114 protein-coding genes and 1 tRNA gene (2 of these 115 cut by a window edge) are annotated in these 110,651 nt (G+C 65.8%); 56 read left to right on the plus strand and 59 right to left on the minus strand.

Annotated features, from left to right (window positions below; translation table 11 throughout):
- The 3 genes from shn_RS04045 to shn_RS04055 all read left to right on the plus strand — a co-directional run.
- Nucleotides 1-664 carry the 3' portion of a crotonase/enoyl-CoA hydratase family protein gene (locus tag shn_RS04045; RefSeq protein WP_064329265.1) on the plus strand. The gene continues 92 nt to the left of window position 1, outside the view, so only the last 664 of its 756 coding nucleotides appear in the window; its start codon lies off the left edge, out of view; the stop codon is at nt 662-664.
- A gap of 304 nt (nt 665-968) precedes the next feature.
- On the plus strand, nt 969-3,062 hold the full coding sequence (locus tag shn_RS04050; protein WP_064332422.1) for a methyl-accepting chemotaxis protein: 2,094 nt from the start codon (nt 969-971) through the stop codon (nt 3,060-3,062).
- 146 nt (nt 3,063-3,208) lie between these two features.
- The gene (locus shn_RS04055) at nt 3,209-3,967 is read left to right on the plus strand and encodes an SDR family oxidoreductase (protein ID WP_064329266.1); all 759 of its coding nucleotides are present in this window, start codon (nt 3,209-3,211) and stop codon (nt 3,965-3,967) included.
- A 12-nt stretch (nt 3,968-3,979) separates the two neighbouring features.
- On the opposite strand, the gene shn_RS04060 is transcribed toward shn_RS04055, so the two are convergent.
- The 14 genes from shn_RS04060 to shn_RS04125 form a co-directional block, all read right to left on the minus strand.
- Nucleotides 3,980-5,230, minus strand: a complete 1,251-nt coding sequence (locus shn_RS04060; RefSeq protein WP_064329267.1) for a class I SAM-dependent RNA methyltransferase — start codon at nt 5,228-5,230, stop codon at nt 3,980-3,982.
- Nucleotides 5,227-5,979 carry a TlyA family RNA methyltransferase gene (locus shn_RS04065; protein WP_064329268.1) on the minus strand — a complete coding sequence of 251 codons (753 nt, stop codon included), beginning with the start codon at nt 5,977-5,979 and terminating at the stop codon, nt 5,227-5,229. The genes shn_RS04060 and shn_RS04065 overlap by 4 nt, the downstream gene beginning before the upstream one ends.
- A 136-nt stretch (nt 5,980-6,115) precedes the next feature.
- Nucleotides 6,116-8,035, minus strand: coding sequence for a 1-deoxy-D-xylulose-5-phosphate synthase (gene dxs / locus shn_RS04070; protein WP_168168943.1), 1,920 nt, complete (start codon nt 8,033-8,035; stop codon nt 6,116-6,118).
- A gap of 261 nt (nt 8,036-8,296) precedes the next feature.
- A complete protein-coding gene (locus tag shn_RS04075; protein ID WP_371328587.1) occupies nt 8,297-8,731 on the minus strand; it encodes a DUF1801 domain-containing protein in 435 nt (144 codons plus the stop codon).
- Nucleotides 8,728-9,147 (minus strand): DUF1801 domain-containing protein, encoded by a 420-nt coding sequence (locus shn_RS04080; protein WP_064329271.1) that lies wholly within the window; start codon nt 9,145-9,147, stop codon nt 8,728-8,730. The genes shn_RS04075 and shn_RS04080 overlap by 4 nt, the downstream gene beginning before the upstream one ends.
- On the minus strand, nt 9,144-9,362 hold the full coding sequence (locus tag shn_RS04085; protein ID WP_064329272.1) for a hypothetical protein: 219 nt from the start codon (nt 9,360-9,362) through the stop codon (nt 9,144-9,146). The genes shn_RS04080 and shn_RS04085 overlap by 4 nt, the downstream gene beginning before the upstream one ends.
- A gap of 34 nt (nt 9,363-9,396) precedes the next feature.
- Nucleotides 9,397-9,795 carry an SRPBCC domain-containing protein gene (locus shn_RS04090; protein WP_064329273.1) on the minus strand — a complete coding sequence of 133 codons (399 nt, stop codon included), beginning with the start codon at nt 9,793-9,795 and terminating at the stop codon, nt 9,397-9,399.
- Nucleotides 9,792-10,097, minus strand: a complete 306-nt coding sequence (locus shn_RS04095; protein ID WP_371328598.1) for an ArsR/SmtB family transcription factor — start codon at nt 10,095-10,097, stop codon at nt 9,792-9,794. The genes shn_RS04090 and shn_RS04095 overlap by 4 nt, the downstream gene beginning before the upstream one ends.
- A gap of 146 nt (nt 10,098-10,243) precedes the next feature.
- Nucleotides 10,244-11,167, minus strand: coding sequence for a pirin family protein (locus shn_RS04100; RefSeq protein WP_064329275.1), 924 nt, complete (start codon nt 11,165-11,167; stop codon nt 10,244-10,246).
- A gap of 97 nt (nt 11,168-11,264) precedes the next feature.
- Entirely contained in the window at nt 11,265-11,627 is a 363-nt protein-coding gene (locus shn_RS04105) for a DUF86 domain-containing protein (protein ID WP_064329276.1), read from the minus strand.
- On the minus strand, nt 11,617-11,928 hold the full coding sequence (locus shn_RS04110; RefSeq protein WP_064329277.1) for a nucleotidyltransferase family protein: 312 nt from the start codon (nt 11,926-11,928) through the stop codon (nt 11,617-11,619). Before shn_RS04110 ends, shn_RS04105 begins: the two co-directional genes overlap by 11 nt.
- 44 nt (nt 11,929-11,972) lie before the next feature.
- Nucleotides 11,973-12,224: an exodeoxyribonuclease VII small subunit gene (locus shn_RS04115; RefSeq protein WP_064329278.1), complete on the minus strand. Its 252-nt coding sequence runs from the start codon at nt 12,222-12,224 to the stop codon at nt 11,973-11,975.
- A 2-nt stretch (nt 12,225-12,226) separates the two neighbouring features.
- Nucleotides 12,227-13,153, minus strand: a complete 927-nt coding sequence (locus shn_RS04120) for a histone deacetylase family protein (RefSeq protein ID WP_064329279.1) — start codon at nt 13,151-13,153, stop codon at nt 12,227-12,229.
- Nucleotides 13,154-13,222: 69 nt separating this feature from the next.
- A complete protein-coding gene (locus tag shn_RS04125; RefSeq protein ID WP_064329280.1) occupies nt 13,223-14,173 on the minus strand; it encodes a zinc-dependent alcohol dehydrogenase family protein in 951 nt (316 codons plus the stop codon).
- 81 nt (nt 14,174-14,254) lie between these two features.
- Between shn_RS04125 and shn_RS04130 the strand changes: the two genes are divergently transcribed.
- Nucleotides 14,255-14,596: a thioesterase family protein gene (locus shn_RS04130; RefSeq protein ID WP_064332423.1), complete on the plus strand. Its 342-nt coding sequence runs from the start codon at nt 14,255-14,257 to the stop codon at nt 14,594-14,596.
- Here shn_RS04130 and shn_RS04135 read toward each other — a convergent pair.
- The 6 genes from shn_RS04135 to shn_RS04160 are packed head-to-tail and all read right to left on the minus strand — an operon-like array spanning nt 14,582 to nt 19,510.
- Nucleotides 14,582-14,977: a GFA family protein gene (locus tag shn_RS04135; RefSeq protein WP_064329281.1), complete on the minus strand. Its 396-nt coding sequence runs from the start codon at nt 14,975-14,977 to the stop codon at nt 14,582-14,584. The genes shn_RS04130 and shn_RS04135 overlap by 15 nt on opposite strands.
- An 8-nt stretch (nt 14,978-14,985) precedes the next feature.
- Complete coding sequence (locus tag shn_RS04140; protein ID WP_064329282.1) at nt 14,986-16,161, minus strand: thiolase family protein; 1,176 nt, start codon at nt 16,159-16,161, stop codon at nt 14,986-14,988.
- A complete protein-coding gene (locus tag shn_RS04145) occupies nt 16,139-17,626 on the minus strand; it encodes a class I adenylate-forming enzyme family protein (RefSeq protein ID WP_064329283.1) in 1,488 nt (495 codons plus the stop codon). Before shn_RS04145 ends, shn_RS04140 begins: the two co-directional genes overlap by 23 nt.
- A gap of 4 nt (nt 17,627-17,630) precedes the next feature.
- Nucleotides 17,631-18,194, minus strand: a complete 564-nt coding sequence (locus shn_RS04150) for a biotin transporter BioY (RefSeq protein ID WP_064329284.1) — start codon at nt 18,192-18,194, stop codon at nt 17,631-17,633.
- 36 nt (nt 18,195-18,230) lie between these two features.
- The gene (locus tag shn_RS04155; protein ID WP_064329285.1) at nt 18,231-18,836 is read right to left on the minus strand and encodes an energy-coupling factor transporter transmembrane protein EcfT; all 606 of its coding nucleotides are present in this window, start codon (nt 18,834-18,836) and stop codon (nt 18,231-18,233) included.
- On the minus strand, nt 18,830-19,510 hold the full coding sequence (locus tag shn_RS04160) for an energy-coupling factor ABC transporter ATP-binding protein (protein ID WP_064329286.1): 681 nt from the start codon (nt 19,508-19,510) through the stop codon (nt 18,830-18,832). The genes shn_RS04155 and shn_RS04160 overlap by 7 nt, the downstream gene beginning before the upstream one ends.
- A gap of 180 nt (nt 19,511-19,690) precedes the next feature.
- On the opposite strand from shn_RS04160, the gene shn_RS04165 reads away from it, so the two are divergent.
- The gene (locus tag shn_RS04165) at nt 19,691-20,890 is read left to right on the plus strand and encodes a winged helix-turn-helix domain-containing protein (RefSeq protein ID WP_064329287.1); all 1,200 of its coding nucleotides are present in this window, start codon (nt 19,691-19,693) and stop codon (nt 20,888-20,890) included.
- Here shn_RS04165 and shn_RS04170 read toward each other — a convergent pair.
- The 4 genes from shn_RS04170 to shn_RS04185 all read right to left on the minus strand — a co-directional run bounded on the left by shn_RS04170 (nt 20,887) and on the right by shn_RS04185 (nt 27,800).
- Nucleotides 20,887-21,846 carry a hypothetical protein gene (locus tag shn_RS04170; protein ID WP_064329288.1) on the minus strand — a complete coding sequence of 320 codons (960 nt, stop codon included), beginning with the start codon at nt 21,844-21,846 and terminating at the stop codon, nt 20,887-20,889. The two genes, shn_RS04165 and shn_RS04170, sit on opposite strands and share 4 nt — an antisense overlap.
- Before the next feature lie 84 nt (nt 21,847-21,930).
- Nucleotides 21,931-23,031, minus strand: coding sequence for a 3,4-dihydroxy-2-butanone-4-phosphate synthase (gene ribB, locus shn_RS04175; protein WP_064329289.1), 1,101 nt, complete (start codon nt 23,029-23,031; stop codon nt 21,931-21,933).
- 10 nt (nt 23,032-23,041) lie between these two features.
- Entirely contained in the window at nt 23,042-24,139 is a 1,098-nt protein-coding gene (gene aroC / locus shn_RS04180) for a chorismate synthase (protein WP_064329290.1), read from the minus strand.
- A gap of 106 nt (nt 24,140-24,245) precedes the next feature.
- The gene (locus shn_RS04185; RefSeq protein WP_064329291.1) at nt 24,246-27,800 is read right to left on the minus strand and encodes an EAL domain-containing protein; all 3,555 of its coding nucleotides are present in this window, start codon (nt 27,798-27,800) and stop codon (nt 24,246-24,248) included.
- A 300-nt stretch (nt 27,801-28,100) separates the two neighbouring features.
- Between shn_RS04185 and shn_RS04190 the strand changes: the two genes are divergently transcribed.
- Nucleotides 28,101-28,361: a DUF1344 domain-containing protein gene (locus tag shn_RS04190; RefSeq protein WP_064329292.1), complete on the plus strand. Its 261-nt coding sequence runs from the start codon at nt 28,101-28,103 to the stop codon at nt 28,359-28,361.
- An 18-nt stretch (nt 28,362-28,379) separates the two neighbouring features.
- Here shn_RS04190 and shn_RS04195 read toward each other — a convergent pair whose 3' ends face one another.
- The 4 genes from shn_RS04195 to shn_RS04210 all read right to left on the minus strand — a co-directional run bounded on the left by shn_RS04195 (nt 28,380) and on the right by shn_RS04210 (nt 31,547).
- Nucleotides 28,380-28,961, minus strand: a complete 582-nt coding sequence (locus shn_RS04195) for a histidine phosphatase family protein (protein ID WP_064329293.1) — start codon at nt 28,959-28,961, stop codon at nt 28,380-28,382.
- Nucleotides 28,962-28,990: 29 nt separating this feature from the next.
- Nucleotides 28,991-29,809: an enoyl-ACP reductase FabI gene (fabI, locus tag shn_RS04200; RefSeq protein ID WP_064329294.1), complete on the minus strand. Its 819-nt coding sequence runs from the start codon at nt 29,807-29,809 to the stop codon at nt 28,991-28,993.
- A gap of 132 nt (nt 29,810-29,941) precedes the next feature.
- Nucleotides 29,942-31,003: a DnaJ domain-containing protein gene (locus shn_RS04205; protein ID WP_064329295.1), complete on the minus strand. Its 1,062-nt coding sequence runs from the start codon at nt 31,001-31,003 to the stop codon at nt 29,942-29,944.
- Between the two features lie 97 nt (nt 31,004-31,100).
- Nucleotides 31,101-31,547, minus strand: coding sequence for an RT0821/Lpp0805 family surface protein (locus shn_RS04210; RefSeq protein ID WP_064329296.1), 447 nt, complete (start codon nt 31,545-31,547; stop codon nt 31,101-31,103).
- Nucleotides 31,548-31,591: 44 nt separating this feature from the next.
- Here shn_RS04210 and pdxH point away from each other — a divergent pair, with 44 nt between their 5' ends.
- Nucleotides 31,592-32,212: a pyridoxamine 5'-phosphate oxidase gene (pdxH, locus tag shn_RS04215; RefSeq protein WP_064329297.1), complete on the plus strand. Its 621-nt coding sequence runs from the start codon at nt 31,592-31,594 to the stop codon at nt 32,210-32,212.
- Nucleotides 32,213-32,277: 65 nt separating this feature from the next.
- Here pdxH and shn_RS04220 read toward each other — a convergent pair whose 3' ends face one another.
- Both shn_RS04220 and shn_RS37395 read right to left on the minus strand, forming a co-directional pair.
- The gene (locus shn_RS04220; protein WP_064329298.1) at nt 32,278-33,333 is read right to left on the minus strand and encodes a polysaccharide deacetylase family protein; all 1,056 of its coding nucleotides are present in this window, start codon (nt 33,331-33,333) and stop codon (nt 32,278-32,280) included.
- A gap of 36 nt (nt 33,334-33,369) precedes the next feature.
- A complete protein-coding gene (locus tag shn_RS37395) occupies nt 33,370-33,498 on the minus strand; it encodes a hypothetical protein (protein WP_023512265.1) in 129 nt (42 codons plus the stop codon).
- 99 nt (nt 33,499-33,597) lie between these two features.
- Here shn_RS37395 and shn_RS04225 point away from each other — a divergent pair, with 99 nt between their 5' ends.
- Nucleotides 33,598-34,497: a LysR substrate-binding domain-containing protein gene (locus shn_RS04225; RefSeq protein WP_064329299.1), complete on the plus strand. Its 900-nt coding sequence runs from the start codon at nt 33,598-33,600 to the stop codon at nt 34,495-34,497.
- Nucleotides 34,498-34,657: 160 nt separating this feature from the next.
- Here the strand turns inward: shn_RS04225 and tldD are convergent, their stop codons facing one another.
- Both tldD and shn_RS04235 read right to left on the minus strand, forming a co-directional pair.
- Nucleotides 34,658-36,073 (minus strand): metalloprotease TldD, encoded by a 1,416-nt coding sequence (gene tldD / locus shn_RS04230; protein ID WP_064329300.1) that lies wholly within the window; start codon nt 36,071-36,073, stop codon nt 34,658-34,660.
- A 78-nt stretch (nt 36,074-36,151) separates the two neighbouring features.
- Nucleotides 36,152-36,682 carry an invasion associated locus B family protein gene (locus shn_RS04235; protein ID WP_064329301.1) on the minus strand — a complete coding sequence of 177 codons (531 nt, stop codon included), beginning with the start codon at nt 36,680-36,682 and terminating at the stop codon, nt 36,152-36,154.
- Nucleotides 36,683-37,088: 406 nt separating this feature from the next.
- Between shn_RS04235 and coxB the strand changes: the two genes are divergently transcribed.
- The 11 genes from coxB to rnhA all read left to right on the plus strand — a co-directional run bounded on the left by coxB (nt 37,089) and on the right by rnhA (nt 46,684).
- On the plus strand, nt 37,089-37,973 hold the full coding sequence (gene coxB, locus shn_RS04240; protein WP_064329302.1) for a cytochrome c oxidase subunit II: 885 nt from the start codon (nt 37,089-37,091) through the stop codon (nt 37,971-37,973).
- Between the two features lie 19 nt (nt 37,974-37,992).
- On the plus strand, nt 37,993-39,660 hold the full coding sequence (ctaD, locus tag shn_RS04245) for a cytochrome c oxidase subunit I (protein WP_064329303.1): 1,668 nt from the start codon (nt 37,993-37,995) through the stop codon (nt 39,658-39,660).
- Between the two features lie 276 nt (nt 39,661-39,936).
- Nucleotides 39,937-40,881: a heme o synthase gene (locus tag shn_RS04250; protein ID WP_064332424.1), complete on the plus strand. Its 945-nt coding sequence runs from the start codon at nt 39,937-39,939 to the stop codon at nt 40,879-40,881.
- Nucleotides 40,881-41,021, plus strand: coding sequence for a hypothetical protein (locus shn_RS35715; protein WP_023512272.1), 141 nt, complete (start codon nt 40,881-40,883; stop codon nt 41,019-41,021). Before shn_RS04250 ends, shn_RS35715 begins: the two co-directional genes overlap by 1 nt.
- A gap of 2 nt (nt 41,022-41,023) precedes the next feature.
- Complete coding sequence (locus shn_RS04255) at nt 41,024-41,629, plus strand: cytochrome c oxidase assembly protein (protein WP_064329304.1); 606 nt, start codon at nt 41,024-41,026, stop codon at nt 41,627-41,629.
- A 59-nt stretch (nt 41,630-41,688) separates the two neighbouring features.
- On the plus strand, nt 41,689-42,567 hold the full coding sequence (locus tag shn_RS04260; protein WP_064329305.1) for a cytochrome c oxidase subunit 3: 879 nt from the start codon (nt 41,689-41,691) through the stop codon (nt 42,565-42,567).
- A 289-nt stretch (nt 42,568-42,856) separates the two neighbouring features.
- Complete coding sequence (locus shn_RS04265) at nt 42,857-43,240, plus strand: DUF983 domain-containing protein (RefSeq protein ID WP_064329306.1); 384 nt, start codon at nt 42,857-42,859, stop codon at nt 43,238-43,240.
- 16 nt (nt 43,241-43,256) lie between these two features.
- The gene (locus shn_RS04270; RefSeq protein ID WP_064332425.1) at nt 43,257-43,985 is read left to right on the plus strand and encodes an SURF1 family protein; all 729 of its coding nucleotides are present in this window, start codon (nt 43,257-43,259) and stop codon (nt 43,983-43,985) included.
- A 93-nt stretch (nt 43,986-44,078) separates the two neighbouring features.
- Nucleotides 44,079-45,080, plus strand: a complete 1,002-nt coding sequence (ispH, locus tag shn_RS04275) for a 4-hydroxy-3-methylbut-2-enyl diphosphate reductase (RefSeq protein ID WP_064329307.1) — start codon at nt 44,079-44,081, stop codon at nt 45,078-45,080.
- A 195-nt stretch (nt 45,081-45,275) separates the two neighbouring features.
- A complete protein-coding gene (locus shn_RS04280; protein ID WP_064329308.1) occupies nt 45,276-46,241 on the plus strand; it encodes a homoserine kinase in 966 nt (321 codons plus the stop codon).
- Nucleotides 46,238-46,684: a ribonuclease HI gene (rnhA, locus tag shn_RS04285; protein WP_064329309.1), complete on the plus strand. Its 447-nt coding sequence runs from the start codon at nt 46,238-46,240 to the stop codon at nt 46,682-46,684. Before shn_RS04280 ends, rnhA begins: the two co-directional genes overlap by 4 nt.
- Before the next feature lie 64 nt (nt 46,685-46,748).
- Here the strand turns inward: rnhA and shn_RS04290 are convergent, their stop codons facing one another.
- Nucleotides 46,749-47,234, minus strand: a complete 486-nt coding sequence (locus shn_RS04290) for a peroxiredoxin (protein WP_064329310.1) — start codon at nt 47,232-47,234, stop codon at nt 46,749-46,751.
- A 114-nt stretch (nt 47,235-47,348) separates the two neighbouring features.
- The gene (locus tag shn_RS04295; RefSeq protein WP_064329311.1) at nt 47,349-48,134 is read right to left on the minus strand and encodes a protein-disulfide reductase DsbD domain-containing protein; all 786 of its coding nucleotides are present in this window, start codon (nt 48,132-48,134) and stop codon (nt 47,349-47,351) included.
- Between the two features lie 172 nt (nt 48,135-48,306).
- Between shn_RS04295 and shn_RS04300 the strand changes: the two genes are divergently transcribed.
- The 5 genes from shn_RS04300 (at nt 48,307) to shn_RS04320 (ending at nt 51,062) form a co-directional block, all read left to right on the plus strand.
- Complete coding sequence (locus shn_RS04300; protein ID WP_064329312.1) at nt 48,307-48,912, plus strand: YqgE/AlgH family protein; 606 nt, start codon at nt 48,307-48,309, stop codon at nt 48,910-48,912.
- A 99-nt stretch (nt 48,913-49,011) separates the two neighbouring features.
- A complete protein-coding gene (locus shn_RS04305; RefSeq protein WP_064332426.1) occupies nt 49,012-49,203 on the plus strand; it encodes a CsbD family protein in 192 nt (63 codons plus the stop codon).
- 116 nt (nt 49,204-49,319) lie between these two features.
- A complete protein-coding gene (locus shn_RS04310; protein ID WP_064329313.1) occupies nt 49,320-50,381 on the plus strand; it encodes a putative zinc-binding metallopeptidase in 1,062 nt (353 codons plus the stop codon).
- Nucleotides 50,382-50,416: 35 nt separating this feature from the next.
- Nucleotides 50,417-50,752 carry a type II toxin-antitoxin system RelE/ParE family toxin gene (locus shn_RS04315; RefSeq protein ID WP_064329314.1) on the plus strand — a complete coding sequence of 112 codons (336 nt, stop codon included), beginning with the start codon at nt 50,417-50,419 and terminating at the stop codon, nt 50,750-50,752.
- A 1-nt stretch (nt 50,753) separates the two neighbouring features.
- Nucleotides 50,754-51,062 (plus strand): DNA-binding transcriptional regulator, encoded by a 309-nt coding sequence (locus tag shn_RS04320; RefSeq protein ID WP_064329315.1) that lies wholly within the window; start codon nt 50,754-50,756, stop codon nt 51,060-51,062.
- A 3-nt stretch (nt 51,063-51,065) separates the two neighbouring features.
- Here shn_RS04320 and shn_RS04325 read toward each other — a convergent pair whose 3' ends face one another.
- The 5 genes from shn_RS04325 to thrC all read right to left on the minus strand — a co-directional run bounded on the left by shn_RS04325 (nt 51,066) and on the right by thrC (nt 58,027).
- Nucleotides 51,066-53,909, minus strand: coding sequence for an EAL domain-containing protein (locus tag shn_RS04325; protein ID WP_245337395.1), 2,844 nt, complete (start codon nt 53,907-53,909; stop codon nt 51,066-51,068).
- Nucleotides 53,910-54,029: 120 nt separating this feature from the next.
- Entirely contained in the window at nt 54,030-54,623 is a 594-nt protein-coding gene (locus shn_RS04330) for a GNAT family N-acetyltransferase (protein WP_064329317.1), read from the minus strand.
- 265 nt (nt 54,624-54,888) lie between these two features.
- A complete protein-coding gene (locus shn_RS34790; protein WP_064496052.1) occupies nt 54,889-55,038 on the minus strand; it encodes a DUF1127 domain-containing protein in 150 nt (49 codons plus the stop codon).
- Nucleotides 55,039-55,227: 189 nt separating this feature from the next.
- Nucleotides 55,228-56,526 (minus strand): pitrilysin family protein, encoded by a 1,299-nt coding sequence (locus shn_RS04335; protein ID WP_145925865.1) that lies wholly within the window; start codon nt 56,524-56,526, stop codon nt 55,228-55,230.
- Between the two features lie 97 nt (nt 56,527-56,623).
- A complete protein-coding gene (thrC, locus tag shn_RS04340; RefSeq protein ID WP_206362198.1) occupies nt 56,624-58,027 on the minus strand; it encodes a threonine synthase in 1,404 nt (467 codons plus the stop codon).
- 317 nt (nt 58,028-58,344) lie between these two features.
- Between thrC and shn_RS04345 the strand changes: the two genes are divergently transcribed.
- Nucleotides 58,345-58,902: a hypothetical protein gene (locus shn_RS04345; protein ID WP_371328588.1), complete on the plus strand. Its 558-nt coding sequence runs from the start codon at nt 58,345-58,347 to the stop codon at nt 58,900-58,902.
- Nucleotides 58,903-58,995: 93 nt separating this feature from the next.
- Here the strand turns inward: shn_RS04345 and shn_RS04350 are convergent, their stop codons facing one another.
- Nucleotides 58,996-59,685 (minus strand): HAD family hydrolase, encoded by a 690-nt coding sequence (locus shn_RS04350; RefSeq protein ID WP_064329319.1) that lies wholly within the window; start codon nt 59,683-59,685, stop codon nt 58,996-58,998.
- Nucleotides 59,686-60,040: 355 nt separating this feature from the next.
- Nucleotides 60,041-60,721: a helix-turn-helix transcriptional regulator gene (locus shn_RS04355; RefSeq protein ID WP_064332429.1), complete on the minus strand. Its 681-nt coding sequence runs from the start codon at nt 60,719-60,721 to the stop codon at nt 60,041-60,043.
- Between the two features lie 106 nt (nt 60,722-60,827).
- On the opposite strand from shn_RS04355, the gene shn_RS04360 reads away from it, so the two are divergent.
- Together shn_RS04360 and shn_RS04365 are read left to right on the plus strand one after the other, a co-directional pair.
- Nucleotides 60,828-61,157, plus strand: coding sequence for an NIPSNAP family protein (locus shn_RS04360; protein WP_064329320.1), 330 nt, complete (start codon nt 60,828-60,830; stop codon nt 61,155-61,157).
- Nucleotides 61,154-61,501 (plus strand): antibiotic biosynthesis monooxygenase, encoded by a 348-nt coding sequence (locus shn_RS04365; protein ID WP_064329321.1) that lies wholly within the window; start codon nt 61,154-61,156, stop codon nt 61,499-61,501. Before shn_RS04360 ends, shn_RS04365 begins: the two co-directional genes overlap by 4 nt.
- A gap of 304 nt (nt 61,502-61,805) precedes the next feature.
- On the opposite strand, the gene shn_RS04370 is transcribed toward shn_RS04365, so the two are convergent.
- Both shn_RS04370 and shn_RS04375 read right to left on the minus strand, forming a co-directional pair.
- A complete protein-coding gene (locus tag shn_RS04370) occupies nt 61,806-63,476 on the minus strand; it encodes a VWA domain-containing protein (RefSeq protein WP_245337364.1) in 1,671 nt (556 codons plus the stop codon).
- A 207-nt stretch (nt 63,477-63,683) separates the two neighbouring features.
- Nucleotides 63,684-63,980: a nucleotidyltransferase family protein gene (locus shn_RS04375; protein ID WP_064332431.1), complete on the minus strand. Its 297-nt coding sequence runs from the start codon at nt 63,978-63,980 to the stop codon at nt 63,684-63,686.
- Nucleotides 63,981-64,123: 143 nt separating this feature from the next.
- On the opposite strand from shn_RS04375, the gene shn_RS04380 reads away from it, so the two are divergent.
- Nucleotides 64,124-65,254, plus strand: coding sequence for a site-specific DNA-methyltransferase (locus tag shn_RS04380; protein WP_064329322.1), 1,131 nt, complete (start codon nt 64,124-64,126; stop codon nt 65,252-65,254).
- A 319-nt stretch (nt 65,255-65,573) separates the two neighbouring features.
- Here the strand turns inward: shn_RS04380 and shn_RS04385 are convergent, their stop codons facing one another.
- Complete coding sequence (locus shn_RS04385; RefSeq protein WP_064329323.1) at nt 65,574-66,191, minus strand: HAD family phosphatase; 618 nt, start codon at nt 66,189-66,191, stop codon at nt 65,574-65,576.
- Nucleotides 66,192-66,322: 131 nt separating this feature from the next.
- Nucleotides 66,323-67,408 (minus strand): A/G-specific adenine glycosylase, encoded by a 1,086-nt coding sequence (mutY, locus tag shn_RS04390; RefSeq protein WP_064329324.1) that lies wholly within the window; start codon nt 67,406-67,408, stop codon nt 66,323-66,325.
- Nucleotides 67,409-67,575: 167 nt separating this feature from the next.
- Here mutY and shn_RS04395 point away from each other — a divergent pair, with 167 nt between their 5' ends.
- From shn_RS04395 to ppdK, 5 genes are all read left to right on the plus strand, one after another.
- Nucleotides 67,576-68,097: a DUF721 domain-containing protein gene (locus shn_RS04395; protein WP_133034415.1), complete on the plus strand. Its 522-nt coding sequence runs from the start codon at nt 67,576-67,578 to the stop codon at nt 68,095-68,097.
- A 195-nt stretch (nt 68,098-68,292) separates the two neighbouring features.
- Nucleotides 68,293-69,123: a DsbA family protein gene (locus tag shn_RS04400; protein ID WP_064329325.1), complete on the plus strand. Its 831-nt coding sequence runs from the start codon at nt 68,293-68,295 to the stop codon at nt 69,121-69,123.
- Nucleotides 69,124-69,366: 243 nt separating this feature from the next.
- On the plus strand, nt 69,367-72,831 hold the full coding sequence (gene smc, locus shn_RS04405) for a chromosome segregation protein SMC (RefSeq protein ID WP_064329326.1): 3,465 nt from the start codon (nt 69,367-69,369) through the stop codon (nt 72,829-72,831).
- Between the two features lie 101 nt (nt 72,832-72,932).
- Nucleotides 72,933-73,079 (plus strand): hypothetical protein, encoded by a 147-nt coding sequence (locus shn_RS36300; protein ID WP_162853048.1) that lies wholly within the window; start codon nt 72,933-72,935, stop codon nt 73,077-73,079.
- Between the two features lie 220 nt (nt 73,080-73,299).
- Nucleotides 73,300-75,966, plus strand: a complete 2,667-nt coding sequence (gene ppdK, locus shn_RS04410; protein ID WP_064329327.1) for a pyruvate, phosphate dikinase — start codon at nt 73,300-73,302, stop codon at nt 75,964-75,966.
- 44 nt (nt 75,967-76,010) lie between these two features.
- On the opposite strand, the gene shn_RS04415 is transcribed toward ppdK, so the two are convergent.
- Both shn_RS04415 and shn_RS04420 read right to left on the minus strand, forming a co-directional pair.
- Nucleotides 76,011-76,268 carry a hypothetical protein gene (locus shn_RS04415; protein ID WP_064329328.1) on the minus strand — a complete coding sequence of 86 codons (258 nt, stop codon included), beginning with the start codon at nt 76,266-76,268 and terminating at the stop codon, nt 76,011-76,013.
- Nucleotides 76,269-76,332: 64 nt separating this feature from the next.
- Nucleotides 76,333-76,716, minus strand: coding sequence for a hypothetical protein (locus shn_RS04420; protein WP_145925866.1), 384 nt, complete (start codon nt 76,714-76,716; stop codon nt 76,333-76,335).
- A 264-nt stretch (nt 76,717-76,980) separates the two neighbouring features.
- Here shn_RS04420 and shn_RS04425 point away from each other — a divergent pair, with 264 nt between their 5' ends.
- The gene (locus shn_RS04425; protein ID WP_064332433.1) at nt 76,981-77,886 is read left to right on the plus strand and encodes a DUF1499 domain-containing protein; all 906 of its coding nucleotides are present in this window, start codon (nt 76,981-76,983) and stop codon (nt 77,884-77,886) included.
- Between the two features lie 29 nt (nt 77,887-77,915).
- On the opposite strand, the gene shn_RS04430 is transcribed toward shn_RS04425, so the two are convergent.
- The gene (locus shn_RS04430; protein ID WP_064332434.1) at nt 77,916-78,851 is read right to left on the minus strand and encodes an MBL fold metallo-hydrolase; all 936 of its coding nucleotides are present in this window, start codon (nt 78,849-78,851) and stop codon (nt 77,916-77,918) included.
- Between the two features lie 5 nt (nt 78,852-78,856).
- Nucleotides 78,857-79,153, minus strand: coding sequence for a cupin domain-containing protein (locus shn_RS04435; RefSeq protein ID WP_064329330.1), 297 nt, complete (start codon nt 79,151-79,153; stop codon nt 78,857-78,859).
- Between the two features lie 223 nt (nt 79,154-79,376).
- Here shn_RS04435 and shn_RS04440 point away from each other — a divergent pair.
- Nucleotides 79,377-79,451 (plus strand) — tRNA-Gln (locus tag shn_RS04440).
- Nucleotides 79,452-79,619: 168 nt separating this feature from the next.
- Entirely contained in the window at nt 79,620-80,060 is a 441-nt protein-coding gene (locus shn_RS04445; protein ID WP_064329331.1) for a DUF3597 domain-containing protein, read from the plus strand.
- Nucleotides 80,061-80,145: 85 nt separating this feature from the next.
- Here shn_RS04445 and shn_RS04450 read toward each other — a convergent pair whose 3' ends face one another.
- The 5 genes from shn_RS04450 to shn_RS04470 all read right to left on the minus strand — a co-directional run bounded on the left by shn_RS04450 (nt 80,146) and on the right by shn_RS04470 (nt 84,496).
- The gene (locus tag shn_RS04450) at nt 80,146-80,892 is read right to left on the minus strand and encodes a trans-aconitate 2-methyltransferase (RefSeq protein WP_064332435.1); all 747 of its coding nucleotides are present in this window, start codon (nt 80,890-80,892) and stop codon (nt 80,146-80,148) included.
- A gap of 64 nt (nt 80,893-80,956) precedes the next feature.
- Nucleotides 80,957-81,292, minus strand: coding sequence for a hypothetical protein (locus tag shn_RS04455; RefSeq protein WP_064329332.1), 336 nt, complete (start codon nt 81,290-81,292; stop codon nt 80,957-80,959).
- A gap of 217 nt (nt 81,293-81,509) precedes the next feature.
- On the minus strand, nt 81,510-82,886 hold the full coding sequence (locus shn_RS04460; RefSeq protein ID WP_064329333.1) for a M10 family metallopeptidase: 1,377 nt from the start codon (nt 82,884-82,886) through the stop codon (nt 81,510-81,512).
- A gap of 341 nt (nt 82,887-83,227) precedes the next feature.
- The gene (locus tag shn_RS04465) at nt 83,228-83,491 is read right to left on the minus strand and encodes a hypothetical protein (RefSeq protein ID WP_064329334.1); all 264 of its coding nucleotides are present in this window, start codon (nt 83,489-83,491) and stop codon (nt 83,228-83,230) included.
- Nucleotides 83,492-83,611: 120 nt separating this feature from the next.
- Complete coding sequence (locus shn_RS04470; protein ID WP_064329335.1) at nt 83,612-84,496, minus strand: helix-turn-helix domain-containing protein; 885 nt, start codon at nt 84,494-84,496, stop codon at nt 83,612-83,614.
- A 327-nt stretch (nt 84,497-84,823) separates the two neighbouring features.
- On the opposite strand from shn_RS04470, the gene shn_RS04475 reads away from it, so the two are divergent.
- The 4 genes from shn_RS04475 (at nt 84,824) to shn_RS04490 (ending at nt 87,832) form a co-directional block, all read left to right on the plus strand.
- The gene (locus tag shn_RS04475; protein WP_064329336.1) at nt 84,824-85,072 is read left to right on the plus strand and encodes a hypothetical protein; all 249 of its coding nucleotides are present in this window, start codon (nt 84,824-84,826) and stop codon (nt 85,070-85,072) included.
- 51 nt (nt 85,073-85,123) lie between these two features.
- Nucleotides 85,124-86,656, plus strand: coding sequence for a globin-coupled sensor protein (locus tag shn_RS04480; RefSeq protein WP_064329337.1), 1,533 nt, complete (start codon nt 85,124-85,126; stop codon nt 86,654-86,656).
- Nucleotides 86,657-86,695: 39 nt separating this feature from the next.
- Nucleotides 86,696-86,920, plus strand: coding sequence for a hypothetical protein (locus tag shn_RS04485; protein ID WP_064329338.1), 225 nt, complete (start codon nt 86,696-86,698; stop codon nt 86,918-86,920).
- Between the two features lie 177 nt (nt 86,921-87,097).
- Nucleotides 87,098-87,832 (plus strand): autoinducer binding domain-containing protein, encoded by a 735-nt coding sequence (locus shn_RS04490; protein ID WP_064329339.1) that lies wholly within the window; start codon nt 87,098-87,100, stop codon nt 87,830-87,832.
- Here shn_RS04490 and shn_RS04495 read toward each other — a convergent pair whose 3' ends face one another.
- Entirely contained in the window at nt 87,833-88,087 is a 255-nt protein-coding gene (locus shn_RS04495) for a hypothetical protein (protein ID WP_064329340.1), read from the minus strand.
- Nucleotides 88,088-88,281: 194 nt separating this feature from the next.
- Entirely contained in the window at nt 88,282-89,010 is a 729-nt protein-coding gene (locus shn_RS04500; protein ID WP_064329341.1) for a response regulator transcription factor, read from the minus strand.
- A gap of 475 nt (nt 89,011-89,485) precedes the next feature.
- On the opposite strand from shn_RS04500, the gene shn_RS04505 reads away from it, so the two are divergent.
- From shn_RS04505 to shn_RS04575, 15 genes are all read left to right on the plus strand, one after another.
- Nucleotides 89,486-90,004: a molybdopterin-dependent oxidoreductase gene (locus shn_RS04505; protein ID WP_064329342.1), complete on the plus strand. Its 519-nt coding sequence runs from the start codon at nt 89,486-89,488 to the stop codon at nt 90,002-90,004.
- The gene (locus shn_RS04510; RefSeq protein WP_145925867.1) at nt 90,001-92,211 is read left to right on the plus strand and encodes an ATP-binding protein; all 2,211 of its coding nucleotides are present in this window, start codon (nt 90,001-90,003) and stop codon (nt 92,209-92,211) included. The genes shn_RS04505 and shn_RS04510 overlap by 4 nt, the downstream gene beginning before the upstream one ends.
- Nucleotides 92,212-92,221: 10 nt before the next feature.
- Nucleotides 92,222-93,334, plus strand: coding sequence for an HD-GYP domain-containing protein (locus shn_RS04515; protein WP_064329344.1), 1,113 nt, complete (start codon nt 92,222-92,224; stop codon nt 93,332-93,334).
- 133 nt (nt 93,335-93,467) lie between these two features.
- Nucleotides 93,468-93,611 carry a hypothetical protein gene (locus shn_RS36305; RefSeq protein WP_168168890.1) on the plus strand — a complete coding sequence of 48 codons (144 nt, stop codon included), beginning with the start codon at nt 93,468-93,470 and terminating at the stop codon, nt 93,609-93,611.
- A 240-nt stretch (nt 93,612-93,851) separates the two neighbouring features.
- Entirely contained in the window at nt 93,852-94,172 is a 321-nt protein-coding gene (locus shn_RS04525) for a hypothetical protein (protein WP_064329346.1), read from the plus strand.
- A gap of 213 nt (nt 94,173-94,385) precedes the next feature.
- The gene (locus shn_RS04530; RefSeq protein WP_084437755.1) at nt 94,386-96,263 is read left to right on the plus strand and encodes a methyl-accepting chemotaxis protein; all 1,878 of its coding nucleotides are present in this window, start codon (nt 94,386-94,388) and stop codon (nt 96,261-96,263) included.
- 200 nt (nt 96,264-96,463) lie between these two features.
- Nucleotides 96,464-98,008: an FGGY-family carbohydrate kinase gene (locus tag shn_RS04535; RefSeq protein ID WP_064329348.1), complete on the plus strand. Its 1,545-nt coding sequence runs from the start codon at nt 96,464-96,466 to the stop codon at nt 98,006-98,008.
- A gap of 43 nt (nt 98,009-98,051) precedes the next feature.
- On the plus strand, nt 98,052-99,014 hold the full coding sequence (locus shn_RS04540; protein ID WP_064329349.1) for a sugar-binding transcriptional regulator: 963 nt from the start codon (nt 98,052-98,054) through the stop codon (nt 99,012-99,014).
- Between the two features lie 305 nt (nt 99,015-99,319).
- On the plus strand, nt 99,320-100,630 hold the full coding sequence (locus shn_RS04545; RefSeq protein ID WP_064329350.1) for a sugar ABC transporter substrate-binding protein: 1,311 nt from the start codon (nt 99,320-99,322) through the stop codon (nt 100,628-100,630).
- A gap of 108 nt (nt 100,631-100,738) precedes the next feature.
- On the plus strand, nt 100,739-101,611 hold the full coding sequence (locus shn_RS04550) for a carbohydrate ABC transporter permease (RefSeq protein ID WP_064329351.1): 873 nt from the start codon (nt 100,739-100,741) through the stop codon (nt 101,609-101,611).
- Nucleotides 101,612-101,680: 69 nt separating this feature from the next.
- Nucleotides 101,681-102,505 (plus strand): carbohydrate ABC transporter permease, encoded by an 825-nt coding sequence (locus shn_RS04555; RefSeq protein WP_064329352.1) that lies wholly within the window; start codon nt 101,681-101,683, stop codon nt 102,503-102,505.
- A gap of 23 nt (nt 102,506-102,528) precedes the next feature.
- On the plus strand, nt 102,529-103,530 hold the full coding sequence (locus shn_RS04560) for an ABC transporter ATP-binding protein (RefSeq protein ID WP_064329353.1): 1,002 nt from the start codon (nt 102,529-102,531) through the stop codon (nt 103,528-103,530).
- Nucleotides 103,527-104,300, plus strand: coding sequence for an L-iditol 2-dehydrogenase (locus tag shn_RS04565; protein WP_064329354.1), 774 nt, complete (start codon nt 103,527-103,529; stop codon nt 104,298-104,300). The genes shn_RS04560 and shn_RS04565 overlap by 4 nt, the downstream gene beginning before the upstream one ends.
- A gap of 57 nt (nt 104,301-104,357) precedes the next feature.
- Nucleotides 104,358-105,842 (plus strand): mannitol dehydrogenase family protein, encoded by a 1,485-nt coding sequence (locus shn_RS04570; protein WP_064329355.1) that lies wholly within the window; start codon nt 104,358-104,360, stop codon nt 105,840-105,842.
- A 200-nt stretch (nt 105,843-106,042) separates the two neighbouring features.
- Complete coding sequence (locus shn_RS04575; RefSeq protein ID WP_064329356.1) at nt 106,043-106,816, plus strand: SDR family NAD(P)-dependent oxidoreductase; 774 nt, start codon at nt 106,043-106,045, stop codon at nt 106,814-106,816.
- 166 nt (nt 106,817-106,982) lie between these two features.
- Here the strand turns inward: shn_RS04575 and shn_RS04580 are convergent, their stop codons facing one another.
- On the minus strand, nt 106,983-108,146 hold the full coding sequence (locus shn_RS04580; RefSeq protein WP_064329357.1) for a cupin domain-containing protein: 1,164 nt from the start codon (nt 108,144-108,146) through the stop codon (nt 106,983-106,985).
- Nucleotides 108,147-108,471: 325 nt separating this feature from the next.
- Between shn_RS04580 and shn_RS04585 the strand changes: the two genes are divergently transcribed.
- Complete coding sequence (locus tag shn_RS04585; protein ID WP_168168891.1) at nt 108,472-109,521, plus strand: LacI family DNA-binding transcriptional regulator; 1,050 nt, start codon at nt 108,472-108,474, stop codon at nt 109,519-109,521.
- Nucleotides 109,522-109,533: 12 nt separating this feature from the next.
- Here the strand turns inward: shn_RS04585 and shn_RS04590 are convergent, their stop codons facing one another.
- Together shn_RS04590 and otnK are read right to left on the minus strand one after the other, a co-directional pair.
- Nucleotides 109,534-110,178 carry an aldolase gene (locus shn_RS04590; protein ID WP_064329358.1) on the minus strand — a complete coding sequence of 215 codons (645 nt, stop codon included), beginning with the start codon at nt 110,176-110,178 and terminating at the stop codon, nt 109,534-109,536.
- A protein-coding gene (otnK, locus tag shn_RS04595) for a 3-oxo-tetronate kinase (protein ID WP_064329359.1) crosses the window boundary here: on the minus strand, nt 110,175-110,651 show its 3' end. Its footprint extends 738 nt past the window's final position; the window shows 477 of its 1,215 coding nt (coding positions 739-1,215); its start codon lies beyond the right edge, outside the window; its stop codon occupies nt 110,175-110,177. The genes shn_RS04590 and otnK overlap by 4 nt, the downstream gene beginning before the upstream one ends.

Here is a 110,651-nt window from a genome sequence, read left to right on the forward strand (position 1 = left end):
CCGCGCCATGTACCAGGCGATGACGGACGCGCTGACGGCGGGTGATGCGGACGAGACGATGCGCGCCACCGTCTTCCTCGGCAGCGAGGGCTGCTTTTCCGCCGGCAACGACCTGAACGATTTCCTCGCCTTCGCCATGGGCGGCACGATGGGCCGCGAGGTGATCGACTTCCTCCATGCGCTCGCCGCGCACGGCAAGCCGCTGGTTTCCGGCGTCGATGGCCTGGCGATCGGCATCGGCACGACGATCCATCTGCACTGCGATCTCACCTATGCCTCGATCCGCACCGAGTTCCGCACGCCCTTCGTCGATCTGGCGCTGGTGCCGGAGGCGGCCTCCAGCCTTCTCGCGCCCCGCCTGATGGGCCACCAGCGCGCCTTCGCGCTGCTCGCCGCCGGCGAGGGCTTTTCCGCCACCGCCGCGCGGGATGCGGGCCTCGTCTACGCCGTGGTCGAGCCCGCCGCGGTGGAGCGCGAGACGCTCGCCGCCGCCGCGCGCCTCGCCGCCAAGCCGCCGAAGGCGCTCGCCATCGCCCGCACCCTCATCCGGGGAGACGGCGCGGAAGTGGCAAGGCGCATCGACGAGGAGGCCGGACATTTCGCGGCGCAGTTGAAGAGCCCGGAAGCGCGCGCCGCCTTCGAGGCCTTCATGGCCCGCCGCTAGAGCAATTCCCGCAAAAGGGCGAGCCGGTCTTTCCGGCAACAGACAGGCAGGCGGACGGATCGGCACGCTTTCCGGCGCCTTCCGTCCGGATGCCCTGCCGGCGCCTGCTTCGCAGGCACCGGGTGCACCCGATTTATGGTCTATCAATTTTAACAGTGCCTTAAACACGTTTTCCTATCGTGCGGCATTCTCCGGCTTTCCGGCCGGCGGCCGCATGATGCGCCCGATTTCCGCCTTCCGGCATGTCGTTCAGCATCGCGTCCCCGCCGGTTTCGGCGCCGGCGCCCGAAGGAACACCCTCTCCATGGCCAAGCGCTCCAATCTGATGACGCGCATCCTCGTCGTCGCGTCCCTCGTCGTCGTCGCCGCCTTCACCGGCTTCTCCCTCTATATCGACAGCCTGCAGCGCAGCGTCTTGACGAAATCCGTCGAGGAAAGCATCGATAGTTCCGGCAAGCAGGCCGCCCAGAGCATCGCCAACTGGCTGAACGCCCGCGTCTCGCTGACCGAAATGGCCGGCAATGCCGCCGGCAAGGTCGTCGACGCCGCCGGCATCGAGGCCGTGCTACAGAACGACGTGCTCGTCAGCCAGTTCATGACCACCTATGTCGGCGACGAGACGGGCCTCTTCACCATGTGGCCGAAGTCGCAGATGCCCGAGGGCTACGACCCGCGCCAGCGCCCGTGGTATCAGGATGCCGTCAAGGCCAATGCCAGCGTCCTGACCGAGCCCTATATCGACGCCTCCACCAACGACCTGATCATCAGCGCCGCGACGCCCGTCAAGCATGACGGCAAGCTGCTCGGCGTCGCCGGCAGCGATTTCTCGCTGAAGTCGCTCGTCGACATGGTCAATTCGGTCGATCTCGGCGGCACGGGCTTCGCCTTCCTCGTCAGCAAGAACGGCCAGATCCTCGTGCATCAGGACAAGGCGCTCGTCACCAAGACGCTCGCCGATGCCTTCCCGGCGGCAACGCCGGCCATCGGCGGCGGCATCGCCCATACGACCTATGCCGGCAAGCCGGTGCTGGTCTCCTTCGTGCCGGTCACCGGCCTGCCGTCGGTCGAATGGTATCTCGGCTTCACCATCGACAGCGGCATGGCCTATGCGGCGATCGACCAGTTCCGCATCGCCGCGACGATCGCCACCATCCTCGCCGTCGTCGTCATGATGGGCTTCCTCGCCACCGTGCTCTCCCGCCTCGTCGTGCGCCCGGTCAAGGACATGACCTTCGCCATGGACAAGCTCGCCTCGGGCGATGTCACCGCGGCCATTCCCGGCGAGGACCGCACCGACGAGATCGGCCAGATGGCCGCCGCCGTCGCCGTCTTCCGCGACAATGCCATCGAGCGCACCCGCCTGGAAAACGCCGCCGAAGAAGGCCGCGTGCTCTCCGAAAGCGAGCGCCGCGAGCGCGAGGCCGTCAAGGCGCGCGAAGCCGGCGAGATCCAGCACGCCGTCGAGGCGCTGGCGGACGGCCTCGGCCGCCTTGCCGACGGCGATCTCGCCCATCGCATCGAGGAACCCTTCGCCGGCCATCTCGATCGCCTGCGCACCGACTTCAACCACTCCCTCACCAGGCTGCACACGGCGATGACGACGGTCGGCCAGAACGCCCGCGCCATCGATGCCGGCGCCACCGAGATCCGCTCGGCCGCCGACGATCTCGCCCGCCGCACGGAGCAGCAGGCGGCTTCCGTCGAGGAAACCGCCGCCGCGCTGGAGGAGATCACCACCACCGTGAAGGACTCCACCCGCCGCGCCGAGGAGGTCGGTTCGCTCGTCTCGCGCACCCGGGAGGGCGCTGAAAAATCCGGCGAGGTGGTGCGCCGCGCCGTCTCGGCCATGCAGGGCATCGAGAAGTCCTCGCACGAGATCTCCAACATCATCGGCGTCATCGACGACATCGCCTTCCAGACCAACCTTCTCGCGCTCAATGCCGGCGTGGAAGCGGCCCGCGCGGGCGAGGCCGGCAAGGGTTTTGCCGTCGTCGCCCAGGAAGTGCGCGAGCTCGCCCAGCGCTCGGCCAATGCCGCGAAAGAGATCAAGGCGCTGATCACCGCATCCGGAGAGCAAGTCCGCTCCGGCGTCTCGCTCGTCGACGAGACGGGCGCCGCGCTGGAGGCCATCGTGCGCGAGGTGCAGGAGATCAACGGCCATGTGAACGCCATCGTCCTGGCCGCGCGCGAACAGTCGACCGGCCTGCAGGAGATCAACACCGCCGTCAACACGATGGACCAGGGCACGCAGCAGAATGCCGCCATGGTGGAGGAACAGACCGCCGCCAGCCACGGCCTTGCCAGCGAGGCCGGCGCTCTCAACGCGCTGCTCGCCCAGTTCAAGCTCGGTTCGAGCGCTGCAAGCTATGCCGCCACCGCTCCGCGCCGCGCCGCGTGAGGGATACGCCTTCCCTGGAGGGCCCGGGAGCGATCCCGGGCCCTTCCGTTTTCTAGGTCTCGTCCGATGCCGGCCGCTTGTGACGCGGCCGAAGCCTCTCCATCTATAGGCGACCCCATCGCAGTACAGGCAGAAGAGGCGTGAAAATGATCGAGTTACAGGGACGTACGGCCGTCATCACCGGTGCCGGCCGCGGGCTGGGGGCAGCGCTTGCCCTGTCCCTCGCGCAGGCGGGATGCAACCTTGTTCTGTGTGGCCGCAACCCGGCGGCACTGGAAACCCTGGCGGACCGCATCGCCAGCACGACGGGACGCCGCCCCGCCTCTGTCGCCGTCGATCTCGCCGACAGCGAAAGCGTGCGCCGGGCGGTCGATGCCATTACCCGGTCGCATAACCATGTCGATCTGCTGGTGAACAATGGTGCGATGTGGCTGGAGGCGCGCGACACGCCGCACAGCGCGGAGGAGGTGCTGACTGTCATCAACTCCGCCGTCACCGGCACTTTCCTCTTCACCCAGGGCCTTCTGCCGCTGCTCCGGCGCTCCGCCCATCCGGACATCGTCACCATCGGCTCGGTCAGCGGCCTGCCGAATGCGCCGCTCCAGACCGTCTCCGTCCCCTTCTACGCGGCCAAGCGCGCCCAGGCGGCGCTTGCCGACGGGTTGCGCCAGATGCTGGCGGGAACGCCGCTGCGCTCCATCGTCGTGCACCCGCCCTATCTCGATGACGTGCAGCCGGGCGAGCCCGAATGGGCGGAGGCGGCCGAGCGGGCCAAGGGGACCCGCGGCACCAACCGGGATGTGGTCGACGCCGTGCTGTTCGCCGTCACCCGGCCGCGCCACATCACGCTCTCCATCGTGCTGGATGCGGACGATGGCGGGGTGTTTCCCGCACAGGGAGGCTGAGGATCCCGGCGCCTACTTCTCCAGCACCGCCACCGCTTCCACATGCGCCGACCAGAGGAACTGGTCGATCGGCGTCACGAGGCGGATGCGGTAGCCGGCGGCGGTGAGGATGGCGAGGTCGCGGGCAAGGCTCACGGGATTGCACGAGACGGCGACGATGGTCTTGACGCCGGAGCGGGCGAGTTCCCGGCACTGGTCCTCCGCGCCGGCGCGCGGCGGGTCGAAGACCACGGCATCGAACACCTTCAGCTCGGAGGCCATCAGCGGGCGGCGGAAGAGGTCGCGCCGCTCCACCGTCACCGGCTTCAGGCCTTGCGTGTTGCGCGCCGCCTGGTCGAGCGCCTTCAGCGCCTTTTCCTCGCCCTCCACCGCATGCACCTTGGCCTGCCGCGCGATGCGCAGCGCGAAGGTGCCGGAGCCGGCGAAGAGATCGGCGACGCGCCTGGCCTTGCCCAGCGCCGCCAGAACCAGGTCCGCCATGGCGTCCTCGGCCGGCTTCGTCGCCTGGGTGAAGCCGCCGGCGGGCGGGAAGACGCGCACGCCGGAAAAATCGATCACCGGCTTTTGCGGCTCGATGAGGACTTCCCCGTCGCTCGAAACGCGGGCGATGCCGCGCAGCGACAGGATGCATTCGGTGACGGCGCGCCGCTCCTTGTCGCCCACCTTCTTCACGCCCTCGAAGGCGAGGTCGAGGCCGGAGAGCGTTTCGAGCACGGTGACGCGGAAGGGCTCGGCCGAGGTGGCGATGGCGGCGGCCACCCGGCGGATCGCCGCCAGCATGGAGACGATGCCGTCGCTCGAGATCGGACAGTGCTCGATGGAGACGATGTGGTGGCTGCCGGCCTGGTTGAAGCCGAGCAGCATCTCCTTTTCCGTCCGGCGCACGGTGAAGACGACGCGGCGGCGTTCGCCCGGCCGGGCGATGACGAGCGGGGCGACCTCGGGCGCAAGGCCCTTGGCCTTCAGCGCGTTGACGACGAGGCCGCGCTTGAAGTCGTGATAGAGCGCATCGGAAGCGTGCTGCAGCGTGCAGCCGCCGCAGGTGCCGTTCCTGCCGTCCGGGCCGAAATGCACGCAGGGCGGCTCCACCCGTTCGGGCGAGGCGACCGACATGGACATGACAGCGCCGTGGTTCTTCACCCGCGCGACGGCGACCGTCTCGCCGGGCAGCGTGAAGGGCACGTAGACCGGGCCGCCCGCCGCCTCCGCGATGCCGTCGCCGCCGCTGCCGAGCCGCGCGATGGTGAGCGTTTCCGTCGTCATGGCTTTCGGCCTCCCAGAAGAAATTCGTGATTGCCGTCGCCGCCGGTGATGGGCGAGGGGATGAGGCCGAGGCTGTGCCAGCCCATGTCCTCGACGAGCCAGCGTTCCAGCTCGGCCGCAACGGCGGGCGCGCTGTCCGGGTCCTTCAGCAGCCCCGCCTTGCTGATCGCCTCGCGCCCCGCCTCGAACTGCGGCTTGACGAGCAGGACGCAGAAGGCGCCGGGCTCGGCGAGCGTGAGCGCCGGCGGCAGCGCCAGCTTCAGCGAGATGAAGGAGACGTCGGAGACGACGGCGCCGATGGCGCGGCCGTCGAGATGGTCCGCATCGAGCACGCGGGCGTTCAGGCCCTCGTGGCTGGTGACGCGCGCATCCGCCAGGAGCCGCGGGTGAAGCTGGTCATGGCCCACATCGACCGCGACGACATGGCTGGCGCCGCGCTCCAGCAGGATTTCGGTGAAGCCGCCGGTGGAAGCGCCGATATCGAGACAGTCGAGGCCCACGGGATCGAGCCGGAAGGCGTCCAGCGCGGCCTTTAGCTTCAGCGCCGCGCGCGAGACATAGGCCTGGGCGGGGTCGTCGATCTCGATGACGGCGGAGGGGGAAAAGCTCGAACTCGGCTTGGTGACGACGCGGCCGTCGACGCGCACGGTGCCGCGCGTGATGGCATCGCGCGCCCGCGAGCGGCTGGCGACGAGGCCGGCATTCAGCAGAAGCTGGTCGAGGCGGATGGTTTCTCTAGGTTGGGACATCGCCTCTCATGACGCCTCGCGCCGCAGGTGGCAAGCCCCATGCGCAAAGCCGGACGATGCGGCCCGGGAAATTCCGCAGCGAGCCGAGGCCGGCGAGGGCGGAAAGGCCCTGCGACGCCCCGCCCATCGCTTCTGCTCAGCCGGCGACGCCCACCCCGACGGCCTTCTGGCCGAGCGCCTGGAACACGGTGGAGACGATGCCCGCGCGGTCGAGGCCGGCCTTGGCATACATCGCCTCGGGCTTGGCCTGTTCCATCCAGATGTCCGGCAGCACCATCGGGCGCACCTTCAGGCCATGGTCGAGCAGGCCCTCGAGCGCCAGGAACTGCAGCACATGGCTGCCGAAACCGCCGATGGCGCCTTCCTCGATGGTGATCAGCACCTCGTGGTGGCGGGCGAGCTGGCGGATGAGGTCGTGGTCGAGCGGCTTGGCGAAGCGCGCATCGGCGACCGTCGTGGAAAGGCCGGCGGCATCGAGGTCTTCTGCGGCCAGCAGACAGTCGGCGAGCCGCGTGCCGAAGGAGAGGAGGGCCACCTTGGAGCCCTGCTTGACGACGCGGCCCTTGCCGATCTCAAGGATCTCCCCGCGTGCCGGCATGTCGACGCCGACGCCCTCGCCGCGCGGATAGCGGAAGGAGATCGGGCCGTCGTCATAGGCGGCGGCCGTGCGCACCATGTGCTTCAGCTCCGCCTCGTCGGCGGCGGCCATCACCACGAAGCCGGGCAGGGTGGCGAGGTAGGTCGTATCGAAGGAGCCGGCATGGGTCGGCCCGTCGGCGCCGACGAAACCGGCGCGGTCGATCGGGAAACGCACCGGCAGGCCCTGGATGGCGACGTCGTGCACGACCTGGTCGTAGCCGCGCTGCAGGAAGGTGGAATAGAGCGCGCAGAACGGCTTGTAGCCTTCGGAAGCAAGGCCGGCGGCGAAGGTCACGGCGTGCTGCTCGGCGATGCCGACATCGAAGGTGCGGGCCGGATAGGCCTTGGCGAACTTGTCGAGCCCGGTGCCGGAGGGCATGGCGGCGGTGATGGCGAGGATCTTCTCGTCGAAGCCCGCCTCCTGTACCAGCGCCTCGGCGAAGACGGAGGTGTAGGCGGGCGCATTCGGCTTGGCCTTGGCCTGCGCGCCGGTGATGACGTCGAAGGTGTTGACGCCGTGATACTTGTCGGCGGCGGCCTCGGCCGGCGGATAGCCCTTGCCCTTCTGGGTGACGACGTGGATGAGCACCGGCCCTCTGGAATTGTCGCGCACATTGCGCAGCACGGGCAGGAGATGCTCGAAGGAATGGCCGTCGATCGGGCCGATATGGTAGAAGCCGAGCTCCTCGAACAGCGTGCCGCCGGTGACGTAGCCGCGCGCGTGCTCGACGGCGCGGGTGATCGCCCGGTCGACCGTCTTGCCGAGATAGGCCGTCAGTTTCTTGCCGAGTTCGCGGAAGCCCATATAGGTGCGGCCGGAGGCGAGGCGCGCAAGATAGGCGCTCATCGCGCCGGTCGGCGGGGCGATCGACATGTCGTTGTCGTTGAGGATGACGATGAGGCGCGCATCGAGCGCGCCGGCATTGTTCAGCGCCTCATAGGCCATGCCGGCCGACATGGCGCCGTCGCCGATGACGGCGATGACGTTGCGGTGCTCGCCGGAAAGATCGGCCGCCACCGCCATGCCGAGGCCGGCGGAGATCGAGGTCGAGGAATGGGCGGCGCCGAAGGGGTCGTATTCGCTTTCCGCCCGGCGGGTGAAGCCGGACAGGCCGTCCTCCTGACGCAGCGTGCGGATGCGCTCGCGCCGGCCGGTCAGGATCTTGTGCGGATAGCACTGGTGGCCGACGTCGAAGATCAGCCGGTCCTTGGGCGTGTCGAAGACCTTGTGGATGGCGATGGTCAGTTCCACCACGCCGAGGCCCGCGCCCAGATGCCCGCCGGTGCGCGAGACGGCATCGACCATCTCGGCGCGCAGTTCGCTGGCCAGTTGCGGCAGGTCGCGATCGTCCACGGCCTTCAGGTCGGCGGGAATGCGGACCTTGTCGAGCAGGGGTGTGGCGGGTGCTTGTGTCACTCTCATGCCTCGTGTTCTCGCCCGCATGCCCTGGCTCCGTTGCGGAACCCGGCCCGGACATGCGGTCTCATGCCGCGCTCACCTGTCACATGCAGAATGCGGCGTGCGATTTCAACCGTTTCAGCAAGTCTAGAGCGTATTTCGCCGGATTGATACCGCGCAATCCGACGCATTCCCGCGTTCTTCCGGGCAATTGGGGCATTTTGCGGACACGGAGGCCCTCCGCACGCCCGTTGTCGTGATTCCCGGATGCCGGTGCGGCTATGCCTTCTTCGAACGCGACTTGGCGCGCGCGGTTCCATTCAGCGCCACCGCGGCGCGGATCAGCGCCTTGAAGGCGTCCTCGCGGATGACGTCGCCCTCGCGGAAATCGATGGCGCGGCGGGTGTTGCCGTCCAGGCTGGAATTGAAGAGGCCCGCCGGATCCTCCAGGGAAGCGCCCCTGGCGAAGGTCAGCTTCACGACGGCCTTGTAGGTCTCCCCGGTGCAGACGATGCCGTCATGCTCCCAGACCGGCACGCCGCGCCATTTCCATTCCTCGACGATATCGGGATCGGCCGCCTTCACGAGCGCGCGCAGCCGGGCGAGCGTCTCGCCCCGCCAGTCGGCAAGTTCGGCAATGCGCGCGTCGATCCGCGCGGAAGGGGTGGCCGTTTCGCTTTCCGCCTTGTCCATCGTTCTCGTGTCCTTCGTCACATGCGCTCGCCCGGAAGCCGGCTCGCCTGCCGGATCCAGTCGGCAAGCGGCGTCTTGTCGAGGTCGTCGCCCTCATGGATGTGGAAATAGCGCGTCTCCGGGGTTTTCGAGGCGACCGGCGGCACGGGATCGAGCGACGTGCCGCGGAAGAAGGTCAGCTTGATGTATTTCGCAAAGCAGTGGTAGCTGAGAAACCAGCCGTCGCCCTCGATGCCGTAGAACGGCGAGTTCCACTTCACCGCCTTGTGGACGTCAGGCACCGTCTCGACGATCAGCGCGTCGAGCTTGCGGCCGACACCGCTCTTCCAGCCCGGCATGGCCGCGATATAGGCCTGGACCGGTCCGTCACCATACCCCTTGGCGATCTGCGGATTGCCGCCCGAAAGGAGTTTTGGTTCCTCCGGTGCCTTGGTCATCGCAGGCCCTCCGGGCTTCGCCGCCGCGCCAGGTAGGGCAGGGCGAAGAGATAGAGCCCGCTTGCGAGCAGCAGGATGAGCGGGAAGAGCGCAAGAAGGCCGATCCACAGGGCCGGGGTCCCTTGCGTCATGGCCGCGATGTTGATCAGCACCGCGACGGTGAAGACGATCGAGAGCCAGCGGTGTATCTGCCGGATCCGCATGTTCCAGTTCATTGTTGCCTCCTCAAGCGACAAGCGAGCCCGCCGTTCAGTCCAGATTGTCCAGGACGCGGTCGAGATTGTCGAGGAACTGCGGCCAGCCGGCCTGCGCGCCCTGGAAGTAGCGCGGCTGGTCCGGCTTGAAACCGGTCTGTTCCATGCGCAGGGTCGTGCCCGCGCCGACGGGCGTCAGCGTCCAGGTGACGATGCTCTTCAGGCGCGAATCGCCCCATGTGTAGGAAAGGCTGCGGTGCGGCTCGACCTCCAGCACCTCGCAGTTCACCGAGCCCCATTCCGCCCGGAAATCGAAGCGATGGCCGACACTGGCCGCGAAATCCGTCTCCATCAGCCATTCGGCGATCAGATGGGGCTGGGTCAGTGCGCGCCAGATCTTTTCCGGCGGATGGGGGATTTGCCGTTCCAGGACGACGGAAAGGGTTTCTGTCATTGATCCATTCTCTTCAGGAGGTCTTCCAGGCGATCGAACCGGCTCTGCCAGAAGCCGGCCATCTGGCTCGTCCAGTCGACGAGCGGGGCGAGAGCATCGAGTTGCGCGCTGTAATGCGTCTGCCGGCCCTCGTGCCGGTCGCGCACCAGGCCCGCCTGCTTGAGCAGGGCGAGATGCTTGGAGACGACCGGCTGGGAGACGCCGGCCTGCGCCGTCAGCGCCCCCACCGTCTTCTCCCCCTCGCGGCACAGCCGCTCGAAAAGCGCCCGGCGGGTGGGGTCCGCAAGCGTGCGGAAGAGCATGTCGTGTGCTTCGGCCACGTTGATCCATACCTCGATAGCTATGGATATCCTATAGCCGGTTGACTATGAATAAGTCAAGATAGGCAAAAATAGCCCAAAAAGGGCCGGATCCGCTTGCGTGCAATATATGCTTATCCGTCTATATATCAGCCGGCCGGCAGCGGCACGAATTCCTCTTCGTCGCCGGGCACGATATCGAAGCGGCCGCTGCGCCACTCCTCCTTGGCCTGTTCGATGCGCTCCTTCGAGGAGGAGACGAAGTTCCACCAGATATGGCGCTTGGAGCCGAGCGGCGCGCCGCCGAACAGCATGATGTGACAGCCCTCCGGCCCGGCCTTCAGCGTGATCGCATCGCCGGGGCGGAAGACGAGCAACTGGTCGGGCGCAAAGACGTCGCCGGCAACGTCGAGCGTGCCCGACAGCACGTAGACCGCCCGTTCCTCCCAGTCCGCCGCAAGCGGCGCGGAAGCGCCGGGCGCCAGCGTCAGGTCGGTGTAGAGCGTCTGCGTCGGCACGCCGACCGGCGAGGTGTAGCCCTCGTAGGAGCCGATGATCGTGCGCCCGGTGATGCCGTCCGCCGAGAAGGCCGGAAGCTCCGCCTTGGTCGTGTGGGCGAAGACGGGCGCCATCTCCTCGTGGCTGTCGGGCAGCGCCAGCCAGGTCTGCAGGCCGGAAATCGACTGCGGCCGGCCGCGCAGGTTCTCCGGCGAGCGCTCCGAATGCACGATGCCGCGCCCCGCCGTCATCAGGTTCACGTCGCCGGGTTCGATGACCATCTCGGTGCCGAGGCTGTCGCGGTGCTTGATCTCGCCGTCGAAGAGATAGGTGACGGTGGACAGCCCGATATGCGGATGCGGCTTGACGTCGATGGCCTCGCCGGCGCGCAGCAGCGCCGGCCCCATGCGGTCGAAGAAGATGAACGGCCCGACGAGCCGGCGCTTGGCCGTCGGCAACGCCCGCCGCACCTCCAGCCCGCCGATATCGCTCGTGCGCGGAATGATCAGATGCTCCAGCGCATCGCACGCCGCCGCATCGCCGGCCTCCGGGTCCTTTCCGGGAAAGAAACTCATCGCGCCCTCCTGTCGTTGCTTCGTGCCTGCATGCTAGCGGGCGGGAAGGGGCGTGGATAGGGCAGCGGGCGTTGACGGTGTGGTCAGAAACCGGCGCCTAAAAATATTCCTGATCTTCGGGATACCGGGCGAGAAAGGCCGTTACCGCGTCGTGAAGCTCAGGCAGGCGCCTGGTCACGATCGCCCAGTTCGCGGAATCGGTGATGATATCGTATTCGTGCCGCAGGCGATTGCCGATGCCACGAATGCCGTGCCAGTCATGCCCGGGCAAGAGTTCTTCCGCAACGGGGCCGATCTTGACCGCGGCTTCCGAGATGCGCGACAGACAGCGTTCCACCGCATCGATGGTGATTTTCGACTTCAGGAAGCCGGCGAGATCGAGATCGCGCGTATAGTCCTGGATGCTCTCGATGTTTTCGACAATGTCCCGGAGGCGGACGAGCGGTCTCTTAGAAGGCAAGGGCGCGGTCCTTTTCAATGCTCGCCCGTACCGCCGCGCGTCGCAACGGTTCCGCAACGACGTCCACATTCTCGAAGCCCGTGATCGCAGAGATCTTTTCCGTCAGGGTTTCAAGCGCACTGTAGTAGCCGAATCCGGACTGCACCACGGGTTCCGACAGGGTAACGAGGATATCAAGGTCCGACTCGGGGCCGTTTTCGCGCCGCGCCACCGAGCCGAACAGCGAAATATGCTCCGCCCCCGCCGCCTCAAGTTCGGCGCGGTGTTCCAGAAGCTTCGCGATGATCTCGTCCCTGGTCATGGGAAAATTCTACCACGACGCGAGAAGGCCGTCGAGTTGGGGGCTTACGTCCCGTCGAGCGGCTCCGTGCCCTGCGGCTTGCCGGCGCGGTCGAGGCGGATCTTCTCGATGCGGTTCTCGGCGGCCGAGAGCAGCGTCTCGCAATGCTTCTTCAGCGCCTCGCCGCGCTCGTAGATCTCGATGGAGCGGTCGAGCGGCACGTCGCCGCGTTCAAGGGCGGCGACGATCTTCTCCAACTCCTCCACGGCCTGTTCGAAGGAGAGGGCGGAGACGTCAGGGGCGGCGGCGTTGGTCATGGTCAGCCTCTCATCAGGCGAAAGATATGGGTGGCGGCGGATTCGGCGAGGCCTTGCAGGTCGTAGCCGCCTTCCAGCAGGCTGACCACCCGGTTGTTCGCCGATTTTTCGGAAAGCTCCATCAGCTTGGCGGTCGCCCAGTCGAAATCGTCGGCGACGAGATTGATCTGCGCCAGGGGGTCGCGGTGATGGGCGTCGAAGCCGGCGGAGATGATGATCAGGTCCGGCCGGAAATCGGCGACGCGCGGCAGGACGCGCGACCGGAAGGCGTCGCGGAAATGGTCGCTGCCGTCGTTCATCGAGAGTGGCGCATTGACGATGTTGCCGGCGCCCGTCTCGTCCTTCGCGCCGCTGCCGGGATAGAGCGGCATCTGGTGCGTCGAGCAGAACAGCACCGAGGGGTCGTCGTAGAAGATGTCCTGCGTGCCGTTGCCGTGGTGCACGTCCCAGTCGACGATGGCGACGCGCTCGGCGCCGTGCGCCTTCTGCGCATGGCGGGCGGCGATGGCGGCATTGTTGAAGAAGCAGAAGCCCATCGCCCTGTCGCGCTCGGCATGGTGGCCGGGCGGGCGGGCGGCGACGAAGGCATTGTCCGCCTTGCCGGTGAAGACGGCGTCGACCGCGGCGATGGCGCCGCCGATGCCGGTCAGCGCCGCCTGCAGCGTCGCGGGGCTCGCATAGGTATCGGCCTCGACCTGGTTGATGTCCTCCTCCGGCATGGCGGACATGACGGCGGTGAGGTGGCGCTCGGGATGGGCGAGCAGCACGACGTCCTCGTTCGCCTGCGGCGCCTTCTCGCGAACGAGCGGCGAAAAGCGCTCGTGCTCCAGCGCGAGGTTGATCGCCCGGATGCGGTCCGACCGCTCCGGGTGGCCCTCCGGCGTATGGTGCTCGAGGAAGATCGGGTTCTCGAAGAGAAACGTCGTCATGGCCGGAAGCTACCCATTGCGGTTCACGAGGTCCACGGGAAATGGGCCGTGTCCACGGCTTTTCAACCGTCAGGGGGCGAGAAGCAGTTTTCCCGCGCGCGCCGGATCGTCCTGGCGGGCGAGCGCGGCGGGAAGGTCGGAAAGGGGAAAGACGCCGTCGACGGCCGAGCCGAGGACGCCGGCGCGGATGCCGGCAAAGCTGCGCTGGAAGGCCGCCTCGATCGCCGCGCGCGGCGCCGAATGCACCCAGTTGCGCAGCCAGAGGAAGGAGAAGGCCACCGTCTCGCGCCGGCTCGCCACCAGCGCGGCATCGAGCTGCGCTCCGCTCAGCGCGCCATACTGGATGAAGGCACCGCCGTCGCGGATCTGCCGGAACAGCGCATTGCCGGGCTCCCCGCCGACCGCGTCGAGCACCGCGTCGAGCGGCGGGGCGGCGTGGGGAACGACCTCGCCGGCAAATGTCTCCGCCAGCCGCGCCGCGCTCGCCGCGCTGCGCACGAGGGCGACGGGCTGGAAGCCGGCCTCGGCCAGCAGCGCCAGCAGCATGCCCCCGATGGCGGAGGCCGCGGCCGTGACGCCGACGCGCTGGCTCCCTGCCTCGCCGAAATGCGTCCTGGCGGCCTCGACCAGCCGGAAGGCCGTCAGCGGGTTCACATAGGCCATGGCGGCGGCCTCGTCGGAAAGGTCGTCCGGCACGGCAAAGCACCAGTCGGCCGGGCGGAGAAGAAAGGGCTGCCACAGCCCGCTCGCGCCGATCGGCAGCACGCGCTGGCCGAGGGAAAGCCCGCTGACGCCCTCGCCGAGGGCAGAGATCTCCCCGACGCCCTCGAAGCCGGGCACGAAGGGCAGCACCGTGCGGCTGCGATAGGCACCGGTGACGGGGATGAGGTCGGAGGGGTTGATCGCCGCGCGGCGGATGCGGATTTGCACTTCGCCGGGGCCGGGCGCGGTGCGCTCGGCTTCTTCCAGGCGGATCACTTGCCGGGGATCGCCGAACGCTCTAACAACGGCACGGAACATGGCTTAACCCCGGGACAGGACGTGGAACAGGCGGCAGACATCACGGTCAGCGAGGTCCGGATACCCTTCCGCGATATAGACATGCACGGCCACATGCACAATGCCGCCTACTACGCCCATGCCGAGGCGGCCGTCGCCGGGCTCTGGCGGCACCGGCCGCACGGCGCTGATGATCCGGTCTATTTCGTGCGCAAGTCCGGCTGCACCTTCCATCGCGGCCTGAAGCTCGACGATCTCGCCCGCCTGAAAGTGTCCGTCACGCGCATCGGCGCGACCTCGCTGAGCTTCGCGGTCGCGATTTCCGCAGAAGGCGCGCCGGTCGCCGACCTGGAGATCGTCTGGGTCGCCGTCGATCCCGCAAGCCGCCAGCCCGTCAACGTGCCGCAGCCGGTGCGCGACTGGCTGAAGTCATTCCTCGCCTGACGCCGTCCCGACCCGCAGCCAGCCCGGCCGGCAATCCTCGAAGGAATGGTATTGCGGCGCCAGCGCCGGATCGGCCGGATCGTCGAAGCCGCCGATCAGCAGCGCCACGACCGGTTCGTCGTCGATCGCGCCGATGGAGCTGCCGCAGGCCGGGCAGAAGGCACGGCTGGAATAGGCGGAGGAGCGCCAGGTGGCGGGCCTGCCGCCGCTGCCGGTCCAGGCGAGGCGCTCGGCGGGAAACTCCACCCAGGCGGCGGTCGGCGCGCCCGTATGCCGCTGGCAGAAGCGGCAGGAGCAGGTATGTGGCCTTTCCGCCACGCCCCGCGCCTCGAAACGGATGGCGCCGCACAGGCAGCCGCCGGCATGGATCTTCTCGCCCATGGTTCCCCTCACGGTTTCCGGAAAAGCGTCACGATCCCCATGCCGCCGCCGATGCCCATCATGGCAAGCGCCTCGGCGCCTGCCTCCGCCGTCCGCATCTGCGCGAACAGCCGCGTGACGAGGATCGCGCCGGAGGCCCCATAGGGATGGCCGAGCGCCAGCGCGCCGCCCTCGCGATTGACGGCGGCGGGATCGATGCCGAGCGCATCGAGGCTGGCGAGCACCTGGGACGCGAAGGCTTCGTTGAATTCGATGAAGGGAACGCGCGCGGCGTCAAGGCCGGGATGGCGGGCGGCGAGCTTCTGCATGGCCGGCACGGGGCCGAGGCCGAGCAGGTTCGGATCGACGCCGGCGACCGTGCTGTCGACGATTTCCAGCAGCACCGTCAGGCCCAGCCTCTGCGCCTCGGTGAGCGACGTGACAAGCACGACGGCGGCGCCGTCATTGACCGGGCAGGCATTGCCCGCCGTCACCGTGCCGTCGGGGCGGAAGACGGGCTTCAGCGCGGCGAGTTTTTCCAGCGCGGTGTTTTCGCGCGGGCATTCGTCGCGGGAGACGGTGCCGGCGGGCGTGTCGACCGGCACGATCTCGCCGGCAAAGCGCCCGGCCTTTTGGGCCGCTACGGCGCGGCGATGGCTTTCGAGCGCGAAAAGGTCCTGCCGCTCCCGGCTGATGCCGGCATGGGCGGCGACGTTTTCGGCGGCGATGCCCATGTCCGGATCGCCCACCGTATCCGGCGCCATGCGGGCGCGGCGGAGCGGCTCGGGCGCGCCGCCCGGCGTTGACGGCGGGCGGAAGCGCAGATGGGCGCGGCTGGTGCTCTCGGTACCGCCGGCAAGGTAGAAGCGCCCGGCGCCCGCCTGCACCAGCCGCGCCGCCAGCGCGATCGCCTCCAGCCCGGAGCCGCATTGCCGGTCCACCGTCATGCCGGGCACGCAAATGGGAAGGCCCGCCTCCAGCGCGGCAAGGCGCGCGAGATTGCCCGCGCTGTTGGCGGCATTGCCGAGGATCACGTCGTCGACGGCGTCCGGCCGCAGTCCCGTCTCGGCAAGGATTTTCCGGATGAGCGGCACGGCGAGGCTGGCCGGCTCGATGGCCGAAAGCATGCCGCCGATGCGGCCGATCGGCGTGCGGAAGGCCGCGGCGACGACGGGGATACGGTCAGAGGAAACGGTCGAGCGCATCGCTCTCCTCCGCCACCCATTGCCGCACGGTCTTCGCCGCCACCTTGCCGGAGGACGTCACCGGCATGGCGCGGCACAGCCAGATGCGGCGCGGCTGCTTGTAGCGCGGCAGGAATTCCGAGAGCGCGGCCGTCAGCGCCCAGGGCGTCAGGCCCGGCCGTTCCGGCTCGATCACCGCGACGAGCTCGCTGCCGAGATCGGCATGGTCGATGCCGAAGACATGGGCGGCGCGCACGAGGCAGGTGTCGCACAACGCCGTCTCCACCTCCGAAGGATAGATGTTGTTGCCGCCGGACAGCACCATGCCGCCCGAGCGGCCGAGCAGGTGCAGCATGCCGTCCGTCTCCAGAAAGCCGAGGTCGCCGACGGTCGCGCGCGCGCCGAAGCGGGAAAGTCCCGCCCCGTCGCCCTGCCCGAGATAGCCGGTCGCGACCAGCGGGCTCTCGACGAAGACCGTGCCCGTCTCGCCCGCCGGCAGCGGCCTGCCGGCATCGTCGAGCACGGCGATCCTGACGCCCGGAAAGGCCCTGCCGACCGCCGTGGAGGAGGCGGCCTCGCCCGGCGCGGTAACGGTGACGAAGCCGAGTTCGGAGGCGCCGTAATATTCGCGCAGCGCCGCCCTGGGGAAATGCGCCGCACAGAGCGCATGGTCCGTCGCCGTCAATTTCGCACCGGCAATCGTGATGGCCGTGACGCCGGTCACCGGCGGCTCCGCGGCGAGCCGGCGCAGCATGGTCGGCACCAGGACGAGGCGGCGGATGGCATTCGCCCCGATCGCCGCCAGCGCGGCATCCGGATCGAAATGCGCGGCAGAATGGAACGCGCCGCCGGCAAGCAGCGTCTCGATCATCGCATAGAGCGCAAGGCCATGGGCGAGGGGGCCGGGAGCATAGGTGCTCACCGTTTCGTCGATGCCGAAGAAGGGCGCCCCCGTGGCAAGGCTGGTCCGCCAGGAGCGTCGGTCGCGGATGATCGGTTTCGGATCGGCGGTCGTGCCAGAGGTGAAGACGATGAGGAACGGATCGTCGGCTGCCCCTTCCGGCAGGGGCGGCGCGTCCAGCGCGGCGCTTTCGGCGATCACGTCCCACGCATCGCCGTGCCGGCTCTCCACGAAAAGCTCCGCTCCATGGGGCATGACAAGAAGGTCGGGGTCGATTTTCCGGATCAGGCGCTGGCGCTGGGCTTCCGGCAGATGCGGATCGATCAGCGCGGCGCAGTTGGCGCCGGCCGTGGCGGCCGCGAAGGCGGCGGGAAAGAGCGCGTGGTTGCCGGTCATGATCGCGACCAGCCGGTTTTCCGGCCCGATGGCGCTGCGGCCTTGCGGGGCGAGGTCGGCGAAGACGGCGTGGAACCGCCGGGCGGTCGCCGCGAGCGTGCCGTAGGAAAGAACCCGGTCCTCCAGGTGGAAGGCCGGGTTTGAGGGGCTTTCGGCGGCGTGCCGTTCGAGGGCGCCGGAAAGCGGCATCGGCTCAGGCGCGCTGCGGCAGCAGCGGATAGCCGGCGAGCACCGCGCGGCCGGCCAGCATGGCGACGAAGGCCTTGATGAGGTCGCCGGGCACGAAGACGAGCGAGGCGAGGGCCGTCTCGAAGAAGGCCTTGCCGCTCATATAGGCGAGCCACGGAACGCCGAAGAGGTAGACGACCGCGATGCCGCCGACGACGGAGGCGGCAAGGAAGGTGAGGAACTGCGCCAGCTCCGGCTGGTCTTCCTTCGCGAAGCGCTCGGCGATCAGGCCGCAGACATAGGCGCCGAAGAACCAGCCGACGAGATAGCCGGCCGTCGGCCCGGCAAAGACGGCAAGGCCGCCGCGCCCGCCCGACAGGACCGGCAGGCCGATCGCCACGAGCAGCAGCACGAGCAGCACCGCCGCCGCGCCGCGCCTTGCGCCGAGAATGCAGCCGGCGAGCATGACGCCGAGCGTCTGCGCGGTGATCGGCACCGGAATGAAGCCGAGCGTGAGCGGCGGCAGCAGGCCCAGCACCACGATGATCGCGGCGAAGAGAGCGACGAGGACGATGTCTCTGGTGGTCATGTCAGGTTCCCCGGTGGACAAAATTGGGTCGAATGCTTAGTGCCGCCGAAAGCCGCGCGCGTCAATCGCCATGGCGATCGTGTCGGCGTCCTTCAGCGTCAGGATGATGAGCGGCACGAGGGTGGTCAATGGCCGGACCGGCAGGCCGCGCGCCCGGTGCGCATCGATTATCTCGCCGTAACGCGCGAAGATCTCCGGCACGAAGCGGATGACGAGGCCGACCGCGAGACTCACATCGGCCGCGCGCACGAAGCCGAATCGTTCGAGCGGCGTCAGGAGCCGGGTGATCTCGTCCATGAAGGCGGAGATGGAGGTCGTGGCGGTGACGGCGGCGGCGAGCAGGACCAGCGCGCTCAGCCGGCAGAGGACGACCAGCGCCTCGTGCAGCGAATGGAAGGCATAGTTCGCGGCCGCGACGAGCAGCACCGTGAAAAGCACGAAGCGCACGCGCCGCAAGGCCTCGCCAAGGCCGATGCCGGTCGAAAGGTAGAGGATGGCGGAAAGCCCGAGCGCCGGCACGAGGATGCGCAGGTCGGCAATCAGGAAGAGCCCGATCGCGGCGGCGAAGAGCAGGACCAGCTTGCCGCGCACGGGCATCAGGTGCAGCGGCGAATCGCCCTCGATGTCGAGCCCGTTCAGCATGCTGCGATCTCCCGGTAGGCGCGGATCGCCTCCGCCGGCCGGTCGTCGGCCGCAAGCCGGCCCTCGTGGAAGACCAGCACCCGGTCGAAACCGTCGAGCAGCGCGAGATCGTGCGTGATGACGAGCACCTGCTCCGGCAGGCCCGCCACCGTGCGCTCGATAAGCGCGCGGTTCTTCAGGTCGAGCTGGTTGGTCGGCTCGTCGAGGATCAAGAGGTCCGGCCCGGTGACGAGCACGCTGGCGATCGCGCCGAGCTGCGTCTCGCCGCCGGAAAGCTCGTGCACGCGCCGCCGCGCCAGGTGGGATATGCCGAAGCGGGCAAGCACCGCCTCCGTCCGCTCGGCGATCTCCGCCTTGCCGAAGCCGCGGTTCTTGAGGCCGAAGGCGATGTCCTCGGCAAGGATCGGCAGGATCATCTGGTGCTGCGGGTTCTGGAAGATGAAGCCGGTCTTGCCGCGCGCGGCCGCTTCGTCGGCCACCGTGTCCAGCCCGTCGACCGTCACCGTGCCGCCCGTCGGCTTGACGAGGCCGTTGATCAGCCGCGCCATGGTGGTCTTGCCCGATCCATTGAGCCCGACGACGCCGATGCGCGATTCGCTCAGCGCAAGCGTGAGCGGATGAAGCGCGGCGCGTCCGGCATAGGTCACCGTTGCGGCGGAGAAGACGATATCCAAAAGCGGGGTCCCGTTTCGTGGATGGTGGGGGAGCTATAGGCAATTCTACCGCACCTGCGAAGAGGTTTTCCGCACCGGTCCGTGCGATAAGCGACAATCCGGCAAGGGGCAAAGCGCCCGATCCCGCGTTCCTGTCGAAATCGGGTGGAACAAACCAAGAATATGTGCCTATCATCCACCATGACGATTCTCCTCTCCAACGCCGAGGCCCGGCGTATCTTTCTCGCCCGGCAAGGCCTGAGCGCACCGCCCGGCCGCCTTCTCGGCAAGGCGGACCTGCTGAACCTCATCCACGACATCGGCTTCGTGCAGGTCGACAGCATCGCCACGGTGGAGCGGGCGCATCACCAGATCCTGTTCTCGCGCAACCAGACCTACCGGCGCGAACACCTGACGGCGCTGCTGGAAAAGGACGGCGAGCTCTTCGAACACTGGACGCACGATGCCTCCATCATTCCGAGCGCCTTCTTCCGCTATTGGAAACATCGCTTCCGCCGCAAGGAGGCCTCGATCGCCGAGCGCTGGCGCAAATGGCAGGGGGAAGGCTTCGACAAGGCCTTCGACGAGACCTACGAGCGCATCGCCTTCGGCGGCGCCGTGCTGTCGCGCGATCTGAAGGCCGACGATCACAAGTCGGGCGGCTGGTGGAACTGGCATCCGAACAAGACGGCGCTGGAATATCTCTGGCACACCGGCAAGCTGGCGATCGCCCGGCGCGAGAATTTCCAGAAGGTCTACGACCTCGTCGAGCGCGTGCTGCCGGCCCATCACCATGCGCCGGATGTCGAGCACGACGCCTTCGTCGACTGGGCCTGCCGCAGCGCCCTGGAACGGCTGGGTTTTGCCACCCATGGCGAGATCGCCGCCTTCTGGGCCCTGATCACGCCGGACGAGGCCAGGGCCTGGGTGGAGGCGCATCGCGAGGAACTGCGCCCCGTCGCCATCGTGCCGGCGGATGGCGGCAAGCCGCGCGCCTCCCATGCCTTCGCCGATTTCCCGGCCTGTCTCGGCGACGTTCCCGATCCGCCCGCGCGCCTGCGCGTGCTCTCGCCCTTCGATCCGCTGATCCGCGACCGCAACCGCACCGAGCGGCTGTTCGGCTATTTCTATCGTATCGAGATCTTCGTGCCGGAGCCGAAGCGGCAATACGGCTACTATGTCTTCCCGCTGCTCGAAGGCGACCGCCTCGTCGGCCGCATCGACATGAAGGCCGACCGCAAGGCCGGCACGCTCGACGTCAAGCGGCTGTGGTGGGAGCCGAAGGTCCGCGCCTCCACGGGCCGGCTGGAAAAGCTGGACGCGGAACTGGCGCGCGTGGCGAAGTTCGCCGGCGTGGAGACGGTGCGTTATCTCGACGGCTGGCGCGGGGAGACGGGTTAGGCCGTCACCGGCCGTCCACCGAAGGCGGCCTTGCCCTTTTCCGTGAGCGCACGGAATTTTTCCGAAGCGCCCGTCAGCTTGGCGTCCCATTCCGGGTCGGGCACCTGGCCGCGGATCGTGTCGAAATAGACCGCCATCAGCGCGGCGATCGCGAAGGGCTCCAGCACGGCGGCCTTGAAGGCCCAGGCAAAGACGATGGCGACGACGAAGGCGTAGCCCGCGATCTCGCCGGGGAAGGCGTAGAGGATCGCGCCGGCGGGGGCGAGGGCGAGCAGGAAGACGACGATCGACAGCACCCAGAGGAAGACGGCGAGCCAGACGGCGTTCTTCACCATCGTCAGTCCGTTCTGTGCATAGAGCACGAGGCCGCGGCGGGCGCTGTCCCAGGCATTGTCGCTGTTCGTGCGGATGTTGTAGCCGAGGATGATCTCGTCGACATAGGTCAGCGACAGGCGGATGACCGTGTTGGCGAAGCGGGCGATGGCATCGAGGCCGGGGATCGGCAGGAAGGCGGCGATGCCGCCGATGAGCCCGGTAATGGCGGCGATCACGCCCTTGACGAGCTGGTCGAGCGCGAAGAGCACGTTCGCCTCGCCGAAACGGGCCGTGACGATCTCGCGGCCATAGGCGACCTGGCCCTTGCCATCCGGCAGCGCCTCGCCGTCGATCAGCTTGACGATGACGGCGATATGGGCGGCCTTGACCATGTAGAGCAGCCATTCGCGCGCCCAGTAGACGACGGTGGCGATGAAGCCCATGCCGATGAAGCCGCCCCAGACGGCATAGGATTCCGGGCTTTCGCTGAGCGAGCCGACGCCGTAGCCGATGCCGGCCCCGGCACCCGTGGCGAGGATGAAGGCGAGCGTGATGACGAAGTAGATCACCATGCGCAGGAGGATGAACGGCATGGTCTTGGTGAGGATGCCGATGGTCCTGCCGATGCTGAAATCCCACATGCCCCTGTCATCCCCCAAGAAAATCCGGCGGTCCCCGATCGCCGCGTGAAAGGCAGACGTTTCGGGGAGGCCGTATATTCGGGCTCAGCAGAGGTCGGTGGCGCTGATCTTGATGCCGAAGCCTTCGAGGCCGACATAGTGGCGCTCGCGCGAGGCCATCAGGCGGATCGAGGAGATGCCGAGATCCTTCAGGATCTGCGCGCCGAGGCCGATTTCCAGCCATTCGCTCTCGCGCGCCTGCGCCTCGTCATGGCCTTCGCGGTCATGCTTGCCCTTGCGGGCGGTCGAGGACTGGCCGACGCCGACGGAGCCCTCGCGCAGGTAGACGATGACACCGCGCCCCTGTTCCGCGATGCGCTTCATGATCGCATCGATCTGGCGGTTCGCGCCGAAAACGTCGCCGCCGACATTTTCGAGATGCAGGCGCACCGGAATGTCCACGCCGTCGCGGATGTCGCCGAAGACGACGGCAAGGTGCTGCATCGGGTCCCAGGGCAGGGTGTAGGTCAGCGCCTTCGCCTTGCCGTAGGGCGTGTCGACGTCGAAGTCGCCGACCTGCTCGATCAGGGTTTCCTTGCGCTGGCGATAGGCGATGAGGTCGGCGACGGAGACCTGCTTGAGGCCATGCTGCTCGGCAAAGTGCGCGACCTGCGGCCCGCGCATGACGGTGCCGTCGTCGTTGACGAGTTCGCTGATCACGCCGATCGGCGGCAGGCTGGCGAGCCTGCAGAGGTCGACGGCGGCCTCCGTGTGGCCCGAGCGCATGAGGACGCCGCCCTCGCGCGCGACGAGCGGGAAGATGTGGCCGGGACGCACGAAATCCGTCGGGCCGACATTGGGATTGGCGAGGTTGCGCACGGTCAGCGTGCGGTCGTCGGCCGAAATGCCGGTCGTCGTGCCGTGCTTGAAGTCGACGGAGACGGTGAAGGCGGTGGTGTGCGCGGAATCGTTCTCCGCCACCATGGCGTTGAGGTTCAGGCGCTTGGCCTCTTCGCGCGGCATGGGCGTGCAGACGATGCCGGACGTGTGGCGCACGATGAAGGCCATCTTCTCCGGCGTGCAGTGCACGGCGGCGACGATGAGGTCGCCTTCGTTCTCGCGGCCGTCGTCGTCCATGACGACGACGATCTCGCCGGCCTCGAAGGCGCGGATGGCATCGACGACGCGGGTCTGGTCGTAGCTCATGGCAAGGTTCCTATTTCAGACGGCCCGTCTGGCCGCGGTCACGGAGATAATGGTCGGCAATGGCGCAGGCAACCATCGCCTCGCCGATCGGCACGGCGCGGATGCCGACGCAGGGATCGTGCCGGCCCTTGGTGCGCACATCGACATTGTTGCCGTCGGCGTCGATCGAGCGGCGCTCGGTGAGGATCGAGGAGGTCGGCTTGATGGCGAAGCGCGCGATGACCGGCTGGCCGGTGGAAATGCCGCCGAGAATGCCGCCGGCATGGTTGGACAGGAAGATCGGGTTGCCGTCGTTGCCCATGCGCATCTCGTCGGCATTCTCCTCGCCGGTGAGTTCCGCGCTCGCAAAACCCTCGCCGATCTCCACGCCCTTGACGGCGTTGATCGACATCAGCAGCGAAGCGATGTCCTGGTCGAGCTTGCCGTAGATCGGCGCGCCGATACCGGCCGGAACGCCTTCGGCGACGACCTCCACGACCGCGCCGATGGAGGAGCCGGCCTTGCGGATGCCGTCGAGATAGTCCTCCCAGACGGGCACGATGGCGGGGTCGGGCGCGAAGAACGGGTTGTTGTTGACCTCGTTCCAGTCCCAGTTGCTGCGGTCGATCCTGTGCTTGCCGATCTGCACCAGCGCGGCACGCACGGAAAGACCCGGCACCACCTTGCGGGCAAGGCCGCCGGCGGCGACGCGCGCCGCCGTCTCGCGGGCGGAGGAGCGACCGCCGCCGCGATAGTCGCGGATGCCGTATTTGGTGTCATAGGTGTAGTCGGCATGGCCGGGGCGGTAGCGCCGGGCGATCTCGCCGTAGTCCTTGGAGCGCTGGTCGGTGTTCTCGATCAGCATGGATACGGGCGTGCCGGTGGTGATCATCGTCTCGCCGTCGTCGTCCATCATCACGCCCGACAGCACCTTGACGAGGTCGTCCTCGCGGCGCTGCGTCACGAAGCGCGACTGGCCGGGCTTGCGCTTGTCGAGCCAGGCCTGCAGTTCGGCCAGGGTGAAGCGGATGCCGGGCGGGCAGCCGTCCACCACGCAGCCGAGCGCGGCCCCATGGCTTTCGCCCCAGGTGGTGACGCGGAAGAGATGACCGAAGGTATTGTGCGACATGAGCGGAACCGGACCCCACAGGAAAGTGCGCCCTCTCTTAGGGGAAAAGGTGGGGTCGGGACAAGGGTTTCGCGTGGGTGAGGCGGTTTTGGCGCTGTCCCGGGCCCTAGGACGCCAGCTTCCACCGCATTTCGCTGCCGAAGGCGAGGAAGGCGTCGCGGGAGAGCGGCCTGGCGAAGGCGTAGCCCTGCAGGAGGTCGCAGCCGAGCAGGCCGAGCATTTCGGCATGCTCCATCGTTTCCACGCCCTCGGCGACGATCTCGATGCCGAGCGAGCGGCCGATCTCGATGATCGAGCGCACCAGCGCCTGCTCGTTGCGCGCGGTGAGGATGGGCGCGACGAGCTGGCGGTCGATCTTCAACCGCTTCGGCTTCAGCTTGAGCAGGCTGACGATGGAGGTATGGCCAGTGCCGAAATCGTCGATCTCGATGTCGATGCCGAGTGCCTTGATGCGTTCAAGGTTGGCGAGCACCACGTCGTCGCTCTCGTCGAGGAAGATCGATTCCACCAGCTCGAAGGCGATCTGGCCGGGCTGGATGGACAGGCCCGTCAGGCTGTCGATCAGGCTCTCGTCCCTGAGGCGCCGGGCCGAGACGTTGACCGAGATCTTCGGCATGATCAGTCCCTGCGCCGCCCAGCGCGCGCAATCGAGCAGCGCCTTTTCCAGGACGATGCGGTCGAGCGTCGCCATGACGTTGAGGTCCTCGGCGATCTTCAGGAAGTGGTCGGGCGTCAGCAGGCCCTCGCGCGGATGGTTCCAGCGGATGAGCGCCTCGGCGCCGGCGAGCTTGAGCGTGCCCGCGTCGATCTGCGGCTGGTAGTAGGGCACGAACTCGTTGTTCTCGATGCCGGCCAGGATGTCGTCGGCGATGCGCTTGTTCGAGATGATCTCGGCCTGCAGCGCCTCGGTGAAGAATTCGTGCCGGTTGCGCCCGAGCGCCTTGGCGCGGTAAAGCGCGATATCGGCATTGACGAGCAGCTTGGCCGTGTCGATCGACCGGCCCTCGGCAAGGGCGATGCCGATACTGACGCCGAAGCGGCAGAGATGGCCCTCATATTCGACGGGCTGCTGCATCAGGCTGATGATGCGGCGCGACAGCGCGCTGAGATAGACCTGGTCGGTCGTGTTGGTCACCACGACGACGAATTCGTCGCCGCCGATGCGCGCCACGAGGTCGCCGGCATGCACGCAGGCGCGCAGCACCTGCGAGGCATGCACGAGAAGCGCATCGCCCGCGGCATGGCCGAGTGTGTCGTTGATCTGCTTGAAGCGGTCGAGATCGATGTGCAGGATGCCGACGCGGGCATCCTTCGTCTCGCTGCGCGTGGCGATGTCCGTCAATTCGTCATCGAGCTTGCGGCGGTTGCCGAGCCCGGTCAGCGGGTCGTGCAGCGCATTGTGCTCGATGCGGACCTTGGCCTGTTCCAGCTCGATGTTCTTGGCGTCCGCCTGTTCCTTGGCCGCCTTCAGGTTTTCCTTCAGGATCACGTCTTCCGTGACGTCGAAGGCGAGGCCGATCAGCTTGCGGCCGCCGTCCTGGCCGTGATGCACCTTGCCGACGGAGCGGACATGGCGGATCTCGCCGTCCGGCAGCACCACGCGGGCCTCGTGCATATAGGGCAGGTCGTGCTCGACGCAGTGGTTGACGGTCTCGACCGTCGCTGCCCGGTCGTCCGGATGCATCGCGGCGAGCCATTCCTCGTGCGTCACGATGCCGTCGGTGAAGACGAGGCCGTAGAGCTGGTGCATGCGCTCGTCCCAGTAGGTCCGGCGGAGGTCGAGATCGGCCTCCCACAGGCCGCACTGGTAGGAATCGAGCGCAAGGTCGAGGCGGCGGCTGGTCTGTTCCAGTTCGGCGTTCTGCCGTTCGGACTGTTCCTTGGCCTGCCGCAGGCGGGCGGTCATCTGCATGTCTTCGGTGACGTCGAAGGCGAGGCCGACCAGCTTGCGGCGGCCGTCCTGCCCGATATGCAGCTTGCCGACGGACTGGACATGGCGCACGGACCCGTCCGGATGCACGACGCGCGAGGTGCGCGAATAGGGCACGTTCTCGTCGATGGTCCGGGCGGCCTTGCCCTCAGCCTCCTCGCGGTCATCGGGGTGGATGGCGTTGATCCAGGTCTCGTGCGTGATGCGCTCGCCGGTGTTCGTGATGCCGTAGAGCTGGTGCATGCGGTCGTCCCACAGCGTCAGCCCGTCCTCCAGGTCGGCCTCCCAGAGGCCGCATTCATAGGAATCGAGCGCGAGATCGAGACGCTGCGTCAGCTTGGCTAGCTCGGCATTCTGTATCTCGGCATGTTCCTTGGCGCGTTTCAGCGCCTCGTTCAGCAGCACGTCCTCGGTGACGTCCCAACTGATGCCGGTCAATTTGTCCTCGCCGTTCGGGCCGGTGAGGCGCGAGCCGACATTGCGGATGTGGTGCCAACTGCCGTCGGGCATGAGGATGCGGTACTGCGACTTGTAGTCGTTGCCGCCGGCGCGGATCCGGTCCATCTCGCCCTTGGCGCTGGCGACGTCGTCGGGGTGGAGGACGGAGCGCCATTCCTGGTCGTTCGGCGTCTCGTTTTCCGGGAAGCCGTGCAGGCGGTGCATCTGTTCGTCCCAGTTGCGCGCGCCGGTCGACAGCTCGACTTCCCATATGCCGATCTTGGAGGCATCGAGCGCGATGTCGAGGCGCTGGGAGAGCGACTGCACCTGCCGCTCGCGTGCCCGCAGCCGGGCGATGTTGCGCTGGCGCTCGCTGACGAGGCCGCCGGTGAGGAAGATCGGCACGATGATGACGAGCGCGGCCGCCACGATGATCAGCCGGATCTGGGTGAGGTTTTCCGGCGGATGATGCCAGCCCCTGGAGGGGATGGCCGCCAGTTGCCAGCGACCGCCCGGAAAATCCAGCGTCTGCAGGACGGGATCCTTCTCGAAGACCTCCGCATCGCCGAGGAACGGGTCGACGATATTGTCGGGCACGCTGACATCGCGGATGGCGAGCTGGATATCGGTCTTGTGCCGTTGTGCGATGTGCAGTGTGGGCTGGTCGGGTTCGAAGAGGCCGGCATCGGTGAAGAGCTTGCGCTCGTCGATCAGCCCGTCGATGTAGCCCCAGAAATGGTGCCGCGCGTCGACAGTGGTGAAGACCGGTATGAAGAGGTTGAAGCCGCGGCCGCCCCTGGCGAACTGCACCGGCCCGAACATCAGCGGGCGCCCGCGCGACCGCTCGATCTGGGCGGCCCGGCGGAAGGAGGGGAAGCGGTTGAAATCGGTGCCGAGATAGTGCTGATTGCCGTCGAGCGGGAAGGCCTGCCGCACTTTGCCTTCCGGCGCGGCGCCGACGCGGCGGAAATGGGTGTTCTGCAGCATCAGCTTGCGGGCGAAGACGTTGAATTGCAGCGTGGCCTGCTCCGGCGCCACCGCGAACATGTTGGCGACGGAGCGCAGGGCTGCCACGTTGCCGTTCACCTGGCTCTGCAGCCGGGCGCCGACCAGCGCGAGGTCGCCCGCCACATGGTTCTGCAGTTCGTTGCGATAGACGCGCTCGTTCTGCCGCTCGTAGACGATGCCCGCCGTCAGGATGACGCTGCCGGCAATCGCCGCCGGAACGAGCGACGGTTTCGCCCATTCTGCTATGGACGCCAGGGCGTGGCGAAGGGCGGCTGGAACGTGCAAAAAGATGATCCCCGATGGTCGCAAAACGGTACGGGAGGCTTCCTTAAGATTGAATTTATAAGCAACTGAAATACTTGCATTTCCGTCCCGATACGAGAGAGCGGCGCGCGCCAGCATTCCGGGCCTTGCGCCGCTTTTGTCCGACAATTCCGGGGATGAGCGGGCGGCCCGCCTTGATTCGCATGATCTTTCCGGCCATCCATTCCACCAGGGCACGCGGGGGCGGGCGAATTTCGCCATATTTGGGGGGCATCTGACATGACCGGTAAAAAGACTGATTCATTTCCAGGGATATGCAAGATGCGCTTTCTGATCGCCGCGCTGATGGCCACGGCCGTTTTCCTTTCGCCGCTCGCCGCCTCGGCCGAGAGCGCCGACGTTGAGGCCGTGATCACGAATGTCGATACCACGAATCTCAGCCTCTCGCTTGATGACGGCAAGAAGTACCAGGCACCGGAAGAGTTCAATTTCGACGGGCTGGAACCGGGTGTGAAGGTGCTGGTGTTCTATACCGAAGTCGATGGCAAGCGCGTCATCAACGATCTCGAGATCGTCCAGTAAAAGCGGGCGCAGGCCCTCTCAAAGCCAGTGCATGCCCGTCGCGTCGATGCGCAGCAGGCGGTCCTGGTGGATCGGCGTGTTGGCCGCCTCTTCCTCGTCCATGCCATTCAGCCGGAAGGCCGCGCGGAAAACGCCGCCATGGCTGACGCAGACCGTCGGCCGGGTGACATCGGCAAGCCAGGAGGCGATGCGCCAGGAGAGGATTTCGTAGCTTTCGGCCGCCTCGCCGGGCGGAATGAAGTTCCATTTGGCGCGGCTGCGTTCCTCGACCCGCGCCGGCGCCTCGGCCATCAGCTCGGGCAGCGTATAGCCTTCCCAATCACCGAAGGAGATTTCGACGAGACGGTCGTCCGTGCGGTAGGCGAGGGGATCGAGCCCCATGGCGCGGCGCAGGATTTCCATCGTCTCGCGCGTGCGCCCCAGCGGGCTTGCGACGAAATCGAAACTGGCAACCGTGGCGCCGAGAATGCCCTTGAGGGCGGCGCCGTTGCCGGCCGCCTGGCGGCGGCCGGTCTCGTTCAGCGGAATGTCCTTCTGCCCCTGCAGCCTGCCCTCTGCATTCCACGCGGTCTGGCCGTGACGGATCATGTAGATGAGCAAGGCGGGAAACCTCGGGGTGGACGTTCGTATCAGTCCTTGACGACGGAGATGTCGGGCGCGTCGACCGCCTTCATGCCGACGACATGGTAGCCGCTGTCCGCATGATGGGTCTCGCCGGTCACCGAGCGCGACAGGTCGGACAAGAGGTAGAGGCCGACATCGCCCACTTCCTCGATGGTGACGGTCCGGCGCAGCGGCGCATTGTACTCGTTCCACTTGAGGATATAGCGGAAGTCGCCGATGCCGGAGGCCGCGAGCGTCTTGATCGGGCCGGCCGAAATGGCGTTGACGCGGATGTTCTTCGGGCCGAGGTCGACGGCGAGATACTTCACGCTCGCTTCCAGCGCGGCCTTGGCGACGCCCATGACATTGTAGTTCGGCATGACCTTCTCTGCACCGTAATAGGTCAGCGTCAGCATCGAACCGCCATCGGTCATCAGCTTTTCCGCGCGACGGGCGACGGAGGTGAAGGAATAGACCGAGATCTGCATGGTCTTGGCGAAATTCCCCGGCGTCGTGTCGACGTAGCGGCCGGTCAGTTCGTCCTTGTCGGAAAAGCCGATGGCATGCACGAGGAAGTCGATCTTGCCCCAGGTCTTCTCGATGTTCTCGAAGACGGCGTCGATCGACGCCTCGTCGGAAACGTCGCAATCGCCGGCCAGTACGGCGCCGATCTCGACGGCCAGCGGCTCCACGCGCTTCTTCAGCGCATCGCCCTGATAGGTCAGGGCGATCTCGCCGCCCTGTGCGTGGATAGCCTTGGCGATGCCCCAGGCGATGGAACGGTTGTTGGCGACGCCCATGATGACGCCGCGCTTGCCCTTCATCAGACCAGATGCCTGAACCATGGTTTGCCCCCTGATACTTAAGTCAGATTTGCCTATGGCATAGGCGGCAATGGCGTTCAAGCGCGGGAGGGTTCAGGAACTGTTAGCACCCGTAACAATGGGTGCATGTTTTACGAAAGCGTCACAAAGAGCTCAAAGATAAAGGCCTTCGCGCAGGCTGCGCATCAGGTCGATCATCTTGTCGTCGGGCTTTTCCCACAGGAGAAGGCGGATTTCGGCGACGAGATCGCCTCGCTCGCCGTTTTCCATGAGAAGGCCTTCGCCGGGAATGCGGATCTGATGGTCGGAGCCCGACCAGGCCGGGACCGTCACGGCGAGCGGCCCGAGCGGGCCGTCGATGGTGGTCTCGCAGCCGAGAACGGCATTCTCGATCGTCACCGGCAAATCCACCTTGAGGTCGAAACCGTCGACCCGGAAGCGGCCGGGCGCCACGCGCAGGGTGATCACGGCATCGCCCCGCCTCAGGCCCTCGATGCGATATCCGGTCTCCTTGAGGCGGATCACCTGGCCGTCCGTCGAGCCCGCGCCGACCGGCACGCGCAGCGTCTGCCCGTCCGGCGTCTCGAGCGTCGGGCGCACCTTGTTGAGGATGTCCTCGACGCTGACGGTGACGTCGGCGACGAAATCCGGTGCCGTCTCCGCCTTGGCGCGGCTCCCGCGGATGCGGCGGATGATGGCGGAGATGAGGTTGGCCGCCGGGGCGAGGCTGCGGCTTGGCGCTGCCTCTTCCGCCTCCGGCTCGTCGGCTGCCTTGCGGGCGTCCTGTGCGGGGCCGGCGGCCGCCTGCGCCTGCTGCTGCGGGCGGGGCTGGGCCTGCGATTGCGCCTGAGCCTTGGCTTCCGCCGGCTGGCCGCGCGAATCGACGCCGAAGATGCGGGCGATCATGTCCTCGGCATCCTCGTTCGACATGCGCGGCGGGGCTTCGCTCCTTGCCTTGCGCTCGGCCTGCTGGCGGCGCATCTGCTCCATGCGGCGCAGTTCGGCCTCGCGCTGCTGGCGGTCGTAGCGGCTGCGCTTGTCGGGATCGCGCAGGATGTCGTAGGCGCGGCCGGCCTCCGTGAAGCGCACGGTGGCGTTGGGGTCGTCGTGGTTCTGGTCGGGATGCACGGCTTTTGCCAGCGAACGCCAGGCCGCCTTGATTTCCTCCTGCCCGGCGTTCCGCTTCACGCCAAGCACCGAATAGGGGTCACGCATAACTTCCACCCGTTGCCGTTTTGTCGGCCATGATAGTGGCGAACGTCCTAATCACTGGTTACGGGCCAGAGTTGAAAAATGGCAAATATCGCGCTCTTCACCCCTGCAGGTCGAAAGCGAGCAGCAGCCATTCGCCGGAACTGCCAAGGCAGGTGCGGCCGGAATAGTTGGCGATGCCCTGGTAGGAATGGCGCGTCGTCACGAAATCGCGGCAGGGCCGCCCGGCATTGTCGCGGTTCTCCGCAATGCTGCTGATGACGCCGGCGCTGCCCGAGGCGGAATTCGCCCAGGGGATGGGGCTGCCGCCGGTGCGCGCCAGATCGGCGGAGGAGACGGCATTGCGCACGGTGATCTCGTCGGTCAGCCGCTCCGTGCCCGATGGCACGGCGCTGGTGCGCACGGTATCGACCTTGCTGCCGTCGAAGATGTCGAGACCGCTCATGCAGCCCGAGAGAGAGGCGCCGCACAGGGTCACGACAACAACCGCAAGGCAATGTGCCCGGTATGGCTTTGTCTGCGCTCGCGACTTTGCTATGACGTCCACTCCAATCTGCCTCATGCAGCCAATAGATCGGCATTGAATCGAATATGAGCGAAAATGCGTTAACAAGCGGTGACTTCACCGAGGAAAACGAACCCTATTCCCTCTTCGGCGCATGGCTGGAGGAGGCGGGAAAGACCGAGCCGAACGACCCGAACGCGGTGGCACTCGCCACCGTCGACGAGACGGGCCTGCCGAATGTGCGCATGGTCCTGCTCAAGGGGTTCGATGCGCGCGGCTTCGTCTTCTACACGAATTTCGAGAGCCGGAAGGGCGTGGAGATCCTTGGCGCGCGCAAGGCCGCCATGTGCTTTCACTGGAAGTCGCTGCGCCGCCAGGTGCGCATCCGCGGCGAGGTGGAGATCGTCACCGATGCCGAGGCCGACGAATATTACGCCTCGCGCCCGCGCGGCAGCCGCATCGGCGCCTGGGCGTCGAAGCAGTCGCGCCCGCTGGAAGGCCGCTTCGCGCTGGAAAAGGCCGTCGCCGAATACACGGCCCGCTACGCCATCGGCGAGATCCCCCGCCCGCCGCACTGGTCCGGCTTCCGCATCAAGCCCGTCTCGATCGAGTTCTGGCACGACCGCCCCTTCCGCCTGCACGACCGCGTGGAATTCCGCCACACGGAGGACGGCGCCGGCTGGACGAAGGTCAGGATGTATCCGTGAACAGTCAGCGGTAGACGGATTTTCGGTCGCCGATGCGATAGCACGTTGCCGGCGACGGCCCAAGTTCAGCGCCGCATCAGCCGGAAGGGAATGCCCGAGGCCAGCGCGCCGACATATTTCGGCTTCTGGTAGTGCCCGTTCAGCGAGATTCGGGGCAGGGTCGTCGGCGCATCGAAGGAGCGGGCCGAAAGCGTGCCCGGATCCGTTGTGACGGCGACGCGGAAGCCGAGGTCCCTTGCAAGCTTGTGCTCGCGCGGCGAGACCGCGGCGCGGTCGCCATAGGGATAGGCAAGGGTGTCCGGCCGGTGGCCGATGATGGCGGCGATGTGCGCGGCCGACTGGTCCATCTCCTGGCGCGCCTCCTCGTCGCCGAGGCGTGCGAGGGCCCGGTGGCTCACCGTATGGGCACCGATCGATACGAGGGGATTGACGACGAGGCTCTTCAGTTCCGGCTCGCGCATGACCAGCCGTTCGGTGATCATCAGCGGATCGATGCCGTGGGCCCTTGCCGCCGCGTCGAGCCGCTCGATCGCCGCGGCCTCCTCCATCTCGCTCTGGACGAAGCGGGCAAGCCGGGCATAGGCCGCCTGTTTCTGGAAGGGCGTCGCAAGCGGCATGGTGATCGCGCCGGAGCCGAAGTCGAATTCCAGATGGGGCGCGACGCGCAGAAGCTCCGTCAGCGTCTCCCACCAGATGCCGTGCGTCTTGCAGGCGAAGCCCGGCGAGACGAAGACGGTGAAGGGCACCTTGTGCCGCGTGAAGACCGGCTGGGCATGGACCGCATTGTTGCGGTAGCCGTCGTCGAGCGTGAAGGCGGCGAAGCGCTCGCCGGCGCGCGCGATGGCAAGCCGCGCCGGCATGTCGGCCAGTGCCACGAACTGGTAGCCCTCTTCCGTGAGGTATTCGATCGCCGCATCGAGAAATTCCGGCGTGACCTCCAGATGCGCATTCGGATCGAAGGCCTGCGGCGTCTTCGGCCGCACATGGTGCAGCGTGAAGATCGCGCCCATGCCGCGGGCGGACGCCATCAGCCCGACGCGCTCGGCCAGATGCGCGAACTCCAGCCCGCCGGTGATCACGGCGCGCCTCAGTCCCTGTCGCATGACACTGCGGATCGGCATGTCGTCTTCATCGTCCCTTTTCGTCTCTCGCGGCCGTTATCGCACCCGGTCGGTATCCGAGTGGTTAACAACGGCTTTCCTGTGGCGCGGCGGCGCCGGCCGCCCGGCCTGGAAGGTGAGGATGCGGATGACATCCATGAAGATGCGGGTGATGGGGTCGAACATCGTCGTTCTCCGTGTTTCGGTCTGCACGGAGTGTCCGCCCGCTTGCCCCTGCGGCTCAAACGAGTTTATCGTCGATTTCGGATGACTTGAGGTTATGCGATGAAACGCGGACGGTTGCCGCTGACGGCGCTCAGGAGTTTCGAGGCGGCGGGCCGGCTCGGCAGCGTCACGCTGGCGGCCGAGGAACTGCTCGTCTCCCAGGCCGCGGTGAGCCGGCAGGTCAAGGAACTGGAGGCCGAGCTCGGCAAGCCGCTCTTCGAGCGCCGCCACCGCAGCGTGCGCCTCACCTCCGCCGGCGCGGCGCTGCTCGACGTCCTGTCGCGCGCCTTCGACGCGATGGACGCGAGCCTGTCGGAGATCCGCGGCCGGCGCGGCGGCGGGCTCCTGGAGATCAGCTCCGAGCCGTCCTTCGCGGCAAGCTGGCTCGTGCCGCATCTCGACGATTTCCATGCGGACCATCCCGAGATCGACGTCGTGGTCGAATCGGACATGCGGCTGATCGAATTCCGCACCCACGAGGCGGAAATCGCCATCCGGCACGGCATGGATGCCAGGGCCTGGCCGCGCGTTGCGGCCGAGCATCTGGCGGATGTGGAGCTGGTGCCCGTGATCATGCCCTGCCTGATGGCGGAGGGGACGCCGCTGCGCATGCCGGCCGATATCCTCGCCTATACGCTGCTGCACGAGGAGAACCGCAGCGCCTGGCAACGCTGGTTCGCTGCCGCCGGCCTGCCGGACGTGCCGCCCGGGCGGGCGCAGATCTTCACCGAGGGCAATCTCGTGCTGCAGGCGGCGCTGCGCGGCCATGGCGTCGCGCTGGTCGACCGCGCCTTCGCGGCCGAGGACATTGCAGGAGGGCGTCTCGTGCAGCTCTTCGACATCTCGATCCGCTACGGCGCCTACTGGCTCGTCGCCCGCGATTTCAAACGCCTCTCCCCGGAGGCCCGCGCCTTCCGGCAATGGCTGTTGCAGAGCTTTGCCGCCTCTGGCGGTTCCTGAGGTCGAGGTCCCGCTGCCCTCATCCAGGCGAAGGGATGTGGCATGGGTTTCCCCAACCAATGACGTCAGGGGGCCGGAAAGCGGGCATCCTTGCCTTCTCCCCGCCTGCGGGGAGAAGGTGCCGGCAGGCGGATGAGGGGTCGTGGAATGGTAGGCGGGATCAGGCCTTGGTGCCGCCCACCGTCACCTGGTCCATGCGCAGGTGCGGCTGGCCGACGCCGACCGGAACCCACTGGCCGGCCTTGCCGCAATTGCCGATGCCGGTGTCGAGCTTCGTGTCGTTGCCGACCATCGAGACGCGGCGCATGGCGTCCGGCCCGTTGCCGATCAGCATGGCGCCCTTGACCGGCGCCGTCACCTTGCCGTTCTCGATGAGATAGGCTTCCGTGCAGCCGAAGACGAATTTTCCGGAGGTGATGTCCACCTGCCCGCCGCCGAAGGAGACGGCATAGAGGCCGTTCTTCACCGAGGCGATGATTTCCTCCGGCGTCCGGTCGCCCGAGAGCATGTAGGTGTTGGTCATGCGCGGCATGGGGCGATGGGCGTAACCCTGCCGGCGGCCGTTGCCGGTCGCCTTCATGCCCATCAGGCGGGCATTCTGCCGGTCCTGCATGTAGCCGACGAGCTTGCCGTCCTCGATCAGCACGTTGTAGGCCGAGGGCGTGCCCTCGTCGTCGACGGTGATCGAGCCGCGGCGGTTGTCGATCGTGCCGTCGTCGACGACGGTGACGCCCCTGGCGGCGACCTGCTCGCCCATCAGCCCGGCAAAGGCCGAGGATTTCTTGCGGTTGTAGTCGCCTTCCAGCCCGTGGCCGACCGCCTCGTGCAGCATGACGCCCGGCCAGCCGGAGGAAAGCACCACGTCCATCGTGCCCGCCGGGGCCTCGACGGCTTCCAGATTGACCAGGGCCTGGCGAAGCGCCTCGTCCGCGCCGAAACGCCAGCTCTCCTCGGTGAGGAAGGCATCGAAGGTGGTGCGCCCGCCGACGCCGTAGCTGCCGGTCTCCTGCCGGTCGCCTTCACCGGCGACGACGGAGATGTTGACGCGGGTCATGGGCCTGACATCGGTGACGCGGTGCCCGTCGGCGCGCAGGATGTTGACCACCTGCCAGCTCGCGGCGATGGAGGCCGTCACCTGCCGCACCTTCGGATCCTTGGCGCGCAGATAGGCGTCGATCTCGGTGAGGAGGGCGACCTTCTGCTCGAAGCTCGGTGCGCCGATCGGGTTGTCCGGGGTATAGAGCTGGCGGTTGGTGCCCTGCGGCGCGGCGGCATAGTCGCCGGAATAGCCGCGCGTGACCGCGCCCGCCGCATCGGCCGCGCGCTTCAGCGCCGAAAGCGTCATCTCGCCCGAATGCGCATAGCCCACCGCCTCGCCGGCGACGGCCCGAAGGCCGAAACCCTGGTCGGTGTTGAAGCTGCCGCCCTTGAGGCGGCCATTGTCGAAGGAGAGGGATTCGGCCTGGGCGTGTTCCAGAAAGAGTTCGCCGTCATCGGCGCTCTTCAACGTCTCCTTCAGCACCGCCTGCACGGATGCCTCGTCGGCATCGAAAAGGGAGAGGAGGTCGGTGTTCATGGGAGGCTCCGCAAGCATTGGACTTGGGGCTCATGTAAGTCCCCGGGAGGCAGGCGGCAAGCCCGCCCGGGGGCGGACTTACGGCAGCGTGTCGTAGCCTTCGCCGAAGCCCTTGAGGTCGACGGGGATGCCGATGCCTTCCTCGGGCGACTGGAAGACGATGAAGGTCGCCGTCGCGCCGGAGCGGAAGGTCTTCAGCAGTTCGTCCTCGAGCACGACCTCGGCATAGCAGCCGTCGGAGAAGCAGCGCACGAAATAGGCGCGGCCGATATCCTTGCCGTCGACATTGAGACCGAGGCCGTTCGGCAGCAGCACGCCGAGCGGTGCGAGCACGCGCAGGATCTTCGCCTTGCGGTCGGCGGTCTTCAGCACGACGACGGAGAGGCCGAGCTCGGGCCGGTCCTCGGCCAGCACGTTCTGCATCAGCGCGCACTGTTCGCTGGACGCGCCGGCCGGCTGGTCGCAGACGATCGACCAGGCGCCATGGTTCGATTTCACCGTGCCGGGCTGCTGGGCTGCCGAAAGGGAAGGAAGCGCGAGAGCGCCGAACCCGAGCGCGGCAAGGCCAAGTGCCGCGCGGGACAGCCGGGAGAGGGGAGCAAAACCCATGAAAACCTCGGAATCTCGAATCAGTCGGGCTATCTTTGAAGGGGCGGGGGCGAAATGAAAAGCCCCGAGGGCTCATTTCCAATTGATTGAAGGCGGAAATTGGACCGGCGCGCCACTCATTATAATAGGGGCCGTCCACGGCGGCGGCAGGGCGATGCGGGCGCCCGCATCGGGCCGGGCGAGGGGCCTTCCGGCGGCATCGCCGCAGCCAAACCTTTCATGCTATAGGGAATTATGAAGAAATTGTGGGGAGCGGGCCCATGCTTTTGCTTTTGCGCAAAAATGCCGCATGGGGTGTCCCCCATGGCTGTTGCGGCGAGCATGAAACTGTGGTTTTAAGCACTCAGTATAGCAGGGATTCTGCGCGTCTGTTTGATCCCGATCAAACGCCTTGGGGAGATACGTTGTGAAAAACAAAGCTTTTGCAGTTCTGGCCGCGATCGGCTGTCTGCTCTTTGCTTCCACCGCTTTCGCTGATCAGCCGTTCGACTGGCAGAAGGGCCTCCAGCCCGCCGCGACCTCGATCATGGAAGAGATCCGCTGGTTCGAGCAGTATACACTGTGGTTCATCGTCCCGATCACCCTGTTCGTTCTCGCCCTGCTCATCGTCGTCGTCGTGAAGTTCCGCGAAGGCGCGAACCCGGTCCCGTCCAAGACCAGCCACAACACGGCGATCGAAGTCGTCTGGACGCTCGGCCCGGTCATCGTTCTCCTGTTCCTCGCCGTTCCCTCCTTCCAGCTCCTGACCAAGCAGCTCGCCCCGACGGAAGAGCCGGAACTGACGATCAAGGCCACCGGCTACCAGTGGTACTGGGGTTATGAATACCAGGTCGGCGAGAGCCCGCTCTCCTTCGACAGCATCCTGCTGCAGGAAGGCGATCGTGCCGCCGCCGGCAAGGAAGACAAGGGCGTCTATCCGCGCCTTCTGGCCGTCGACAACGAAGTCGTCGTTCCCGTCGGCAAGCATGTCCGTCTCCTCGTCACCGCTGCCGACGTGATCCACGCCTTCGCGATGCCCTCCTTCGGCGTGAAGATCGACGCCGTGCCGGGCCGCCTCAACGAAACCTGGTTCAAGGCCGACCGCGAAGGTCTGTTCTACGGCCAGTGTTCCGAGCTGTGCGGCAAGGACCACGCGTTCATGCCGATCGCCATCCGCGTCGTCTCGCAGGAGAAGTACGATACGTGGCTTGCCGCCGCCGCGACGAATCTCGGCGACGCAAACAAAGCCCTGATGGCGTCGGTCGACGGTGCGGCGAAGGCCGTCAACGTCGCCGCCAACGCCGCGCAGTAATTCCAAGGGAGTCGAGACCATGGCCGGAACATCCGCTGCCCACGGCGATCACCACGATCACCACGAACACAAGCCGCTCACCTTCTTCCAGCGTTGGTTCCTGTCGACCAACCACAAGGACATCGGCACCCTCTACCTGATCTTCGCGATCTGTGCGGGCATCATCGGCGGTACGCTGTCGGTGGTGATGCGCATGGAACTGCAGGAGCCGGGCATCCAGATCTTCCACGGTCTCGCCCAGATGGTCTACGGCTTCGAGGGCGATGCCGCCATCGACGGCGGCAAGCACATGTTCAACGTCTTCACGACGGCGCATGCGCTCATCATGATCTTCTTCATGGTCATGCCCGCGCTCATCGGCGGCTTTGCCAACTGGATGGTGCCGATCATGATCGGCGCGCCGGACATGGCCTTCCCGCGCATGAACAACATTTCCTTCTGGCTGATCATCCCGGCCTTCCTGCTCGTGCTCCTGTCGATGTTCGTCGAAGGCCCGGCAGGCGCCTACGGCGCGGGCGGCGGCTGGACGGTCTATCCGCCGTTCTCGACATCCGGCCAGCCGGGTCCTGCCATGGACTTCGTGATCCTCGGCCTGCACATTGCCGGCGCCTCGTCGATCCTCGGCGCGATCAACTTCATCACCACGATCCTCAACATGCGCGCCCCGGGCATGACGCTGCACAAGATGCCGCTCTTCGCCTGGTCGGTGCTGATCACTGCCTTCCTGCTGCTGCTCTCGCTGCCGGTCCTGGCAGGCGGCATCACCATGCTGCTCACCGACCGCAACTTCGGCACGGCCTTCTTCGCGCCGGAAAACGGCGGTGACCCGATCCTCTTCCAGCACCTGTTCTGGTTCTTCGGCCACCCGGAAGTGTACATCCTGATCCTGCCCGGCTTCGGCATCGTCAGCCACATCGTGTCGACCTTCTCGCGCAAGCCGATCTTCGGCTATCTCGGCATGGCCTATGCCATGGTCGCCATCGGCGCCGTCGGCTTCATCGTGTGGGCGCACCACATGTACACGGTCGGCATGTCGCTCGACACGCAGCGCTACTTCGTCTTCGCCACGATGGTCATCGCGGTTCCGACGGGCGTGAAGATCTTCTCCTGGATCGCGACGATGTGGGGCGGCTCGATCCGCTTCACCACGCCGATGGTCTGGGCGATCGGCTTCATCTTCCTGTTCACCGTCGGCGGCGTCACGGGCGTCCAGCTCGCAAACGCCGGCCTCGACCGCGCCCTGCACGACACCTACTACGTGGTTGCCCACTTCCACTACGTCCTGTCGCTCGGCGCCGTCTTCGCCATCTTCGCGGCCTGGTACTACTGGTTCCCGAAGATGACCGGCTACATGTATTCGGAATTCCTCGGCAAGCTGCACTTCTGGGTCATGTTCGTCGGCGTGAACCTGATCTTCTTCCCGCAGCACTTCCTCGGCCTTGCCGGCATGCCGCGCCGCTACATCGACTACCCGGATGCCTTCGCCGGCTGGAACGCGGTGTCGTCCTACGGCTCGTACATCTCGGCCTTCGCCGTCGTGATCTTCCTCTTCGGCGTCTTCGAAGCCTTCGCCAAGAAGCGCATCGCCGGCGACAATCCGTGGGGCGAGGGCGCCAACACGCTGGAATGGCAGCTCTCTTCGCCGCCGCCGTTCCACCAGTGGGAACAGCTCCCGAAGATCAAGTAAGACATTCGGGGCCGCCGGAAACGGCGGCTCCTCGACTTGCAGGACTACCGGCGGAGGTCGGGGCAGCGGGCGGCAGCAGTGGCTGCAGCAACAGCAGCGGTAGCTGTAGCCCACAGCCGACACCCCACCCTCCGTCATCCTCGGGCTTGACCCGAGGATCCACGCCACGTCGTCAGGCGTGCCGTGGGGAGTGGATCCTCGGGTCAAGCCCGAGGATGACGAAGGAGAGGGAAGGGCATGAAGCCCATCGCTCTCGGACAAAAGAACGGAAAGAACATGGCGGTCATCGAGCATCACGAAACGGTTCCGGGCGGCGGCGAGGTCTACCTCTCCGAAGCGTCGCCGCGTGATTTCTTCGAGCTCCTGAAGCCGCGCGTCATGTCGCTCGTCGTCTTCACGGCCTTTGCCGGCCTCATCGTCGCGCCGGGCGAGATCAACCCGTTCATCGCCGCCATCGCGATCCTCTGTATCGCCGTGGGCGCCGGAGCCTCCGGTGCCCTCAACATGTGGTACGACGCGGACATCGATGCGGTCATGACCCGCACCGCCAAGCGTCCCATCCCCTCCGGCCGCATCCGCCCGGAAGAAGCGCTCGCCTTCGGCCTGACGCTGTCGGCCTTTTCGGTCGCGATCCTCGGCCTTGCGGTCAACTGGCTGTCGGCGGGCCTGCTCGCCTTCACCATCTTCTTCTACGCCGTCATCTACACGATGTGGCTGAAGCGCTCGACGCCGCAGAACATCGTCATCGGCGGCGCGGCCGGCGCCTTCCCGCCGATGATCGGCTGGGCCTGCGTCACCGGCGGCGTCTCGATCGAGAGCGTCGTGCTCTTCCTCATCACCTTCCTGTGGACCCCGGCGCATTTCTGGGCGCTCGCCCTGTTCAAGATGCGCGACTACGACGCCGTCGGCGTGCCGATGCTGCCGAATGTCGCCGGCGAGTGGACCACCAAGGTGCAGATCCTCGTCTACGCGGTGCTGACCGCCGTCATCGCCGTGGTCCCGACCGTGCTCGGTTTCGCCAGCCCCGGCTACGGTCTCTTTGCCGCAGCGCTCGGCCTCGGCTTCGTATGGTATTCTGTCGGTGTGTTGCGCATGCCGGAAGGCGACCGCGCGATGGTGCCGGCCAAGAAGCTCTTCGCCTTCTCCATCGTCTATCTGTTCGCGGTCTTCTCCGGCCTGATGGTCGACCACATGATCGCGTCGCTCGGATGGGGGCTGTAATGGAAACCGTAAACCTCACGGAAAACCAGAAGAAGGCTCGCCGCGGCCGTAATATCGCGCTCGGCGCCGTGCTTCTGGGCCTCGTCGTGCTGTTCTACATCGTCACGCTGGTAAAATTCTCCGGCGGAATGGCAGGCTGACGATGAGCGAGATGCAAAAGACCGAAAAGAGCGGACTGGGCAACGGCACGATCGTCGCCATCTGCTGCTCCTTCGTCATCGGCATGGTCGGCATGGCCTATGCCGCCGTGCCGCTCTACGAGATGTTCTGCCAGGTCACCGGCTACGGCGGCACGACGCAGCGCGTCGAGCAGGCCTCCGACGTCATCCTCGACAGGACGATCAAGGTCCGCTTCGACGCCAATACCGGCCCCGGCCTTGCCTGGAGCTTCGAGCCGGTGCAGCGCGAGGTCGAGCTGAAGATCGGTGAGACCGTGCAGATCCTGTACAGGGCGCGCAACAACGCCTCGAGGCCGACGACCGGCCAGGCGACGTTCAACGTCACGCCCCAGGCCGCCGGCGCTTATTTCAACAAGGTCCAGTGCTTCTGCTTCACCGAGACGACGCTGAAGCCGGGCGAGGAACTCATCATGCCCGTCGTCTTCTTCGTCGATCCGGCGATCGTCGAGCCGGTCGAGACGAAGGGCATCCACACGCTCACGCTGTCCTATACCTTCTATCCGCATGAGGCGTCGAAGCCGGTGGCTTCGGCTGCGGAGGTGAAGGCGGACGACGCGAACAAGCTTTGAAAGACCATGCGTTTCCGGCTATGCCGGGAACGGAACGCGATACATTGGGGATACGTCAGATGGCCGATGCGCATCAGAAGAAACACGACTACCACATCATCGACCCAAGCCCGTGGCCGTTGCTCGCCTCCATCGGCGCCTTCGTGCTGGCCTTCGGCGGTATCGGCTACATGCGCTACCTCTCGGGCGGCGCCTTCAGCCTGTTCGGCATCAACTTCGCCAATCCGTGGATTTTCTACATCGGCCTCGTGATCACGCTCTACACCATGTATGCCTGGTGGGCGGATACGGTGAAGGAAGCCCATGAGGGCCACCACACCCGCGTCGTCTCGCTGCACCTGCGCTACGGCATGATCATGTTCATCGCCTCCGAGGTGATGTTCTTCGTCGCCTGGTTCTGGGCCTTCTTCGACGCCAGCCTCTTCCCGGGCGAGGCCATCCAGGCCGCCCGCGTCGAGCATACCGGCGGCGTCTGGCCGCCGAAGGGCATCGAGGTCCTCGATCCCTGGCACCTGCCGCTCTACAACACGGTCATCCTGCTGCTCTCGGGCACCTGCGTGACCTGGGCGCACCACGCGCTGCTGCACAACGACCGCAAGGGCCTCGTCAACGGCCTGGCGCTCACCGTCGCGCTCGGCGTGCTGTTCTCCTTCGTCCAGGCCTACGAATACGCCCACGCGCCCTTCGCCTTCAAGGAATCCATCTACGGCGCGACCTTCTTCATGGCGACCGGCTTCCACGGCTTCCACGTCCTGGTCGGCACGATCTTCCTGATCGTCTGCCTCATCCGCGCCATGCGCGGCGACTTCACCCCGAAGCAGCATTTCGGCTTCGAGGCGGCCGCCTGGTACTGGCACTTCGTCGACGTCGTCTGGCTCTTCCTGTTCTTTTCCATCTACATCTGGGGTGGCTGGGGCGCACCGGTCTTCCACGGCTGATCCGGCAAGGACGCGATTTTCGAACGGCCGCAGCAATGCGGCCGTTTTCCGTTTCGGGGCCGTTTGTCGCGGCCTTTCGATTGGACGGGGCAAGGACAGGGCGGTATAGGAATGTACGCGCCGGTTTGGCCCCTCATCTCCCGGAAAACGGGGCGAAGGGGCAGAACGGCGCTCCATCGCTCCTCGCCCGCTTGCGGGGAGAGGATGCCGGCAGGCAGGTGAGCGGCCTTGCCGCCTGAAGCATGAGCCCGCGGCCGCCCCGCCCGGGCGTGAACACACGGACAAGACCATGGACGAGGACAAGGCACTCTATCCCCCCGTCGACCCCTTCAGCGCCGGCGTGCGCGGCTGCTGCCCGCGTTGCGGCCAGGGCAAGCTGTTCGACGGCCTGCTCAAGGTGAAGCCGGCCTGCGCGAGCTGCGGGCTCGACTATTCCTTCGCCGATTCGGGCGATGGCCCGGTCGTCTTCGTGCTGCTCATCGTTGGCTTCATCGTCGTCGGCGCGGCGCTGTGGATGGAGGTGAACGTCAACCCGCCGCTCTGGGTGCATTTCCTGCTGTGGATCCCGCTCGTCATCGTCCTCGGCCTCGGGCTGACGCGCATCCTCAAGGGCCTACTGATCGCGCTGCAATACCGCAACAATGCGCGGCCGGGCGAGATCGACCGTGGCTGAGGTCCCGGCCGGCGCCATGCCGCGCAAGGGCAGGGGCAAGGCGATCCTCACGGGAACCGCCTTCGTCATCGCCCTCGCCATCCTCCTGTCGCTCGGCACCTGGCAGGTCCAGCGCCTCCACTGGAAGGAACAGCTTCTCGCCGACATGGCCGCGCGCCGCATCGCCGCGCCGGCGGCGTTCGCCGATATTGAGGCGATGGCGACACGGGGCGAGGATATCGAATACCGCCCCGTCACGGTTTCCGGCACCTTCGCCAACAACAGGGAGCGGCACTTCTTCGCCACCTGGCACGGCCGGACCGGCTATCACGTCTACACGCCGCTCCAGCTCGCCGACGGCCGCTTCCTCTTCGTCAACCGCGGCTTCGTGCCCTTCGAGGCGAAGGAGCCGGAAATGCGCAAGCAGGGCCAGCTCACCGGCGGGCAGACCGTGGTGGGCCTTGCCCGCGCCCGCCTTGCCGAAAAGCCGTCCTCCATCGTGCCCGACAACGATCTCGCGAAGAACATCTTCTACTGGAAGGACCTCGACGCGATGGCGTCGAGCACCGGCATTCCGGCCGACAGGCTCGTGCCCTTCTTCGTCGATGCGGGCGATGCGCCGAACCCCAAGGGCCTGCCGATCGGCGCCGTCACCCAGTTCGACCTGCCGAACAACCACCTGCAATATGCCGTCACCTGGTATGGCCTTGCGGCCGCGCTGGTCGGCGTCGGCCTCTTCGCCGTGCTGCGGCGCAAGACGGCCTGAAAGCGCGCGACCAGGTTGTTTTTTCTTGGCGCGGCGCCGCTTGCCGGCCTATATGGGGCGCAAGGCCCGACCATTGCCGGATACAAGAGAAGCATGATTGATACCCGACCGGACTTGACCATCAGGCTGTGCGGCCCGCGCGGCTTCTGCGCCGGCGTCGACCGCGCCATCCAGATCGTCGTCCTGGCGCTGAAGGCCTATGGCGCGCCGGTCTATGTGCGCCACGAGATCGTGCACAACCGCTATGTCGTGGAGGGCCTGGAGGCCAAGGGGGCGATCTTCGTCGAGGAGCTCGACGAGATCCCGGAAGAGCACCGCCAGCAGCCCGTCGTCTTTTCCGCGCACGGCGTGCCGAAATCGGTGCCGGCGGATGCCGAGGCGCGCAACCTCTTCTATCTCGACGCGACCTGCCCGCTGGTTTCCAAGGTGCACAAGCAGGCGATGCGCCACCAGCGCCTCGGCCGCCATGTCGTGCTGATCGGCCATGCCGGGCACCCCGAGGTGATCGGCACGATGGGCCAGCTCCCGGAGGGCTCCGTCTCGCTGGTCGAGACCGTCGAGGATGCCGACAGATACGTGCCGCCGGATCCGGACAATCTCGGCTTCGTCACCCAGACGACGCTCTCGGTGGACGACACGGCCGGCGTCATCAAGCGCCTGCACGAACGTTTCCCGAACCTCACGGCTCCGGCCGCCGATTCGATCTGCTACGCCACCACCAACCGGCAGGAGGCGGTCAAGCAGGCCGCGCCCGGCTGCGACCTCTTCCTCATCGTAGGCGCGCCGAACTCGTCCAATTCCAAGCGCCTCGTCGAAGTGGCGCTGAGGGCCGGGGCGACGAAATCCGTGCTCGTCCAGCGGGCCGCCGAGATCGACTGGGAGACCATCGGCGACATCCGCACCGTCGGCCTCTCGGCCGGCGCATCGGCGCCGGAGGTCATCGTCAACGAGATCATCGAGGCTTTTCGCGCGCGCTACAATGCCGTCGTGGAGCTTGCCGATACCGTCGAGGAGAACGAGCATTTCCTCGTCAACCGCGAGCTTCGCGCGATCGAACTCACCCCCGCCGACATGGCCTTCGTCAATGGGGAATAGGGTGGTGCAGGTCCTGCCGTGGTTTGCCCCTCATCCCCCTGCCGGGACCTTCTCCCCGCAAGCGGGGCGAAGGGGCAGGACGGCGCGCCCATCGTTCCTCGCCCCGCTTGCGGGGAGAGGATGCCGGCAGGCAGGTGAGGGGCAAAGACCCGCTTGTTTGTCAATTGATTCCACTCCGCAAACCTGAGACCCGCCGTGGCCGTCTACACCGATATCACCGAAGACGATCTCTCCCGTTTCCTTACCGCCTATGACGCGGGCACGCTGCTCTCCTACAAGGGCATCGCCGAGGGGGTGGAGAATTCCAACTTCCTGCTGCACACCACCAGGGGCGCCTTCATCCTGACGCTCTACGAAAAGCGCGTCGACCCGAACGACCTGCCGTTCTTCCTTGGCCTGATGCACCATCTCGCCGAACGCGGCCTTTCCTGCCCGTTGCCGCTGCCGCGCATTGACGGCGCGCTGCTCGGCGAACTCTCGGGCCGCCCCGCCGCGATGATCTCCTTCCTGGAGGGCATGTGGCTGAGGAAACCCGCGGCGAAACATTGCCGCGAGGTTGGCCGGGCGCTGGCCGAAATGCATCTGGCCGGCGAGGGCTTCGAACTCACCCGCGCGAATGCGCTCTCCGTCGGCGGCTGGCGGCCGCTGTGGGAAAAGTCCGCGGACCGGGCCGATGAGGTGGAAGCGGGCCTGCAGGACGAGATCGCCGGTGAACTCGCCCTCCTGGAGGCGAACTGGCCGAAGGACCTGCCGTCGGGCGTCATCCACGCCGACCTCTTCCAGGACAATGTCTTCTTCATCGGCGACACGCTGTCGGGCCTCATCGACTTCTACTTCGCCTGCAACGACCTGCTTTCCTACGACGTTTCCATCTGCCTCAATGCCTGGTGCTTCGAGAAGGACGGCGCGTTCAACCTGACCAAGGGCATGGCGCTGCTGGAAGGCTACGAGAGCGTGCGCCCGCTTTCGCCCGAGGAGGCGGCGGCGCTGCCGCTGCTCGCGCGCGGCTCGGCCTTGCGCTTCTTCCTGACGCGGCTCTACGACTGGCTGACGACGCCGCCGGGCGCGCTGGTCGTCAAGAAGGACCCGCTGGAATATCTGCGCAAGCTGCGCTTCCACCGCCAGATCCGCAACCCCGCCGAATACGGTCTGTCGCGATGAAACATGTCGATATCTTCACGGACGGCGCCTGCTCGGGCAATCCCGGTCCCGGCGGCTGGGGCGCGGTGCTGCGCTACGGCGAGGTCGAGAAGGAAATGCTCGGCGGCGAGGCGCTGACCACCAACAACCGCATGGAGCTTTCCGCCGCCGTCGCCGCGCTCGGCGCGCTGAAGGCCCCGTGCGAGGTCGATCTCTATACGGACTCGAAATACGTCATGGACGGCATTTCGAAATGGATCTTCGGCTGGAAGAAGAACGGCTGGAAGACGGCCGACAAGAAGCCGGTGAAGAACGGCGACCTCTGGCAGGCGCTCGACGAGGCGCGGGCGCGCCACAAGGTGGAATGGCACTGGGTCAAGGGCCACGCCGGCCACCCGGAGAACGAGCGCGCCGACGAACTGGCGCGCCAGGGCATGGCGCCGTTCAAAGGCATTAGGAGTTAGGCAGTAGGAATTAGGAATTAGGGGAACCGGCTATTTTCTCTACTGCCTACTGCCTAAATCCTCTTCAAAGCTGCTCGATCATCGCAGCGGCGCCGGAGACGGTCGCCTGGCCGGGGCTTTCCTCGATGTTCAGCGCCTTCACCACGCCGTCCTCGACGAGCATGGAATAGCGCTTGGAGCGCACGCCGAGCGTGCCGGCGGAAAGGTCGATATCCAGGCCGAGCGCCTTGGTGAAGGCGGCGTCCCAGTCGGCGAGGAAGCGCAGCTTGCCGGCGCCGCCCGTGGAGGTCGCCCAGGCGCCCATCACATGGTGGTCGTTGACCGCGACGACGGCGATGTCGTCCACGCCCTTGGCGAGGATCGCGTCGCGGTTTTCCAGATAGCCCGGAAGATGGTTCAGCGAGCAGGTCGGCGTGAAGGCGCCGGGTACCGCGAAGAGCACGACGCGCTTGCCTGCGAAAAGGTCCGCGGTCGAGATGTCGGCGGGACCGTCCGGCGTGCGTTCCTTGAGCGTGAGGTCGGGCAGCTTGTCTCCAACGGAAATGGTCACGGCGTCTCTCCTGTCTGATATGGAATGGCGAAGGGCCGGAAGGGCCCGCCGGCGGCACTATAAGCAGCGCCGGCAAAAGTGCGAAGCGGTTTTCCGCCGGAAATGGCAGGGGGCTCACTCGATGGCGAGCGGGCCTTCCATCGTCTTCTCGCCGGCCCGGAGCGTCAGCCGGATCGGGTTCTTCGCAAGGTCGAACACCTTCGGCCGGTGCAGCACCGGCACATCGGAGACGAAGGCGTCGCCGTCCCGCCGCACGGGGCCTGCCGGGCCGAATTCGAACGGGGCGCCGGAGAGGAAGACGTCCGTGGAGGCTCCGTCCGCCGGCGCCTCGAAGCGCACCGAGATCGTCTTGCCGTCCGCCGACCAACGGCCGTCGAGCGGCCGGAAGCCATCGCCCGCCGCACCGGGAAGCGTCGCCTCGGCCGCGGCGATCGCGGTCTCCTCCAGCGGATTGGTGAAGCCTTCGCCACCCGTCTCCACCTTGAGGTCCGCCTGCACGGGAATACAGATGTCCTTGCACACGCCGAGGAAGACCGTGGCGGTCACCGTGCCGCCCAACGCCCCGAGTGTCATCGGCAGGCGCACCGGCGCGTCATAGCCGATATAGTGGTTGGCCTCCTCACCGAGCCGGCGCGGCGCGGGAAAGCCGATCGAGGTCAGCGTTGCGCCGGAAACGGCGATCGACGGCGGGATGCCGCTGCCGCCGGGGTCGCGCCAATAGGTCTTCCAGCCCGCGTGCAGGCGGATGTCCAGCATGGCGCGCGCCGAGCCGCCGGCATCTGCCGGAAGCACCACCAGGCGCACGTCGCCGCCCGGCGTCTCCACCCAGGGCGAGGTTGCCGCCGTGGCGGCGGAGGACAGGAAAAGCAGCGCGATTGCAGCGGTTTGCAGGCGTTTCATGCCTCAACATCTAGCGCCGGGGGCCAGGGCTTTCCAGCACCAAAGCGCACGGGAGCGATCATAAAAGCTTGATCGCCCGGCGCAGCACCATACCTCTCTTGCAGGGCTGGCGCGTCGTGTCGGCGAAAAGAACGCTTTTCATTTGATGGCGAATTGGTAGGCTAGTTGCATTATGGCTATGTCGGTTCTGAAAAACAGGCGAGAACGCGGCTTCCTTGACGGTCAGTTCCTGATCGCCATGCCGGGCATGGTCGACGCCAATTTTACCCGCACGGTCGTCTATATCTGCGCCCATTCGGAGGACGGGGCCATGGGCTTCGTCATCAACCGTCCGCAGCAATTGAACTTTTCCGACGTGCTGCTGCATCTCGATCTCGTCGGCGAGGACGAGGTGATCCGCCTGCCGGGCGCGACGCTGGACTTCCCCATCCGCTGCGGCGGGCCGGTGGAGAGCGGACGCGGTTTCGTGCTGCATTCGGATGACTACATGTCCGAATCCTCCATTCCCGTCAGCGACGACATCTGCCTGACGGCGACGCTCGATATCGTGCGCGCCATTTCCCGCGGCCGCGGCCCGCAGAAGGGCCTGATGATGCTCGGCTATGCCGGCTGGGGCGCGGGCCAGATCGAGAACGAGATCGGCGCCAATGGCTGGCTGTCCTGCCCGGCGCAGGAAGAGCTGATCTTCGACACCAATCTCGACAGCAAATACGAACGGGCGCTCGGCCTGATGGGCATCACGCCCGCCATGCTCTCCGCCGAGGCCGGCCACGCCTGAGCGGAACGGCAAATTTTCTCCGATGCCACCGGAACTTGTTGCAGCGCACGCCGTTAATTTAGTGCGTCAACAAATGCGCCTCTAACAAGGAGTACGATGGTGGGTAGCACGAGCGACAAGATCAAGGGCACGGCCAACGAACTGGCAGGCAAGGCCAAGCAGGCCGCGGGCAAGGCCGCCGGCAGCCCGAAGCTGCGCGCCGAAGGCGCCGTCCAGGAAACCAAGGGCAAGACCCAGAAGGCGGTCGGCAAGGCCAAGGATGCCGTGAAGGGCGCGGTGGACCGCCTCTGATCGACGACCAGGGATGGGGACTGCGTCATCCCGCCGTTGCAAAGCCGAGATACCCGTATCGCCATTCGCCGATGCGGGTATTTTGCCGTAAACGCCATCGCCGGATCGGGAACATCATGAAACTCTTCACCTGCAGCACCTGCGGCCAGACCACCTATTTCGACAACCGCGTCTGCGTGCGCTGCGGCTCGGCGCTCGGCTTCCTTGCCGAGGACATGGTGCTGCATGCCTTGGTGCCGGACGGCGAGGGATTCTGGAGGATCGCCCCGCGCGAGGGCGTCTACCGCTTCTGCGACAATGCGGTGCACGACGTCTGCAACTGGCTGCTGCCGGCCGATAGCCCGCACGCCTTCTGTGAAGCCTGCCGCCACAACCGCATCGTACCCACCACGGATCCGAGGGGACTGGAGCGCTGGCGGCGCATCGGCGCGGCGCAGCGCCATCTCTTCTATTCCATCCTGCGCTGGAAGCTGCCGCATCCGACCCGCGAGGAAGACCCGGCCGGCGGCCTGGTCTTCGATTTCCTCGCCGACGAGGTGGACGCCGGCGGCAATGTCCTGCAGGCCGCGATGACCGGCCACGAGGACGGGCTCATCAGCCTGCGCGCCGCCGAGGCCGACGACGAGGTGCGCGAAAGCGTGCGCGTCTCGATGGGCGAGCCCTATCGCTCGCTGCTCGGCCATTTCCGCCACGAGATCGGCCATTTCTACTGGACCCAGCTCGTGCGCGACGAGGCGACGCTGGACGAGGCCCGCCGCCTCTTCGGCGACGAGCGCGAGGATTATGCGGCCGCCCTCCAGCGCAACTACGAGCAGGGCCCGCCGGCCGACTGGCCACAGCATTTCATCAGCACCTATGCCAGCTGCCATCCGGCGGAGGATTTTGCGGAATGCTGGGCGCATTTCTTCCACATCGTCGACACGCTGGAAACCGCCCGCGCCTTCGGCCTCATCACCGACCCGAAGGGCCACGAGGAACTGGAGGCCGAGGTCACCTTCGATCCCTACCGCGCCCCCGATGCCGGCCGCCTCGTCGAAGCCTGGATCCCGCTCAGCGTCGCCATGAACGCCATCCAGCGCTCGATGGGCCAGCCCGACAGCTACCCCTTCGTCTTGCCGCCGCCGGTTCTGGAGAAGCTGGATTTCATCAATGGGCTGGTGCGCCGGTCGGCGGGATAGGCTTGCCGATATAGCCCAATGGGTTATATTGCGGCATGCAGACGGTCGTTGAGCTTCCCACGTTCATCCGGCAGGCGGAAGCGATCTTCTCGCCTGAGGAGCGCGTGGCACTTATCGACTACCTTGCCGCCTATCCTCTGCTTGGTGACGAAATCCCGGGCACGGGCGGCGTGCGTAAGCTACGTTTTGCGGCGGGCGGCAAGGGCAAGCGCGGCGGAGCGCGGGTGATCTACTACTGGTACAGCGAAGATGCGCCGATCTATGCGCTGCTTGTCTATGCCAAGAATGTCCGCACCGATCTTTCGCCCACCGAAAAGAAGACCGTCGCGGCCCTCGCCAGGGCGATCAAGCAGCATCAAAGGAGAAGATGAGATGGCGAAGAAAACCGCGTTTGGTAGCGAACTTGCCGAGGCAATGACCGAGGCGCTCGCCCATGCATCGGGCGCGCCCGCCGAAGGCACGCGCGAACATGTGGTTGATACGGACGGCATCGATCCCAAGGCCATCCGCACCCATCTCAACCTGACCCAAGAACAGATGGCGCGTTTCCTGGGGACGAGTGTTTCCGGCTACCGGAAATGGGAGCAAGGGCAGCGGCAGCCGAGTGGTGCCGCCCGCACGCTCCTGCGTGTCATGGAAAAGGAGCCGGAGGCCGTGCTGCGTGTCCTTCGCGCGGCTTGAAGCCTACGCCCGCTTCATCAGCGGAAAGCGTTCCTTCAGCAGCCGCAGCACGGAATCGTAGCCGATCGGCGGGCCGAAGAGGTAGCTCTGGCCGAATTCGCAGCCCATGTTGCCGAGCTCGATCGCGTCCTCTTCGGATTCGATGCCCTCGGCAACGACCTGCATTTCGAGTTCCCGCGCCATGGAGATGACGGAGCGCAACAGGACGGTGCGCTTGTCGGAGCCGTCGCGCACCAGCGCCTTGTCGATCTTGATCGTATCGAAGGGGAAGCGGGTGAGGTAGGAGAGCGAGGAATGGCCCGTGCCGAAATCGTCGAGCGCGAGGCCAAGGCCGACATCCTTCAGCTTGGTGAGGATCAGGCGGGCCTGTTCCGGGTTCTCCATCACGACGGATTCGGTGAGTTCCAGCTTCAGCTTTTCCGGCGCGCAGCGCGTCTTGGCGAGCGCGGCGCGCACGTCGTTGTAGAGCTCGTTGTTGAGCAACTGGGCGCTGGAGAGGTTCACCGAGACGAAGACGGGCAGGTCGCCGGTCTGGAGTTGCCAGTCCATCAGGTCGCTCGCCGCCTTGTCGAGGGCGAAGAGGCCGAGCTGGTTGATGAGATCGGAGCTTTCCGCGATCGGGATGAATTCCGTCGGCGAGATGTTGCCGCGCTTGGGGTGATCCCAGCGCATCAGCGCCTCGAAGCCGGCGATCTCGGCGTCGGAAAGGCGCACGATCGGCTGGTAGACGAGCGAGAGTTCCTTGCGCTCGATGGCGCGGCGCAGGTCCGTCTCGATCTGGAGGCGGTCCGCGCCGAAGGTGCGGAAGGCAGGGCGGAAGGGCTCGACGCGGTTGCCGCCGCCCTTCTTGGCCCGGTACATGGCCAGTTCCGCATCGTTGAGCAGGCCCGGCGCGTCCTCCTGCTGGTCGACCCAGGAGACGAGGCCGATCGAGGCGGTCAGGATGATCTCGCGGCCGCCGAAATTGATCGGCACCATGATCGCCTTGCTGACCGCATCGGCGAAATCCGCCACCTTGGCGGGGTCGCGTTCCGACATCAGGATGAGCCCGAACTGGTCGCCGGAAAGCCGCGCCAGCGTGTCCTGCGGCTTCAGGAGACGGCGCAGGCGCCGTGTCAGCGCGATGAGGATGTTGTCGCCGGCGGCAATGCCGAGCGCATCGTTGACCTGCTTGTAGCGGTCGATGTCGATGGTCAGCACGGTCGGGCGCACATTGTCGGAGCTTGCGGTCAGCGACAGGAGCGACTGGAGGCGGTCGAGGAAGACCTGGCGGTTCGGCAGGCCCGTGAGGTTGTCGTGCAGGGCGTCCTGGAGGAGGCGGTCGACGGAATTCTTCTGCTCGGTGATGTCGATGATCGTGCCGACGCAGCGGATGATCTCGCCATTGGCGCCGAGCACCGGCCGGGCGCGGATGGAGAGCCAGTGGTAATGGCCATCCTCGGCGCGCACGCGGAATTGGTGGTTGAGCCGGCCCTTGCGGTGTTCCAGCAGCACGTCCAGCGTCGCGCGGAAACGGTCGCGGTCGTCGGGATGGAGGCGTGGCAGCCAGTTGCGTGCCGGGCCGTGCATCACGCCGGGGGCAAGGCCGAGCTGGATGGAGATGTCGGGAATGGTGACGACGCGGTCGCGCGCCACGTCCCAGTCCCAGACCGTATCGCCCGAGCCCGTCAGCGCCAGCGACTGGCGTTCGAGGTCGGAAAACAGGCCCTGGCTGTAGGCGCCGCCGGCAAAGGCGTGCTGCATGACCGTGAAGCCGATGAGGAGCACGATCAGCACGAGCCCGCCGCCGAGCGCCGGCTGGATGATGTCGTTGTTGAGCTGGCCCGTCACCGTCAGCCACGCGCCGAACAGCCAGACGAGGATCAGCGCCCAGGCAGGCACCAGCAGGATGGCGCGGTCGTAGCGGTTGAAGCCGAGATAGGCGATGAGCACGATGCCGACCGTGCCGGTCAGCGCGAAGGAGAGGCGGGCGATGCCGGCGGCGATCGGCGGGTCGTAGATCGCCACGCCGAAGAGCAGGCCGAGGCCGAGGATCCAGGCGAGCGTCGCATAGGAGAGATGCGCGTGCCAGCGGTTGAGGTTGAGATAGGTGAAGAGGAAGACGACGAGGCCGGCGGCGAGGAACACCTCCGTGCCGGCGCGCCAGATGCGCTCGTCCCCGGCGGTGATGCTGATGAGCTTCGACAGGAAGCCGAAATCGACGCAGATATAGCCGAGCACCGCCCAGGCGAGCGCGGCCGTCGCCGGCAGCATGGAGGTGCCCTTCACCACGAAGAGGATGGTGAGGAACACGGCGAGGAGGCCCGCAATGCCGAGCACGATGCCGCGATAGAGCGTGAAGGCGTTGACCGTGTCCTTGTAGGAATCCGGCGCCCAGAGATAGATCTGCGGCAGGTCGGGCGTCGCCAGTTCCGCGACGAAGGTGACGACCGTGCCGGGGTTGAGCGTGATGCGGAAGACGTCCGCCTCGTCGCTCGGCTGCCGGTCGAGCGCAAAGCCTTCGCTCGGCGTGATCGAGAGGATGCGTTTCGCGCCGAGGTCCGGCCAGAAGAGTTTCGACTGCACGAGGCGGAAATGCGGGGCGACGATCAGGCGGTCGATCTGCTCTTCCGAAACGTTGGCGAGCGCGAAGACGGCCCAGTCGCCCTGATGGTCCTGCGAGGTGGCGCGCACCTCGATGCGGCGCACGATGCCGTCCGTGCCCGGCGCGGTGGAGACCTGGAAGGCCTCGCCCCGGCCCGTATAGATCTCCGTGGTGGCGGTGAGGTCGAGGGCGGTGTCGTCACGGGAGATTTTGACGGGTTCGACGGCGAAGGCACGCCCCGTCATCATGCCGGCGAGGAGCATCGTGGCGAGGAGGATGAGGGCGAGCAACCGGCTGGCATGCAGCGTTTGCGGCACGGATAAAGACTTCATTGAAACTGCATGGTCCTTAGGTCTGCCTGTCCTGCCGCGCCCGGGTGCCGCCTAGGGCCGCCTGTCGGCCGCCAGAAGCGAAAACATCACGTGGTCGCGCCACTCCCCGTTTATCTTCAGATACTCCCGAAGGTAGCCTTCCTGCCGAAAGCCGGCCTTTTCAAGGAGACGGATGCTTCTCTGATTGTCTGGAATACAGGCTGCCTCGATACGGTGCAACTGAAGGCTGGAAAAGATATAGGGTATGGCCAGTTTCAGGGCGCCATGCATGTGGCCCTGGCCGGCATGCCGCTCGCCCATCCAGTAGCCGATCATGCAGCATTGCGCCGCGCCGCGCCGGATATAGCCGATGGTCAGCCCGCCGAGCAGCGCCTTCTCCTCGCGCGCGAAGACGAAGAGCGGCACGGCCTGGCCGGAGGAAAATTCCTGTTCATTTCTCAGAACGCGGGCGCGGAAGGCGCTCTCCGTCAACTCGTCGTTGCGCCAGGTCGGTTCCCACGGTTCGAGGAAGCGCCGGCTTTCCGAGCGCAACTGATACCATTGCCGGTAATCCTGGAAGCGGGGCAGGCGCAGCAGGTGCCGATCGTCGGCAAGTTCCACGGTGTCGGACTGCCGGGACAGAAACCGAAAAACCGACCGTGCCATTCGCCCTCCGCGCGCGCCGATCCGTGGCGTGCCTTGTCCTTGAAGACTATGCCGAGAGGCTCGCCGGCGTCAAATGGTCGACGGGGTGCGGGCAGGCAGGCGGCCGGAAAAACCCCTGAAAAACAAAACCCGCCTTGCGGCGGGTTGCGTCTTCGAAGCCATGTGCGCTTCACCTTGCGGTAAGGGCGGGACGACCGGTGCGAGCCGCTTTGGTCAAGTGTGCCCCGTCATCAGGCCGTGGCGCCAGGCTCTCTTGCCGGGTGGCTCAGCCGAAAACCGTGAGGCCCTTGACGGCGGACTGGATGTTCGAGCGCGAGATGCCGAGGTCCTGCAGGGCGCGGTCGTCGAGGGCGCTGAGTTCACGGACGGCACGGCGGTCGGCGGCGTTCTTCTTGAGCTTTGCGAAGATGTTCATTGGTCAACTCCTTTGGGTTGCCCATGATATAAACAATCGCGTGCCCGGAAAAAATGCACATGCTTGCAGCGGAGGCATGCGCCTGGTGCATGGCGGACGCTGACGCTGTTCCAGGACGGGATGGACGCGCCATTTTCGTCCCGGCATCGTCGGCGGAAATGTCTGCCGGCGGCGGTGAGGGAAGGGGCCTCAGCTCGCCGCGCGGTCGGGAAGGGCCTGGCGCGACAGCGAGCGCGTGATGTCGCCGGCCGGGACCAGGTGCTCCAGCGGGCCGATGGCCGAGATGGTCGGCAGCGTGTCGAAGAACAGGCGGCCGGCAAGGTCCGTCAGGCGCTCGATGGTGATGCCGGCAAGGCGCTCCATCAGCTCCTCGTTGGGGATCGGGCGACCGTAGAGCATCATCTGGCGGGCGATCTGGCCGGCGCGGGCGGCCGGGCTCTCCTGGCCCATCAGGAGCTGGGCGCGGATCTGCGCGCGGGCGCGCTCGATTTCCTGCTGCTCGATCGTTTCCGAGGATTTCTTCAGTTCGTCGAAGATGACGGGCATCAGCTCGGGCAGGTTCTCGCCGCCGGTCGCGGCGTGGATGCCGAAGATGCCGGTGTCGGAAAAGCCCCAGTGGAAGGCGTAGATCGAATAACACAGGCCCCGGTGCTCGCGCACCTCCTGGAAGAGGCGGGAGGACATGCCGCCGCCGAGGATGTTGGCGAGGATCTGCGAACAGTAGAAGTCGCGGGCGTGATAGGCCTTGCCCTCGAAGCCGAGCAGCACCTGCGCGTCCATCAGGTCGCGCGTCTCGCGGATGTCGCCGCCGGTATAGCGGGCCGGCTCGAAGACCGGCGAGATTTTCGGCGCGGTCGGAAGCGAGGAGAAGCGGTCCTCGACCTGGCGCACGAATTCCTGGTGGTCCACGGCGCCGGCCGCCACGACGAACATGCGGTCCGTCGTGTAGTTGCGGTCGAGATAGGAACGGATCTCGCCGGGCGAGAAGGACAGCACCGATTCCGGCGTGCCGAGGATGGCGCGGCCGATGATCTGGTCGCGATAGGCGACCTCGGAGAACTTGTCGAAGACCACGTCGTCGGGCGTGTCGTTCGCCGCGCCGATCTCCTGCAGGATGACGTGCTTCTCGCGGCGCAGTTCCTCCTCGTCGAAGACGGATTCCGTCAGGATGTCGGCGAGGATGTCGACCGCGAGCGGGACGTGGTCCTTGAGGACGCGCGCATAGTAGGAGGTGGTTTCCGTCGAGGTGGCGGCGTTGACCTCGCCGCCGACATTTTCGATTTCCTCGGCGATCTGGCGGGCGGAGCGGCGCTCGGTGCCCTTGAAGGCCATGTGTTCCAGAAGGTGGGCGATGCCGTGCTCGTCCGTGGTTTCGTTGCGTGACCCCGACTTGATCCATACGCCGAGAGCCACGCTCTCGAGATGGGGCATGTTTTCGGTCACCACGGTCAACCCGGACGCAAGCCGGGTGCACTCAACTTTCATCATGCGCACTTTCTGCGTTCCACATTCGCGTGCCCCTTCGAAACCCGCAAATGCTCTTCCTGTGTCACACGATCCCGAACGCAAACCGCCCCGGAACCGCTCAGCTCCGGATTCGCGAGTGGTCGCCGATGAAGGCTTCCACGACGTCGAGTTCCGCACTCAGCACGTCGAACCGCTCCTCCTGCTGCATGAGGTCAGCAAGCCACGTCGGAAGCGCCGGGTCAATACCGCATGCCGATTTTACTGCGGCGGGGAATTTCGCCGGATGGGCGGTGGCGAGCGTCACCATCGGCGCACCGGGTTTCTCGTGCTTGGCGGCGACGAAGACGCCGATCGCCGAATGCGGGTCGAGCAGGTAGCCGGTCTCGGCGAGCGTGTCCTTGATGGTCTTGGCGACCTGTTTTTCCGAGGCGCGGCCGGCACGGAACGTCTTGCGGATCGCCTTCAGCGCGCTGTCCTTGATCTCGAAGGCGTTCGACTGCTTCAGGCTTTCCATCGCGCGGCGCACGGCGCCGGCATCGCGGCCATGGGCTTCGAACAGCAGGCGTTCGAAGTTCGAGGAGATCTGGATGTCCATCGAGGGCGAGGTGGTGGCCTTCACTTCCTTCATCTCGTAGCGGCCGGTCTTCAGCGTGCGGGCGAGGATGTCGTTCTCGTTGGTGGCGATGACCAGCTTGTCGATCGGCAGGCCCATGCGCCTGGCGGCATAGCCGGCGAAGATGTCGCCGAAATTGCCGGTCGGCACGGTGAAGGAGATCTTGCGGTCCGGTCCGCCGAGCGCCACGGCGCTGGTGAAGTAATAGACGATCTGGGCCATGATGCGCGCCCAGTTGATGGAGTTGACGCCGGAAAGCTTCATCCGGTCGCGGAACTTCGTGTCGTTGAACATCGCCTTGACGAGGTTCTGGCAGTCGTCGAAATTGCCCTTGATGGCGAGCGCGTGGACGTTCTTCTCCTTGGAGGTCGTCATCTGGCGCTGCTGCACCGGCGAGACCTTGCCTTCGGGGAAGAGGATGAAGATGTCGGTGCGCTCGCGGCCGGCAAAGGCGTCGATCGCCGCCCCGCCGGTATCGCCCGAGGTGGCGCCGACGATGGTCGCGCGCTCGTCGCGCACGGCCAGCGCATGATCCATCAGCCGGGCAAGCAACTGCATCGCCACGTCCTTGAAGGCGAGCGTCGTGCCGTGGAAGAGCTCCAGGACGAAGGAATTCGGCCCGGTCTGCACCAGCGGCGCGATCGCCGGATGGCGGAAGGTCGCATAGGCCTCGTCGATCATCGTGCGGAACGTGTCGGCCGGGATGTCGCCCTCGACGAAGGGCGAGAGCACCGTGAAGGCGATCTCCTCGTAGGACTTGCCGCGCAGCGCCCGGATCGCCTTCTTGGAGAAGGTCGGCCATTCACGCGGCACATAGAGGCCGCCGTCGCGGGCAAGGCCCGCCAGAAGCGCATCGGAGAAGCCGAGGGAAGGGGCCTCGCCCCGCGTCGAAACATAGTCCACGTTCATACGTCCTTGGGAAGGTTGATGATTTCGAGCGACGAAAATCGCAGGAACCGACTGTCGCTTCGTACCAATGCTCTGCCGCCCAGTCTAGCGAAAGGCCACGCAAGACCGCAGGTCTCTTTGCGGCAGATCGTGGCAATCCCGTTGCATCCGGCCCGTAGCGGGCCTTGTCGAAATTCTGCGGGCGGGTTCAATCGACAATCGATTTTTCGCCACGTCGCTGCTATAGACCATCGCCTAGGGTTATGAAAAGGCCCGCAAAAGAGTTCCGAAAGGCTTGCACGCCGGGGGCGGAGCCTGATCGCAGGGGTTACAGTATCGTGTTTGGAATGAATATCCGCCGCTTTCTCGGCATATCCCTTCTCGCCGTCATCGCCGGCTGCAATCAGACCGACAAGCCCGCCGATCTCGGCGTGACGAGCGACCCGTCGGGCGTGCAGACCGCCACCCAGCAGCAGACGGGCACCGCCGTCGTGCAGGGCTCGTGCCCGCAGGTCTATCTGCGTGACGGCACGGCCGTGCTGCGCCGCTACGCCAAGGGTGCCAAGGACGATCCGCAGAAGCTGCTCTACCAGGTCACGCTCGCCGACTCGACCCGCCAATGCGTGCTGAACCAGAGCCAGCTCGTCATGACCGTGATGGTGCAGGGCCGCGTGGTGCCGGGGCCGGCCGGCAGCGGCGGAACGGTCAACGTGCCGATCCGCGTCGCCGCCACGGACGGCAAGACGACGCTCTATTCCGAACTCGTCCAGTATGCCGTGAACACGGATGCCGGCCAGTTCATCTTCACCAAGGGCGATGTCGCGCTGCCCGGCGGCTCCGGCGGCTTCACCAAGGTCTATGTCGGCTTCGACGAAGGACCGTACAATACGAAGTGAGGAATTAGGCGACAGCCAATAGGCCGTAGGGGTTGACGCTGACTTCCAGCCTCGCGACGCAGGCCTACTGCCTACTGCCTACTGCCTACTGCCTCAAATCGCTTCCTGCCATTCCGCCAGCGCCGAGATAACCCCCGGCAGCTCGCTCATGCGCGAGATCACGGTCTCCGCACCGGCTTCCGTCAGCCGGTCGGCATGGGAGGGGTAGGTGTGCGAGGCGCCGGTGAAGCCGACGACGCGCATGCCGGCGGCGCGCGCGCCGGCAATGCCATGCACCGAATCCTCGATGACCAGCGTGTTGGCCGGGTTCGCGCCGAACTGCTTGGCGCCGTGCAGGAAGATGTCCGGCTTCGGCTTGACGCGATCGGCGCCGAGGTCCTTGGCCGAATAGACATAGGGGCCGAAGACCTCCCGCAGGCCGACCTTCGAGAGCATCATGTCGAGGCGGTGCGCGGCGGAATTCGAGCAGATGCAGTAGGGCTTGCGGATGCGCGAGAGCATCAGCTTGACGCCGTCGATGACCTTCACCTCCTGGGCGAGCCGGGCATCGAGCAGCTTTTCCGACTTGTCGAGCAGCGAGGCGGAGAGCGGGATGGCGGCCTCGCGCTCGACGGCAAGCAGGATGTTCTGCCAGGTCATGCCGGCAAAGCGCTCGCCCATCTCCTCGACGCCGATCGGGTAGCCCGCCTCGGTGAGGAGCCGGGATTCCACCTCGGCCGCGATGATTTCCGAATCGACCAGGACCCCGTCGCAGTCGAAGATGATGAGATCGAAACCGTCCATGACAAACCGTCTTTCAATGGCGCAATTGCCCGCAAGGGCGGGACGCGGGTGGGCGTCGGGAGTTGCGGATAGAACGAAGGGGCGGGATCGCCCGTGAAGCCGCGGTCTCCCTACACGAAAGGGCGCGCCGGGACAATTGCCGATTCCGGGCGTGAGCTATGCGGCGATTTGCGGGCAGGGGCGACAAGAGCCCCTCATCCCGCTGCCGCGACCTTCTCCCCGCAGGCGGGGAGAAGGCGTAAGCCGCTTCGCCTTCCCGGCAATTGTGCTGTCTTTGTTTGAGGAAGCCGGCGCTCCAGCTCCCTTCTCCCTGCTTGCGGGGAGAAGGTCGCGGCAGCGGGATGAGGGGCAGCGGTCACTCCGGAAACAGCGCCAGGAACCGCCGCTCGCCCTCGGCGGTGAAGCGGATGGCACGGCTGTCCTTTTCGCGCTTCGCCCAGCCATCGGCGATGAAACGGGCGAGCAGCGCCTCGCCGAGCGCGCCGGAAAGATGCGAGCGCCGCTCGCTCCAGTCGAGGCAGGTGCGGCAGAGGGGGCGGCGCTGGGTCTTCAGCGCGGCAAGGTCGATGCCGATGGCGGCGATGCGCGCTTCTCCGGCCGGTGTCAGCGCTGCCTCCTCGCCGTCGAGCGCCACGTCGCCGTCGGCCACCAGCCGGTCGAGCATGCGCACGCCGAAATCGCCGGCAAGATGGTTGTAGCAGACACGCGCCTTGCGCAGCGCCGGGTCCTTCGGGCCGGGGCGGGTGCGCATCAGCCCTCGGTTGGCCGCAAAGCCCATGATGCTTTCCAGCAGCAGCCCCACCTCGTCGTCGGCGAGCGCGAAATAGCGGTGCCGGCCCTGCTTGCGCTGGGCGATGAGCCCGCCGGCCTCCAGCCGGGAGAGATGGGTGCTGGCGGTCTGCAACGTGACGCCGGCCGCGCCCGCAAGCTCGCTCGCCGTCAGCGCCTGCCCGCCCATCAGCGCGGTCAGCATGTTGGCGCGGGCGGGATCGCCGATCAGCGCGCCGATCTGGGAAATGTCGGGGCCTTCTTTCATACTTCGATGATAGTCGAAGCATTCGCGTCCGGCAATGTGGAAAAAGGGGGCATCGCAGACACGGGCAATTCCGGCAAGGGGATTGCGCCAAAACGAGGAGACGACGATGATCACCTGCTTCATCCGCTACCGGATCGACCCGTTCCGCAAGGATGCCTTCGCCGCCTATGCCCGCAACTGGGGCGAGGCGATCCCCCGCTGCGGCGCCGATCTCATCGGCTATTTCGCCCCGCACGAGGGCTCCGCCACCACCGCCTATGGCGTCTACAACATCGAAAGCCTCGCCGCCTACGAGGCCTATCGCGCCCGCCTCGCCGCCGACCCGCTCGGCCGGGAGAATTACGACTTCGCCCGCAGCGAGCGTTTCATCCTGAAGGAGGACCGCCTCTTCCTGAAGAACGTCTCGCTGCCGCATGCGCCGAAGGTGGCGTCATGATCGCCGTCATCTTCGAGGTGGTCCCGGCACCCGGCCGCATCGACCTCTATCTCGACACCGCCCGGGACCTGCGCCCGCTGCTCGACGATATCGACGGTTTCCTCTCGATCGAGCGCTTCCGCAGCCTCACCGACCCGACGCGGCTCCTGTCGCTCTCCTTCTGGCGCGACGAGGCGGCGGTGACGGCCTGGCGGAACAGCGAGCAGCACCGTGCCGCCCAATCCCTCGGCCGGCACAGCGTCTTCGACAATTACCGGCTGCGCATCGCCAGCGTCGTCAGGGACTACGGCCTCAACGACCGCAACGAGGCACCGGAGGACAGCCGCACCTTTCATGCGGCATAGGGGAATTTGCGGGAAAGCCCACTCCGGCCTGCCGGCCCTCTCCGCCTTGCGGGCGGGGCGACATGAAATGCGGCATCGCGCTTTTCTCCTTCTCCCCCGCGGGGAGAAGGTGGCCCGAAGGGTCGGAAGGGGGTGGCTCGGATAGAGCCTTTGCGCCTTCGGCATCCCCCTCATCCGCCTGCCGGCACCTTCTCCCCGCGGGGGAGAAGGGGATGTGTGGCAACGGTTTCCTTCCATAGGCAATTGCCCTGCCCGCAAGGCGGAGAGGGCCGGCAGGCGGGGCCGGCTTTGCCCCGCTTCCGGCTTACTGCACCGTCACTTCCGAGCGCTCGCCGGCCTTCACCGTCGCCTTGGCCTCCTTCGGCGCGGTGTCGCCCTCGTATTTCACCGCCACGACATAGTCGCCGGGCGGCAGCGTGTCCTGCCATTCGGCGCCGTAATTGTAGGACATGGACGTCCGGTTGCCCTGGATGTCCTTCGTGGCGCTGAGAATCTCGATGAAGTTCGCGCCGGGTGCGGTGATCGCCAGCACGCCGGCATTGATGTTGACGGTGATTTCCTTCGTTTCCCCGGCCTTGATGGTGAAGGGAACCTCGCCCGTTGCCGAGCCGAGTTTTGCCGTCAGCACATGCTCGCCCGGCGGCACGTCCAGCTTCGTGCCGGTGCCGTAATTGTAGGCGATGCTCTTGCGGGTGCCGTCGATGTTCTTGTTTGCGGCAACGATCTCGAAGAAGACGTTGCCGGAATCGACCGCCGTCCCGCCCTCCGCATAGACCGCCTTGTTGAGCACGACGCCCGAGCCGATGACGAGGTCGCGCTCGACCGTCTCGCCCGCCTTGACGGGCACCGTCTGCGCGACGACCGACGGGCCGATCTTGCCGGTCAGCGTCACCTCGCCGGCGGCGGCATAGAACCTGGCCGTGCCGTAATAGGTGGTGGAATAGCCGCCGAAGGCGATCTCGACCGCCGCGTTCTCGTCGTCCTCGGCATCCTCGGGCGTGCGCTTGGGGTGGATCGTCACATGGCCGGCGTCGAAATTGACGAAGGGCGTGGCGACTGCGCCGTCCTTCACCTCGAAGGGGACCTCCCGCTTGATCGCGCTCTGCAGCGTCGCCACGGCGACATACTTGCCCGGCGGGTAGTTGCCGGAGAACTTGCCCTTGTACTGGCTTTCCAGATGGTCGCCGGCCGGCTTGCCGCCCGCATCCGCCTTGTAGACCTGCCAGAACACGTTGTCGTTGTCGCCGAGCGAGGGGCCGCCCTCGGACAGGACGCTGTCGAACTCCGTGTTGAATTCGACGGCGGGCTCCGGCTCGGGCTCTGCCGCCGCGACCTCCTCGACCGGCTTTGCCATCGGCGCTTCGGCCACCGTCGCCGTCAGCGCCGCCACGAGCTGGGCGGCATCGGAGGCCTGGAAATAGGTGCCGCCGGTGTTCTCGGCAAGGCAGGCGACCTGCCGGCCTTCCTCCTCCGTCAGGCCGAAGCCCACGACATGGGTGGTGAAGTCGACGCCCTTGCTTTCGAGCGCCGAGGCGAGCGCACAGGGATCGGCCTCGCAGGTCTCGAGCCCGTCCGTCACCAGCACGACGGTCGCCTTGTCCTCGGTATATTTGAGGATGTCGGCCGCCTGCTCGACGGATTGCGTCAGCGGCGTCCTGCCCTTGGGGCTGAGCCCCGAAACGAAGGAGGTGATCGCCTCCCCGGTGCCCGCGCCCGGTGGCACGGCCAGCTCGATGTCGCTGCACGAGCCCTTTTCGCGGTGGCCGTAGACCATCAGGCCGAGCTCGGTGCCGGCAGGCACGGATTTCAGCACCGTGCCCAGCGTCTCGCGGGCGATCTCGATCTTGCTGCGCCCGCCGATCTGGCCCCACATGGAGCCGGACGCGTCGAGCACGATCATCGTCTTGTCGGCGGCAATCGTCTCGGTGGCGGCAAGAAGCCCCGCCAGAAGCATGAAGGCGGCTTTCAAACGCACGTCTATCCTCCTCGTTTTCCCCGCAAACGCCAGCCGTCCACGCCGGCAAGGCTCAGCGATGCTGTTCCATGACGGGCGAGGCGGGGCGTCTATTCGATCTTGCTGACAAGCGTCTCGATCGCGGCGCGCAGGGCCGGCAGGTCGCGCACGACGACAGTCCAGATCATGTCGAGCATGTCCTGGGGACCCGGTCCGACATCCCACGCATCAGAAGATGCGGATCGCCGATTGTTCGATCCGGTCCCTCAGCCGCGGATGCAGGCTGCCGCGCGTCGTGATGTCGACATCACCGCCGAATTCATCCTCCAGCAGCAGCTTGATGCGGGCAAGGTCGACCAGCGAGAAGGCGTTCCCGCTGTCGTGATCGATGAAAAGGTCGAGATCGCTCGATGGGCCGGCCTCGTTCCGTGCCACGGAACCGAAGAGATAGAGCGAGGTCGCACCAAGCGCCCGGACGGCGTCGGCCTGCTGTTTCAGCCTCGTTATGGTTTCGCTCTTCGTCATGCCGGCATTCCAGCGCAGCCGCCGGAGCAACGCCATGCCCGGAAAATTTCCCGTAATCGTTCAAGGGCTTCAGTCTTTGGTAACCATCTTCGGTAACCATAAGCGCCAGTTCAGTTCCGAGTCAGCGTATCAGCGAGTATCCCATGCCATCTGTCCTTTCGCTTGCAGACGTCTCCCGTTCGCCCCGCAAGAGCGGCTGGCTCGACACGATCATCAAGGGGGACTGCGTCGCCGCGCTCGAAGCGCTGCCGGACCAGTCCGTCGACGTCATATTCGCCGATCCGCCCTACAACCTCCAGCTCGGCGGCGCCTTGCATCGTCCGGACCAGAGCCTGGTCGATGCCTGCGACGACGACTGGGACCAGTTCGCCTCCTTCGAGGCCTATGACGCCTTCACCCGTGCCTGGCTGCTCGCCTGCCGCCGCGTGCTGAAGCCGTCGGGGACCATCTGGGTCATCGGCTCCTACCACAACATCTTCCGCGTCGGCGCGACCCTGCAGGATCTCAACTTCTGGATCCTCAACGACATCGTCTGGCGCAAGACGAACCCGATGCCGAACTTCAAGGGGCGCCGCTTCCAGAACGCGCACGAGACGATGATCTGGGCGACGCGCGACCCCAAGGCCAAGGGCTACACCTTCAACTACGACGCCATGAAGGCCGCCAATGACGACGTGCAGATGCGCTCGGACTGGCTGTTCCCGATCTGCAACGGCGGCGAGCGCCTGAAGGATGCCGACGGCAAGAAGGTGCATCCGACGCAGAAGCCGGAAGCGCTGCTCGCCCGCATCCTGATGGCCTCCTCCAGGCCCGGCGACGTGGTGCTCGATCCGTTCTTCGGCTCCGGCACGACCGGCGCGGTGGCCAAGCGCCTCGGCCGCCACTTCGTCGGCATCGAGCGCGAGCAGGTCTATATCGACGCCGCCCGCGAGCGCATCGAGGCGGTCGAGCCGCTCGGCAGCGGAACGCTCTCCGTCATGAGCGGCAAGAAGGCCGAGCCGCGCGTCGCCTTCAACACGCTGATCGAAAGCGGCCTGATCGCCCCCGGCACGGTGTTGACCGATGCCCGCCGCCGCCACAGCGCCATCGTGCGCGCCGACGGCACGCTCGCCTCGGGCAACGATGCCGGCTCCATCCACCGCGTCGGCGCGAGGGTGCAGGGGCTCGATGCCTGCAACGGCTGGACCTTCTGGCACTATGCCGACGGCGCCGAGCTGAAGCCGATCGACGCGCTGCGCGCCGTCGTGCGCGCCGGCATGGCCGGCCTCGAATAGGCCGGCAGACGCGCCACCGTTTCTCCAGCCGCGGCCTCCGGTGTTCCCTGCACCGGGGGCTGTGGCTTTTTGGGGGGCTTTTCGGGGCCGCTCCTCCCGAATTTCCGCCTGTGCGATTCAGGTGATGTTAACCATCAATGGCCTAGTGTGGCCTCGAAAGTACATCAGGCCAAGCAACGGAAATCGTTGCGGAAAGCCGAGGCCGATCAACCGGCCGGGCAGGCCGGATATCGCCTTTCCGGTTTTCGTACCTTCAGTCCCGGAAATGCGAAAACGCCCGGAGCCGCAAGGCTCCGGGCGTTTCGGTTTTCAGCGCCGTTCAGAGCGCGATGCCGTGCGCGGCAAGGTCGGCCTTGAGCTTTTCCGGATCGGTGAACTGCACCGCGTTCCAGCCGGCGAGCCGCGCGCCCTCGACATTGGCCGGGGCGTCGTCGATGAACAGCGTATGGGCCGGCGAGAGGCCGAAATCGCGCGTGTGCTTCTCGTAGATCGCAAGGTCCGGCTTGATGAGGCCGATCTCGCCGGACACCGTCACGCCGCGCGGCATGTCGAGGAAGGGGTAGAGTTTCCGCGCTTCCTTGAAGGTGTCGGCGGCGAAGTTGGTCAGCATGGTCACGTCACGGCCGTCGGCGATCAGCGCCTCCAGGATCGCGACGCTTTCCACATAGGCATGCGAGACCATCTCGTGCCAGTGCTTGCGGAAGGCGCGGATATGTTCGGCGCGGTCGGGATGCGCGTCGATCAGCAGCGCCTCGGCGTCCTCCCAGGCGCGGCCGCGGTCCTGTTCGAGGTTCCAGTCGTGGGTACAGACATTGGTGAAGAACCAGTTGCGCTCGGCATCGTCGGGAATGAGGCGGGCATAGGGAATGTGCGGATCGTAATGGATCAGCACCCTGCCGATGTCGAAGACGATGTGTCGGATGTCGATGCTGTTCATGCTTTCCTCGCTTGTGTCAGGCAGTAGGAATTAGGCAATAGGCAGTCGGGAAAAGCAGAGCAGGCGGACGCCGGCCCGGTCGCTTGTCTTCTCGACTGCCGCTCCTTTTCCTACTGCCTACTGCCTAATTCCTATCGCCTCGAAAACGCATCCGGTATGGCCTGCCTTATCGCCTTCTTCATGACGGTCGGCAGCGCCTCGCCGTCGAGCGTCTCCTTCGCCTGCCACCATCCATCGCCGGCCTGCACATGGCGCGGCACCATGGAGCGGTAGATGGAGAGGCGCAACTCGAAATGCGTGAAGACATGGGTGACGGTGCCGCAGGCCTGCCAGTCGGCGGCAAAGGGCGCGGCGGCAGGGCCGGTCTCGCCGTCGATGCGGGCCGTCCAGCCGCTGCCGGGCACTTCGGTCATGCCGCCGAGAAGGCCGGTTTCCCCGCGCTTGCGTAGGAAGATCGCGCCCGTCTCGTCCTCGGCGACGAAGGCGGCGCCGAGCCGCACGGGCTTCTCCTTCTTCGCGGCCTTGCGCGGATAAAGCTCCGGGTCCTCGCGCCCGAGCACGCGACAGGCGGCATTGAGCGGACAGAGCGCGCAGGCCGGCCGGCGCGGCGTGCAGATCGTCGCGCCGAGGTCCATCATCGCTTGCGCGAAATCGCCCGGCCGGTCCGCCGGCGTCATGGCGGCCACCAGAGCCCGCATCTCGGGCTTTGCCGCGGGCAGGGGCGTCTCGATGGCATGGAGGCGGGAGATGACGCGCTCGACATTGCCGTCCAGCACCGCGCTCCTGCGGTTGAAGGCGATGGCGGCGATCGCTGCGGCGGTATAGTCGCCGATGCCGGGAAGGGCCTTCAGCCCGTCCTCGCTGTCGGGAAACACCCCGCCATGCTCGAAGGCGACGGCTTCGGCGCATTTCTTGAGGTTGCGCGCGCGGGCATAGTAACCGAGGCCCGCCCAGGACTTCATCACGTCCTCCGTCTCGGCCTTCGCAAGGTCCGTGACCGTCGGCCAGCGGCTGGTGAAGAGCGCGAAATAGGCCTTGACCGCCTGCACCGTCGTCTGCTGCAGCATCACCTCGGAGAGCCAGATGCGGTAGGGATCGGGCCTTTCGCCGCGGGCCGCCATCGGCGGGCTCACCCGCCAGGGCAGGTCGCGGTGATGCCGGTCGTACCAGGCAAGAACGAGATCGGCGGGTGCCGCGATGCGGGGCGCTTGGGTCATGACTGGCCTGAACGGGGTCGATGCGACCCTTTGTGCGAAGGTAGTTCCGGACGCAAAACGCTCGCACATTTTTGCTGGAATTGCTCTATAACTGGCGAAGCAGGCGGCGATCTTCAAGTCGGTTTTTTCGCCACAACAGGAATATTTTCCCGATCGGGAGCAGATACGTGAATACCAGCAAGGCGCCCCGGCGCGGCCAGAGGCGCGGCATCGTCCAGATCAGCGAAGTGGCCAACGACCTCATCGATCCGGTGCTGGCCAAGCGCGCCGGCATCAACACCATGCTGCTCGGCTCGTGGGACGAGATCGCGGGGGCGGAATTTGCCGAATGCACGCGGCCGGAGCGCATCACCTGGCCGCGCCGCGCCTCCGAAATGACGGGCGAGGGCGGCGGCCACCAGCCGGGCGTGCTGACGATCGCCTGCGAGGGCGCCCGCGCGCTCTTCCTCAGCCACCAGCAGGGCGAGATCATCCAGCGCATCAACGGCTTCTTCGGCTTTCCGGCCGTGAGCCAGATGAAGATCGTGCAGAAGCCGGTGAGCCCGCATTCCAGCCGCCGCGCCAAGCCGCGCCCGCTGACCGGCGAGGCCGCCCGCCATCTCGACGACCTCGTCGACGGCATCGAGGGCGACGCGCTGAAGGCGGCGCTGAAACGGCTCGGCACGGCGGTGCTCGGCCGGCGCCGATAGGGGGCGGAAAGCTCCGCCCTTAACCATCGAACGGTCACAATTCTTTGAAGTTACTTGCCTTAACGCCGCTTGTTCCCGCCCCAAAGCAGGTATAACGGGGGTGCCCGGAGCAATTCCAGAAAAAGCGCAAGGCAGCTTTTTCTGGAATTGCGTCAATGGACCCGAGAATTCCCATCCCTTCCGACAGGAGAGACCATGTCCCTTTCCGAAATGAGCCTGATGAAGCGCCTTGCGACCGGCGTTGCCGTTGCGGCGCTCGCCGTGACGCTGGCTGCCTGCTCCGACGAGAAGAAGGAGGAGACCGCCAAGGCTCCCGAAACCAGCCAGACGACGACGGGCGAAAGCGCAAGCTCGACGCCGGCCACCTCCTCCGGAACGACGACCACCACGACGACCGAGACCGCCCAGGCACCGGCCGCCGAGGCGAAGTCCGTCGACGTGCCCACCGCCGACGGCGACGTCGACATGGCGGAGGTGATGAAGGAAGGCGCGCTGCCGGAAATGGCGCTCGGCGAGGCGAATGCCCCGGTCACCATCGTCGAATACATGTCGACGACCTGCCCGCATTGCGCCGCCTTCCACAACAACACCTTCGACGCGATCAAGGCCAAGTATGTCGACAGCGGCAAGGTTCGCTTCGTCATGCGCGAGTTCCCGTTCGATCCGCGCGCGGCCGCCGCCTTCATGCTGGCGCGCTGCAAGCCGCAGAACCCGGCCGAGCTTTCCGACGCCTCGCAGTATTTCCCGATGATCTCCATGCTCATGAAGCAGCAGGAAACCTGGGCCGCCGCGCAGGACGGCCGCGAGGCGCTGCTGCAGATGTCGAAACTCGCCGGTTTTACACAGGAGAGCTTCCAGGCCTGCTTGACGAACCAGAAGCTTCTGGATGATGTGAACGCGGTGCGCGAACGCGGCGCCAAGGAGTTCGGCGTCGCGGCGACGCCGACCTTCCTGATCAACGGCAAGCGTTATTCGGGGGACATGTCGGTTGACACCATGTCGGCCCTCATCGACAGCATGCTCTGATCCTTCGACCGGATTTGCGGCGGGCGGCGGCGGAAGCCGTGCGCCCGCTTTTTGCCTTGTGGGCGACAGGGCTGCGCTGCCCCTCATCCCCCTGCCGGGACCTTCCCCCCGCAGGCGGGGAGAAGAAGGAAAACGGCGAGCCCATCGCTCCTCGCCCCGCTTGCAGGGAGAGAATGCCGGCAGGCAGGTGAGGGGCGTCCCGCATTCTGGCGCGCGGATGCCTGCCATCCCCAGGTGTGCCGCATGAAGTTCACAAAACTCCGCCTCCTCGGCTTCAAGTCCTTCGTCGAGCCCACCGAGTTCATCATCGAGCGGGGCCTCACCGGCATCGTCGGGCCGAACGGCTGCGGCAAGTCGAACCTCGTCGAGGCGCTGCGCTGGGTGATGGGGGAGAATTCCTACAAGAACATGCGCGCGTCCGGCATGGACGACGTCATCTTCTCCGGCTCCGGCAACCGCCCGGCGCGCAACACCGCCGAAGTCGGCCTCTATCTCGACAATTCCGACCGCACGGCTCCCGCCGCCTTCAACGATCAGGACGAGATCCAGGTCTCGCGCCGCATCGAACGCGAGAACGGATCGATCTACCGCATCAACGGCAAGGAGGCGCGCGCCAAGGACGTGCAGCTCCTCTTTGCCGACGCCTCCACCGGCGCCCGCTCGCCCTCCATGGTCGGGCAGGGCCGCATCGGCGAACTCATCCAGGCAAAGCCGCAGGCCCGCCGCCAGTTGCTCGAAGAGGCGGCCGGCATTTCGGGCCTCCACTCCCGCCGCCACGAGGCGGAGCTGCGCCTGCGCGCCGCCGAGACCAATCTCGAACGGCTCGACGACGTCACTTCGCAGCTCGAAAGCCAGATCGAGAGCCTGAAGCGCCAATCCCGCCAGGCGAACCGCTTCAAGGCGCTCTCCGCCGATATCCGCCGCCACGAGGCGATGCTGCTGCATATCCGCTGGGCGCAGGCCAAGGAGGCCGAGGCCGAGGCCGAAAGCCAGCTCAACCAGGCGACCTCGCTCGTCGCCGAGCGGGCCAACGCCCAGATGCAGGCCGCCAAGGAACAGGCCGTCGCCAGCCTGAAGTTGCCGGAGCTGCGCGAGAACGAGGCGAAGCTCGCCGCCGTGCTGCAGCGCCTGCAGATCGCCCGCGCGCAACTCGAAGAGGATTCCGCCCGGCTGCTGCGCCGCCGCGACGAACTTACCCGCCGCCTCGCCCAGCTCGCCGAGGACATCTCCCGCGAGGAGCGCATGGTCGCCGACAATGCCGCCGTGCTGGAGCGCCTGACGGCGGAGGAGGAGGAGATCGGCGAGATCCTTGCCGAGGCCGACGAGCGCACCGTCGGCGCGCGCGAGACGATGGACGCGGCGGCGGCGAAACTCTCCGAGAGCGAAACGGCGCTTGCGGCCGTCACCGCCGAGCGCGCCGAAGCGCAGGCCTCGCGCAACCAGCTCGAAAAGGCGATCCGCGACCTTGCCGAACGCCACCTGCGCCTCGGTCAGCAGCATGCCGCCCAGGTCCGCGAGCTTGCGGAGATGGACGTGCGCATCGCCGCGCTGCCCGATCCGGAAGAGCGCCGCGCCGCCGTTTTGTCCGCCGAGGAGGCGCTGGAGGCGGCCGGCGAGATGCTTGTCGCCGTCGAGGAGGCGCTGGAGGAGGCCCGCTTTGCCGAATCCGCCCTGCGCGGCCCGGTCGATACCGCCCGCGCCCGCCTTGCCGGCATCGAGACCGAAGCCCGCACCATCCGGCGCATGCTGGAGGCCGGCAGCACGGGCGGTTCCTTCGCGCCCGTCGTGGAGGACGTCGATGTCGACCGCGGCTATGAGACGGCGCTCGGCGCGGCGCTCGGCGACGATCTCGATTCGCCGGCCGACAGTTCCGCCCCCGTGCACTGGCGCCTGTCCGGCGATGCATCCGGCGACGCGCCCCTGCCGCAGGGCATCACGGCGCTGATCGACCATGTCCGCGCGCCTGCCGTGCTCGCCCGCCGCCTCGCGCAGATCGGCATTGCCGGCAGCGTAGGGGAGGGGCTGTCCCTGCTGCCGCAGCTCAAGGCCGGCCAGCGGCTCGTCACCCGCGAGGGCGCGGTCTTCCGTTGGGACGGCCACGTCACCGGTGCCGATGCGCCGAGCGCCGCCGCGCTCCGCCTCGAACAGAAGAACCGCCTCGCCGAACTCGAAGCCGAGCTGGAGGAGGCCCGCGCGGCGCTCGGTGATGCGGAAGCCGACCTTGCCCGCGCCGGCGACACCATCCGTGCGCAGACACAGCGCCAGCAGCAGGCACGCGAAGCACAGCGCGCCGCCACCCGGACCCTTGCGGAGGCGCGCGAAGGGCTGGAAGCGGCAGAACGGGCCGCCGGCGATCTCATCCGCCGCCGGGCCGTGCTCTCCGAAACCGGGGCGCAGATCGAGACGCAGGTGGAGGAGGCCGCCGTCTCGCTGGAGGATGCCCGCGCCGCGCTGGAAGAGGCGCCTGATCTTGCCGATCTCGACCTCAGCCTTCGCGCCCACACGATGGATGTCGCGACCGACCGCGCGACGCTGGCCGAGGCGCGCGCCGCCCATGACGGCCTTGCCCGCGAAATGGCCGACCGCCGCCGCCGTCTGATGGCGATCTCTGCCGAGCGCGAGACGTGGCGGAGCCGCGCCGCCAATGCCGAGAATCACATCGCCACCCTGCGCGAGCGCCAAGCCGAAGCGCAGGAGGAAATGGAGGAACTGGCCGAGGCGCCGGACGAGATCGAGGACAGGCGCCGCGAACTCCTGACCGGCCTCAGCAATGCGGAAGCCGCCCGCCGCGAGGCGGCCGATGCCCTGCAGGAGGCGGAGAACCGCCAGCGCGAGGCCGATCACGCTGCCGCGACCGCGCTGTCGCAGCTCGCCGAATCGCGCGAAACCCGGGGGCGTGCGGAAGAACGCCTCGTCTCGGCCCGCGAGCGCCGCATCGAGGGCGAGGCGCGCATCCGCGAGGCGCTGAACTGCGCGCCGCACGAGGCGCTGCGGCTGACCGGCCACCCTGCGGACAGGCCGCTGCCCGATCCGCGCGAGCGCGAACGCGAGCTCGACCGGCTGAAGATGGAGCGCGAACGGCTCGGCGCCGTGAACCTGCGCGCCGAGGAGGAGCAGCGGGAGCTGACGGAAAAGCGCGACGCGCTCGTCGCCGAGCGCGAGGATATCATCGAGGCGGTCCGCAAGCTGCGCTCGGCGATCCAGAGCCTCAACCGCGAGGGCCGCGAGCGGCTGCTCGCCGCCTTCGACGTGGTCAACGTGCAGTTCCAGCGCCTGTTCACCCACCTTTTCGGCGGCGGCACGGCGGAACTTCAACTGATCGAGAGCGACGATCCGCTCGATGCGGGGCTCGAAATCCTCGCCCGCCCGCCGGGCAAGAAGCCGCAGACCATGACGCTGCTGTCCGGCGGCGAGCAGGCGCTGACGGCGATGGCCCTCATCTTCGCCGTCTTCCTCACCAATCCGGCGCCGATCTGCGTGCTCGACGAAGTCGATGCCCCGCTCGACGACCACAATGTCGAGCGCTACTGCAACCTGATGGACGAGATGGCGGCCTCCACCGAGACCCGCTTCGTCATCATCACCCACAACCCCATCACCATGGCCCGCATGAACCGCCTCTTCGGCGTCACCATGGCCGAACAGGGCGTCTCCCAGCTCGTCTCCGTCGACCTGCAGACGGCCGAGCAACTGCGCGAGGCGTCTTAACCGTTCCTCTTGGACGGTAGCGTAGCGGAACAAATCCCCCTCTCGCGCATTGAACAGCGCCTGCCGTTCCCGCAGGCATTCTTCGCAATTGGGGATCAAACGTGAGCAGAGACGCACTTTACATGATCATCGGCGCCCTCGTCGTCGTGGTGGCCGGGTTTTCCTATTATGCCTGGCAGGAGGAGAAGAAGCCTGACGGCGTCGAGATCCGTCTTGACCAGCAGGGGCTTTCCATCGAGGGGAATTGAAGCCGTTCGTTCCGCCGCAATTCCAGACGCAAAACCGCTTCGCGCTTTCGCTGGAATTGCTCAAGGCCGTGTTCCCGCAAGGGCCACGGCTTTTATTTGGCTCTCGTAATGTTGCAGTGCCGTCGCAAAATTGATGCATTGCAGCACAAAACCCGTCATGCCGCGTTTTCAACAAGATGCAGTTCATGTAGATTGCGAGGACGCATATGGGGAGGCGTGCATGGAGAAGTGGGTCTATACCTTTGGGGGAGGCCGTGCCGAAGGCAGCGCGGGCGATCGCAACTTGCTGGGCGGCAAGGGCGCGAACCTTGCCGAAATGTGCAATCTCGGCCTGCCGGTGCCGCCCGGGCTTACCATCGTCACCTCCGCCTGCAACCACTATTACGACAACGGCCGCCGGCTGCCGGACGACCTGAAGGATCAGGTCCGCGCCGCGCTCCGCCAGATGGAGGCGATCACCGGCCGCCTCTTCGGCGACATGGCGAAGCCGCTCCTGCTCTCCGTGCGCTCCGGCGCGCGCGCCTCCATGCCCGGCATGATGGACACGGTCCTCAATCTCGGCCTCAACGACCGCACGGTCGAGGCGCTCGGCCATGATGCGGGCGATGCGCGTTTCGCCTGGGACAGCTACCGCCGCTTCATCCAGATGTATGGCGACGTCGTCATGGGGCTCGACCACGAGGTGTTCGAGGAGATCCTGGAGGACGAGAAGGGCCGGCTCGGGCACGAGCAGGATACCGAGCTCTCCGCCGTCGAATGGCAGCACGTCATCGCCCGCTACAAGGAGACGATCAGGGAGGAACTGGGCGAGGAATTCCCGCAGGATCCGGAAGTCCAGCTCTGGGGCGCGATCGGCGCCGTCTTCGCGAGCTGGATGAATGCCCGCGCGGTGACCTATCGCACGCTGCACAACATCCCCGCCGTCTGGGGCACGGCCGTCAACGTCCAGGCCATGGTCTTCGGCAATCTCGGCAATTCGTCCGCCACGGGCGTCGCCTTCACGCGCAATCCCTCGACGGGCGAGAACAAGCTCTACGGCGAGTTCCTCGTCAATGCGCAGGGCGAGGATGTCGTCGCCGGCATCCGCACGCCGCAGAACATCACCGAGGAAGCGCGCATCGCGTCGGGCTCCGACCGGCCGTCGCTGGAAAAGCTGATGCCGGAAGCCTTCGCCGAGTTCCGCGGCATCTGCGACCGGCTGGAACGGCACTACCGCGACATGCAGGACCTCGAATTCACCATCGAGCGCGGCAAGCTCTGGATGCTGCAGACCCGCTCGGGCAAGCGCACCGCCAAGGCGGCGCTGAAGATCGCCGTCGACATGGCGACGGAAGGGCTGATCAGCGAGGGCGAGGCCGTCGCGCGCATCGATCCCGCCTCGCTCGACCAGCTCCTGCACCCGACGATCGATCCGCGCGCGCGCCGCGACGTCATCGGCTCCGGCCTGCCGGCCTCGCCGGGCGCGGCGACGGGCGCGATCGTCTTCACCTCGGAAGACGCCGTGCAGGCGCAGGAGGAGGGGCGCAAGGTCATCCTCGTGCGCATCGAGACCAGTCCGGAAGACATCCACGGCATGCACGCCGCCGAGGGCATCCTGACCACCCGCGGCGGCATGACCAGCCATGCGGCCGTCGTCGCCCGCGGCATGGGCACGCCTTGCGTTTCCGGCGCGGGCACGCTGCGCGTTGATTTGCGCAACGAACTCCTCATCGCCCATGGCGTGACGCTGAAGAAGGGCGACGTCATCACCATCGACGGCTCCTCCGGCCAGGTGCTGAAGGGCGAGATCCCCATGCTCCAGCCGGAACTGTCGGGCGATTTCGGCCGCATCATGGAATGGGCGGACCGCACGCGGCGCATGAAGGTGCGCACCAATGCCGAGACGCCGGCGGACGCGCGCGCCGCGCGCTCCTTCGGCGCGGAAGGCATCGGCCTCTGCCGCACCGAGCACATGTTCTTCGAAGGCAGCCGCATCAATGTGATGCGCGAGATGATTCTCGCGGAAGATGAAGCCGGCCGCCGCGCCTCGCTGGCAAAGCTCCTGCCGATGCAGCGCTCGGATTTCGCCGAGCTCTTCGAGATCATGCACGGCCTGCCGGTGACGATCCGCCTTCTCGATCCGCCGCTGCACGAATTCCTGCCGAAGAGCGACGAGGAGATCGCCGAGGTGGCCGCCGCCCTTGCCATCGAGGAGGCGGCGCTGCGACGACGCGTCGATACGCTGCACGAATTCAACCCCATGCTCGGCCATCGCGGCTGCCGCCTCGCCATCTCCTATCCGGAGATCGCCGAAATGCAGGCCCGCGCCATCTTCGAGGCCGCAGCCGAGGCAGCGAAGACGACGGGTGCGGCCGTCGAGCCCGAGATCATGGTGCCGCTGGTCGGCTTGAAGGCGGAGCTGGACTATGTGAAGGCCCGCATCGAGGCCGTCGCCAAGGCGGTGATCGCCGAAACCGGCGTTGCCATCAACTATCTCGTCGGCACGATGATCGAGCTGCCGCGCGCGGCGTTGCGCGCCCATGTCATTGCCGAATCGGCCGAGTTCTTCTCCTTCGGCACCAACGACCTGACGCAGACGACCTTCGGCATTTCTCGCGACGACGCCTCGGCGTTCCTGTCGACCTATATCCAGAAGGGCATCATCGAGCAGGATCCGTTCGTCCAGCTCGATTTCGACGGGGTGGGGGAACTCATCCGCATCGCCGCCGAGCGTGGCCGGCGCACCCGCAACGACCTGAAGCTCGGCATCTGCGGCGAACATGGCGGCGATCCGGCCTCGATCCATTTCTGCGAGGAGGCAGGTCTCGACTACGTCTCCTGCTCGCCCTTCCGCGTGCCGATCGCCCGGCTCGCGGCAGCGCAGGCGGCGTTCAACGGCAAGGCCTGAGGCCTCCTGATTCTATTCCGGCAGGAGTGCGGAGCGGAAATGCCCTAGCGCCGCCGGACCGGCACATAGACATAGGTCGGCCGGTCCCACATCGGCGATTGCAGGCGTGCCGCGCGGAAATCGGCGCGCCGGTCGAGGTCGATGCGCTGCAGGCATTCGGCGAACGCGTCCGTCCCCGCGCGAAAACCGTAGGACCGGCATCTGGCCTCGTCATTGGCGCGCACCTCGGCGGCCGTCTGGCAGCCGGCGAGGAAGAGGGTGGTGGCGGCAAGGGCGGCGAAACGAACGAGCATCTTCGACATGCGGGCTCCGGCGAACTGTTGCGCGCCATGAATAGGCCCGGCGGCGCGCCGCGGCAAGACCTCATCAGATGCGTTGCAGCACGTCCACGAACGCGTCGGCGAAACGCTTGAGGTCCTTCATCGTCTCGTCGGGTGTTTCCACGCGGATGGCCGCGCCCTCGGCGTCGAGCAGCGCGAAGACCACGGCCAGCGCACCCTCCTCGCCCTGCGGCACGCGCAGCGCCGCGATACGCCGGCAATCCTCGGCAAGGCCCGAGGCGGGCAGGTCGAAGAGGAAATCGCCGCCGACCTGGTCGGCAGCCATGCGCACGGCATCGGCAAAGCCCGCCTCGTCGCCGGAAAAGCCGTCGAGCGAGAGTTCGAGTTCCAGAAGCTCCAGGGGGAGGGCGGGTTCGCCCGCGGGCGTGGCGATAGCGGTGTCGGCGGCCGTCTGCGTCGGCAACATCATCTTGCTCCTTGGTCTACCCCCGTTCGTAAACCGTCGTTAACGAGCGTGGCGAATTTGCGGCACACAAGGATTTTTGCGCGATGGGAACGCCCTGTCCCCAGCCAGAACGCCGCATCCGCGCTGTTGGAAACGGCGGCGTTGAGGTTTTCGTAAAACCTGAGGCCCCTCCCGCAATGTCTTAAAACGATTCCGGTTTCGGCAAATTTGCAGTAGGAAAAGGGCGCGGCATCAAGCGCCGCGGACGCATCCGGTGAGGCCATGGCAATCACGATCCAGTACGAACGGCCCGTTTCCCATGCGGCGCACTGGGCGCGGCGCATGGCGCTGTTCTCCTGCCTGCTGTTCGTCGCCGCCGTGCTGTCGCACCGCTTCGGCCCGCTGACCACGCCGCATTTCCTGGCGCTGGCCGGCTTTGCCGCGGTCGTGGCGGGGGTGGCCGTGCTGCTGGCGGCCATCGGCCTTGCGCGGCTCTGGCATGTCGGGGCGCGCGGCGGAAAGGCGGCGCTGACGGCGCTGCTGCTCTGCCTGCTGCCGCTCGGCTTCACCGGCGCTGCGGCCTATGCCTATTTCTACAAGCCGGCGCTCTATGACGTGACGACGGATACGGCCGCTGCCCCGCCCTGGCTTGCCGAGCCCGCCGCCGCGCAGGACTGGCTGCCGCGCATCGGGCCGGTCGGGGCGCGTGACCGCGCCGTGCAGCTTGCGGCCTATCCCGGCCTTTCGGGCCGGCGCTACGACGGCGCGCTCGACCGCGTCTACCAGGGCGTGCGCAAGGTCGCCGCCGCCTATGGCATCGCCATCACCGCCGAGGACGGGCTCGACAACATCCTCGCCGACCTCGAGGACCTCGTCGTCGATCCGGCCAGGGTGGCGCAAAGCCAGGAAGCGCTGGGCGACGTGCCGATCCCCGAGGCGCGCCCGCTCGAGACGCCGCTCATTCCCCGCATCGGCGGCCCGGGCGACGTGCTGCTGCAGGGCGAATGGCGCTCGCCGCTCTTCGGTTTCCGCTTCGACGTGGTCATCCGCCTGCGCGAGGAGGCGGAGACGACGCTCGTCGACATGCGTGCCGCGTCGCGCTACGGGCCGCACGATCTCGGCTTCGGGGCGGCGCTGGTCGAAGGCTACCTGAAGGCGCTCGATGCGGAACTGCTGGGCATTGCCGGCGATTGACGTTTTCGGCGTTTTCGCGCGTCGAGGGCTCAAAGACCGGGCGCGGGGAAGTAGAGCCCCTTCAGCGCGGGTGGGCCCTCGGTCACCACCTCGCCGCGCGCGACGAGGTCTTCCAGATGCGCCAGCACCGAAAGCGCCGCCGCGCCATGCAGGCGCGGGTCCGTCTCGCGGTAGATGACCTTCACCATGTCGGCGATCAGCCGGTCGCCGGCGCGCACGCGTTCGCGCACCGCCCGTTCGCGCATGCGCCGGTGGGTCCTGAGGCCGCGCAGGAATGCCGCCGGCTCGGTGACCGGCCCGCCATGGCCGGGCAGGTAGAGCCGGTCATCGCGCTCCAGAAGCCGGTCGAGCGAGGCCATGTAGTCCGCCATGGCGCCATCGGGCGGGGCGACGATGGTCGTCGCCCAGGCCATGACGTGGTCGGCGGAAAAGACGATGCCCTCCGGCCCGTCGAGCGCGAAGGCGGCGTGGTTGGCGGTGTGGCCGGGGGTGAGCAGCGCCGTCAGCGCCCAGCCGTCGCCCGCCACGCTCTCGCCGTGGCCGAGCGCGATATCGGGCACGAAGTCCACGTCCGAGCTTTCCGCGAAAGGATTGCTTTCGCCGGCATGCAGCGGCCGCGCCGCCCGGTGCGGCCCCTCCGCGACGATGATCGCGCCCGTCTCCGCCTTCAGCCGGCGGGCGAGCGGCGAGTGGTCGCGGTGGGTGTGGCTGACGGCGATATGGGTCACCTCGCGCCCGGCGAGCGCCCGCATCAGCGCCGCGAAATGCGCCTCGTCCTGCGGGCCGGGGTCGATCACCGCCACCGAACGGTCGCCGACGATATAGCTGTTCGTGCCGTGGAAGGTGAAAGGCCCCGGATTGTTGACGGTGATGCGCTGCACGCGCGGGGCCACCGGCACGGCCTCGCCATGGGCGGGCTTGAATTCGAGGTTGAACTGCGGGGCTTCCCGTCCGGCGTCGCTCACGGTCGTCACTTGTATTCGATCTCGATGAAGCTCATCGGCGTGTCGCCGCCATTGACGACATTGTGCGCCACGCCCGCCTCGCGCCGGTAGACCGCGCCCGCCTTGGTGTGCACCCGCCGCTCGCCGGTCTCCTCCTCGATCAGGAAGTCGCAGTCGGTCATCGGCACGACCACATAGCCGAGCCCGTGCACATGATGGCCCGTATCGGCGCCCGGCTCGAAATCCCACCGCGTGACGCGCACGACGGCATCGTCGAGAAGGACGGTGGGCACGGCCGGCGGGCGGGCGCGGAACTGGGGCATGGCGGCTCCTCGTGTGAAGGGGCAGGGCGGGCAACCGGCCTGCCGGATGCCCGCCGAAAGGACGATCGTTCGGCCGGACCCTATCGCCGCAACGCGCCCCTGCCAAGCGCCATCAGGGGATCGCATGCATTCGGGAACGGTGCGGGCCGGAGAATAATCACCGCCAAACGGAACTTAAGCATTGTCCACGCCGCCCGCCTTTGCTATCAGGCTCCCGCCGTGTTGGGGCGTCGCCAAGCGGTAAGGCACCGGTTTTTGGTACCGGCATTCCCAGGTTCGAATCCTGGCGCCCCAGCCACGGCCCTTCCCCCGTGAAAACAAGCGCTTTGCAAGGACTGGTGACGGTCAAGCCGCTCGTCGTGCCGTTTGTCCATGTCCGCGGTGCGGATTTCATTGAAATGAAGAGCAACGCCTCTATTTTGATCTTGCCGAGTCAGAGCCGGTAGAGATCAACAGGGAGTAAGACATGGGTATCTTCAGTTCCATCAAGGAAAAGCTTTTCGGCAAGGCAGAGGAAAAGCCGGCGGAAACGATCACGGCCGAAGCCGTCAAGCCGGCAACGGCGGATGTCTCCGCCACGCCGACCGTCAGCAATGAAGCGGTGGCGACGTCGACCGCAAGCCAGCCCGTCGCCGCCACGCCGGGCCAGCCGGTGGATGTCGCCGCGATCCTCGACGCGGCCGTCGCCAAGAATGGCCAGAAGCTCGACTGGCGCCATTCCATCGTCGACATGATGAAGGCCCTCGGCATGGATGCCAGCCTCAAGGAGCGCAAGGAACTGGCCGACGAGCTCGGCTATACCGGCGACAAGAACGATTCCGCCAGCATGAACATCTGGCTGCACAAGGCCCTGCTGAAGGCTCTCGCCGACAACGGCGGCAAGGTTCCCGCCGACCTGCTGGACTGAACGAAAACGCAAGCCCGCCGGTGCGTGCCGGCGGGCTTCTGAAGGATGCCGCGCCGTCCTCGCCAAACAGAGCCTTTGGCCTGCTCTAACGAAGCTTGCCCAGCGGGATCAGCTCCGTCGCGCCCGGCCGCCAGTCGTTGCCTTCCCAGTCCCCGAACCAGCGCTCCACGCGTAGGCCCGCTTCGGCGATCAGCGTCTCGAGTTCCGCCTTGTCCGGAAAGGCGATGCGGGAGGCGGCGGAGAGGCGTTTGCCGGTGGTGCGGATCTCGTAGTGGGTGCCGTAGGTGACGATGCCGGTGGCGGGATCATGGGCGACGTCGTTCCAGGCGGCGACGGGGCCGAAGCGGGGATGATCGACGAGGCGCATCGATGCCTCCGGCCCCCATTCCTCCCATTCCCGGCAGGCGGGGTTACGGCTGTCGAAGATGAAGCGGCCGCCGGGCGCAAGATGCGCGGCGATGGTGGCAAGGGCGGCGGCGCGGTCTTCCCGGCTCAGGAACACCTGGAAGGCGTGGCCGGTGAGCAAGACGAGGTCGAAGCGGCGGCCGAGCCGCAGCGTGCGGGCGTCGCCCTCGATGAAATCGACGATATCCGCGCCGGGCTTGCCGCGCGCAATGGCGAGCATGGCCGGCGCCGGATCGACGCCGACCACCGTGCAGCCGCCGGAAAGCGCCACGGCAAGCGCGCCCGTGCCGCAGCCGAGGTCGAGCACGCTTGCCGCCTCTTCGGCCAGTGCCTTGCAGAAGGCGAAATCCGGCGAGCGCTCCCAGCCGTTCTCCAGGTCGTAGAAATCGGCCAGCTCCGGGTCATGATAGAGGCGGTCTTCGTCCATGGTGTCCTCCATGAAAAAGGCCGCGTCTTCGCGCGGCCTTGGAGAGGGTCGGTCGGGCCGCTGCTTACGACGCCGCGTCGAGAACCTTCTCGCAATGGGTCGGCCCGCCCTTCGGGTCGACGCGGTCGCCGACGGCGCGAATGGTGTTGATCCGGTAGCTCTCGCTCACCGTGAGCTCCACGGTGCAGGACTTGCCCTTCACGAAGCCGCCGCGCCATTTGTAGAGCGTCGTGCCGCCCGCGCCGGCCGTGTCGGAAATCGGCGGGCCGTAGGCCGCGAAGAAGCTGCCGGCGGTCTTGCCGTTCCAGCGGGCCTGCAGCGGATTGGACGCGACGACGGCGGTGGTGCATCCGGCGAGGGCAAGCGCAACGCCTGCCAGAATTGCAATGCGGGAATTCATGGGTGCCATTTCCTTGGGACTTCGGTGCGGCCGTGATTGTGAGCCTCGCACCGCCATAGCGCAGCGCGCCGAAAAGGGGAATCGCCGCCATGCGAACTTTGCCGTCGTCCCCAGCGAAGACGCGTCAAACGTGCGGATTTGCAACAGTTAGCGTTGCGGCCGGCCGGCGCACGGGAAGGGGCCGGCCGCTTTTGCGCCGGACCCTCCCCATCGCGCCTCACAACAGGAAATCACCCTTGTCGAGATTGCTGAGGTTGAACCTCTTGAGGATCAGGAGGTCGTTGCCGCCCAGTTCGATATGCACGTCGCTGCCGACCTGTTCGGCCTTGGCGAGCACCTTGCTGACGGAGGAGAAATTGTAGGAACGCAGGTCGATGTCGTCGACATTGTTCGTGAAGTCGGTGATCGTGTCGCGGCCGTAGCCCTTCTTGAAGATGAAGACGTCGGAGCCCTTGCCGCCGGTCAGCATGTCGTTGCCCGTCCCGCCGTTGAGCTTGTCATTGCCCGCCGCGCCTCTGAGTATGTCGTTGCCGCCATTGCCGATCAGGTGGTTCTTGCCCTGGTTGCCGAGGATCGTGTCGTTGCCCGAGCCGCCCTTGGCATTCTCGATGAGCGAGCGCAGGTCGCCGTTGAAGAGCAGCGCGTTGAAGATGTTGCCGCGGGCATAGCCGTCGTTCGGCCCGCCGCCGAGGAAGGCGAGCTGGGTCTTGCTGAACATCGAATAGGCGCCGGGCCGCAGATCGATCTCGATGCCCGTCTTGTAGGCGCTGAGATCGTAGGTGTCATTGCCGCCGCCGTCCCAGACGGTGGCGAAGATGCGGTTGCCGCCGGCATCGATGGCGAGCTTGCCGTTGACGAAGGTGTCGCCCGTGCCCGGCTTCCACTTGTAGACGGTCGATCCCTTGTTCGTCGAATAATCCGCGCCATACATGTACTGGAGCGCATAGATGTCGGCCATCATGAAGGTCTGCGGCGCGCCGAACTCCTCGTATTTGTAGCCCGCGGCATTGTCGCCGACGAAGGAGTTGTACGTCATGACCGAATATTCGGGACTGTTCCATTCGCTCTGGATGGCGCCGAACGTATTGCTTTCATGGGCGTGCTTCAGGCCGAGCGCATGGCCGAGCTCGTGGATGAGGGTGTGCCAGGCGTAGTTGCCGGCTTTCGGCACACGGTAGTCGTTGATCGTGCCGGCGTTTTCCGTGCTGAACCAGATGTCGCCGCCCGTTGGACTGGTGGACGGATAGTAGGCGTGGGCGGTGGGCCTTGCGTCGTCGGACTGGGCGAAGCGCAATGTCGCGGTGCCGGGCGAGCCGGCGGCGAAGTTCAGGTTGGTGAAACCCTCGACGGAAAAGCCGTCATTCGCGCTGCCGCCGAAGCTCTTCTCCATGGCGAAAAGCGCGGCGTTCTTCTGTAGGGCCGAGACGGAGCCGAAATTGTTGTTCGGCTCGCCGAAATAGGAGTAACTGCCCGTCGACGTGGGAAAGGCATAGGTGACGCCCGTGCCGCCCCAGGCAAAGCCGCTGAGGACGGAATCGATGAATTGCGATCCCGTCGCCGTGACCGTCTTGGTGATCTTACCCGTACCCGTCATTGCTGCCCCCCTTCGAACAGAGTTCGCGCCGTGTTGTCGGCGAGCGAGGACTTTCCCGTCCGGTCGCCGCGATGCCGATTCGGACAGGGCCTCGCCATGAATCGATGGCATCTTACGGGGGCATGACGTTCCTGCAAGAAACCTTATTCACGCACGGAAGAACAAATTTGGTCGCATTTGTTCTTTTCGCGGCCGTCTTGCCGGCGCGCCGGCGGGAGAGGGCTTCATGGAGGCCGGTCGAGACTGTGCCCTTCGACGGTCAATGCGAGCGTGACGTGATCCGTGGAGGTTCCGACCGGTCGGGACCGGCCCATGGGAAAGGGATTGTCAGGCCGATGCCGTCAATGCGTCGTCGGCACGTCGTCGTCTTCGAGGAACGACCGGATGCCGTCGCGCGCCACGGTCGCGAGGAACTCGTCGAAGGCCTCCCGGTCCGTGGCGAAGGGCTCGTCCCATTCGAAGAGCTCTTCCTTCTCCGTGACGACCTCCAGCTTCCAGTCCCCTTGCGTTCCCGCCGGGCGGAAGATGTCGACAAGCACCGTGACGCCGTCCTCGCTATATTCGCCGGACAGTTCGGAATGCTCGAGCTTGGGTTTCTTGGCCATGGTCTTCCTCGACAGCGAATGCAGGCGGCGTTCGCAAGGCCAGACCGTTATCCTATCTCCGTGAAAATCGCAAAGCCGCACGTCGGCCGCAAGGCCTCAAAGGCGAGCAGCCGCGGCGTCCTAGACGACACGTCTAAAGTCGCTTGGGGACATTCCCTGCAGTTCACGGAACGTGCGGCTGAAATTGGCGACGCTGTTGAAGCCGGTTCCCGACGCGATCTCGGCGATGGACACGTTCGGCTGCGACAGCATCTCCCGTGCCCTATCAATCTTGCGTCCCGTCACGAAGCGGTGAGGCGGCATTCCGAATGTCGCCTTGAAGCAGCGGCTAAAATGATAGCGGCTGAGACCGACGACGGATGCGAGGTCGTCCAGCCCGAAATCGGCGCTCAGATTGTCCTCTATGAAATCCTGCACGATGCGCTGTTGGGCCGCGGTGAGAGTGCCGGGCCGCGGTTGTTGCTTTTCGAGCACGCTCTGGAAGCGGAACATTTCGAGCGCGGCAACGAGCCCGAGCGTTTCGGCATAGAGCGTCGAGGTCGAAAAATCCGCCCCGGACATCGCGCCCTCGAGCTTTTTCATCGTCGAGAGCAAATCCGGTTCATTGAAGTAGATATGCGGCTGCAGCGTAGAGGCTGCGCCTTCGATTTGCAGTTCCTGTTCGAGCACGGCCGGATCGAAATACACCACGGTGAACGTGTTCTGACGCGGCACGGGCTTGGCCCATCCGCGCAGCCCGCACGCCGCAGGAACAAAAGTCATCTTGTTTCGCAAGTCGCCGCCGGGTGTCGGGGGAACGTCATCCACGAACATTTCACCATCTGCCAGAACGAGGTCGTGCAATGCGAGATAGTGTGTCGATCCATTCCAGTTGAATTCATATTCGGCCGGCAGTCGCAAGCGCGAGAATTCCACCTGCACCCCACGCCATTGCGAGGAGCGGTTGATGACGGGTTCGGCCTCGGGTTGGCGAAATTCGAGCTCAAGCGAATCGGCGTGCGGCATGGTCCATCTTGACGGTTGTTTCCGAAATGGAAGCGTAGGCGTCCTCGCTTGCCCGAAGCTCGTCCTGGCTTTTGCCAAACGCGGCCATAGCGCAAAAACTGCACATAAACGGCAAGAACTTTAAACTGAAAGTAGGATTTTTCAGAGTTCGTAAACCTTTCGATGCCATAAATGGTAGTACCGAACGAGGGGGATCTCCTCGCTGACATGATGTCGGGTTCGGCGCATCCGATCCGCTCTTCACGCACGGCGACCAAGGCCAGGACTGAACGTGCCCCGTGCACTTCGGTCTCCGGCAGTGCCTGCCCTTCTCTCAGGACCCTCTCGATGACAAACGTCATCCACCTCTCGACGCTCGCTGAAAACCAGGCTTCCCTTTTCCCGCCCGCGCAGGCGGTGGCGCCGCCGCCGACCCTGGATCAGCTTCTGGAAACGCGTGACCTGCTTGCGGAAGGCATGCGCAGCCTCTGCCATATACAGATGCTGCTCGAGGGGCTGATCACGACGACGATCGCATCGGACGAGCAACCGGCTCTCCCGGATGCGCGTCTTCCGGCCGGACCGGAGCGGCTTTAGCCCGTCGGCCCCCATCCCCTTTCCTTTCCGCCTTTTTAAATGAGGCCACCAATGACGCATGCATCGCAGAAACAGCTCGCCGAGAGGCTCGACTTCGTTGGCCTCAACGGCCGGCAGCGGCAAACCCTCGCGGACATTTCACCCGTCATCGTCGCCTCGCTCGATGCGGGTCTCGACGCTTTCTACAGCAAGGCGCGGGTCCATCCGGAAACAGCGCGCTTTTTTGCGAACGAGGCGCATCTGCAGCATGCCAAGAGCCGCCAGGCGGAGCACTGGAAGTCGATCGCATCGGCGAAGTTCGACGCCCAGTACGTCGATGCCGTCTCGGCGGTCGGGCGCACGCATGCCCGTTTGGGCCTGGAGCCGCGCTGGTATATCGGCGGTTACGCGCTGCTTGTCGAAAGCATCGTGCGCGCCGTGATCGACGAGGCGCTGGGGGGCTTGCTGCACCGTCACAAGAGCAAGGCTCTCGGCGACCAGGTTGCCTGTGTCATCAAGGCGGCGCTGGTCGACATGGACTATGCGATTTCCATCTATCTCGAAGTTCTCGACAAGCAGCGGACCGAGGCCGAAGGGCAGCAGCAGGCTCTGCGGGATCAGCAGGAGGTGGCCTTGGCCGCGCTCGACCGGGTTCTCAAAAGCCTGGCGAGCGGGGACCTTACGGCGTCCCTGCGCGAAGAGATGACGGCGGAGTTCAGCTCGCTGAAGGACAACTACAATGCGTCGATAGAATCCGTGGGCCGGACTTTGAGCGACATCAACGCGGCTGCTGATGCGGTCGCCTTGCAGGCGCGCGAGATTTCCGGCGCGGCCGACAACATGGCGCGGCGTACCGAAACGCAGGCCTCCGCCCTGGAAGAGGCCGCTGCCGCGCTGGAGGAGATCACGACGATCGCGCGAGAGGCGGAGAACAGGACCAGCGACGTCCAGCGTATCGTCGAGGTCTCTGCGGTCGAGGCATCGCGCTCCGGGACCATCGTCGATGAGGCCATGAAAGCCATGGGCGAGATCGAAGGCTCCTCCAAGCGCATGTCGCAGATCATCGGCGTGATCGACGAGATCGCATTCCAGACCAATCTGCTCGCCCTCAATGCCGGTGTCGAGGCCGCGCGCGCCGGCGAGCAGGGCAAGGGGTTCGCTGTCGTGGCCCAGGAGGTCCGCGAACTTGCCCAGCGGTCGGCATCCGCCGCCAAGGAGATCAAGGACCTCATCGGGAGGTCTTCCGCCGAGGTGAGCAAGGGGGTCGTGCTCGTCAACGATACCGGCAAAGCGTTGCGCAGCATCGGCGCCCAGGTTCAGGCTATCCACGACCACATGGCATCGATCGCAAACTCCGCGCGCGAACAGGCTGCCGGCATCGCGGAAATCAATGCGACGGTCGGCAACATGGACCTGATCACGCAGCAGAATGCGGCCATGGTGGAGGAAACGTCCGCCGCCACTCAAAGGCTGTCTTCCGAGTCCGTCACGCTTCTCGGCCTGGTGCGAGCATTCAAGATTGCGAACCGGGCACCGGGGCCGAGCGGCGGCGCGGCCAGCCCGTCCCTTTCCAGGGCCGACGCGACGCGGATTGCCGCAAGATAGAAACGAGCCGGATGCGACATAGTGGGCAATGGTCTTAAAATGGACGATCTGTCGTCAATCAGGAAAGCGGTCGACACTCTCATCAATGACCTACTCGCCTTGGGCTGCGAGGTCGTTGCCGTCGGGCGAGGCTACTGCATTACCGCGCCGGAAGGCCGGGAAGCGACGGTGAAGGTTTTGCTGGACGGCTTTGGGCCGCGCGACCATCTCCTCGACATGTTCAACGAGGCGTTGCGATGTCGAGGTCTCGTCATCGAGATCTGAAGCGGCGGGCTCGCCGCCGCTTTACCCGGGATATTGGATCCGCGCTAAGTCTCTTTACCCACTGCGCAAATCTTGTTTGCACAGTCTCCTCTCCTGCCATATTTGGGTGGTTATGTTAACGTTTACGTAACATTCACACTCCAATTTTGACTGGAATCAAGAGAGAAGAGAGCTTGCATGTCGATCAGCGCGCTTTCCATGGTGGCGCCCAACGCCCTGGACGAATTTTGTGACCTGCAGTCCGTACCCGTGCACCGCCATTTCGGGCGCAACGAGATCGTGGACCGGTTCCGCCGGGCCGTTCCGTTCGACTACATCATCATCAGTGGTCTGGATGTCGAGGGTTACCGCTTCGGGAAGGGGCATTCGATCGACACGGATTTGCCCCCCGCTTTCATGGAAAGCTATGCCGCGGACGCTTTGTCAAAATCGGATCCCTTCGTCATCGCCGCGAAGACCTCCCGCACGATGATCGCGGAGAAGGATGTCTATGCAGTTTCGCCGCCCCCGGCGCGCCTTGCCTATCTCGCCGATCTGTTCGGCATCCACAACCGCACGCTCTTTCCCATCAAGCGCAGCGGCGTCGTTTATGGCGCGGTCTGCTTCACCCGCAATGACGCCTTCGAGGCCGATGAACTTGCTTTCCTGGAGGTCATCGCCGAGCCGATCCACACGGTCGTGACGCGGCCGCTGATGGAGCGTTTCGCAGCGCAGCAGCTTCGCCTGTCCAAGGGAGAGATAGCGTGCCTCGCCCACGCCAGCGTCGGTCTGACGAGCGAGGAGATCGCGTCCGTCACCGAATACCAGGTCGACACGGTGAACACCTACATCAAGGCGGCCGTGAAGAAGCTCGGCGCCGCCAATCGCTCGCAGGCCGTCGCCGAGGCGATCCGCCGACGCCTGATCGACTGATCAGACCTCGATCAGGCGCCCCCTCCGGCGCAGCACGGCATTGAACCTGGCGATGAGATGATGGCGGGGCCCGAAGCCTTCCAGGAGGGTCCTGACGGCATTGCCTGTCACGTCGTCCTCCGGTTCGTTGATGCAATAGCCTTGCCCCACGGCCCATATGTCGCAACCTGCTGCCAGCAGGCCGTCAACCAACGCGTTGATCCGGGCATCGACCTCGGCGTTGTCAGTCACGGGATGGTCGTCACAGAGCGTCATTTTGTCTTGTCTTGTGGAAAGCAGACGGCTTCACTTTTCGTTTCAGCCCTTGCGTTGCTGCCGCTCGGCCACGAACTCCCCTTGGGGTGTGTGGCGTGTTTCGCGGGCATCTGAAAAATAAGATGTGAATCCTAATAAGCCGTTAAAAACGCAATTCGGCTTTAGTCTAAGGCCGCTTCTGACGCATTGTCTGCTCAATCGATGAGCATACGCCTCAGCGCCTCGGCAATGGCCTGAGGCCGGTTGATCGCACCGAGTTTGCGCGCGGCCAACTGGAAATAGGTGTTGATGGTGTTCTTCTGCAGGCCCGTCGCCTCCGCGATCTCATCGGTCGTGAGGCCGGTGCTCGCAAGGCGAAGGCACTCGACCTCGCCATGGCTGAGCTTCAGGTGTTCCGCCGCAAACCGGTCCATGATCGGTTTGGTGAACGCGCGATGGAGAGGCTGGGCGATCATTTGAAGATAGCTCCGCTCCTCCTCGGTGAAGGGCTGCTGGCGGGTAAAGCCGACCGCTGCATAGACGTGGTTGCCGCGCTTGAGCAGGAAGTAGGTCCGGTTTCGGATGTTGTGGCTTTCGAGCACATAGGACAGCCGCTCGCTGATCGGATGGCGAACATAGACGTCCGCCTCGACGAGCACGCTTTCCGAGGCGCTTATCCCGATGACGAAGGGATCGTTGCGATAGAGTTCCTCCTCGTAATAGGTGGACACGAAGGAGGGCGGCAGGTCGCTGTCGATCGACTTGCAGCTCGCATGATCGAACCGCGCGATATCCAGCCCGCTGATGACCACATTGTCGAACGGCACGGCGGCGCGGGTTCGGTCCACCAGCGGATGGCTGCGGAAATGGCGGTGTTTGGGCCAGGAGGACAGATCTGGGAACTGGTTTGGATCGAGCGCGGAATTCGTGGTCGAAATATGCATGTGCCCCTTTTGCGTGTCCTGTTTGCGGAGGCGAGAACCGCACCGATCGCACGGAAGTGGTAACATAGGGCGTCGGACGTCGCATTCAAATCTGCGCGATCTGCGACAATGGCCCACGCGTTGCGATCTATTTCAGTAAAATCGCATATTGCGTCGAATTGAGCCAACGCTTTTCAGATTTCGTCAATGTCTCAATCCTATTTTTGGGATTATCCGAGCCAGACAGGCTCCTGCCGGCATGAAGCCGGCCCAAAAACGGCTGCCGCCCGCTTTCGGGCCGCCGCCGGATTTCGGCGGGTTATGCATCGTTAACCATCGAACCGGTGTCTCTTGGGCCGCCCGCATCCGGAAAATCGCGCTGTCCCGTCCATACGCCCTGTCGCCGTTCCGGCACGAAGGGCTGGGGATTGGCAGACGCGCTTTGTGAAGCGGCGCGTGCCCGCGCAGTGAGCCGGCTCCTTTCATAGGCAACACCATGACCCTCTTACGACGCGCGTTCCTTGCATCGGCGCTGGCCGCCTCCTTGCTGGCATCGGCGGGCGGTGCGGCGGCGCTCGACAAACCCACCGGCGAGGTGATCCTGACGATCACGGCGGACCGCCTCGACCACCCCAATGTCGACGGAACCGCCCAGTTCGACCTTGCCATGCTGGAAGCGCTGGCCGGCCGGTCGGGCGAAATGGAGACACCCTGGACCGAGGGACGCATGAATTTCTCCGGTCCTCTCCTGCGGGCGGTCATTGAGGCCGCCGGCGCGCACGGCACGGAGATGAAGGTGACGGCGATCAACGACTATGCGGCCGACGTTCCCATGGAGGACGCGGTCTCGCTCGATACGATCCTCGCGACGCGCATGAACGGCGAGACGATGTCCGTTCGCGAGAAGGGGCCGCTGTTCCTTGTCTATCCCTTCGACAAGGACCCCGCCCTCTACAATGAGAAGTATTTCACGCGATCGGTCTGGCAGATCAAGGCCATCGAGGTCGCGCCGTGAAAAACAGGGTCCGGCATAGCGGGGACGTTATCCGCAAGGCAAGCAAGACCACGGCTGTCCTCCAGTTGTTTTCGGTCGGCTTGCTGCTGGGCCTTGCCTTCCTGCTCGCGGACATATCGAACCGGTATACGACCCTGCAGGGCGGGATTCGCGAAAATGCCCTCTGGTCGGTCTATCAGCTCGACCGGGAAGCCCGGCGTCTGCATGAGGCACTTCATGTCGCCGTGCTGGAGGGCGACTTCCAGTCGGCGACGCTCAAGAACCTCGCGACCCGCTATGATATCCTCTATTCGCGAATCTCGATCCTCGAGAAGACGAACTTTGAAAACCAGTTCGCGCTGGACAAGGCCGTCGACCAAAAGGTCGGGGAGATCCGGCGGGCGGTCTTCGGTATCGTTGATGCCTTTGATGCCATCGCGGCAAGAAAGCCGGTTTCCGAAAAGGCCTTCGTCGCGATCGACCGGACCCTCGAACGGACGGTCGAGGAGACGGGCGATCTTCTGCTCTACACCAACAATGCGATCAGCATCGCCCGGGCCGAGAACCGCGCAGACGTGCTTGACATGCAGATCAAGACCGGCGGCCTGATCGTTCTCCTGGTGGGCTGCGTCCTCTTCCTCATCGTCACGCTGCGCCGGCAATTGCGGTCGGTCAAGCGCGCCGCTTTCGACCTGGAAGAGCTCAGCAACAGGCTCGTCGAATCCTATCAGGCGGCAGAGGCGGGCAATCGAGCGAAGTCGCAGTTCATGGCCACCATGGGCCATGAAATCCGCACGCCGCTCAACGCCATCCTCGGCACGGCGGAACTGCTCGAACTGGCGCCGCTGCCGGCGGAGGTCGTGCCGGGCGTGCAGACCATCCGCCGCTCGGGTGCGGCCCTTCTCGAAGTCATCAACGAAATCCTTGACTTCGCCAAGATCGAGCACAATCGGATCGACATCGATCTCCGGCCCGTCGATCTCAAGTCCCTGGCCGAGGCCACGGTGGAGATGATCCGGGACAGGGCGCTCGAACACGGCAACCGCGTGGAGCTCGTCTTGCCCGAGACCTTCCTCGCTCCCGTGGTGGCGACCGATCCGACCCGCCTGCGGCAGGTCATGCTCAACCTGCTCAGCAATGCCGTGAAGTTTACCAGGGACGGAACGGTTACGCTGCGGATTTCCGAGCAGGCGGTCGAAGGCACGCTCCTGCTGCGGGGCGAGGTCTCGGACACGGGCATCGGTATCGATCCGTCCAGCATGGACAAGCTCTTCCGCCCGTTCTCCCAGGTCGACGCGTCGATCAGCCGGGAATATGGCGGAACCGGGCTCGGCCTGACGATCTGCAAGCAAATCGTCGAGGCGATGGGCGGGCAGATCGGCGTGCAGAGCAAGCTGGGCGAGGGGAGCACGTTCTGGTTTGGCATTCCGGTCGCCGCGGCCTCTTCCGCCGTGGATGCGGAGGCGGCGAGTGACGAGGTCCAGGAGGCCTTGCCGGTGCTGAGGATTCTCCTGGTCGAGGACAACCTTGTCAACCAGCAGGTCGCCGCGGGTTTCCTGCGCCATCTCGGCCAGCACGTCACCATTGCGGGCGATGGCCTGGCAGGCGTGCAGATCGCCGAGACGGAGGATTTCGATCTGGTGCTCATGGACATGCAGATGCCGCGACTGGACGGCATCGAGGCGGCGCGGCGGATGCGCGCCATTCCCGGCAAGCCCGCGGATCTGCCGATCATCGCCATGACCGCCAACGCTTCGGACGACGACAGGCGGCTCTGCGCGGAGGCCGGCATGACCGACTTCCAGAGCAAGCCGGTGACGATGAAGCAGCTCCGCAAGATCATCGGCCGCTGCCGCAAGCTGACGGCTCCCGCCGATTGCCCCATTCCTTCCGCCCTGAACGCCACGCCCGCGGCTGGCTCCGACGCTTTTCTCATGCGCCGCGCCGAGATGATAGAGGCGCTGGGCGAGGAGGTTTTCGCCGAGCTGCTGGCGAGCTTCTTCAACGATGCCGCCACCGTTCTCGCCGGTCTCCACGACGCGCTGTCTGGTGGCGATGCAACGAAGATCGATCACCTGCTCCATACGCTCAAGGGCGCTGCGGCGAGCGTGGGCCTGACCGAAATCGCCGCGACATCACAGGAATTCAGGACGGCCGCTCTGACGAACGGCCGCATCGAACAACTCGCACAGATCATAAGAGACAACCATCAGCGGTACGCCGCTTGAACAGGGACGCATGATGCGCATTCTTCTCGTAGACGACAACAAGACGAATCTCACCTTCCTCGGCAAGCTGGTGGAAAAGCTCACCGGTTGCGAGCCGGTCCTGTTTGAAAATCCTGTCGATGTGCTGACGGCGATGCCCGCGCTCGACTTCGACATCGCCGTGATCGACTTCCAGATGCCCGCCTATAATGGTGTCGAGCTGCTCGGAGAAATGCGGCGCTTCGAGAAATACCGCAGCAAGCCCGTGGTTTTCGTCACGGCCGACGGGGACGGCGCGGTGCGGATGGCGGCGCTGAACGCCGGTGCGATCGACTTCCTCACCAAGCCGGTCTCTCCCCTCGAATTCCAGGCGCGGATGCGCAATCTCGTCGCGCTGGTCGATGCGCAGAACAAGCTCGCCGACAAGGCGGAGTGGCTGCGCGTCGAGGTCCAGAAGGCCGTCGCCGAGCTTCGCTCGCGAGAAGAGGAGATCATCGACCGGCTGACGATCGCCGCCAGCTACAAGGATGCGGAAACGGCCAAGCACACCAAGCGCGTCGGTCTCTATTCGGAGGCGATTGCCCTGTCATACGGCCTTGGCGAAGAGCTCTGCAACGATATTCGCCTGGCCTCGCCCATGCATGACATCGGCAAGGTCGCGATCCCCGATGCGGTCCTGCTGAAGAAGGGCAAGCTGACGGAGCAGGAGTTTACCACGATGCAGCAGCACACCATTGCCGGATGCGACATCCTGCGTGAATCGAAATCCAGCCTGCTGCAGCTCGCGGCCGAGATCGCAAGAAGCCATCACGAGCGCTGGGATGGGCAGGGCTATCCCTTCCGCCTGTCCGGCGAAGCGATCCCTCTTGCCGGCCGCATCGTCGCCCTTGCGGATAATTTCGACGCCTTGACGACCGCCCGGCCTTACAAACCCGCCTGGAGCGTCGAGCAGACCGTGGCGCATATAAGGGAGCGGGCGGGCACCCAGTTCGACCCCGGCTGCGTCGAGGCTTTCGAGCGGGCTCTGCCCAGCATCCTGAAGACGATGCTCGACAATATCGATGGGCCGACGCTCGCCACGGACGCGCGTTTGCCTTCTGCGACGAATGCCGGCCCCAATGTCTGCTTTGCCGAAGCAATCTGAGATACAGAAAGATCCAGCTCCTCATGTGCACTGATACCAGGGATCGGCGCGAAGCCGTGCGCCGGAAACCCTCAAGGCCGGGAAGATCGTCTTCAACGGGCGCAAGTCCGCTTTCGACTGCACGGTCCGGAACATGTCCGAGACCGGGGCGAAGGTGGTTCTGCTGTCGACGCTCGGCGTGCCGGGGATGGTCGACCTCGATCTTGAGGAGGGCACCACATATGCCTGCCGCGTGGCACGGAAGACATTGACGGAACTCGGGCTGGAGTTCCTGTGAACCGTGGCCTTCCCGCCGGCGTTTTCTTCGCGTTCCGTTAATATGTTCAGCCTAAATTTGGGATTATCGCCGCAACCCGGTCTCGCCTCCTGCAGGAGGCGAAAGATGGTAGGCGTGTCTCCCGCCTTTTGCGGCAAGGGCCGATAGCGATCGCTCTCACCTTGTCGCGCTTCCGAGAAAATGTGTAGGGCGATAGGGGTGCCCAGGCCCTCCGGTTGCCGTGATCGAGACCGACGGACCATGGATTGCTCTTCGCTCGCCGATGTCGTTGACCGCTTCATCAATTCTCGCCGCCATGAAGCGTCGCCGGCAGCGGTGGTCGACGTCGCCATGGGGATGATGCGGCTCGCCGAGGGGGAGCGCCGGGCGGCGATCGCGGAATTGTGCCGCTCGCTTGCCGAGCACGCGGCCGGCGCGCTGCCCGCCCATCTGGTCGTCGTTGCGGCGGAAAAGCTGGATAGCGGGCCGGTTCTCGATGCGGCAACGCTCGCGGTGACGCTGTGCGGCGCCGATGGGGCACGGCAGCGTTTCCCGATGTCGGATACGGGTGCGCCCGGCTGAATTTTCCCGCTTTTCCAATCGTTTGCCCGCAGCATCGTGCTTACGGTTTACCGGATGTAAACAAGTGTATCCTATTTTTAGGATAGGGACGAGGAAAGGCGTGGACTTTCCTTCTCCGCAGCGGACCCGCGCATCCTGCGCGAGGCATGATGTCGGCGGTCCGCGCCGGTTGAACCGGATGTTCCTCCGTCAGCGTCTTCCATTGGAGCGATCATGTCCCGTCTTGGAATCGCCGCCAGGCTCTATCTCCTGGTTGGTCTCTCGTTGTTCGTCGTTTGCGCCGCCATGCTCCTGAGCCTTCAAACCAGCAGCGAACAATTGACGGAGGAACGCATGACGCTTCTCCAGACGGTCGACGAGGTGGCCATGTCCATCGTGGCGCGTCAGCAGGCCCTGGAGCAGAGTGGCGCAGTCTCCCGCGCCGAGGCCCAGCGTACGGCCCTGTCCGAGTTGAAGGCGATCCGGTACGGGGAGAACGGCTACATCTGGGTAAACGATCTCGACCGGATCATGCTCATGCATCCGATCAAGCCTGAGCTGGATGGGCAGGATCTTTCCGGCATGAAGGATCCGAATGGTCAGGCCATTTTCGTGGAATTCGTGAAGGTTGCCCGCGCGCAGAAAAGCGGTTTCGTGGACTATCTGTGGCCCAAGCCCGGCGTGGCGGAACCCGTCGCGAAGCTCTCCCATGTGGCGCTGTTCGAGCCGTGGGGGTGGGTGATCGGAAACGGGGTCTACATCGACGATCTCGAAGGGAAATTCTGGCAGCATGCACGGCTGGGACTGGGCGTCGCCGTCGTTGGCGCCGGCCTGATGCTCGTTGCGGCCTTGTCGATCGTGCTGTCGGTCACCCGGCCGATCCGGCGCCTGAGGGCGGCAATGGGACGGATCGCCGAGGAGGACTTCGCTGCCGATGTCCCGGACACCGCGCGGCGCGACGAGGTGGGCGCCATGGCGCGCACGCTGGTTTGCCTGCGCGATTCGGTGAACGAGCGCGTCCAGATGCGCCTTGCCGATATGGAGGCGCAACGGCGCCTTCTCGATGAGGAAAAGGCCCATGCCGAGCGCCTGCGGGCAGCGCATGCCGACAATCTGCATGTCGTCGTCACCGAGCTCGGCGCCGGTCTCGCACGCCTTGCCGAATGCAATATCCGCATGACGATCGACGAGCCGTTCCCGGGCGATTTCGAGCAGTTGCGCCGGGATTTCAACAATTCGATCGCGACCTTCCAGGCGACGCTGGTCGAGGTGCTTCAGCAAACGCATGCGCTGCAGGAGAACGGGCAGGAGATGCGCCAGGCCGCCGACAACCTCGCAAAGCGAACGGAACAGCAGGCGGCGGCTCTCGAACAGACCTCCGCCGCACTCGTCGAGGTCGCGGCGACCGTGAATGCCTCGGCCGAGCGCACCCAGCAGACGCGTGACCTCGTTCGCGAGGCGAAGGTGTCCGCGCTCCGCTCCGGAGACGTGGTCCGCAATGCGGTCGATGCCATGCACCGCATCGAAACGGCGTCGATGGAGATCAATCAGATCATCGGCGTGATCGACGAGATCGCATTCCAGACCAATCTCCTTGCGCTGAATGCCGGCGTCGAAGCGGCGAGGGCGGGCGATGCGGGCAAGGGCTTCGCCGTCGTTGCCCAGGAGGTCCGCGAGCTTGCCCAACGCTCGGCCAAGGCGGCCAAGGAGATCAAGGGACTGATAGCCAACTCGGCATCCGAGGTCTCGACGGGCGTGCAACTGGTCGGCGATACGGGCAAGGCACTTGACCGGATCGGCACCTTCGTCGCCGAGATCGACGAGAACATGGACGCGATTGCGACGGCGGCCACGGAGCAGTCGGCCGGGCTTCAGCAGATCAGTGCTGCCGTCAACAGCATCGACGAGATGACCCAGCAGAACGCTGCGATGGTCGAGGAGACGACGGCCATCAGCCACACGCTCGCCGAAGAGGCCGGCCTGCTCGCGTCTCTGGTCGGCCGTTTCAAGCTCAACCGCCGCAGGGCGGTCCGCGAGCCGGGTTCCGCTGCCGCCGGCGGCGGCTCCTGGCAGCGCGCGGAGGCCGGATCGCAACATTCGAAGGCCGCCTGATCCGGAGTTTGGAACATGCGCCCGCCCGCCTGAACCCCCTTCGTTCAGGCGGGCGGGCATTGTTCGTCAACCGTTTTTGCCGATGCGAGGGCTGGACATGCGGGGATTCGTCCGCTTTCCTCGGCGGCAATGCATTCCGCTTGCGCGATGCTGGCGGAATGCCTGCCTGGTGACGGATATTGCGGAAGTAGGAACGTGCGTTGGCAGCCCAATTTCTCATCGGCATTGATTTCGGCACGGCATCCGCAAGGGGTGTGCTGGTTGACGTCGAGACGGGCCGCGAGGTCGGGAGCGCCGTCTCGCGCTACCGCACCGGACTATTGCACTACGATCTGGACAGCGGCCAGAGCGGTCGTCCGCGTGCCGCACTGCACAGGCCGGCAGACTATATCCGCAGTTGCCTGCAAATTCTTTCCGAACTGGGCAACGATCGTGAAATCGCGGCGGTGGGCATTGCCGCGACGGCCTGTTCGCCGCTCGCGGTTCGGGACGACGGCAGCACCTTCGAGGAGGAATATCCGCACAATCCGCACGCATTGGTAAAGCTGTGGAAGCACGGATCGTCTCAGCCCTACGCCGAACTGGTCAGCCGCCGTGTCGGCAAGGACGGGAGGATCAGACGGTTTTCCGGGGAGGGCTTGGTCGCGAAGGCCGAGGAAACCGCAACCGAATGCCCGGAAATCTGGCGTGCTGCCGCGAAATATATAGAGGTCGGGGACTGGATCGTCTGGCAGTTGACGGGTCACGAATGTCGCAGCGTCGACTTCGCCAGCTACAAGGCCTGCTATACGGAGGAAACCGGTTATCCCGGTGACGTGGTCGAAGGCCTGTCTGCAAAGCTTTCCCCGCCGGCTGGCATCGGCAGGGTTGCGGGACCGGTCTCGCCGGCCTGGCTCACCTCTACCGGGATGAAGGGCGCGCCCGTCGTTGCCGTCGCCTGCATCGATTCCCACGCGGTGCTGCCGGCTGTCCAGGCAACAGGCAGACCCGCGTTCGTCGGCGTGCTCGGCACGTCCTCGGGCTTCTTGCGCGTCGGCGGGCAGAGCGGGGTATTGCCCGACGGCTACGAGGCGGGCGCCTACAATGCCGCTGTGCCGGATGAATGGTGTTGCGAAGCGGGGCAGGCGGCATTCGGCGATATGATGGAGTGGTTCATGCGGACCGTTCCGGATGCTTCGGGCTCCAGCCAGGGGTTTGCCTGGTACAACGATCAGGCCGCGTGTCTGCGCCCTGCCCACGGCCGGTTGCTGGCGCTCGATTGGTTCGGCGGAAACCGCGTGCCTTTCGCCGACAAGTCGTTGAGCGGGCTCATTCTGGGCCTGAAGATCGAAACCACCGGCGTCGAAATCTATCAGGCGCTCGTCGAAAGCCTCGCATTCGGCGTGAAGGCGATCGTCGATTACGGCGAGGCTGACGGAGAGCATATCGCGTGGCCCGTTTTTGCCGGCACGGTCGCGCTGGAGAATGCCTATCTCATCCAGACCATCAGCGATGTCATCGCACGCCCCGTCAGGGTCGCCGAACTGAAATTTGCAACCGCGGTCGGGGCGGCGATCCACGGTGCCGTCGCATCCGGCGTCGCCGCCGATTTTCAGGAAGGTGCCCGGCACTTTGGCTGCCGGTCCTACAAGACGGTCAACCCGGATTCGAACCGTACGAAGCTGTATCGCGAGATTTACAAGAATTATCAGGCGCTGGCCCATGATCCCGTCATCAAGGCCGTGATGAGACAGCTTGCGGTCTGATACGGCATTTTTGTATTGGACCGGGATTTGAGGGAGTGGAACGTTGGGACATGACACCGAGAGCACGAAGCTCGAAACTGCGGCTCGCGCAGCGTGGCTCTATTTCATCGCGGGCAATACCCAGGAAGAGATCGCCACCAAGCTGCGGATCTCGCGGCCGACAGCCCAGAGGCTGGTGACCCTCGCCGTCTCGCAGGGGCTTGTCACATTCCGCTTCGAAAACAGAATAAACACGGTCATGGAGTTGTCCGAGACGCTGCGCAACCGGTTCGGACTGAAATACTGCGATGTCGTGCCGACCGATCCTGCCGCCGCCGGGTCCATATCGGGCATCGCCACGAGCGCGGCGTCCTTCATCGAGCAGACCCTTTCGGGCTCCGCCCCCATCGTCATGGCGATCGGAACGGGCCGGACCCTCAGGGCCGCGGTCGATCGGATGCAGCCGATGAACAGCCCGCATCACACATTGGTCGGCCTTGTCGGGAACATTGCCACGGATGGCTCTGCGAGTTCCTTCGATGTGCTGAGCCGCCTGGCGGACCTCACCAGGGCACGGCATTTCCCGATGCCTCTGCCCGTGTTGGCCGATAGCGCGGACGAGCGCAACGTGCTCACGTCCCTGCGTGTCGTAAAGCGCTCCCACGGCTTGGCCCAGAAGGCGGACGTCACGCTGGTCGGCGTAGGTCAGATGGACCTTGACGCCCAGCAGCATGTCGACGGGTTCATCACGCGCGATGAGTTGCTGCAGCAGATCAAGCTGGGAGCGGTCGGCGAGATCACCGGCTGGAGTTTCGATGCGAACGGGAAAGTGCTTCGCGCCGGCGTCAACGAACGCATCACATCCGTTCCACTGTCCCACGACAAGGACGGCCTGGTGGTGGGTGTCGCTGCGGGGGAGCGGAAAGCCGATGCAATCTTTTCTGCAATTGTTGCAAAATTAATCAACGGGTTGATTACGGACGAGCAAACCGCCGATTTGATCCTGAGCCGCGCCGCTGCCGATTAGTGGCTCCAATTTGCCCGGGTGAGGCAGAGAGGCTGCGTGGCATCCGAGCCTGTCGGGTTTTGCCTGCGCCTTCTCATGCCGGTCCCTGCGCGCATCCCCATCCACCCTTTTCATCCCCCTGTTTCCTGACCGTGTTCGGCGCTTCGCAAGACGTGGCGCGCCGTCGCGCCTTTCAAAAGGGCGACGAAATTGAAATGGGTCGAGCAATTGCCCATTGTGGCGGAACTTGACAAGCGAACCGGAAGATGGTTTGAACATATCTGCATGATATGTGTAATTGCTCATATCGCTAGGGAGGTTGAATCATGAAAATTCTCGTTGCTGCGCTCTTGAGCGCGTCGTCCTTGCTCGCCTTGAATCCGGCCCGCGCAGAAACGCTGACCATCGCCACCGTCAACAATGGCGACATGATCCGCATGCAGGGGCTGACGGACGATTTTACGGCCAAGAACCCCGATATCGAGTTGAACTGGGTGACGCTTGAGGAGAACGTGTTGCGCGAGCGCGTCACGACCGACATCGCGACGAAGGGCGGCCAGTACGACATCATGACGATCGGCACCTATGAAGTGCCGATCTGGGCAAGGCAGGGCTGGCTCGTGGCGCTCGACAATCTCGGTGCCGACTACGATGTCGACGATCTCCTGCCTGCTATTCGCAATGGCCTGTCCGTTGACGGCAAGCTCTACGCCGCGCCCTTCTACGGCGAAAGCTCGATGGTCATGTACCGCAAGGACCTGATGGAGAAGGCCGGGCTTACCATGCCCGACGCGCCGACCTGGGAGTTCATCGGTGAGGCCGCCCGCAAGATGACCGACCGCGCGGCCGGCATCAACGGCATCTGCCTGCGCGGCAAGGCCGGCTGGGGCGAGAACACCGCTTTTATCACGACGATGTCCAATTCGTTCGGCGCGCGCTGGTTCGACGAGAACTGGAAGCCGCAGTTCGACCAACCGGAATGGAAGAACACGCTCGACTTCTATTTGAGCCTCCTGAACGACGCCGGCCCGCAGGGCGCATCTTCCAACGGCTTCAACGAGAACCTCGCGCTCTTCCAGCAGGGCAAGTGCGGCATGTGGATCGACGCCACGGTCGCCGCCTCCTTCGTCTCGAACCCGAAGGAATCGACGGTCGCCGACAAGGTCGGTTATGCCCTTGCCCCCGATACCGGCCTCGGCAAGCGCGCAAACTGGCTCTGGGCCTGGAACCTCGCCATCCCGGCCGGTTCGCAGAAGACGGAAGCGGCCGAGAAGTTCATCGCCTGGGCGACCGGCAAGGACTATCTGGCACTTGTCGCCGAGAAGGAAGGCTGGGCGAACGTGCCTCCGGGCACTCGCACGTCTCTTTATGAGAACGCCGAGTACCAGAAGGCCGCGCCCTTCGCCAGGATGACGCTCGATTCGATCAATGCCGCCGATCCGACGAACCCGGCCGTCAAGCCGGTGCCCTATGTCGGCGTGCAGTTCGTCGCGATCCCGGAATTCCAGGGTCTCGGCACGACGGTCGGCCAGCTCTTCTCGGCAGCTCTTGCCGGCCAGATGTCTGCTGACGATGCACTCGCCCAGGCGCAGAATGTAGTAACGCGCGAGATGACCCGCGCCGGCTACATCAAATAGTCCCCTCCCAGGGAAGCCGGGGGAGTTTTCAACTCGACCGGCTTGCCGCATCGCAGCTTGCATCTGCGGTGCGGCATCTTTTGTGAAGCATTGCGAAAGGTCACGACAATGGCGACGGAGAACACGCGTGGTTTGGCGCGTTTGATGTTGGCGCCCTCTGTTGGGTTGCTTCTGGTCTGGATGATCGTGCCGCTGGCGATGACGTTGTGGTTCTCGTTCCAGAACTACAACCTTTTGAACCCGGCCAATGTCAGCTGGGCCGGGCTGTTCAACTATCAGTATTTCTACACCGACCCGGCCTTTTTCCAGTCGATCTGGAACACGCTGCTGATCGTCGGCGGGGTGCTCTTGATCACCGTGGTCGGCGGCATCGCGATTGCGCTGCTGCTCGACCAGCCGATGTGGGGGCAGGGCATCGTGCGCATCATGATCATCTCGCCCTTCTTCGTCATGCCGCCGGTGGCCGCGCTGGTGTGGAAGAACATGATCATGCATCCGGGCTACGGCGTGCTGGCGGACATCAACCGGGCGCTCGGGCTGCAGCCGGTCGACTGGTTCGCGCAGTATCCGCTGTTCTCGATCATCATCATCGTCGCCTGGCAATGGCTGCCGTTTGCCACCCTCATCCTCTTGACCGCGCTGCAATCGCTCGACGGCGAGCAGAAGGAGGCGGCGGAGATGGACGGGGCCGGCTTCGTCTCGCGCTTCGTCTACCTGACGCTGCCGCATCTTGCCCGCTCGATCACCGTCGTCATCCTGATCCAGACGATCTTCCTGCTCGGCGTCTATGCGGAGATCCTCGTCACCACCAATGGCGGGCCGGGCTATGCCTCGACCAACCTGCCGTTCCTGATCTACCGCACCGCGCTTCTCGGCTACGACGTCGGCGGCGCCTCGGCCGGCGGCATCATCGCCGTCATCCTCGCCAACATCGTCGCCTTCTTCCTGATGCGCGCCGTCGGCAAGAACCTGGACAAATAGCTGCCGCCGTTCCGGACGCACAACCGCTCCGCACGTTCCTGGAACAGCTCACATCAAGGGGATACGACCATGGCTAGAGCCGTCTCGACCAGACGAACCGTCGTCTTCACCATCGCCGCCTGGATCATCGCGCTGATCCTCTTCTTCCCGATCCTCTACACGATCATCACCTCGTTCAAGTCCGAGACCGAGGCGATCCAGGGCTTCGGCATCGTCCCGTCCGGCACGGTGGAGAGCTATGCGGCCGTGCAGGCGCAGAGCAACTACTTCAAGTTCTTCCTGAACTCGGTGATCATCTCGGTCGGCTCGACGCTGCTGGCGCTGCTGGTCGCCGTGCCGGCCGCCTGGTCGATGGCCTTCTCGCCGACGAGAAGGACCAAGGACATCCTGATGTGGATGCTGTCGACCAAGATGATGCCGGCCGTCGCCGTGCTGGTGCCGATCTACCTGATCTTCCGCGACACGGGCCTGCTCGACAGCCGCGTCGGGCTGACCGTCATGCTGACGCTGATCAACCTGCCGATCGTCATCTGGATGCTCTACACCTATTTCCGCGAGATCCCCGGCGAGATCCTGGAGGCCGCGCGCATGGACGGGGCCTCGCTCTGGGGCGAGATCGTCTACGTGCTGACCCCGATGGCGGTGCCGGGCATTGCGTCCACCATGCTGCTCAACATCATCCTCGCCTGGAACGAGGCGTTCTGGACGATCCGCCTGACGACGACGAACGCCGCGCCGCTGACCGCCTTCATCGCCTCCTTCTCCAGCCCGCAGGGCCTGTTCTGGGCCAAGCTCTCGGCGGCCTCGACGCTCGCCATCGCCCCGATCCTGATCATGGGCTGGTTCAGCCAGAAACAGCTTGTCCGCGGCCTCACCTTCGGCGCCGTGAAGTAACGAAACAGACGGGAGGGACCATCATGGGCAAGATCATCCTTAAAAAGGTCAACAAGAGTTTTGGCGCCACGCAGGTCATTCCGGGCATCGACCTGACCATCGAGGACGGCGAGTTCGTCGTCTTCGTCGGCCCGTCGGGCTGCGGCAAGTCCACGCTGCTGCGCCTCATCGCGGGCCTGGAGGACACGACGAGCGGCACGATCGAGATCGACGGGCGGGACGTCACCGGGGAGGCCCCGGCCCGGCGCGGGCTCGCCATGGTGTTCCAGTCCTATGCGCTCTATCCGCACATGACGGTGAAGAACAACATCGCCTTCCCCTTGAAGATGGCCAGGACCGATCCGGCCGTCATCGAGAAGAAGGTGGCGGAGGCCGCGCGCGTCCTGAACCTCGCCAACTATCTCGAACGCCGCCCCGGCCAGTTGTCCGGCGGCCAGCGCCAGCGCGTGGCGATCGGCCGGGCGATCGTGCGCGAACCCTCGGCCTTCCTGTTCGACGAGCCGCTCTCCAACCTCGACGCGGCGCTGCGCGGCACGATGCGCCTGGAGATCTCCGAGCTGCACCACCAGCTGAAGACGACGATGATCTACGTCACCCACGACCAGGTCGAGGCCATGACCATGGCCGACAAGATCGTCGTGCTCAACGCCGGCAATATCGAGCAGGTCGGCTCGCCGCTCGATCTCTACAACAAGCCCGACAACCTCTTCGTCGCCGGCTTCATCGGCTCGCCGCGCATGAACTTCGTCAAGGGCGAGGCGGCCAGGCCCTGGAACGCCCCGACCGTCGGCATAAGGCCGGAACATATCCGCCTCTCCAAGGAGGGCGGCACCTGGAAGGGCGTCGTCGGCGTCGCCGAGCATCTCGGCTCCGACACGTTCCTGCATGTCAATGCCGAGGGCATCGGCATGGTGACCGTGCGCGCCGGCGGCGACTTCCCCGTCACCCACGGCGACACCGTCTTCCTCACCCCCGACGAGGCCCGCATCCACCGCTTCGACGATGCCGGGAAGGCGATCCGATGAAACGGCTGGAGGGCAGGAGCGCGCTGATCACCGGATCGGCGCGCGGCATCGGCCGCAGCTTCGCGGAGGCCTATGTGCGCGAGGGCGCGCGCGTCGCCGTCGCCGACATCGACATCGGGCGGGCGCGGGCGACGGCAGGCGAGATCGGGCCGGCCGCCTATGCGGTCGAGATGGACGTGACGCGGCAGGCGTCGATCGATGCGGCCGTCGCGGCCTGCGTGAAGGAGGCCGGCGGCATCGACATCCTCGTCAACAATGCCGCCCTCTTCGATCTCGCCCCGATCGTCGAGATCACGCGGGAAAGCTACGACAGGCTGTTCTCGATCAACGTCGCCGGCACGCTCTTCACGCTGCAGGCGGCGGCCAGGCAGATGATCGCGCAGGGCCGCGGCGGCAAGATCATCAACATGGCGAGCCAGGCCGGCCGGCGCGGCGAGGCGCTGGTCGCCGTCTACTGCGCGACGAAGGCGGCGGTCATCAGCCTCACCCAGTCGGCGGGGCTGGACCTCATCAAACACGGCATCAACGTCAACGCCATCGCGCCCGGCGTGGTCGACGGCGAGCACTGGGACGGCGTCGACGCGCTCTTCGCCAGATACGAGAACCGGCCGCTCGGCGAGAAGAAGCGCCTGGTCGGCGAAGAGGTGCCCTTCGGCCGCATGGGCACGGCGGACGACCTCACCGGCATGGCGATCTTCCTCGCCTCCAAGGAGAGCAACTACGTCGTCGCGCAGACCTACAATGTCGACGGCGGCAACTGGATGAGCTGAGGCCCGCATGGGCGGACCGGCAACGAGACGAGACCGGACAACCGGAAGGAATGGACCATGACCACGAAACTGTCGCTCGCCACCCTCGATACGGTCGAAAGGACCGCGGGCGTTCCGGCCTACGGGCGCGGCAGCCTCAAGGCCGGCATCGTGCATTTCGGGGTCGGCAATTTCCACCGGGCGCACCAGGCCGTCTATCTCGACGACCTGTTCAACCTTGGCCGCGATCACGACTGGGCGATCATCGGCGCCGGCGTGCTGCCCTCCGACGCGGCGATGCGCGACAAGCTGGCCGGCCAGGATTTCCTGACCACCGTCGTCGAGCAGGACAACAACCGCTCCGGCGCGCGCGTCACCGGCGCGATGATCGGCTACCTCGCGCCCGGCAATGCGGCGGCCACCATCGCCCAGCTCTGCGACCCCGCCATCCGCATCGTCTCGCTGACCATCACCGAGGGCGGCTACTTCATCAACCCGGCCTCCGGCCTCTTCGACCCGGCCCATCCCGCCATCGCCGCCGATGCTGCCAACCCGGACGACCCGAAGACCGTCTTCGGCCTCATCCTCGCCGGCCTCAGGGCGCGCAGGGACAAGGCCATTGCGCCCTATACCGTCATGTCCTGCGACAACATCCCCGGCAATGGCGAGGTCACGCACGCCGCCGTCTCCGGCCTTGCCCGCCTCTCCGATCCCGACCTTGCCGACTGGATCGACGCCAATGTCGCCTTCCCGAACGGCATGGTCGACCGCATCACGCCGGCCACCGGCCCGCGCGAGATCGGCATCGTGGCGGACGAATACGGCATCGACGACGCCTGGCCGGTCTTCTGCGAGGAGTTCAGGCAATGGGTGCTGGAGGATCGTTTCCCTGAGGGCCGCCCGGCGCTGGAGACGGTCGGCGTGCAGTTCGTGCCCGACGTCGCGCCCTACGAGCACATGAAGATCCGCATCCTCAACGGCGGCCATGCCGCCATCGCCTATCCGGCCGCCCTGCTCGACATCCACTTCGTGCACGAGGCGATGGAGGACCCCGACATCCGCGCCTTCCTCGCCAAGCTCGAGCGCGAGGAGATCATCCCCGTCATCCCGCCCGTGCCCGACACCGACCTCGACGACTATTTCGCGCTGATCGAACGCCGCTTCTCCAATCCCAAGATCGCCGACACGATCCCGCGCCTTGCCCAGGACGGCTCCAACCGCCAGCCGAAGTTCATCCTGCCCTCCACCGCCGACCGGCTGGCGCGCGGCGAGGACGTCGTCGGCCTCGCGCTCGTCTCCGCGCTCTGGTGCCACTACCTCGCCGGCACCACGGACAGCGGCAGGCCCATCACCTTCAACGACCCCAACATCGAGCGCATCCGCGCCGCCGCAAGCGCCGCAACGACCAACCCAGGCGCCTTCCTCGAACTCAAGGACATCTTCGGTACCGTCGCAACATCAAACCGCTTCGCCAGACGCTTCACAACCGCCCTCAAATCCCTCCAGCAGAAGGGCACCCGGGCAACGCTGAAGGCATATCTCAAGGGGACGCTCCGAAATTGAGGACGACCAGCAGCGCGGAAGCCGTCGAAGGTGAGGATTGCGCGATTGGCGGCGGGCCATTGACCGTCGGTCACGATGGCCGGTCTGCGATCGCGCCGGGCCGGACTGTTTGCCTTTCGATCGACACGGGGCGTGCCGCCTGTTCGACGGCCGCAGGCCGGCGCATGATGTGCCACATCTGATTACCCATGGAGCAACACATGTATTTGCAAAGACAACGCCTCGATGGCCGGACCGCCTTTGTCACCGGCGCGACCCGGGGGATCGGTTTCAGCACGGCCGAAGCATTGGCCGAGGCCGGCGCGAAGGTCGTCCTCTCCGGCCTTGAAGAGGACGCCGTTGCCGAGGTCGTCGCGGCCCTTCAGGCCAAAGGCCATGCCGCCAGGGGCATCCTGCTCGACGTGACGCAGTCCGAAGCCTGCGAGGACGCGGCCGCGCGTCTCAACCGCGATGAAGGCGCAGTCGACATTCTCGTCGCCAATGCCGGTATCGCCTGGAAGGATACGCGGGCCGAGGACCTGGACGACGACGCCTGGCTGAAGGTGCTGGACGTGAACCTCAACGGCGCCTTCTGGAGTTGCCGTGCCTTCGGCCGCCGCATGCTGGAGCGCCGTCGCGGCGCGATCGTCGCGGTCGGATCCATGTCCGGCTTCATCTCCAACAAGCCGCAGAACCAGGTTCACTACAACGCGTCCAAGGCCGGGCTTCATCATCTCGTGAAGTCGCTCGCCGGCGAGTGGGCGGACCGCGGTGTGCGCGTCAACGCCGTCGCGCCGACCTATGTCAACACCGTCATGTCGAACATCACGGCGCAAGACCCGGCCTATTTCAGCCATTGGATGGAGGGGACGCCCATGAAGCGCATGGTCGAGCCGGAGGAGGTTGCCTCCGTCAACCTCTTCCTCGCGTCCGACGCATCGAGCGGCATGACCGGTTCCGTCCTTCTCGTCGATGCCGGCTACACGATCTGGTGATCCGGGTCGCTTTCGACATCGGCTTGCGAGAGTTGCGCCACATCCGTCATGCCGTCTTGACGCGGAAGGGTTTCATCGCGGCAGGCACCTCGATCTGATCCTGGTCGTTCAGATCGAGGCTTTCGAGCCGGTTCGTTCGCCTGTCTCCTTGCACCGTGCCCGAAGCTCAGGCGCCGAGGGCCTTCTTGACCTTCTGCGGCAAGAGCGCCAGCGGTGCGACATAGCCGTTGTGATCGATGGCATAGCCCAGCTCGGCAGCCGCCTTGCGGATTTCGTCGGACCAAAGGATCCGCTTCTTGTGATCGCCCGCCGTCATCAGCACGAATTCGGCGGTCTGGCTGCCGGTGTTGCGGATCGACCGCCAGGAGTCGGCCGGGAAGGAATAGAGGTCCTGCGCGTCGACCGTCTGGATCAGTTCGGCATCCCCCTCGTTCTGCGTGATCTCGACCGCGCCGGAAAAGACGATCATGACCTGCTTCTCGTGAAGCAGGTGCCGGCCGATGGCGCCGCCTGCCGGAATGCGGCCCCATTCGATGGACATGCCGTGCGGGTTTGAGATCGGCGGAACGTGATCGCGGTCCTCGGTGATGCCGTGGCCGAGGACGGGGGCGAGCTCCGCGCCGTGGCCCGGGATGCGGCTGTCGAGCAGGGCCGTGGAGGAGAAGACGCGGTCATCGCGGCGCACGGCCCTCTGGCTCATTTCCTCGACGGTATATTTGCGCAGGCTCTCGATCTGTTCGCGCGTCATCGGCTCGATCAGTTCGGAATCGTCCGGCTTGGGCTGGCCGTTCTGGGTATCGACGAGCAGGTTGTTGCGGGTCAGGTACAGGCCGTGCTCCGCAGCGACTTCGAGGATCCGCGGATGCCAGAGGATGCCGCCGGTGTCATCGCCGCCGAGCGCCGTGAAGATCCAGCCGTCCCCGTCGCCGACATTCGTGAAGCCACGGAAAATCCACGTCGGTATGCTGACCACGTCGCCGGCCGTGCAGACGACCTCGCCGTCCTTTCCGTCGGCACCCCAGCGGAACAGCCAGGTGCCCTTGAAGATCATGAAGACTTCGGCGGTATAGTGGATGTGCAAGTTGTTGGTGATCCCGGCGGGCATGGCGGCGACACCGAGGCTGAAGCCGTGCGGTTCCGACAGGCTGACCTTCTGATTCTTCGACTGGGTCACGCCCGGGCCGATGAGCGAATAGTTCTCCTTCAGGTGCGAACCGGGCATCTTGCAGTCGATGAAGGCAACGCGTTCGGCAACCATGTCCTTGCGACGGACAAGACGGCGCCGGCTTTCCGCCTCGGACACGTGAACGGCGGACGGGGTAGGGGTCATCGGGATCGCTCCTTTGATGCGAGGTTGAGAAAAAGGGGAAACGACGAGCAGCATTCCTGCCGTGCCGGCTGTCGGTTGCGCTCCGAAGGAAAGCGCATGCCGCCGGATGTCAGAGATTCTGCCGTGAACTTCTTATGCATTCGAATGCACGATATCTCTGCATTCGAATGCAGGCAATGCTTTTCTTTGCCCGCCAGTCAGATAAAGTGGATTTCGTGAATCGGGTTTGTGCTTTCAGGGCATGCCCGCGGCCGGGCGGCTATCGGCCCTGTGCCCCTTGCGGGCTTGACGTTGAGAGATATGTTCGATGGGAACGGACGAAGAGATGGACAGAATGCAAGCCCCTTCGACAGCGCGCCCCAGGAGGGCGACGTCCTATGATGTTGCGCGCGCGGCCGGCGTTTCGCAGTCGACGGTTTCCAGATGCTTCAAGGACGACACCAAGATCTCGGCGAAGACGCGCGATCATATCCTCAAGATCGCAAGGGACATGGGATATACCGGCAACGCGCTCGCGCGGTCCCTGATCACGCAGCGGTCGAACGTGGTCGGCGTCATCGTCACCGCCTTCACGATCCGCAACAACCCGGAACTGATCTATGCGCTTGGCGAAGCCTTGCAGAATGCCGGAAACAGCCTGTTCCTGATGGTCATCGAGAACGACGATTCCATCGGCAGCTCGTTGCAGAAGGCCGTGGAATATCCGCTGGACGGGCTGATCTGCTGCGCGCAGATGCCCGAGGACTGGATCCGGCAATTCGCCAATCGCGGCGTGCCGATGGTGTTCTTCAACCGTCTCGTCGATTCCAGCCTGGTGGATTGCATCACGCTCGACCATGCCGGCGCGGGCAGGCGGATCGCCGAGGCGCTCTACCGGGCGGGGCATCGGTCCGTGGTCTGCGTCCGTGGGCCGGAGCGGGCGCCGGTCAGCCAATTGCGTGTCGATGCGTTCCGCGACCGGATGGCCGAGCTCGGGGTGAGGTCGATCCCCACCGTCTGCACCGATTTCTCCTATGCGGACGGGCGGCGCCGGTTTCTGGATCTGGTCGGCGGGATGGAGCGTCCGGACGCGGTGTTCTGCGCCAACGACCAGCTTGCCCTCGGCGTCATCGACGCCTGCCGCTTCGACCTCGGATGGCGCATCCCGGACGATATCTCCATCATCGGTTTCGACGACATCGCCGAAGCCGGACGACCGGGCTATTCGCTGACGACGGTCCGCCAGCCCATCGTCGACATGGCGGAAACAGCGGCGTCCCTGCTATTGGCGCGGATCGGCGACCCGGACCTGCCGCCGCGCCGGATCATGGTGTCCGGGGAACTCATCGAGAGAAGCTCGGCCCGCCTGGCGGCGGACGGATCGCCGCCTGCTTGAGGTCACGGACACCTACCTGAGGCGATCGCCGTAGCGGGCTTCGATCGCTTCCACTTGATCGGGCGTCAGGCCGTGATGCGGGACGGTGCGCAGCATCAGGCACAGCCTGGCCGTTTCCTCCAGTTCCTCGGCCGCGAAAACGGCATCCCTGAGGGTGCGCGCGGCAACGACCGAACCGTGGTTCGCAAGCAGAAACGCCGAATGCCGAGACGCAAGGCCTGCGATCCAGTCGCCGAGCACGGGATCGCCGGGGACGGCGAAAGGCAGCAGGGCAACGGCGCCGAGCCGCATCACGGCGTAGGGCGTGACGGCGGGCAGCGCATTGCCCGGATCTATTCCGTCCACCATGGACCAGGCCGTCGCATAGGGCGTGTGAAGATGGACGACGGCGCCGGTCTGCGGCCTGCTGCGATAGAGCGCCAGATGCAGCGGCAGTTCCTTGGAGGGCGGCGGCCCGGAACGATGCGTTCCCGTGTCGTCGCACAGGGAAAGGTCATCCGGCTGCAACGAGCCCAGCGCGTGGCCGCTCGGTGAAATCAGGAAACCGCCCGAGGCGAGCCGGGCCGAGATGTTGCCCGAGCCGCCGCGCGCATGCCCCTGTGCGGCGAGCGCCGCGCCCTGAGCGCAAAGCTCCTGTCTCAATTCGGTTTCCGTCATCGGCCTTCCAGAACCTCCAGTGCGCGGTGGAAGAAATCCCGACCGCCGAAATTGCCCGACTTGAGCGCGACCCGCAGGGGGCCGGCCGCCAGCGCGGGCACGCCCGGCGCGATCTGCGGGCCGACCTCGAAGCTGGTAATGCCGAGCCCCGTGGCGACCGCGCCCGAGGTTTCGCCCCCCGCCACCACGAAACGAAGCACGCCGTGCTGGCGCAAGGCCGCCGCAAGACGCGCGAATGTGCTTTCGATTGCGACGGCCACGCGCTCGCGGCCATAGGCCTCCTGCGCCGCCGCGACATCTGCGGCGGGGCTGGATGCGGCGATCAGCGGCGGGCGGTCCTGTTGGAGCACCCATGCCGCCAGCGTCTGGATGAAGGCGTCGTCGGCGGAGAGGGCTTCGGTCACGCTCAGCCTGCGTTGCGGCCCGTCATAGGCGGCGATCTGGCCGAGCGTCGCGGCCGAACAACTGCCGGC

It is taken from the genome of Shinella sp. HZN7 (genome assembly GCF_001652565.1).
In the GTDB taxonomy this organism is placed as follows: domain Bacteria; phylum Pseudomonadota; class Alphaproteobacteria; order Rhizobiales; family Rhizobiaceae; genus Shinella; species Shinella granuli.

What these genes read in the sequence shown, in the direction of transcription:
- shn_RS04050 (WP_064332422.1), top strand. Translation starts at nt 969, where the DNA reads ATGGCCAAGCGCTCCAATCTGATGACGCGCATCCTCGTCGTCGCGTCC.
- shn_RS04055 (WP_064329266.1), top strand. Translation starts at nt 3,209, where the DNA reads ATGATCGAGTTACAGGGACGTACGGCCGTCATCACCGGTGCCGGCCGC.
- shn_RS04060 (WP_064329267.1), bottom strand. Translation starts at nt 5,230, where the DNA reads ATGACGACGGAAACGCTCACCATCGCGCGGCTCGGCAGCGGCGGCGAC.
- shn_RS04065 (WP_064329268.1), bottom strand. Translation starts at nt 5,979, where the DNA reads ATGTCCCAACCTAGAGAAACCATCCGCCTCGACCAGCTTCTGCTGAAT.
- shn_RS04080 (WP_064329271.1), bottom strand. Translation starts at nt 9,147, where the DNA reads ATGACCAAGGCACCGGAGGAACCAAAACTCCTTTCGGGCGGCAATCCG.
- shn_RS04085 (WP_064329272.1), bottom strand. Translation starts at nt 9,362, where the DNA reads ATGAACTGGAACATGCGGATCCGGCAGATACACCGCTGGCTCTCGATC.
- shn_RS04090 (WP_064329273.1), bottom strand. Translation starts at nt 9,795, where the DNA reads ATGACAGAAACCCTTTCCGTCGTCCTGGAACGGCAAATCCCCCATCCG.
- shn_RS04095 (WP_371328598.1), bottom strand. Translation starts at nt 10,097, where the DNA reads ATGCTCTTCCGCACGCTTGCGGACCCCACCCGCCGGGCGCTTTTCGAG.
- shn_RS04100 (WP_064329275.1), bottom strand. Translation starts at nt 11,167, where the DNA reads ATGAGTTTCTTTCCCGGAAAGGACCCGGAGGCCGGCGATGCGGCGGCG.
- shn_RS04110 (WP_064329277.1), bottom strand. Translation starts at nt 11,928, where the DNA reads ATGACCAGGGACGAGATCATCGCGAAGCTTCTGGAACACCGCGCCGAA.
- shn_RS04115 (WP_064329278.1), bottom strand. Translation starts at nt 12,224, where the DNA reads ATGACCAACGCCGCCGCCCCTGACGTCTCCGCCCTCTCCTTCGAACAG.
- shn_RS04120 (WP_064329279.1), bottom strand. Translation starts at nt 13,153, where the DNA reads ATGACGACGTTTCTCTTCGAGAACCCGATCTTCCTCGAGCACCATACG.
- shn_RS04125 (WP_064329280.1), bottom strand. Translation starts at nt 14,173, where the DNA reads ATGTTCCGTGCCGTTGTTAGAGCGTTCGGCGATCCCCGGCAAGTGATC.
- shn_RS04130 (WP_064332423.1), top strand. Translation starts at nt 14,255, where the DNA reads ATGCACGGCCACATGCACAATGCCGCCTACTACGCCCATGCCGAGGCG.
- shn_RS04135 (WP_064329281.1), bottom strand. Translation starts at nt 14,977, where the DNA reads ATGGGCGAGAAGATCCATGCCGGCGGCTGCCTGTGCGGCGCCATCCGT.
- shn_RS04140 (WP_064329282.1), bottom strand. Translation starts at nt 16,161, where the DNA reads ATGCGCTCGACCGTTTCCTCTGACCGTATCCCCGTCGTCGCCGCGGCC.
- shn_RS04145 (WP_064329283.1), bottom strand. Translation starts at nt 17,626, where the DNA reads ATGCCGCTTTCCGGCGCCCTCGAACGGCACGCCGCCGAAAGCCCCTCA.
- shn_RS04150 (WP_064329284.1), bottom strand. Translation starts at nt 18,194, where the DNA reads ATGACCACCAGAGACATCGTCCTCGTCGCTCTCTTCGCCGCGATCATC.
- shn_RS04155 (WP_064329285.1), bottom strand. Translation starts at nt 18,836, where the DNA reads ATGCTGAACGGGCTCGACATCGAGGGCGATTCGCCGCTGCACCTGATG.
- shn_RS04165 (WP_064329287.1), top strand. Translation starts at nt 19,691, where the DNA reads ATGACGATTCTCCTCTCCAACGCCGAGGCCCGGCGTATCTTTCTCGCC.
- shn_RS04170 (WP_064329288.1), bottom strand. Translation starts at nt 21,846, where the DNA reads ATGTGGGATTTCAGCATCGGCAGGACCATCGGCATCCTCACCAAGACC.
- ribB (WP_064329289.1), bottom strand. Translation starts at nt 23,031, where the DNA reads ATGAGCTACGACCAGACCCGCGTCGTCGATGCCATCCGCGCCTTCGAG.
- aroC (WP_064329290.1), bottom strand. Translation starts at nt 24,139, where the DNA reads ATGTCGCACAATACCTTCGGTCATCTCTTCCGCGTCACCACCTGGGGC.
- shn_RS04190 (WP_064329292.1), top strand. Translation starts at nt 28,101, where the DNA reads ATGCGCTTTCTGATCGCCGCGCTGATGGCCACGGCCGTTTTCCTTTCG.
- fabI (WP_064329294.1), bottom strand. Translation starts at nt 29,809, where the DNA reads ATGGTTCAGGCATCTGGTCTGATGAAGGGCAAGCGCGGCGTCATCATG.
- shn_RS04205 (WP_064329295.1), bottom strand. Translation starts at nt 31,003, where the DNA reads ATGCGTGACCCCTATTCGGTGCTTGGCGTGAAGCGGAACGCCGGGCAG.
- pdxH (WP_064329297.1), top strand. Translation starts at nt 31,592, where the DNA reads ATGAGCGAAAATGCGTTAACAAGCGGTGACTTCACCGAGGAAAACGAA.
- shn_RS04220 (WP_064329298.1), bottom strand. Translation starts at nt 33,333, where the DNA reads ATGCCGATCCGCAGTGTCATGCGACAGGGACTGAGGCGCGCCGTGATC.
- shn_RS37395 (WP_023512265.1), bottom strand. Translation starts at nt 33,498, where the DNA reads ATGTTCGACCCCATCACCCGCATCTTCATGGATGTCATCCGCATCCTC.
- shn_RS04225 (WP_064329299.1), top strand. Translation starts at nt 33,598, where the DNA reads ATGAAACGCGGACGGTTGCCGCTGACGGCGCTCAGGAGTTTCGAGGCG.
- tldD (WP_064329300.1), bottom strand. Translation starts at nt 36,073, where the DNA reads ATGAACACCGACCTCCTCTCCCTTTTCGATGCCGACGAGGCATCCGTG.
- shn_RS04235 (WP_064329301.1), bottom strand. Translation starts at nt 36,682, where the DNA reads ATGGGTTTTGCTCCCCTCTCCCGGCTGTCCCGCGCGGCACTTGGCCTT.
- ctaD (WP_064329303.1), top strand. Translation starts at nt 37,993, where the DNA reads ATGGCCGGAACATCCGCTGCCCACGGCGATCACCACGATCACCACGAA.
- shn_RS04250 (WP_064332424.1), top strand. Translation starts at nt 39,937, where the DNA reads ATGGCGGTCATCGAGCATCACGAAACGGTTCCGGGCGGCGGCGAGGTC.
- shn_RS35715 (WP_023512272.1), top strand. Translation starts at nt 40,881, where the DNA reads ATGGAAACCGTAAACCTCACGGAAAACCAGAAGAAGGCTCGCCGCGGC.
- shn_RS04255 (WP_064329304.1), top strand. Translation starts at nt 41,024, where the DNA reads ATGAGCGAGATGCAAAAGACCGAAAAGAGCGGACTGGGCAACGGCACG.
- shn_RS04260 (WP_064329305.1), top strand. Translation starts at nt 41,689, where the DNA reads ATGGCCGATGCGCATCAGAAGAAACACGACTACCACATCATCGACCCA.
- shn_RS04265 (WP_064329306.1), top strand. Translation starts at nt 42,857, where the DNA reads ATGGACGAGGACAAGGCACTCTATCCCCCCGTCGACCCCTTCAGCGCC.
- shn_RS04270 (WP_064332425.1), top strand. Translation starts at nt 43,257, where the DNA reads ATGCCGCGCAAGGGCAGGGGCAAGGCGATCCTCACGGGAACCGCCTTC.
- ispH (WP_064329307.1), top strand. Translation starts at nt 44,079, where the DNA reads ATGATTGATACCCGACCGGACTTGACCATCAGGCTGTGCGGCCCGCGC.
- rnhA (WP_064329309.1), top strand. Translation starts at nt 46,238, where the DNA reads ATGAAACATGTCGATATCTTCACGGACGGCGCCTGCTCGGGCAATCCC.
- shn_RS04295 (WP_064329311.1), bottom strand. Translation starts at nt 48,134, where the DNA reads ATGAAACGCCTGCAAACCGCTGCAATCGCGCTGCTTTTCCTGTCCTCC.
- shn_RS04300 (WP_064329312.1), top strand. Translation starts at nt 48,307, where the DNA reads ATGGCTATGTCGGTTCTGAAAAACAGGCGAGAACGCGGCTTCCTTGAC.
- shn_RS04310 (WP_064329313.1), top strand. Translation starts at nt 49,320, where the DNA reads ATGAAACTCTTCACCTGCAGCACCTGCGGCCAGACCACCTATTTCGAC.
- shn_RS04315 (WP_064329314.1), top strand. Translation starts at nt 50,417, where the DNA reads ATGCAGACGGTCGTTGAGCTTCCCACGTTCATCCGGCAGGCGGAAGCG.
- shn_RS04320 (WP_064329315.1), top strand. Translation starts at nt 50,754, where the DNA reads ATGGCGAAGAAAACCGCGTTTGGTAGCGAACTTGCCGAGGCAATGACC.
- shn_RS04325 (WP_245337395.1), bottom strand. Translation starts at nt 53,909, where the DNA reads ATGCTCCTCGCCGGCATGATGACGGGGCGTGCCTTCGCCGTCGAACCC.
- shn_RS04330 (WP_064329317.1), bottom strand. Translation starts at nt 54,623, where the DNA reads ATGGCACGGTCGGTTTTTCGGTTTCTGTCCCGGCAGTCCGACACCGTG.
- shn_RS34790 (WP_064496052.1), bottom strand. Translation starts at nt 55,038, where the DNA reads ATGAACATCTTCGCAAAGCTCAAGAAGAACGCCGCCGACCGCCGTGCC.
- shn_RS04335 (WP_145925865.1), bottom strand. Translation starts at nt 56,526, where the DNA reads ATGATGAAAGTTGAGTGCACCCGGCTTGCGTCCGGGTTGACCGTGGTG.
- thrC (WP_206362198.1), bottom strand. Translation starts at nt 58,027, where the DNA reads ATGAACGTGGACTATGTTTCGACGCGGGGCGAGGCCCCTTCCCTCGGC.
- shn_RS04350 (WP_064329319.1), bottom strand. Translation starts at nt 59,685, where the DNA reads ATGGACGGTTTCGATCTCATCATCTTCGACTGCGACGGGGTCCTGGTC.
- shn_RS04355 (WP_064332429.1), bottom strand. Translation starts at nt 60,721, where the DNA reads ATGAAAGAAGGCCCCGACATTTCCCAGATCGGCGCGCTGATCGGCGAT.
- shn_RS04360 (WP_064329320.1), top strand. Translation starts at nt 60,828, where the DNA reads ATGATCACCTGCTTCATCCGCTACCGGATCGACCCGTTCCGCAAGGAT.
- shn_RS04365 (WP_064329321.1), top strand. Translation starts at nt 61,154, where the DNA reads ATGATCGCCGTCATCTTCGAGGTGGTCCCGGCACCCGGCCGCATCGAC.
- shn_RS04375 (WP_064332431.1), bottom strand. Translation starts at nt 63,980, where the DNA reads ATGACGAAGAGCGAAACCATAACGAGGCTGAAACAGCAGGCCGACGCC.
- shn_RS04380 (WP_064329322.1), top strand. Translation starts at nt 64,124, where the DNA reads ATGCCATCTGTCCTTTCGCTTGCAGACGTCTCCCGTTCGCCCCGCAAG.
- shn_RS04385 (WP_064329323.1), bottom strand. Translation starts at nt 66,191, where the DNA reads ATGAACAGCATCGACATCCGACACATCGTCTTCGACATCGGCAGGGTG.
- mutY (WP_064329324.1), bottom strand. Translation starts at nt 67,408, where the DNA reads ATGACCCAAGCGCCCCGCATCGCGGCACCCGCCGATCTCGTTCTTGCC.
- shn_RS04400 (WP_064329325.1), top strand. Translation starts at nt 68,293, where the DNA reads ATGTCCCTTTCCGAAATGAGCCTGATGAAGCGCCTTGCGACCGGCGTT.
- smc (WP_064329326.1), top strand. Translation starts at nt 69,367, where the DNA reads ATGAAGTTCACAAAACTCCGCCTCCTCGGCTTCAAGTCCTTCGTCGAG.
- ppdK (WP_064329327.1), top strand. Translation starts at nt 73,300, where the DNA reads ATGGAGAAGTGGGTCTATACCTTTGGGGGAGGCCGTGCCGAAGGCAGC.
- shn_RS04415 (WP_064329328.1), bottom strand. Translation starts at nt 76,268, where the DNA reads ATGTCGAAGATGCTCGTTCGTTTCGCCGCCCTTGCCGCCACCACCCTC.
- shn_RS04420 (WP_145925866.1), bottom strand. Translation starts at nt 76,716, where the DNA reads ATGATGTTGCCGACGCAGACGGCCGCCGACACCGCTATCGCCACGCCC.
- shn_RS04435 (WP_064329330.1), bottom strand. Translation starts at nt 79,153, where the DNA reads ATGCCCCAGTTCCGCGCCCGCCCGCCGGCCGTGCCCACCGTCCTTCTC.
- shn_RS04445 (WP_064329331.1), top strand. Translation starts at nt 79,620, where the DNA reads ATGGGTATCTTCAGTTCCATCAAGGAAAAGCTTTTCGGCAAGGCAGAG.
- shn_RS04450 (WP_064332435.1), bottom strand. Translation starts at nt 80,892, where the DNA reads ATGGACGAAGACCGCCTCTATCATGACCCGGAGCTGGCCGATTTCTAC.
- shn_RS04455 (WP_064329332.1), bottom strand. Translation starts at nt 81,292, where the DNA reads ATGAATTCCCGCATTGCAATTCTGGCAGGCGTTGCGCTTGCCCTCGCC.
- shn_RS04460 (WP_064329333.1), bottom strand. Translation starts at nt 82,886, where the DNA reads ATGACGGGTACGGGTAAGATCACCAAGACGGTCACGGCGACGGGATCG.
- shn_RS04465 (WP_064329334.1), bottom strand. Translation starts at nt 83,491, where the DNA reads ATGGCCAAGAAACCCAAGCTCGAGCATTCCGAACTGTCCGGCGAATAT.
- shn_RS04470 (WP_064329335.1), bottom strand. Translation starts at nt 84,496, where the DNA reads ATGCCGCACGCCGATTCGCTTGAGCTCGAATTTCGCCAACCCGAGGCC.
- shn_RS04475 (WP_064329336.1), top strand. Translation starts at nt 84,824, where the DNA reads ATGACAAACGTCATCCACCTCTCGACGCTCGCTGAAAACCAGGCTTCC.
- shn_RS04480 (WP_064329337.1), top strand. Translation starts at nt 85,124, where the DNA reads ATGACGCATGCATCGCAGAAACAGCTCGCCGAGAGGCTCGACTTCGTT.
- shn_RS04485 (WP_064329338.1), top strand. Translation starts at nt 86,696, where the DNA reads ATGGACGATCTGTCGTCAATCAGGAAAGCGGTCGACACTCTCATCAAT.
- shn_RS04490 (WP_064329339.1), top strand. Translation starts at nt 87,098, where the DNA reads ATGTCGATCAGCGCGCTTTCCATGGTGGCGCCCAACGCCCTGGACGAA.
- shn_RS04495 (WP_064329340.1), bottom strand. Translation starts at nt 88,087, where the DNA reads ATGACGCTCTGTGACGACCATCCCGTGACTGACAACGCCGAGGTCGAT.
- shn_RS04500 (WP_064329341.1), bottom strand. Translation starts at nt 89,010, where the DNA reads ATGCATATTTCGACCACGAATTCCGCGCTCGATCCAAACCAGTTCCCA.
- shn_RS04505 (WP_064329342.1), top strand. Translation starts at nt 89,486, where the DNA reads ATGACCCTCTTACGACGCGCGTTCCTTGCATCGGCGCTGGCCGCCTCC.
- shn_RS04515 (WP_064329344.1), top strand. Translation starts at nt 92,222, where the DNA reads ATGATGCGCATTCTTCTCGTAGACGACAACAAGACGAATCTCACCTTC.
- shn_RS36305 (WP_168168890.1), top strand. Translation starts at nt 93,468, where the DNA reads ATGTCCGAGACCGGGGCGAAGGTGGTTCTGCTGTCGACGCTCGGCGTG.
- shn_RS04525 (WP_064329346.1), top strand. Translation starts at nt 93,852, where the DNA reads ATGGATTGCTCTTCGCTCGCCGATGTCGTTGACCGCTTCATCAATTCT.
- shn_RS04530 (WP_084437755.1), top strand. Translation starts at nt 94,386, where the DNA reads ATGTCCCGTCTTGGAATCGCCGCCAGGCTCTATCTCCTGGTTGGTCTC.
- shn_RS04545 (WP_064329350.1), top strand. Translation starts at nt 99,320, where the DNA reads ATGAAAATTCTCGTTGCTGCGCTCTTGAGCGCGTCGTCCTTGCTCGCC.
- shn_RS04550 (WP_064329351.1), top strand. Translation starts at nt 100,739, where the DNA reads ATGGCGACGGAGAACACGCGTGGTTTGGCGCGTTTGATGTTGGCGCCC.
- shn_RS04555 (WP_064329352.1), top strand. Translation starts at nt 101,681, where the DNA reads ATGGCTAGAGCCGTCTCGACCAGACGAACCGTCGTCTTCACCATCGCC.
- shn_RS04560 (WP_064329353.1), top strand. Translation starts at nt 102,529, where the DNA reads ATGGGCAAGATCATCCTTAAAAAGGTCAACAAGAGTTTTGGCGCCACG.
- shn_RS04565 (WP_064329354.1), top strand. Translation starts at nt 103,527, where the DNA reads ATGAAACGGCTGGAGGGCAGGAGCGCGCTGATCACCGGATCGGCGCGC.
- shn_RS04570 (WP_064329355.1), top strand. Translation starts at nt 104,358, where the DNA reads ATGACCACGAAACTGTCGCTCGCCACCCTCGATACGGTCGAAAGGACC.
- shn_RS04575 (WP_064329356.1), top strand. Translation starts at nt 106,043, where the DNA reads ATGTATTTGCAAAGACAACGCCTCGATGGCCGGACCGCCTTTGTCACC.
- shn_RS04580 (WP_064329357.1), bottom strand. Translation starts at nt 108,146, where the DNA reads ATGACCCCTACCCCGTCCGCCGTTCACGTGTCCGAGGCGGAAAGCCGG.
- shn_RS04585 (WP_168168891.1), top strand. Translation starts at nt 108,472, where the DNA reads ATGGACAGAATGCAAGCCCCTTCGACAGCGCGCCCCAGGAGGGCGACG.
- shn_RS04590 (WP_064329358.1), bottom strand. Translation starts at nt 110,178, where the DNA reads ATGACGGAAACCGAATTGAGACAGGAGCTTTGCGCTCAGGGCGCGGCG.